The sequence below is a fragment of the Coprococcus aceti genome, assembly GCF_025567285.1.
Lineage (GTDB): Bacteria > Bacillota > Clostridia > Lachnospirales > Lachnospiraceae > Coprococcus > Coprococcus aceti.
The window spans coordinates 115344-230686 of record NZ_JAOQJT010000003.1; the positions used below are offsets into that span (position 1 = coordinate 115344).

Below are 115343 nucleotides of genomic sequence, written 5' to 3' on the forward strand. Positions count from 1 at the left end.
CTACTACACAAGGCATCCGTTTGCTCCGTTTTGCATTATTTTGCAAAAAGTGTAGTTTTAGAAAATAAAAATACGATGCCCGGAAAAGTCGATAAATCAACGCAAAACACGGCAATACAGGGCATTTCAGAACAGGAGAAATTTTATGATTAAAGTGTTATTCATCTGCCACGGCATAAAGTGAAGAAAAATGCCGCAAGGTGTTAAAGGTGGGCAGGGTACAGACACCTACCCTTGCAATGCTTGTGGAGCGTGAAAGCAAGATTATGAATTTCAAGAAAGAGCAGTATTTCATGGCTCATATCCTCTGCGGCGGCGTAGATGCAGCCACAGAGAGGATTGACAGTAAAACAGAAGCAGAAAAGATTGCAGGAGCTTGTCGGAACGGACAGGCTCTTGTTACGTCTGTGGCAAAGGAAGAAAAGACGGTGGCACCGCCGAAACTTTATGACCTTACCACGCTTCAGAGGGATGCCAACCGCCTATTCGGTTTTACAGCAAAGCAGACCTTAGAGTACACCCAGGGCCTTTATGAAAAGAAGCTGTGTACCTATCCGAAAACAGACAGTCAGTATTTGTCTGACGATATGGAGCAGACAGCCGGAAATGTGATTGAAGCAATTTTGGGTTCCATATTGTTTGAGGAAAATAGGATGTTCAATCCGGATATTAAGCGGGTGTTAAACAGCAAAAAGGTTACAGAACACCATGCGATTATTCCCACAATGGAGATTGCAAAAGCTGACCTTGCAGCCCTGCCGGAAACGGAGCGAAAGATTTTATCCCTTGTGGCCAACAGACTGCTGTGTGCTACGGGGGAGAAACATCTTTATGAAACGGTTAAGGCAGAGCTATCCTGTGGTGATTACACCTTTGCTGCTTCCGGCAAGTCGGTCTTAAAAAACAGGTGGAAAGATTTTGAGGATGCCTTTAAGCGTTCTTTTAAGACACCGGAAGAGAAAGAGCAGGAGGATAAGAAACTGCCGGAGCTTTCAAAGGGGCAGACCTTTGACGGGGGGCAGACGAAGATTAGCGAGCATTACACCACACCGCCGAAGCACTTTACGGAAGATTCCCTTCTGTCTGCAATGGAGCGAGCCGGAAAAGAGGACATGAGTGACGATGTGGAGCGCAAAGGACTCTGTACACCTGCCACCAGAGCAGACATTATAGAGAAGTTAGTCAAGGACGGTTTCGTGAAGCGTGAGAAAAAGCAGATGATCCCTACAGAGGATGGAATGAAGCTGATTACGGTGCTTCCCGATGTTGTAAAGTCCCCGAAACTTACCGCTGACTGGGGAAATGCCCTTACCCTTGTTGCAAAGGGAGAGATGGAGCGTGAGGACTTTATGACAGATATTGAAACAATGGTATCTGACTTAATCCACACCTACCGCGAAGTCAGTGACGAGCAGAAAAAGATGTTCGCACAGGAGCAGAAGGTACTTGGTAAATGTCCGAACTGCGGCGGTGAAGTAGTAAAGGGAAAATACGGAGCTTTCTGTAAGAATAAGTGCGGCATGAATGTAAGCCGGATCATGGGCGTTGCTCTGTCAGATGAACAGGTGGAAAGCGTGCTTGCCGGGAAAAAGACACTGTTAAAGGGGCTTACGAGCAAGGCGGGCAAGAAATACGATGCCTATATCATTCCGAGCGGTACGGAAGAATACCACTACACAAAGGACGGAGAAGAAAAGTCCGGAGTGCAGTTTAAGTTTGTCATGGAGTTTCCCAATAAGAAATTTACAGGAAAGAAAAAATAAAAGGAGGACGTAACAATGGGAGCAGAAGAAACAAAGAAAGTACAGGACAATGAGAGCAAGGCGGACAAGTTTGTCCGTCTTGGGGAGTATCGTGTGAACAAGGTCATTGATGCAATCGGCAGGCTTGAGAACCTTTCTAACCGCACCAATTATGAGTACACACAGGAGCAGGTGGAAGCCATGTTTTCCATTATGGGAAAAAGGCTTTTGGAAGTCAAAGGCAGATTTGCCCCGAAAAAGGAAAAAGAAGATACGTTTTCATTTGGAAGAAAAGCAGAATAGGGAGGAAAGCCAGAATGAAGCAGTTAGAAAAAGAAATCAATGTAACAAGCCAGAGAAACATGATGAAGCGGTACCAGATGTACGGTGCCACAGTATCGAAGCTGACAGAGAAATCACAGAATGACACCAAGAAGGGAGAGAAAAAGTAATGAAATATAGAGATTTTGTAGAACAGGTAAAAGAACAAATACAGGATTTCCTTCCTGAAAGGTTTGCAGATGTTGCAGTTTAGGTCAATCAGATTGTAAAGAATAATGATTGTGTTCTGGACGGTCTGATGGTAAGAACAGAAGAAAGTAATATTGCACCTACCATTTATCTGAATCCATATTTTGAGCAGATACAGGATGGAGCAGAATTGGATGATGTATTAGCTCAGATTGCAAGTGTGTATCAGTCACATTATATAGATCATGATATAGATGTATCGGCAGTTACCGATTTTGACAAGATTAAGGAAAAAATTGTATGTAAGCTGATCAACGAGGAAGCAAATCAGCAGTTCCTTCAGGATAAACCGTACTCCAAGTTGGAAGATTTAGCAGTTGTGTATCAGATTTTAATGGATAAAACAGGAGAAGGAACTGCGACCATTACAGATAATCTGATGGATGGATATGGAATCACACTTGAAGAACTGCATGACCAGGCATTGCAGAATATGGATACTTTGCAGCTACATAGTTTCAAAGGAATGAATGAGACGGTTGCGGAGATGATTGCAGTTGATATTGCAAGAGAAGAAAATGTGGGTATGGATGAAGCAAAAGAAATGGCAATGCAGATGATGCCGGATATTCCCGATACCATGTTTGTGCTGACAAATGATACAAAAGTAAATGGGGCGGCTGCAATTTTAAATGACGATATCAGACAGGAAATCGCTGAGAAGGTAGGAGATTTTTACATGCTGCCTTCTTCAATCCATGAAACGCTGATTCTACCGAAAGATGCGGGAATGGAGTTTAAAGAACTTGAGCAAATGGTACAGGAAGTAAATCAGACACAGGTGGCGCCGGGAGAACGTCTTTCGGATCATGTGTATGAGTATGATGCCAAAGAACATGAATTGTTCCACAGTGACCGGGCAGAGGAACGTGCCAAGCAGAAAGAGGAAAAAAGAGATAACCGCCATGAGCGTGTTTCGGTAAAAGAGAAACTTGCAGAGAAGAAAGATGCTGTTATTAAGATGAATGCCGGGAAAGAGCATTCTGCACCGAAAAAAAGGAAGCAGTGATATAGGGAGGAAAAGATTATGTTTACAACAGGGGACAAGTTATTAAATGTGATGAAAGAGGAAGAAATCGGGATTGCGGAGCTTGCCAGAATTTCCGGTGTGCCAGAGAGAACAATCCTTGACATTATGGCAGGAGTTAAGGAACCGGAGCTTGGCGTTATGTGCAAGATTGCAGAGGGACTTGGCATCTGTGTCCATGAGCTTCGTGCGGATGAGGAGTACTATGCGGTATCCGTTCCGAAGGATACCATTGCCAAGCTGATCGTTGTCAGCGAGATTAACAACGTGGAGCTTGAGGAACTGATCAACTGTATTCTGGAAAAAGGCATTGAGGAGCATGGTTTTTATGCCTAGCGTCAAATCGAAATATAATTATGTAACTGAAAAAGTCATATATTGAATATTATTTTGTTGCAAATTATGGTATAATATATTAGATAAAAGAGAAAGGGTGTGAATTACATACATGATGCAAAAGATACTTGCACTAGTGGCAATATTTGCGGATATTCTCACAATATTATCTGTATGGGGGATAAATGAAGAAAGCCCATTATGGCTAAAAATAGTGATAACAATAATAGCTATTGTAATAGGTATTGTTATGGTTGTTTTAACCCATGATGCATATGATATTATGGTAAAAAGATATCATTATAAGGAAAAGGAGAATGAGTTTAGAGTTTATACAAAGAAGAATAAGTATCTTGTAGATGGATCAGTTGTAAGCATTTATTATAAATATGAAGAACATGAAGAAGAACATGACGAGTTAGTGGCATTGGGCTATGTATTTATAGATGATAACGATCCAGATATACAGATTAAAATTTTTAATATGATAAATGAAAAATTAGTAAGAAACATCCTTTCAAGTAATAAGAGTTGCAAGAAATACCATATAAAACCTAATGTCGAATTTTCTCGTATTTCAGAAATTGTTATGAATGAAAGTGAGGCGAATGATAGTGTTTAAAAGCAAAAAAAGAAGTTTAAGTGCTCCTGCACGTATAGTGTCTGCTGATGGAAATAAAGTAGTAGTTGAAGTGGAAATAGATAAGGCAAAATACAGGAGGGGACAGGTGGTTGTTGCAACAGTATCAACTAAAGAAAAAACAACAGAAGGAAAACCCGTTATTGTATCAGATGTTGTTGCGCAAGGACCAATAGCAGAGGTTAGTGGAAAGCGAGTTACAATTTGTTCAAGTAGGAATAATCCTATTGTATCTAGAAGAGCTGCGACAGAAGCAAAAAAGCATGATACAAAGGTAAATGTGAGAGTAGTCCAATAAATAGTGTTATTTGGGGCATCTGAGAGAAATCTTAGGTGCCTTTTATTATTGGGAGGTACAGATAGAAAATGAATAAAGTTTACCGTCACTGGTGGCAATGGCTCATGAACGAACCATAGCCACCTTTTTTGTTGCAGAAAATCAAATAAGAATGGAGGTTTACCATGAGAAAATATAAATTGATTTCCGCACTGGCAGAGGAAACAGCAAAAGAAGTCGTGCGGAATGAAGAAAGCTGGAGGCGGTACTTAAATACTGCTTCCAGACTGTACAAATATCCGTTCAAGGAACAGCTTTTAATCTATGCCCAAAGACCGGATGCAACCGCCTGTGCTTCAATAGAGATATGGAATGAAAAGATGCACTGCTGGGTAAACAAAGGTGCAAAGGGCATTGCGTTGATTGATGAGGATAGTTTTTCAGGTTTGAAGTATGTCTTTGATATTTCAGATGTGCATAAGGCAAGAAAAATCGGACAATTCCCTAACCTTTGGGAGATGCGTGAGGAACACATGGAAGCAGTGATTTCCCGTTTGGAAAAAACTTATGGGGACACCGACAGGGAAGCCGGGTTTGTGGGACGTATCCGGGAGATTGCCGGACGGATTGCAGAGGACTGTTATAAAGAGCTTACCGTCTTGAGGACAATATCGCAAAGCATTACCCGATGCAGATTACAGCCTTAAAAGAAAGGCTTGAGGGATACCGGACGGATATTCAGACCTACGCAGCGCATAAGCCGGTGGATAAGGACGCTTTTTCCATGAAGATAGGCAACCGTACCTATACGGACAAAAAGGAAGCGGGTGCGGCTTTAATTGATATGTGCCGGAGTGCAAAACAGCCAAACATGGCGGTCACAATCGGGGAATATCAGGGCTTTAAGATGAGCGTGTCCTTTGACTCGTTCTTCTCCAAGTTTACGATCAGCTTAAAAGGAAGTCTTAGCCATGAGGTGGAAATCGGAGCCGATCCGCTTGGAAATCTGCAAAGACTTTCCAATGCTTTAGAGAGAATGACCGGGAAAATGGCAGACGTGGAGCAGAAGCTTTCCAACGTGGAACATCAGCTTGAAACCGCAAAGGTGGAAGTCACAAAACCTTTTGCACAGGAGCAAGAACTGGCGGAGAAGTTAGAGCGTCTTGCAGAGTTAAATGCACTTCTTAATATGGACGAAAAAGGCGATAATGCGCTGGATATGGGTGATGATGAGCCGGAGGAAGAAACCGGAGAGCAGAGTACACAGGCACAGGAGGGTGAGCTGGACAGGGCAGAAAGTACACAGGAAGTAGCGGATGTCCCTAGAGGACGAATATCTGTCAAGGAGAAACTTGCCCAGATGCGCGAGAAGGCATATGGGAAGAAATCACTAGAAACGCCAGATATTTCAAAAGAAAAGAGGCAAAAAGAGATTATAATGTGATAGGGAGGATCCTCCCTCCCTATCGGTAAAAAAGTAGATATTTTATTAAAATGTTGTATTGTATGTTATAATACTAGTAAATTTACTGATGTGCGATAAAGAAGTAATAGAAGTGTAAAAAATTTTGCCGTTCCTATCCGGCACTTAGCTCTTGTGTCGGATAGGTCGGGCGGTTATTCGGGCAAGTCCACCTTGCCAACAAAAGAATAATAAATCTCAATGTCCTGTCTGCGGGTCTTGTTCTCGTCATAGCTGCACTCATGTACAACGATTTTCTCTACAAACTCCCGCAGCAGAGTAGGGGTAAGTTCTTCAAAGCTGGTATGCCGCCGGACAACATTCATAAACTTTTCTGCGTTCACGGTGGCTTCCTGTGCTTTGGAAAGCTCCGCTTGGATAGCGGCGGCTTTTTCTTTCAGTTCCCGTTGCTCTGCTTCATAGTCTGCCGACAGCTCTGTGAAACGCTCGTCTGATATGCGCCCGGTCACGCTGTCCTCATACAGCCGCTTGAAGATAGCGGATAACTCGGCTATGCGTTTCTCGGCGGCTTCCAGTTCCTTTTTCTTGGCGGCGTTCCTGCGCTTGCCCCCGTCCTCGTTCTGCTCAATCAAGAGCTTTATAAACCGAGCTTCATGCTTTGCCGCATAGCTGGTCACTTTCCGCAGATTGGATAGTACACCAGCGGTCAAGAGGTCGGTGCGGATAAAGTGCGCCGTACAGTCATGGGTGCGTTTCTTGTAGTTGCCGCAGATATAACAGTCCTGCTTGCGCTTGTCCGTCTGGTATCGCTGCTGATACATCACACTGCCGCAGTCTGCACAGAACAGTATGCCGGAGAACAAGCCCACTTCATCATAGCGGTTGGGGCGTTTGCGCTGCTTGCGAAGCTCCTGCACCCGTTCCCATGTTTGGGTGTCTATGATAGGCTCGTGGTGGTTCTCGAATATCGCTTGCTTTTCCTCCGGGTTTTCTACGCTGTGCTTGACTTTATAAGAGAGTTTTTCCGTCTTGAAGTTTACCAGGCAGCCCGTGTATTCCCGGTTTTCAAGGATATGCACAACGGTATTGGTTGCCCACTTGCACTCATAGCCGGGGTGGTAGCGGCGGGTGCTGCCCGTCCTGCGGTATTCCAGCGTCCCCGGCGTGGGGATTTGCTGCTCTGTGAGCATACGGGCTATCTTGGTCGGACCGTTCCCGGCAAGGCAGAAGTTGTATATCTGCTTGACTACGGGTGCAGCTTCCTCGTCAATAATGAAATTTTCGTCCTCGTCCATGAGGTAGCCATACACAGGCTTGCTTGTGATGGGCTTGCCACTCATACCTTTTGAGCGTTTCACTGCTTTGATTTTCTTGCTCGTATCTCTCACCAGCCATTCGTTAAAGATATTCCGCAGCGGGGCAAAGTCATTGTCGCCCTGTGCGCTGTCCACTCCGTCATTGATAGCGATGAAGCGGACACCTTTCTGTGGGAAAATCATTTCTGTGTACATTCCCACTTGCAGGTAGTTTCGCCCTAATCTCGACATATCCTTTACGATAACTGTCCCGACTTTTCCGGCTTCAATGTCCGCAAGCATGGCTTGAAAACCGGGTCTTTGAAAGTTCGCACCAGAATAACCGTCGTCCGTGTACCAGCGCAGATTGGAAAAGCCGTTCTGCTTTGCATAGGTTTCAAGGATACGCTTCTGATTGGAAATGGAATTGCTCTCGCCTTGCAGCTCGTCCTCATGGGAAAGTCTTGGGTAAAGGGCGGTAATTGGTTGTTGGTTGGTCTGTCTTAACATAAAATCCTCCGTTTCCGACAGCCAGCCCCACTATTCCGTACCTTGATTGTACCACATGGGGCGGCTGTCTGTATAGCGGCAAAAGCGTCAAATCTGCTTCTTTATGGTCGGTCAAATCGCCGGTTTTTGTGTAGCAGCTTCCGCTTCCAGCACTTTCATCATCTTGTCGGCTGCGGTGTCGGTTGCACCCTGCTTGAAGAAGCCGGAAACGGTAAGGACGGAGTTGCCCATGCGGATTTCCGTCACACAGTCCGGGCGGCGGTCTGTTTTGGTGGTGCTTGTCTGTTTGGTTTCTGTCATAGGCTCTCCTTTCGCTGCTTCATCAGTTGCTTTAAGCGTTCCAGCTTTTCCTGTGCGGTTTCCTTTCGGAAGTTGCTGCCCGTGAAGCGGACGGGGGCGCACATGGAAGTCAGCCTGTCATAGATACGGGCGTGGGGCGTGTCCTGCGGGTGCTGCAATTCCTCCAGCGTGAGGTTGGTCGTGGCGATCAGCGGCTTGTCGCTTCGGTAACGGCTGTCAATCACGCTGTAAACCTGTTCCAGCCCGTATTCTGTTCCTCGCTCCATACCAAAATCATCAAGTATCAGCAGGGGGTAGCTGCAAAGGCGGGAAATATATTCGTTCCTGCCATCAAAGCTGGCAGCAAGGTCATTGAGTATGGTTGCAAAGTTTGTCATACAGACGGCAACCTCTTTCTCCATAAGGGCGTTGGCGATACAGGCGGCAAGGTAGCTTTTTCCTGTCCCCACGCCGCCCCAAAACAGGTAGCCGATGTTTTCAGCCTGCATGGTTTCCCAGCTCTCCACATAAAAGCGGGCGGTTTCGGTCTGCGGGTTTCTGCCGTTGTCATGCTCAAATGTCCAGTTCCGCATAGCAGGGTCGGTAAAGCCCCGGCGTTTCAAGTCCTCCACTTTTTCAAGGTGCTTCTGTCGGCTTTCGGCGGCTTGCTGCTTTTCACGGGCTGCTCGCTGGCAGTCGCAGTCTGTTGGGTGGCGGTCACGCCCGAAACAGGTCTTTCCCTCTGCAAAGTAGGCTTCTTTGGGCGTATGGCACTTGCCGCAGTATAAAAGCCCGTCCTCGCCTGTGTAGTCCTCCGCTTCGGCGGTAGTGGCTGTAATGTCCGTAATCATAGCTTCAATCTCGTTTTTCATAAGCTCTCGCCCTCCTTGCATGAATAATCGGGTATGCCCTGTTTCGGGGCAGCCTTGCCTTTGGCAGCGTCTTCCTGCGCCCACTTGTAAATGGTGGCTGCATGGCTGTGGTACTGCTTCCCAGTGGAAGCGATATGGCAGGAAAGCCGGTCAATATAATACTCCCACTTGTCGGGCAGCTCTGTTTTCAGCCCGGAAAGCTCTGTATCGGTCAGTATCACATTGTTGTATCTGCCATAAGCGGCGGGGGCGGGGTGTCCCGTTTCTCCCTCTCTCTCTTTTTCTATCTCTATCTCTTTCTCTAACTCTATCTCTTTCTCTGGTGGACGAATGTCGGACAAATGTCCGCCTTTTGTCCGGGGCGGTAAAAGTGCCTTGTTTTCCAGCCTTGCAGCCCGTTTTCGCTCGGCTTCGGTAGAGGACTGTCCTATCATCAACTCAATGTCGGTCATATAGAAAGCCCCGCTGTCAAGCTGCTCCACAAGCCCCAACTGCCGGAAAATCTCTAAAGCCCTCTCAACCGTCCCTATCTGGTGGCGGGTCAGTGTCGCTATCATCTGCGCTGTGTAGGGGATATGCTCGTCAAGCTGCAACTTCCCGCCGTTTTTCAGCGATTTTAAGTACAGCTTCAAGAGGATATTGGAGTATAAAATCCCGTCTTTCATATCTTCCAGCAGCACAATGGAGTCGCTGTCAAAAAAGTTCTCTTTCAGCTTGAGGTAGTAATACTTGCGGTTATCTGCCATTGTCCCTGTCCTCCTTTTTCCGGCGTTTGGAGTAGTAGTGGGGGCAGAGTATGATAACCGCCCGGAAGCTCTGCTTGCAGCTATGGGTACAGCCCCGGCAGAGGTCGTTGTATGTGATACGGTCGCAGGTGGTATTCCCGACTTTTACTTGCCGCAGGAAAAAAGACCATTCCAGCCGCCGTTTCTTGCTCATTCTTGGCATGGGTGCGCTCCTTTCTGCCGTTTCCGCTGGTGTGGCGGTATCGGCGGTAATTCTGTATCATCTCGGTATCATTTTCGGGGTTTTTCTGCCCTGTAAGCCCGTTAAAAAATCCTTTGGTATTGCGGATAGGGTGCGGGGCAGCCCCCTTGTTCTGTATGGGTTCGGGTACATTTTGGGGCGGTTTTTATCGCTCCTGTTCCTGCCTTTTCACAGGCTTGCGTTCCCGGCGTAAAATCTGGTCGATATTGCCCTTGACAGTCTGTAAGCGGCGGTATTCCTCCCGTTTTGCCCGGTAATCGTTGTAGCCGCTGTTTTTCTCTTTGATAAGGCTTTCAATCTCTGCTTGCAGGGCTTTATAGCTCGGCAGCTTGGAAATGCCGTTCTCCCTGAAATAGCGGGCGGCTGCGTCTGCTATGATAAAGTCGCTTTCATGCTTCTGTCGGTAGGCTGCTTTTGCCTTGGCGTTTTTCTGCTGTTTCAGCCCGTCCCGGACAGGGCGGGTCTTGGAATAGGCAAGCACCTGCCGTTGCAGCTCCTTTTTCCCGTTCAGTGTCTTTTCCACCTGCTTCAGCTCTGTAAGGCTTTCCTGCATGGCGGCATAGGCGGCAGAACGGGCTTCGTCCAGTTCCTCCGGGGAAGAAAAGCCGTACTGCTGGTAGGCGGTAACGGTAGCTGCCATTTGCTTTAGATTGTGCTTTGACGCCCAGCGGTCATAGCCCACGCCCTTGCCCTCGGCTCGCTTGGCTTCCCGGTCAACCATGCGCTGCAAGGTGTTGTCTGCCGGGGTGGTTTTTGTGGTTTTTTCCCCTTGTAACGGCTTTTTAACTGCGGCAGGATATTCGGGTATGGCTTTGGTCTGTTCGGCGGCTCTGTGGGCGTTCTGCGTGAGCAGGGCAAGGACAGCAGCCTTGTCAAAATCGTCCCCCAGCTTCCGGGCTGTGATAGGCTTTGTCCTGTCCGGTGTGAGGTAGGAAAGCCTCCCCCGGCTCTCCTTGACGGTCACACCCTCCCGCAGCAAAAGGGAAGAAAACTCGTCAAAGCTGGTAGCTTGGGAAAGTGCCTGCCGTATCGTCCGGCGCAGCTTCGCCTTGTCCGTTTCAAACTTGGTGGGCTTGGTCGGCTGTCCTGCGGCTTCTCTGGCGGCGTTCTCTTTATCAAGGGCAAGCTGCCCTTTCTTTGCCGCCCAGTATTCCCGTTCGGTTATCCGTTCCTTGCTGCCGTTCAAGAGGTCGATTTGGTAAAGTCCCTCCCGGTGGCACATCTCCATGACTTCACTCTTGAAATATTCCATAGCGGCGTTGGTGCAGCGGTGCTTGCAGCCCTCCCGTGTGTCGGCTGGTCTGTCCATGTAGGGCAGAAGCGGGACTTCATAAATCCGCAGGGAGTTGATGACGATATGCACATGGATATTGCCGCTGTGGTTATGCCCGTCCGGGTGGGTGCAGACTAAGGCTTGGTGTCCGGGGAAATGCTCTTTACAGAACTGCTCGCCCAGCTCCTGCGCCCGGTCTACGGTCAAGCCGTTGTCTGTCCCGTCCCGTGGGTCAAAGCTGATGATATAGTGGTGGCTTTTCACATCTTCCCGTTTTTGGTTTTTCTCATAGCGGAGATTAGCCCGCATACAGGCAACAGCGAAATCCTCGCCCCCACAGTTGAGGGAAGAAATGCGGTAATCCTCCCTCGGTATCAGCCGCCCGTTTTCATCAAGGGTGGGCTTCATGGTAAACTCGTCATGCTCAAATGTGAGATAGGCTTCCGCTGCGCCATAGTCCGCATTTTTAGAGCTGATATGTTTGAATGTTGCCAACAGCGTCACCCACTTTCTGCAAGACTTCAAACTTTAGGGCAGCAAGGTCGGAAACCGCCGCCCGTACCTCCCCGGCAAGCTGCGGGTAGGGGCTGTGCCACTCGTTCAGCGTCCGGGCTATCTGGTTTAAGTTGCCGCCGATCCTGCCGTATTCGGCGGTCAGCTTCCCGACAGCGGCAAGCAACTCGTCATTGACGGGGGAAACGGTTATGATGGGGCGTATGGCTGCCCCGGTTATGGCTTGCCGGATAAACTCGGCTTGGCTCATGTTGTAAGCAGAAAGCCGTTGGGCAAACTCGGCGTATTCTTCCTCGGTCATGCGTGTTTTGACTACCCGGCTGCGGTGCGGTGTGTTGTATCGTTTTCGCATGGTAAAACCTCCTTTCTGTGCGTGGTGTCCTCTCACTAATAGGAGAAAAACGGGGTGTGAAGCGGAACTGTTTTTGAAAAATCCGAAAAAATATTTTGAAGGATTTTTAAGCGGCGCAAGCCGCATAAGCAGGGTTTGGGGAAGGCACTCCCCAACAAGATTCCCGCAGGGGCAAAATGAGCGAAAAGCGAATTTTGGTACTGCGGTAGAATCTTGCTCTAAAAAACTACCGCTTTCCTCGGCGGCTCTGGTTTGCGGATATACTGGCTTGCTCCACCAATATAGCGATTGCGGCGGCGTGTTCTGCCCGCTGTTCACCACTACAACGGTGAAAAGGGGGCGTTTTGGCAAACGCAGCGAAAATTTTTTTATTTTCCCTGTCTGCTCCCTACAACAATCCGGCGGTGTGGTTTGCCAAAGATTTTTGAAAATGGGCGCAAAAAAAGCAGTAAACCTTTTCAAGATTTACTGCTTATCTGCCGCTGTGATGGGCGGCGGTATTAAATTGTCAGCCGTTTTTCAAATGGAATTTATCTGCAATCGCTTTCTTTCCGCTTTCCAATTCCTTTTCTGTAATCTTCCATAATCCTAACGCAATGATCTGCTATCTTTTGCATTCCGAGTTCTTCAAAAAAGGCAATTTGTATTTTCATCAGTTCTTCACAAACAGTCAACTTCTGCTCATCCATATTGCTAATAGCAAGCCATGGGAACGCTTTATATTTCTTAGTGTCCCCAATGAGAAAATTGTACCCTATCAACTCATTTTCACGGAAAACGAAATAGAATTGTGGGCCTGAACCTGGAACTGACTTTTCCATAATTTGCTGCATTGTTCTCACGCCGCCGTATGCCGGAAAAAAACCTATTCGCTCAAGAGCATTTAATATGTCAATCCTTTTATCTGTGGGTATGTCTCTATAATTGATAATCTGTTCCATTTGCTCTACCCTCATTGAAGTTTAATTTGTCAGGCTCTAATTATACAACTTTTCTGTTTAGCGGTCAAAGCGGAACTTCAACAGGCTTTCTATCAGTTGCCTGACGATATGCTCCTGCATATCCGTGTTAATCTGTCCGTCCATTTTCGCACAAGAGCGGACATATCCCGCATAATGGGATAGGACGGCGGCAACAGCTTCCGGGTCGCCCTCGCTTGCCTTAACGATTGTCTCATAGGGAAGTAGCTGGCTCATAGGACAAACCCTCCAACTCTGCCCGTAGCCGCCGTAAAATCATCTGAATACGCCGCCCGGTTGTGTTGCCAGCCCGTCCATATCTCCGTCCAATCTCCCTATGCGTCAATCGTTGGAAGTAGTACAAGAAAATGATTTCCTGTTCCATCTGTGATAGTGCGGACAGGGCTGCGGCAAGCTCTGGACTTTCCAAAAGCACCATCTGACCACAGACGAAAAGCGGATAGCTGGTCATGCCGGATTGCTCCGCAAAGTATTTATCTGTGGTACTGAATGGATAGTGTTTTTCTTCTATCAGATATTCAAGCGAGATTTCCCGCTTGCGGCGGCTCCGTATGCTCCGGGCTGCGTCTATGGCAGCGTGGCGAATAACAGTCTTGCAAAAGGCATCGTGTGTATGCCGGATATGTTCTTGATACTTTTCGTGTTCGGTCATGGAAAATCCCCCTTTCTGAATAATGGCAGAGGGCGGCAGCATCTTGTGCTGTCGCCCTCTTGATTACCGAACAGCAAAGACGGGCGGGGCTGTCAACGGCGGCGCATTTGCGCCGTTCATCTTGACCGTTGACAGGCTCGGCTGGGTTTGCTATCTGCTCACGGCAATTCACTCTCATTGATAGGAATTGCCTCAAGTTCCGTATTCAAATTGTTCCAATAAGAGCCGATATCCGCACTTGTGAAATACTTAAAACCGCCTGCTGCTGACTTCAATTCGCCGTTTTTAACCCCATAGCAGGCGTAAATCAAATCGTAGCTTGTTCCATCTGAGAGGTTAAATCTAAAGCTGGTCACATCTGCTCCGGCAGTTTCCTCAGTCGTTTTGTCTTTTAGGGATAAGCCCTTGAACTTATCATACAGGGTCTTTATATCATTTTCAGCAACAACTACTTTCTTTTCTGCTGATGCAGGCACTCCGTCATAGTGGTACATTTCAACGTTTTCGACATCTTCAACCTCAAATGGGAAGTCGATTTTGACAGGCTCATAAGCAATGTTTATAGGTAACAGAAAGAGAGCTGTAAAAATTGCAATGATACAAAGAGCGATGGAAACGAGAACAGCAATCGTTATCTTTTTTCTGCCTCTCTGCTTTTCTTTTGCCTCATGGCGCATAATAACGCTTTCGCTTTCTTCGTGAAGAACATCTTCGCTCGTGTGAGAAAGCAATTTCTGATAAATTGCGTTACAGTCAGCACAGGCGTTCAAATGCTCTTTTACCATCTCTGCGCTTGCTTCGCTGCAAGCATCGTCAACATACAGCGGAAGAATATCTCGAACAATATCGCATTGTTTACTCATGCTTTTCATCCATCCTTTCTTGAATTTTTAGCTTTGCACGATGATAAGTAACTCTCGCCCATGATTCTGTTTTTCCAAAAATTGCAGCGATTTGTGAAAAAGATAGTTCCCCGAATACGCGAAGCTGAAAGACTTCTTTGTATGGTTCTTCCAAACGGTGAAGAACGAGGTGTATGCGGAACGCCATGTCAGAATCTGCAACTGAGTTCTCAACATTTTCATTTGATGGCAAGTCATTGATTTCACTCACATCAGCTACTCGCTGACGGCTTCGCATTTCATCATGGTAAAGATTTTTTGCTATGGAGCAGAGCCATGTCAATTCATCTGACTTACCTTTGAATTGTGATGTTGTAGAAACAGCCTTATAGAATGTGTTCTGCGTGATTTCCTCTGCTATCTCACGATTTTTGGCAAGAGAAATAGTATACGAGTATACCTGTAAATAGTAGGCTTTATAGAGTTTTTCATAGTCCATACTTGTCATCACCTCCTTCAGCTTCATAGGTTAGACGGAGAAATCGGAATTTCGTTACAAAGAAGTTTGAAATTTTTATACCTTTACGCTACTCTTGCTTTGTGCGGACTATTGGTAGACGCGCATTAACGGCAAGTAAAGAGATTGCTGTGTCAGCTTGATATGTTCAAATGCTAATTAAGTATAGCATACAGCTATGAATTTTTCTATTGCGTTCCCCTGACTTCGGAATAGTGGCAGGGCTGGCTATCCTTGTTTTGCTTTGTGCTTCTCTACCGTACATGAGCATTCTATTGAAGATTATCATAGGAGGATTGAACTATGTTTTTAAAATATTTACAGATAGTTAATTATAAAAATCTTAGATCTGCACGCTTTTCTTTTGTTGAAGGTGTTAATACAGTTATTGGTGAAAATGATTCGGGAAAATCTAATGCAATGACAGCATTAAGAATTTTATTAGATGATACATATTATTATAATACTAAAAGATTAAAGGAAAATGACTTTTCGGATTCGTTGGGAAAATGGAAAGGACATTGGATTATTCTCTCAGCAGTATTTGGAAAAATTACTTCTGAAGACAAAGAAACAGAGGTTTGTGCTGGAATTGTACCAGAAAATGAGAATGAAGAGTTTTTAAAGTCTTATATAAAGAGTGGGGAAGATGATATTGGTGTTATTTCTCTTTTTATTCGTCCACAAAAGCAGGTGAGAAAGAAATTGAGTGAAATAACAGATATTGCCGAGTTTGAGGAAGAAAGAAAAAAGATAAAAATATCAGATTATGAGTTTTATTATACAAGTAGAGCACAAACTGATTTTACAGACAAAGATATTTATACAAAAATTGTTGGGGACTTAGAAAAAGGACAATGTTCAGATCCTGATGAAGATGATGACAGAATTTTAGGATGCAAATTGAACATTGCAGATGTACAAGATCACATTTCGGTTGTATTTATTGACGCATTGCGTGATGCTGCAAGCGAATTAGGTAAGCCCAAAAATCCAATTAGAAGAATTATAGAATCAGTAGAATCGTTAATAAAAGAATCCGAGCTAAATACAATTAAATCTGAAATTGTTCAGTTAAATAAGTCTATTTCAGAAGTGGAACAAGTTGAATTGGTAGGACGAAAAATCAACGAAAAGCTACTTGATATGATAGGGATGGTCTATTCGCCAGAGATAATTTTACAATCTGGATTGAAGGATGATATAAATTCTTTGTCACGATATTTATTTATGAAGCCTTCAAAACAGAATGATATCGATTCGTTGGGATTAGGGCATTTAAACATGATTTATATGGCTTTAAAAATTGTGGAATATGAGGTAAATAGAACACGAGAATTGATAAATATCATGATAATTGAAGAGCCAGAGGCTCATATACATACACATATTCAGAGAACGCTATTCGATAAATTAAAAGTAACAAAAGACTATACTCAGATTATAACAACAACACATTCTACTTATTTAGCGGAAGTATCAGAGGTGAAAAATATTAATATCCTGAAGTCAATTGGTAGCAATAGTATTTCAATGCAACCGAGTCAGGGACTTGACGAATTTGGAAAAAAGAATTTACAGTTAAAGAATTTGAAATTATCCGACTGTATTGAACGATATTTGGATTCTAAACGGTCAGTTCTACTTTTTTCAAAGGGAGTTGTTTTAGTAGAAGGTGATGGGGAAGAAATATTAATTCCAAATCTTATTAAAAATGCATTAGGAGTATCTTTGGATGAGATGGGGATTGGTTTGGTCAATGTAGGAAGTGTGTCGTTTGAATATATTGCAAGTTTGTTCAGTGAAGAAAGAATTAAGAGAACATGTGCTATTGTTACCGATGAAGATATACAAATTGTAGAAACAGACAGTAAATTATATAAAGCTGAGGCAGAGAAAAGAGGAAAAAGTAGGAAGAAAAAGTTAGCAGATTTATATGGCACGAATCCTTGGGTTGAGTCTTTTTTTGCACCACATACATTAGAAGTTGATTTTGCATTGGCTGATGCACGGGCGAACAGTGACTATATTAGTGAAGTTGTAGAATTAAATTATGTTGATACTAATACGATTAAGAGACATAAAGAAAATTTAAAACAAGGAACAGATGCGGCATGTGCTAATACAGTTTTAACATTAGCCAGAGATATGGGAAAGGGCTGGTATGCCACCACCCTTTCAAATTACATTGATATAGCAGTTACTGTTCCACAATACATTTTGGGAGCGATTGCATTTGCAAGTAAAGAAGTAATTTCGATAGATATCGTTTTTAAAATGATAGAGTATTCATTAAGTGGATATGATGAAAAAGAAGTATTAGCCTTGAAAAAAGAGAGTGAAAAAATTAAAACACAGGAGGAAAGAAAGGAGTTTATTAAAAAATTTAGAGAAAGATATAAGGATGATGTTGTTGCAAAATTCTTAGAAGAAGTTGACAAATATTGTAGGGGTTGGTGTGAATAATGGATACCATGACTTTTTTAGATAAATTAAATCCGCAGCAAAGACAAGTTTGTGTTAATGAGGGGAATATATTGCTTAAAGCATGTCCGGGAAGTGGAAAAACAAGAACATTGACTTATAAATTAGCATATTCTGTCCAAAAATATATTACTTCAAAAAAACTTAATATTGCGATAACTTATACCAATAGAGCTGCTGATGAAATTAAGGAAAGACTAGAAAAAATAGATATTCCGGAGGATAAGGTTTGGGTAGGGACTATACATCAATTTTGTCTTGAGTTTATTATCAGACCTTATACAATGTACAATGAACGTTTGCGGAAAGGGTATCATATCATAGATGATTATGTCACAAAACAATATACTGATGAAATAATAGAAGAACTGGGAATTGATATTGGATATGATAAGCCTTTTGAATATCCGGAAATATTTGAGAAATATCAAACAAAGCTATTAAATGAAAAAGAGATAGATTTTAATGATATTTTAAGCATATCTTATGATTTAGTAAATCAGAATAAATTTATTGCGGAGAATATTGCTGGAATAATGAGAACAATTCTGGTGGATGAATATCAAGATACGAATGAACTTCAGTATAAAATATTGAGCAGTATTGTAAAATGTAATAAGAATATACAAGTAACATTCGTAGGAGATACGGATCAGGCAATATATGGGGGACTTGGAGGAGTTGCAAAGACCTGTGATGAATTACAGAAAGAGTTTGGAGTAAAATTCCAAGAGAAAAGACTAGATGGTTGTTATCGTACAACGCAACGTATAGTTGATTATTACTCGAATTTTCAATTACAGAGTGCAAAAATATATGCAGTCTCGGACATAAAGGATGAAAAGGGATGTTTGGTTTATGATGATACCATAAGTAAATCTGAGTTGTTTGAGAAAATTGCTTATATTGTAAAAGAAGAACTATCTCGAGGAATTCCAGATAATGAGATATGTATAATTGCACCACAATGGTGGTTGCTTTTCCCGCTATCGAAGAAAATTAAAGAATTATTGCCAAATGTAAAATTTGATGCACCAGATATCACGCCGATAAAATATGATCCAATGAATGTCTTTTATTTGATTTCAAAATTGATATTCACAGAGTCAGGACAAAAAATTCATTTAAGAAAGAAAATTGCAAATGAAATCATTGAGATTCTAACAGAAGAATATAAGATATATTTGTCTGATGAAATAGATAATTATAAGATTTTAAAAATAATTAATTCTATATCTGAAACAGATGAAAACGGTGTGGTATATTTACAGAAAGCAATAAATAATTTTTTGATAGAAATAGGTATTGATTTAAACATAGAATCACGATTACAGAAAGCATATGAAGATTTTATTTTAAAGGTTAAGGATAGAGTAAAAAATAACCATCTATCTACAGATATTGATACATTTAAACAATGTTTCAAAGAAAAAGAGGGTGTGGTTATCAATACATTTCATGGTGTGAAAGGAGAGGAATATACTACGGTTATTGCGTTTGGGATATTAAATGGGTATATTCCGCATTGGGATACTATAATAAATAAACCACATTATCGGGAAAGTGAAACAAAAAAGTTATTATATGTTGTTTGTTCGCGAGCAAAACAAAATTTATATCTCTTTTCTGAACAAGGACGTACAACACAAAAAGGAGCTCCGCTTACATCAACGGATGAGATAGTAGCGATTGATTATAAATACGACGATTTAAAATAAGTCAGTAAATAAGCGTAATTAATATGGAGCGGAGGAAAGGGCAGTTAATAAATCTTAATTGTCTTTTTTGTTATTTACAGCGACAGGGGCAGAAAGGAGACAGGAGTACATTGCAGAAATCAAAACGAATAAGGGCAGTAATGATAAAGGTTTATAAGTGAATATCGTAATTATGCAAAGGCAGTCAATAATGGCTGCCTTTTGTCATGCAAAAAATACGCAGATGGAGGGCATACAATGGCAGACGCTAAAACAGAAAAACAGAAAGTACAGGAAATAACGGAGAAGCTGGAGCAGGGAATCAAGGAGCTTTTTGAAAGCGAGAAGTACAAGACCTATCTGAATACTATGTCAAAATTTCATAATTATCAGGATACGGTTGAGGACAGAGAAGCACAGGTTGCCAACATCACTGAGGACATCAGAAATGGAAATACCGGGTATCTGAATGACTTTCTTAATGCGGTCATTTCTGAAGGCGTCAGAGAGGGCATTACGGACATTTTTGGAGGGGGTGTGGAGATTGAGGGCAGCGAAGCGGTTCAGACTGCAAGAAGGGCAAAGGAGCTGCTTGACAAGCTGGCAGAATACAAGCCGCTTGCAAAGGTGGAGGAGCTTGAAGAACAGAATTACAACATGATTGATAATGTCCTGAATAACGGAGCGGAGAAAAAGGAACAGGAGTAGACCAAAGGCAGAATTTCCATTAAGGAGAAGCTGGCAGAGAAAAAGGCGGTCATAAAGCAGAGGGATAAGGCGGAACGTACTTCACTGGAAAAGGAAACCGACAAAAAAACACAGAGGGAGATGTAAGAAGATGAGTAAATTCACAGTAGAAGAAATCAATTTTATGTGTGTGTTTGAGACACAGGATAGGTAGTATATGATTGGGCAGATCAGACAGGTCATGCCGCACATAAAGGACAGCGATATGGAGGAGCTTGGAGAGCAGGTGTTAGGTAAGCTCCAGAGCATGACTGATGAAGAATTTGCAGAGGTAGTGTTGGAATCAGTAGAGTAAATTTGAGATGGTGGGTAGTCGGCTGTGTGCTGGCTACTTGCTTTTTATTTTTATGTATACAATCCGATTGAGAAATTGTCTTTGAAAGGGTACAATTATAATGTATGTATAGTGCAGTTGAAAATGACACACAGTGTGTTCCGGTTTGTAATAGGTGGCGTTTAAAAGCCGAATACCATGTGGAAAGGAGTGGAAATAGTATGCCTAGAGGAAGAATACTGGAGCTAAAAAATAATTATGGAATAATTGATACAGACGCATATAAAGTTGAACATGAATGGATACCGTTTAGAATAGAAAAATCTATGTTGGAAGAAAAAGAAGGAAAACAATATATTAAATACACAGATGAGGTTGAGTTTTCCTTAAGTCAAAGTCAGGGAGTAAGAGACCGAGATATTAAAGAAGCCACAGATATTAGGTTTATAGGAGATGAATGGAAATATCAAGAACGAATTATTGAGAATAATGCCATTCAAAATATTAGAAAAAGGTTAAGTGAATACAATTTCTATTATCCGATATTGGATGATAAGGAATTTGTCGATTGGCTTGAAGGTAATAACTTTCAACCAAGAATGTTGGAATACTTATCGCCGGGAATATTTACTTGCAAAGAAATCATAAAAATGCAAGCAGGAAAGCATGTTGACCTTGATTGTATTGATGCTAAGTTTAAAATAGGTTTGCTTTTTGTAATAGATAGAATAGATATTGAGTTTAGGAAAAACATTTTGTCATGGACTACTGGCATAGAAAATGCTTATAAAACATATTTCAATAGAATAAGGATTGCTGATGACGGACATGATGTTGGAGCAGAAGTAATATCAGAATGGGTAGCCAAGAAACCTAAAATTGCGAAGTTGATTAAGCGGGCAAGAGATAAAAGAAGATACAGGGGCAGCTCGGATGAGTTTGACTACTTAACGGATGAGAATGCTGTGCCATTGTTGGATTTGATGGAACAGTTAGAGTTAAACGAGTTGTCAGAACTTATAACTATTTTTTATGATGTTTATTCTAGGAAAGACAGCATTCCAGATATTTTACATAAAATGAAAGAATGTATAGGATTTATCAGTGATTTGTGCGCCATAAGGAATGCAGCAGCTCATGGACGGTCAATTCTACCTACATTTATGGATCCTGATTATAACGGAAATTGGGATTTAGAATTTGATAATGTTGAAGGAAGATGTAGTGTGGAAAAGTGGATACTGTATGATTTGCTAAAGAAGAAGTGGGAGAGAATGGAACTTGGAGATTACTCCAAGCAAATAGTAAATACTTTATATGGAAATCCGCTTCGTAGAGCGTGGATAGAGCTTAATTACATATACTTCTACATAATTCGGGAAATAGAGAAAATGAGTTTCAAATTATTTGTGACCGAGGCAGAATGGTTTCTTAGCAAGGAAGAAGATATAAGGCAACAAATGAGTGGTGTAAATTTGTGCAGTTTAAGACTTTCTGATATGGGAAATACAACTTTAGGCGTTACAGCACCGCCTTATGATGAGATAGCACAAGAGGCTTTTTCTGTATGGGAATTGTTTGAAGGTAAATATAGATAATACAAAAATCGCACCCGCTAAACTGCAGGTGCGATACTTTTGTCAATATTACGAGTCCTACGCAGCTCCAGGACGGAACAACATATGACTCTAATAATATTATACACCATATTTGTATGAAGTCAAACAAAAAATTATTCAGATAAATCATTAGAAAATTCTTCACTTAAAAGGCTTTCATCATCATTATCAGAAGTAGTAAATTTCTCGCTTACAGGATAGGAGAAGTTTTTGCCCATTTTCTGAAAGCCATATTCAAGATAATGTGATTTGGGGATGAAGTTATTTTCCGTAAGATTATGTAGTTTGGTGAAAAGCGCTACAAGCCATTCCTGAAATTCTGTTTCTGGTTCTTTTTGGTCAAGCTCATTTTCGTAATAATGCCTCACGATACCAGCAAATATATCGGCAAATTGCACTGCAGGAGTTACAGCAGAGCTGACAAATAAGGGCATTTCTAATATGTGATGGAAAGAACGCCCAAACTTCGTTTTGAACAGAAAACCTGTAATTGCCTCAGCAATTTTTCGGTCAGCATCCTCATGTACCTCATCAAATATCATCATTGCTTTGCCATAGTGATGATGATTACAGTAAAACTCAACCTTTTTTAAAAGAAGGTAATACTGCTTCGGAAGATGATGTTCCGGAACAATAATTGGTTCATCTGGCTTGTCCATAATTACGGCAAAAATAGCAGCGTCATAAGAGACAATGATGTCTACCATGCCCTCAACATATGCTTTATTATTTGTACGATTCTTGGTAATGGTCGCTTCACGAATAAGTTTTGTAGACTTTATTTCGTCCTGTTTTCCATAAATTGAATCTTTTAATTTGTATATCTGATTTGTGATTGGTTTAATATCATTCGCATGGATACAGACACCAAGCAGGATAGGATTCTTGGTTGAATCTGTAGGGCGAGGGTATCCACTTTCATCTATGAATGTAAGCATATAAATAGGTTGCTCCTTTGTTAAGTAGTGAATTGATTATACTATAAAATGGGTTAACATACTACCTAATTTATAGAGATTGTTGTCTGTTTTTTGTGTCTTGAGTAGTGGGCATATCTTTCCCAAGATACTGATTGAGATTTTCCAACTTTCGGTTCAGCTCACGCACTTCCTTTTCGCAATCCTTATAGGTGGAAGTCAGCTCGCTTTTCTGCTTCATCAGTTCCTGATACTCCGCATTTAGCTTATCGACATTCAAGCCATTTAAGTTTATGCCTGCCTGTTCAAGCATACGTCTGGCGCCGCCATAAAGAATGATCTGGCTTTCGTATCTGCGGAAATATGCGTCCGGGTTCTTGGCTTTTTTGTAGCTGATATGATAGGAGCGGTTGTCTTTGTACTGCTGTGCGTATTCGATGATTTCCGCAAGGTCTTTGATGCGATGTTCCAGTTCCACAACGCTCTGCTTTGCAGACTTTCCGGCTTCGGTTTTCACCGCAATTTTGTGTTCCAGTTCTGCAAGGGAGCCGACTTCATTATAGCTCTGTGCGGCAATCTTTAAATTCTCAATGGCAGTCCACCTTTGCAGTCCCGGGCTGTTCTGAAATTTCTCGTCTGAGGTGTCAATGAGCCTGCGGGCAGAGTAGTCCCTTTTGGGGATTACTGCCTTTCGCTCCCGTTTCCTTTCAATGCATTCCCTGATACGTTCCTTTGTGTATTCCTTACCCAAAGATTTTGTACTGCCACGCACAAAACGCTCTTTATCCAGAGGGCGGAATGAGATATATTTGGCAGCTCCTTTTTCAAAAGTTTCCCCTTTGATTTCATAACCTTTGGCTCTCATTAGAAGCAGAAATTCATCGTAAGTGGAAGCCGACTTGATACATAAATTGATGCCCTTTCTAATCTGCGTTTTCCATGCAGAACCGTTCTGGTCGGACTGCCATTCTTTGTACTTTCTGCCACGCCGAGCACCCGGAATGATGACAGAAAGATTGTGCTCCTTGCATAGTTCATTACTCGGTTTCCGGATGTGGTAATAGGACTGTTTGCAGTCGTGATATTTGTTGTGTTCGATGTTGTCAGCGGCACAAAAAATGATGTGGTCATGAACGTGCTCTTTGTCAATATGGGTGGTAACAACATACGAATATTTCCCCTCTAAAAGTTTATCTGCGAGCTCCTTTCCAATGCGGTGTGCTTCTTCAAAACCAACTTCTCCCGGAGCAAAAGCCTGTATCAGATGATAGGCTTTGTTGGGACTGTTTTCCCGGCAGTGGTCGAGGGTATATTTGAAGTCATAAGTTGCGGTTTCCGGAGAACAGGCATAAGAGGAAACGAACATTTTTTCATCTGTCTTTTCGGGGTTGCAGATGTAGTCTATCGCTTTATCAACGGTTGCTTTGATAGCATGGATTTTTGTGTACGCCATATCTCATTCATCAACTCCTTTACTTCGTCCATATCTTCCTGATAAATATTCCCGGTGCTGTTTATTCGCTTGGCAATCTGATTCAGATTTGAGCTGATACGTCCAAGCTCCGTATTATAATTTCTTAAATAACTGTAATCCACGTCATAGACATAGCCATACAAAATGAGCTTTCGTAAGAAAGCGGACTTACTTTTCATGCCTGATACTCTGAACTTCTCGTCTAGGATATACTGCTCGTCATCATCGAGATAAATTTGCACCGGATTGGTGCGTTTTCTGTTTGCCATTTCTTTAACTCCTTTTTGATTTTGGGTACAAAAAAACTGCTGTAAAATGTTTGATGTTTTACAACAGTTTGTTTCAAAGTGTATTCGATTTTGGATAAAGTTATCCGAGAAAAATTGTAGCAAAATTGCAGAAGAAGGTCAATGATTTTGCTGTGAAAAGTGACTTAAAAAATATAAGAGGGTTAGGGATACTTCCCTATGGAAATTTACGGGTTGTGCCTGTGGCATAAAAGTAAATTTCAGCCTATGTGTCATGACATGGGCAGTGCTTGCTATGAGTGTTACCGACACTCCCGGAGGGTGTGTCGATAGTTGATTACTTAGGGAAGTAGTACTCTTATGGAAAACAGGATTAGCATAAATGTGTTTCGCTCCATTCTTTCATTTGCTCTAAAATTGGAACAAAGCTTTCGGCTAATTCTGTAAGGGTGTATTCTACTCTGGGAGGTATTTCTTGATAAATCTGACGATTGATCCATCCGTCATTTTCCAATTCCCTTAACTGTTTGGTAAGAGTTGATTTTGTAATTTCATTGCCAATTCTTCTTTGTAATTCCCCCAAGCGTTGTACTTTATAAACTGAAATGTACCACATAATTAAAATTTTCCATTTCCCTCCAATAACGGACTGCAACTTGGTCATCGGAACGCAGCTTGCCATAAGACTCTGACTACGAGAAAATTTGTTATCAGCCATAATAGCCCCTCCTTTGTATACAAATTATAAAATATCATTTAATGAATATCAAGGTAGTGTCTTTTTTAATATCAGGTAACCTATACTAATGTACTTAGTAGTAAATGATGCTGTCACAAGGGAGGCAATTACAAAGGATCAGATGCGAAAATTCTTAAAGTTTGTACATGATGATGTAGTTTACTGCAAGTATTATGAAGTAATATACATTCTTTTTCATACAGGTATGAGAATTTCGGAGTTTTGTGGATTGACGATGAAAGATATTGATTTAGAGAAAAAAACCATCAATATCGACCATCAGTTGCAGAGAACTTCGAAGATGGAGTATGTGATTGAGCCGACAAAGACGAATGCCGGAACAAGGGTAATTCCAATGACAAAAGAAGTTACAGAAATGTTTCGAGCAATCATTCAAGACAGACCGGAATATAAAGTGGAGAAAGTGGTAGGTGGATATACTGGATTTCTTTTTCTGGATAAGAAAGGAATGCCGTTGGTTGCCATGCATTGGGAACACAGATTTAACAGTATGGTTGGCAGGTATAACGAGATTTATAAGGTACAGATGCCAAATATCACACCCCATGTATGCCGTCATACATATTGCTCCAACATGGCTAAATCGGGAATGAATACTAAAACACTGCAATATCTGATGGGACATTCGGATATTGCTGTGACACTTAATGTTTACACCCACGTTGGACTTGAGGATGCAGAGAAAGAACTTCAGAAAATGCAGGGATTGGAAAATGCCAGAAAAGAGATGGGGATTTCGGACAAGGACGATAAGCCTTTGAAACAGAATATGTTCAAGGTGGTTTAAAAATAGAATATTGATATAGATTGGTGGCACTCAGGCCATAGACGGTCACACGTTTTGTGTGACCGTTTTTCTATGCACCGGTACTTCCATAGTGTTTCACTCCAAAGTGCCAAAAATTATATGCAATTATTGCCATGACCAAAGCAATAATTGGTGAAATATGGGCAATCCATAGATGTGGCAAGTTTTTTCCAAGTAGATTTGCTACAGGATAATATCCGGTAAGTGCATAAGGAACAACAAAGGTAAGTAATACTTGCATCCCTTTTGAATATATTTGTATCGGATAATCACAAAAGTTTTTGAGCCCATAATTGTTATCAGTCAGTAAGGAAACAATTTCTTCACTTTTTACTGTCCAAAAGCTGATTGTTCCAGTAATGACGGTAATTGCAGAAAATATAACAAATCCAGAAAGCAGGTTTAAGCTATAATATATAACATCAGTCACAGTCCATTGGATTGAAAGTCTTTGTAAGCTATATATCCAAAAATATATAGAGAAAAATAATCGTGGTAAAAATGTATATTGGAATTGCTGCAAAACTAAATATATAAATGGATTTATGGGACGAGTCAAATATAAGTCGAATTTCCCGCTGCGAACCAGTTCGCCTATATCTCGCATAGGACTCCAAAAAAAGAAACAGCTAAAAGAATAGGACAACCAGCTTGTTGTAAACATAAAAAGGACTTCATATTTGTTCCAACCGACAATATTGTTGAAATTATAGAATATAACATTAAAACCGGCAAAATATATACCGATCAATATTGTATTAGCTATCAGTTCAAGTAAGAGTGAAAAATGATACTCTAGTTTGCCTTTCATATATATTATGACAAAGCGTAGATATATTCTAATATAATTCATCGTCTATCCTCCTTGTACTATCAGTTTCCTTTTTCCAATGATCCAGATAAAATCCGTTATAAAATATAATAAAAGAATCCATATCACTTGAGTTGTTAGTGCTGCTGTAATTGTTTGGGATTCCATCCGTTGCGTTAAGATTGTTACAGGAATGGCATAAATTGCACGGAACGGAAGAAACTGATTTATTTTGAATAATAAATCTGGAAACATTGTTACAGGAATCCATACTCCTGATAATAGCTTATATACTGCTCCCAAAAACATATTCAGAGGCCATGTTACAATGAGCCAAAATGATAATAATCCTATGATAAGAGAATACAAGAATTGAATACAATAAGCCAATATAATTGAAAGTACTCCCAAAAAAAATTGTGTGTGATACAATATATGTGTGGGCATAATAACCATTGCAATAATACTTACTGGAATACAGCAGAACGCAATTTTTACAAGGGTGTCTCCTAAATGTCGGGAGAAGACCATTTTTCTGAAATCAATCGGTCTAATCAATTCTGTGACAATATTTCCAGATTGAATCTGAGTATTTATCCATTCGGTTGTATTGCATTCCATAAAAGAAGAAACTATGGTGGCAACAACAATATATTTTAAGGTATCTTCTTGATTTAATATTAGGTTTGTTTGACTGTTTGATAGAAAAAGGGCATTCCATATGGAAAATTGCAAGTACAAATATAGTAACCTTGACAGAAATCTGGCCCATATTGCACTTGGATAAACCATATGTTCCTTAATCCCGATTAATATGTAATCAATATATATCTTCATAGGCATTCTCCTTCGTATATGTTTCTTATTATTTGTTCAAGAGAGTTGTTCATCTGATCCTTTTGAAAGAGAACCTCGTTATGAATAGAATTGTATTTACTTTTCAATTCATCTAATGTACCGTTGTATAAAAGAGTGCCTTTATCAATTATAAGCATTTTCTGGCATAGTGATTCAATGTCTGAGATATCGTGAGTTGTCAGAATAATAGTGGTTTTTTTTATGTGATTCATTTTACAAATAAAATCTCGTATTTTTGCTTTTGCCAAAACATCTATCCCTATAGTGGGTTCATCAAGAAACAGTACTTCAGGGTTATGTAATAAGGCTGCCGCTAAATCTGCTTTCATTCTTTGACCAAGACTTAGAAGCCGTGGCGGTTTGAACATGAATTCGGACAGATTTAAGATATCGGAAAATATCTCAATGTTTTCATTATAAATATTTTCAGGAATGCGATACATATCCTTAAAGAGCTTAAAAGATTCAATTACTGGAATGTCCCAGCAAAGTACACTTCTCTGTCCAAATACAACACCGATTTTTCGCATAATCTCTTTTCTGTTTTCATTAAAGTTCAACCCATTGACAGAAATTGTACCCTTGTCCGGAGTAAGGATACCAGTCAGCATTTTTATGGTTGTAGATTTCCCAGCGCCATTTGCACCTATAAATCCCACAATATCACCTGTTTGAATGGTAAAAGAAATGTCATTTACAGCAGTTGCAAAAGAATATTTTTTTGCAACAAGGTATTTGATAGAGTTGTCCCTAATGGAACGTTTTTTTATTTTATAGCTTTTTGTTAAGTGTTCAACTTCTATGCTCATATTGGTTGCATTCCTTTCTTTTTTCTTGTATGATATCATTAAATTGTGTATCGGTAAAATTGAAATAACGAATGATGAAGTTCATTTAATTTGATAAGAGGGCGATAAAATGACAATAGTACAATTAGAAACTTTTTTAAAAATAACTGAAGCAGGAAGTTTCACAGCTGCTTCAAATATGTTGGGATATGCTCAATCAACGGTTACGACACAAATTAAACAGCTGGAGGAAGAGTTGAATTGTCTTTTGTTTGAACGGTTAGGAAAAAATATTGTTCTAACATTAGAGGGTAAAAGATTATTAATATATGCACAAAAAATGCTGCAACTGGAAAGAGAAATATTACTAGAAGTACCAAAATCAGAAGATCCTACAGGAATATTAAGGTTAGGGGTTTCTGAATCTTTGTGTTATAACATATTGCCCCATATTCTGCTGGAATATAAAAAGAGATTCCCTAAAATAGTAATAGAGCTTCAATTTATTACTCATGATACATTTCCTTCGATGTTAAAACAGGGAGCTTTAGATTTGGTTTATACCTTGAATCCTTACATTGAATCACCAGAATTGGTCATGCTACATAAGAAACCTGAAACATTAGGGTTCTATGCAAGCCCCGAATATCCGCTTGCAAACAGAAATCGTATTAAGGAAACAGATTTAGAAAATATTCCATTGCTCCTTACTTCGCATAGCTGTAATTTCAGATTAATGCTTATTCAGGATTTGGCAAAGTATTCCGTTACTCCTAAAATTGGAATAGAGACAAGCAGAAAAGAAATATTAAAACAGTTTGCAATAAATCAATTAGGTGTAGCTTTCATACCAGATATGGTAGCCAAAGAAGAAATAGAAAACGGCTCTCTAAAGAGACTTGATTGGGGAGGAAATGATTTTGCTATATTTTCACAGATTTTTATTCATAAAGACAAGCATTTAAATTCAGCAATAGAAGGATTGATTGAAATAATATTGGAAAATACTAATGAAAATATTGCTTAGATCTGTGCAGCGATTAATATAAAATATTTTTATTATTGTTGCACACCCCCATCCGTAGTCTGAATCCCCTTAACTGACTACGATTTGACTACTACACAAGGCATTGATTTGCTCCGTTTTGCATTATTTCGCAAAAAGTGTAGTTTTAGAGAAGAAAAATACGATGCCCGGAAAAGTCGATAAATCCTTGCAAAATAGGGCAATATAGGGCATTTTAGAACAGGAGAAATTTATGATTAGAGTTTTATTCATCTGCCACGGCAACATCTGCCGTTCCCCCATCTCTGAGTTCGTCCTCAAGGACATGGTAGAAAAACTCAGCATAGCAGATAAATTTGATATAGCTTCTGCGGCCACCAGCACTGAGGAGATCTGGGGCGGAAAAGGCAATCCGATATACCCACCGGCGCAGGAAGTGCTGAGGGCGCATGGCATAGGTAAGACGGCTTATACAGATTTTAGTGGCAAGAGGGCCAGGCAGGTTACAAGGCGGGATTATGAATATTATGATTACCTGCTCTGCGCAGATACAGCAAATGTGAGGAACACAATGCGCATAACCGGTCCGGACTACCAGGACAAGATACATTTGCTGCTCGATTATGCGGGAAGATATGGACAATCTATAGCTGATCCGTGGTATACAGGACGATTTGATGAGACATACAGGGATGTGTGTCAGGGATGCGAGGGATTTCTTGAGTATCTCAGGCAAGGCAATAGGTTGTAGATATGTGTTTACACTCTCGAAGGCATGGTTTTATATTGATTTTATATTGCTTGTTTTATATAGCAACACCACAAGAAACGTGATATGATTTACGCGTAAATGCATGAGAGAAAATATATAAACCACCAACGGAGGGCACACAAATGGAATTATACAAAGGCAGACCGGATACAAATGAAGGACGACTTGAGAGGGAGATCAGAGTTTATGATTTCCTTGATGATCACGGCATAGAGTATTGGCGCACAGATCATGCTCCAGCAGACACAATGGAAGTTTGCAGCGAGATAGATGCGGTGCTTGGGGCAACCATTTGTAAGAATCTGTTTTTGTGCAACAGGCAGAAGACGCAGTTCTATCTGCTCATGATGCCGGGCGACAAGCCGTTCAAGACAAAGGAGATCACATCGCAGATAGGCAGCGCGAGACTTTCATTTGCATCGCCGGAGGATATGGAGAAGTATCTGGATATCAGGCCGGGGGCGGTCAGCGTCATGGGTCTCATGAATGACCATGAGAATTATGTGCAGCTGCTTGTTGACGAGGATGTTATGAAGGGCGAGTATCTTGGATGCCATCCGTGTGTGAACACATCAAGTATGAAGGTCAGGACGGAGGATATATTTGGAAAGTTTCTTGAGGCGGTTCACCACGATATGATCAAGGTGACGCTCACTGGAGAATAGGAGTGGTAAAAATGATGGCAGAGCGAAGAAACGGGGGCAAGCCTCGCAGAGAAGAAAATAATAAAACGAGTGGCAGCGTAAACAAGAGAAAAGGACAGTCACATAGCAGAAAGTACGATGTAACAGGTGGAGAGAAACAAATAAAAACAGGAAGCAAAGGTAAAGCTGTACAGGGAAAACCGCGACAGGCACACTCATCACAATATAAGCTCAACCCGAACAGCAAATGTCCTATATCCCACCTGTGCGGTGGCTGTCAGTATGTGGATATGCCATATGAGCAGCAGCTTGCTGAGAAACAGAAGTATATAGATGACCTGCTCAGCGTATTTGGTCCTGTGGACAAGATAATAGGCATGAAGAATCCGTATCACTACAGGAATAAGGTCACTGCGGCATTCAGGAGAATGAAGAGCGGAGAAATAATTTCCGGGGTGTACGAGGAGGGAACACACAATATACTTCCAGTCGAGGACTGTTATGTGGAGGATGAGAAGGCTGCGGACATCATCAGAACATTTGCCGGACTGATAAAGTCGTTCAAGCTCCAGATATACAACGAGGATACAGGAACCGGACTTATCAGGCATTTGCAGATAAGAGTTGGAAGAAAGACTGGGCAGATCATGGTGATCATAGTTACAGCGTCGCCGGTATTCCCGTCCAAGAAGAATCTCGCAAAGACACTTGTGACGGCTCATCCGGAGATCACAACGATTGTCCAGAATATCAACATGAAGGACACCAGCATGGTCATAGGCGACAGAAATCAGGTTGTTTACGGCAAAGGTTATATAGAGGATATCCTATGCGGAAAGCGTTTCCGTATATCGCCGGGCAGCTTCTATCAGGTCAATCCGGAGCAGACGGAGGTCCTCTATGGCAAAGCCATCAAGTACGCGGATCTCAAGAAGAAGGAGACTGTGATCGATGCCTACTGCGGTATAGGAACCATAGGCATAGCTGCAAGCGACCGTGCAAAGAAGGTCATAGGCGTGGAGTTGAATGAAGCCGCTGTGCACGATGCCCGGGTGAATGTGAAGATGAACAAGATACAGAATGTTGATATTTACAGCAACGACGCCGGCAGATTTATGGTCGATGTCGCTGAGGAGGGTGACAGCGTAGATGTGGTATTCATGGATCCTCCGAGATCTGGAAGTACAGAGGAGTTCATGTCATCGGTCATCACACTTGGACCTAAAAGGGTTGTGTATATATCCTGCGGACCGGAGAGTCTTGCCCGGGATCTGAAATATATGACAAAGCACGGCTATCAGGTAATCAAGATGACCCCTGTGGACATGTTCCCGCTCACTCGCGGGGTAGAGACCGTGGTGCTCCTCACAAGGGCGGGTGCGGTACATCGTGGATAAAATTAACAAAAAGCCGGTTCTCTATGAGTGAGAACCGGCTCCGTTTATAAAAATGGAAGGTTTTATCGTAAATTAAATCACGTTACATATATTTGACAAGCTCATCGATGATAGGAGCGTAGTGTTCGCCTTCAAGACCATAGTCTTTTTCTTTGTAGTTCCATGCGGCGCGGCCTATTCCGTACTTTTCAAATACAGAATGGATATCTTTGTACCAGTTCAGAGTTCCGTCAAGTGGTGCCTGATCTATAACACCATATTCGCCGCAGTACATAAATCCGTCTCTTTCTTCAACAGCCTTGATGCCGTCGAGAAACATTTTTTCGAACAAATCAGGTCCGATGGAATTAAGTCCAAGGCTACTCTCGGTGATGGCCCCATGCATACACCCTTCGATCTGGCGGGATTTCTCCATGTAGTCATTGAAATCCCCCGGATATTCGATATGAAAATCTGAAGGCATACCTGTTACCCAGTAAGCAGACTGGTGGGTAAATACCATTGGCTCGTAACAGTGGAAATTGTAAACTATGTTCTCATCGTTGTGATGAGGGAGAAGCTTTATAGATGTAACAGCATTGTAGCCAACCCCACCGAGCAGGATCTTGGCAGTAGGTGCTTTCGCACGGATGATCTCGATGCATTTGCTTGATATTTCGTTCCACTCGTTTACAACGGTCGGACTTACGACCTCGTTCAGCGGCTCGAACATCATTATGTCTGCATCCTTTGCATATCTGTCTATGAGCTTTCTCCATATTCCATAGAATCTTTCCTGAAGAGGTTTCTCATGGAAGAATTCAAGAAGATGAGCCTCGTCGTCAAATATATATCCATATGTCTTGTGCAGATCAAGGACCATGTTGAGTTTGTACTTCCGGCACCACTCAATGCATGAATCGATGTAAGCGTAGCCGCCTTCCTTGTCACTTCCGTCCTCGTTTTCAAAATTATCGTAATCGATAGGAAGACGAACATGGTCAAGTCCCCAAGATGCTATTCTTGCAATATCTTTTTCTGTGATAAATGTGTCAAGATGCTCCTTGTCAAGTGGTCCCTGTGAAAGCCATCCACCTAAGTTTACTCCTTTTTTGAATCCGTCTAAATTTCTCATAAACCATAACCTCCTGTGAAATAATAAATTATATATTGCACTCATTTGCCGTTCGGGAGTGCTTATCAGTTTCGTTTTCTGTGACTTTATAGTAGCATTTGCGTTGATAAGAGAATATAATAAATGTGTCAATTATATAACAAATGTGTGATAGAGATATATGAATATCACAGAGGAAAGGCAGAAAGACAATGAAGATATCGAATGAGATAGTAAAACAGCAGTTTGTCCAGAGGGAATATGGACTGGCACATTCCACATACGACAATGAGCTCGATTTTTATCAGCTTGTGAGCAGCGGTGATGTGAAAGCTTTGTCTGGAATGTTGCTGACAGGCGATGAGGATGAGGCTGTTCTTGCTGCAAGAGGAATATTGTCAGATGACAAGGTTCGCAATAGGAGATATCACGAGATAGTGCTAGTGGCAATGATTTCCAGATTTTGCATAGAAGAGGGGATGGAGGAGATGGAGAGTTACAATCTCAGTGACTTCTATATTAATAAGCTGGACAAGGCGCAGACAGAACGGCAGATCATAGATGTACATAACCAACTGATTATGGACTATGCCAGGCGGATGAAAAAGGTGAAAAAGAAAGCTGCTATATCACCTCATTGTGTAAGGGCGATGGACTATGTGTATGATCATCTGCATGAAAGAATAGAAATTACAGAGATCTCAGAATTTGTGGGAGTGGAACGCTCTTATCTGAGCAAACTATTTCATAAGGAGGTCGGTCAGACAATCTCAGATTACATCATGGAGAAGAAGCTTCAGACTGCCAGAAATATGCTTCTGTATTCAGATTTTTCCTGTACGGAGATATCGCAATATCTGGCATTTGCCAGCGGAAGCTATTTTGCAAAATGCTTCAAGACAAAATATGGATCGACTCCGAATTCATATCGCAGGATAAATTACAGGAAACACTGGAAAGAGGCGAAATCATAGTCTTGTTATGTGCTGGTATAATTGACAACATCTGTCAAAGGTTGTAGAATTACATGAGTTTTATTTGTATATATAAGGAGAATGAATAGCTATGTCATCTTTTAGATTTCATGTGGCTCTCGCAGCCGCCAAACTGAGCAAGGGACTCATCCAGCTCCTGGGTAGGAACGGTACGCATACACCTGGAGTTATCGCCCTGAAGATATGTCCGGATTTCCTGGCACAGGCGCCCAAGGCACCGCTTACGATATGTGTCACAGGAACAAATGGTAAGACCACCTGTAGTAACCTGATAACTGATGTTTTGGAGAAGGATGGAAGAAGAGTTGTCAGCAACAGAACAGGTTCCAATATCGTCCCTGGCTGTACGACAAATGTCATCAACAGCCTTACATTTACGGGAAAGGTCAGAGTGGATGCCACTGTATTTGAGGTGGACGAGCGTGCTTCAAGGCTGATACTTCCATATGTGAAGCCGGATTATCTTGTTGTAACAGGACTTTTCAGAGATTCACTCAAGAGAAATGCTCACCCTGACTATATTTTCAGTGTCATAGATACCTACTGCCCTGATTCTGCAAAGGTTATCCTGAATGCGGACGAGCTTTGCTCAAGCATGTTGAAGAAAGACAGCTACAGAGTGTTCTATGGAATCGGCAAGCAGCCTGATGACAAGACCGAGCCATACAACCTTATCGCGGATTACCAGATCTGCCCTAACTGCGGCGAGAAGCTGAAGTACAATTACCTCAGATATCATCACATCGGCGATGTGGTATGCCCGAAGTGTGGACTTCACTCACCAGACAAGAAGTATCTGGCAACCGACATAGACAGAGAGAAGATGACAATTACTATACAGGAGGGAGACAAGAAGACAGTTTATCCGCTGATCCATACAGCTCTCTTCAATATATATAATGAAGTTACAGTTATCTCGGCACTGCGCGAGATCGGTCTCTCGGCTGAGAGAATCAAGGAACTCATGGGTCAGATCCATATACCGGATTCCCGCCACAACGAGACTACAGTGAATGGTGTTACAGTAATCCAGGCGCTCTCAAAGGGACAGAGTGCGGTTTCTTCATCCAGAACATTTGAGTATGTGGCAAATGAGGAGGGCAAGAAGGCTATCCTCCTTGCGATGGACGATCTTGAGGACAGACAGAAGAGTATAGAGTTCTCAGGCTGGATATACGATCTGGAGTATGAGCAGTTCAACAGGGATGATGTTGTACAGGTCATCTGCACAGGACCTAGATGCTACGACCACAAGGTGAGATGCTTACTGGCTGGTATCCCTGAGGAGAAGATACTCACAAATCTCAGCGAGGTCGCTGCGGCAGACGATGTGACTATAGATGGTGTTGACAGAATATATATCCTGTACGACTGTGAGAATTACGGAATGTCATGTGAGATGAAGAAGAAGATAATCAAGAGACTGGAGGGTGACAAATAATGAAGATTGAGATTTTATATCCGGAAATATGTACACTCTACGGTGACAAAGGAAATACAATGTACCTGCAGAAATGTCTGCCGGATGCGGAATTTGTGACAACAGGACTTAATGAGAAGCCACTCTTCCTCAAAGAGAATATAGACATGGTGTATATGTGTTCCATGAGCGAGAAGAGCCAGGAGCTCGTGCTTGACAGACTGATGCAGTACAAGGACGAGATCGCAGCATGCATGAAGGATGGAAAGGCGCTTTTCCTTCTGGTTGGCAATTCCATGGAACTCCTTGGTGATTATATCAAGAGAGAGGATGGAACCAGAGTTACAGGACTTGGCGTTGTTCCGGGCATGTACTCAGTCCGCCAGACTCCGAATCGTTTCAACACGCTCATCAAGGCGAAGTTCAACGATATGACACTCATCGGATACACAAGCCGATTTGCACACACTTACGGAATACCTGATGATATGACATTCTGCAAGGTGGAGATCGGACAGGGCAGCAATCCTGATACCATGAATGAGGGAATCTGCAAGAACAGAGTAATTGCGACATACATTCATGGACCACTGCTCATTCAGAATCCTGATTTTGTACATTATCTGTTGGAAAAACTGGATGCTCCTATGAAAGAGATACCATTTGAGGCAGCTATGCGCAAGGCATATGATGTGAAACTTGCTGAGTATGGCAAACCTGATCTGGAGCTGTCATAATATAGAGAATTATAGTGATAATTAAGCCCCGGTGGCCTTTGATATGTACCTGAAATCCAGGACATATGTCAGTATGCTGCCGGGGATTTTATATGTAGTAATGTATAAAACTATACATTTTGTATAGTTATGTAAACCCATTGAAAAGAAAAAGATAATATGTCACAATACAGATGTTGCCACCCCTAGACAGGCTAGGAAAGGGAGGATCGCAGTGGCAGAACGGAGATAAGTAAGTGGTAATCAGCCCAAGGAGTACGTCGCCTTTAAAAGACGGAGAAAACCCCAGTAGCGCCAACTACTGGGGTTTTCGTTATGCTTTTGGGAAAGCATATGTCAGAATTTCTTGTTTCATTGTTGCTGACATTATATCATATGAATTTTACCTTCGCAACATTCATTTTCCTCACATATCTTAATGTTTTTTCAGATGTATCAACTCAAAAGAAAGTAGTATAATGATATCGCAAGAAGAAAAAACAAGCGACGCGAAGCGGCATTTGTTTTTTTCTTGCGATATCAACGAGAACCCGTTCGGCGGAGCCGAACATGGAGCGCGGCAGCGCGAGGGTTCGAGTCTGCCAAAAGCAAGAAGGAAAAAGCACGACGCGAAGCGGCATTTGTTTTTTTCTTGCGATATCAACGAGAACCCGTTCGGCGGAGCCGAACATGGAGCGCGGCAGCGCGAGGGTTCGAGTCTGCTAAAAGCAAGAAGAAAAATGCGCGACGCGAAGCGGCATTNAATGCCGCTTCGCGTCGCGCATTTTTCTTCTTGCTTTTAGCAGACTCGAACCCTCGCGCTGCCGCGCTCCATGTTCGGCTCCGCCGAACGGGTTCTCGTTGATATCGCAAGAAAAAAACAAATGAAGAGACAATGTGAAAGGAGCAGTGGGTTACATGTTAAAGGACTGGAACAAGCCGGAGCGTCCATCGGATGATGAGATAGACACTCGATTAAAGATCGCCAGAGAGAATCTGACACGCAATCAGATCAAGGTAAAGGAAGGCAAGATACCTGTATTTGTCATATTTGAAGGCTGGGGGGCTGCAGGTAAGGGAAGTCTTGTCGGAAGGATCATCAAGAATATGGATCCGAGATTTTTCAACGTTGAGTCAGTGAAATATTCCACAGACGAGGAAAAACGCAGACCATTCCTGTACAAGTATTTTACGAGAATACCGGAACAGGGGGAGTTTGCATTTCTGGATGGTGGCTGGATGAGGGACATAGTAGGTGGCAAGATGTCCGGGGAGCTGTCAGATAAGGAATACCGGAAGAGAGTTGACAGCACCAAGAGATTTGAGAGGACTCTGGCGGACAACGGATATCTGGTCATGAAATTTTTCTTCCAGATAGACAAGCACGAGCAGAAGAAGAGGCTTGAAACACTTCTTGAAGATGATACGACAAACTGGAGAGTGTCTAAGCATGATCTGAAGCAGAACAAAAAGTATGACGAGTATCTTGAGGCATTTGACAGCTTTATGTATGACACCAATCTGTCAAATGCACCGTGGTACATGATAGATGCAAAGGAGAGAAAATGGGCAGAACTTCAGATACTCGATATCATCAATCAGGGAATAGAGACTGCGCTGCTCAATCAGGGGCATGCTGTACCTATACTGCAGAATACATTTGCGCTCAAGAAGATCCCGAAACTTTCCGAGGTGTCTCTCGACAAGAAACTGACGGATGAGGAGTACAAGGAGGAACTTGACAAGCTGCAGAAGAAACTCGGCAGACTGCACAATGAGCTTTACCAGAAGAGGATACCTGTTATCATAGGCTACGAAGGTTGGGATGCGGCAGGCAAAGGTGGAAATATCAAAAGGATAGCGGAGGCACTTGATGCGAGAGGTTATGTGGTAAATCCTATAGCAAGTCCGGAGCCACACGAGAAGGCAAGGCATTTTCTGTGGAGATTTTGGACAAGACTTCCAAAGTCTGGGCATGTGGCTATATTTGACAGAACATGGTATGGCAGAGTCATGGTTGAGAGACTTGAGGGTTTCTGCTCGGAGAATGATTGGCAGCGGGCGTACAATGAGATAAATGAATTTGAGAAGGAACTGCACGACTGGGGAGCTGTAGTCATCAAATTTTGGGTTCAGATTGACAAAGATACACAGCTTGAGAGATTCACACTCAGACAGAACACGCCTGAGAAACGCTGGAAGATCACAGATGAGGACTGGCGCAACCGTGACAAATGGGATGACTATGAGACTGCGGTGGATGAGATGCTGGAAAAGACTAACACCAGCTTTGCGCCATGGCACATATTGGAGTCAAATGACAAGAAGTATGCCAGAATAAAAGCCCTCAAGATCGTTATCAAGGCGATAGAGGATAAGCTGGAGCAGGTTGAAAAGAACTAAAAATGCATATAGGACTGAGAGTCCATGCTGGAAATAGAACACATAAGGCGGTGATACACAACAGAAGTATCACCGCCTTTTTCAAAAAGGTTTAAGGAAGGAAAAAGTTATTATCAGATTTAATTATTTTCCTTGATGATGGATACTCCAAACGGAGCCAATTCCATTTTGCCATCAAATATATTCTTCGTCTGAATGTCGGTTCCGTGAACTTCAGATATTGTCTGAGGTTCGTTGGTGTTGTTCAGGTAAAATCCATATGCAGTTCCGTCATCTGCATATCTGCAGTGATACTGAACTCCGTCAGGGAGATCTTTTATGGCGATACCGGCGTTCACCATCATCTGCTCCATGATCTCACCGAGTTTACTGTAATCTATTCTTGCAGCCACGTAGTAGGCCTTGCCCTCGCCGTAGCTGTTCACTGTCACTGCTGCATTTCCGGCGTAGAAATCAGAATCGTAGGTTCCAAGTACATCCGCCGTTCCGACTCTCAGGATCTCAGCATAGTCACGGAGTTCGCATGAACTGCCATCTGTGAAGCTCACGCTGTTTCTGTCAGATGGATACAGGGTGTCTATCTCTTCACTGATGATTCCAAATACATCTGCAAGTCCATTTCCCGGGAATCCACCGAGTATACAGAGCTGATCCTTGTCTACATAGCCCGTAAAGTAAGTGGATAGAAGCTGTCCGCCCCTCTTTACAAATGCGGCAAGAGACTCGGCTGCGCCATCTCTCAGCATGTAGAGCATAGGTGCAACAACCACATCGTAATCGTCGAGTGGTTCATCGGATGCAATGACGTCCACGTCAACGCCGCGCTTTGTCAGCTCTTTGTATACAGACATACAGGTCTCAGGATATTTTTTTGATTCCTGCCCCAGAGCCTTGACATCATCTATGGCCCACATATTGTCCCAGTCGAACAGCAGTGCAACCTTTGATCTGATGAGTGTGCCGGTTATCTCGGAGAGCCCATCAAGCTCTGCGCCGAGGGCGGCAACCTCCTTGAATATTCTGGTGTCATTTGTTCCGAGATGGTCAACAACGGCACCGTGATACTGTTCAAATGAGCCCCTGCCCTTTCGCCACTGGAAGTACTGAACAGTGTCAGAACCGCAGGCTATAGCGTTGTATGAGAACAGCTTGTGGATGCCCGGTCTTTTGAGTTTGTTATATGGATGCCAATTTACAAGCCCCGGAGCACTCTCCATAAGCATGAAAGGCTTATCCTTCTTCATGGATCTCATGACTGCGTGGTCAAATGTGTTCTGCCCCATGACATCCGCAAGGCTTTCATAGTCGTTGTGGAATCTAGGGTATGAATCCCATGAGATCACATCAAGTTCCTTTGCCATTGGTCTGTAGTCAAGACCATCGTAGAGCTGCATAAAGTTGGTTGTTATAGGTATTTCAGGGGTGAGTTCACGGAGGAGCGTTATCTCTGATTTCATGTAATCGTTCATGTTCCATGTGGTAAATCTCTTCCATTCGAGATTCAGCCCCATGATACTGAAATCACCATTTTTGTATGGCGGCTCAATCTGTGAGAAGCTGTTGTATGAGTGACTCCAGAAGGTGGTCCACCATGCTTTGTTCAGCTTGTTTATGTCGTGGTCGAACTTCTCTGCGAGGTAATTCTGAAATCTTTTCACACAGAGACGGCAGTAGCACTCGCCACCAAGCTCATTTGACACATGCCACATGATGAGTCCCGGATGGTTTCCCACATGGGCGTGGAGCTGACGGATGATATTGGCAACTTTTTCTCTGTATACAGGTGAGCTCATGCAGTGGTTCTCACGGACGCCCTGATGTTCCCTGACGTCATATGAATCCACACGCCTGATCTCAGGATACTTCTGTGCCATCCATGCCGGTTTGCCGCCCGATGGCGTGGCAAGAATGGTGTAAATGCCTGCATTATACAGGTTGTCCATAACATCCTTCAGCCAGTCAAAATGGTATTCGCCCTCAACAGGTTCGTATGCTGACCATGAGAAAACCCCAAGAGTAGCGGAAGTCATTCCTGCCTCCTTCATCATCTCGATATCCTTTGCCAGAATATCAGGGCGGTCGAGCCACTGTTCAGCATTGTAATCACCGCCGTGTAGTATTCCGTTTATCTGTGGAAAAAGCTTGTTTTTGTTCATTTATCTGTCATCTCCTATAAATAAAGGTAATGTGCTCTATGTGATCTGTTTTAAGTGTAGAATATATGCGCAAACGGTTGCACAGCTTGCTATTTAAAGGTAGCACAAATAGACAAATAATTCAATTGTAATTTGACAATACATTTTAATTTGTGCAAAATATACAAAATATATACACTGCCATTCATCAGGACAATATTGTATATAATTAAGAAAAACGGCTTGAAATAAGAGATATAATTGCTTATGATTAAGATATCATGAATTGCTCAAAGTTGCGCAATTTGTCAATTCTTACAAGATGTACAAAAGTGAGGTAAAAAGCTATCGAACAGTGTCAAAAATCTATATAATAAAAGTATTGAGGGATGAACGGAAAATATAAGGTTGGAACGTATAGTTTAAGGAGGAGTTTTATGATAAAAAAGAGGAAATCATATAGAGTGGTGGCAGGCAGTATAAGGTCTGAGTTGTTAAGGGGGCTGAGCAGAAAAATCTGTATCGGTGCCTTGGCATTTTCAGCGGCGGTTGTGCTATTGCCAGGCGGTAAAGTGGGAGCATATGCATCTGATCAGACTCGGGTAAGTTCAGATGAGAGTCAGGTTACAGTAGGGTATGATGATCTGGACGACACTTTGCAGAAAGGCGGACTTGGCGTTGTAACTGAGCTGCAGGATGGTGTGGCTACACTGGCATCTACATATAACGCAGCAGCTCTGGAGGAGCGTATTGTTGAAGGAATCAAGGCGTGGCAGACGAATATAGATGTATCGGGACTTGGCCTTACGAGCGACGATATTGATAACGGGGCAGTAAGATCTATTATCAATTCTCATCCTGAGTTTATCAGTCTGTCGGGAGGCTATAGATATTGGACTTCTGGCTCCACGATCACCAAAATAGAATTTACATATTTGACAAATGCAAAGGAGGAGCAGCAGGAGCTTGATACTGCACTTCAGGAAGTCAAGAGCAAGATAGATACCAGTGGAATGAGCGATGAAGAGATAGTACTTGCATATCATGAGTATCTCACATCCACAGTTGCATATGCATATGAGGATTATTTCAATGGAACGATTGCTGCAAATCACGGGTACGATATGTATGGAGCTTTGATTAAACATAGTTGTGTGTGTCAGGGATATGCCGAGACTATGTTTTATCTGCTAAGAGAGGCTGGTCTTTCATGTGCAATCGCATCAAGTGAAAATATCAATCACGCGTGGAACATAGTTAAGATACATGGAAAATGGTATCACATAGATGCAACTTGGGACGATCCGGTGTGGGATATGCCTGGAAGATCATATCATGATTATTTCCTTGTCAGCTTTGATACAATGAATAAGAATACACTCATCAACCATACTAAGGACAGAACGGATATGGTTGTCAGCGCACAGTGGGGAGATAAATATACGACAGCGGTGGACGCCACTTATGAGAGTGGTAAGTTCTGGAATGGTATTGAGAAAGCTATTTTTTATAAAGACGGTTATTGGTACAGCATAGGTGAGGGCAGTTCGAAAACATCATTTAACATAAATAAGTACCAGTATTCGACTAACATAAACAAGGTTTTGTATTCGGGCACTGCAAAATGGACAACTCCGAGTGGTGGGTATTATCCTGGTGTTTATAGTTCAATATATCTCCGAGGTGATAATTTATATTTTACTACTCCGGATAGCTTGAACAAGATAGATATAACATCAACAAATGTAACTCCTACAGAGCTTATAAATATACGAACACAGTATAATAGTTCAACAGGAAATAATTTATATGCGTTTGGAGAACAGTATGGTAAGCTGGTGTATTTTATTACAGATTCTCCTAATATAAAGAAAACTAAGGATTCAAGCAATTCAAGCAAGTATAACAAGGAGTATGCCGAGTATACATTCGAGATGTGCATAAGCCACAAGTGGGATGCTGGAGTGGTGACAAAGGAGCCGACCTACACAAGTACAGGAACCAAGAAGTACACCTGTACAAACTGCGGTGAGACCAAGAGCGAAACGATAGCCAAACTTGTATGTACGAGCCACGTGTGGGATAGCGGCAAGGTTGTGACAGCGCCGACATACAAGACAGAGGGAACCAAGAAGTATACGTGTAAGAATTGCGGAACAACCAAGACCGAAACGATAGCCAAGCTGGTATGTACAAATCATGCATGGGATGCCGGAGTAGTGACAATACAACCAACATACAAGACAGAGGGAACAAGAAAGTACACCTGTACAAACTGTGGCGAGACAAAGACCGAGACTATAGCTAAGCTTGTATGTACAGATCATGCATGGGATGCCGGAGTAGTGATAAAACAGCCAACATACAAGACAGAGGGAACCAAGAAGTACACCTGTACAAACTGTGGCGAGACAAAGACCGAGACTATAGCCAAGCTGGTGTGCACCGAGCATGTATGGGATGCTGGAGTAGTAGTAACAGCACCTACGTATACAAGCACAGGTACAAAGAAATATACATGTGAGAACTGCGGTGAGACAAAGACCGAGACTATAGCTAAGCTTGTATGTACCGAGCATGCATGGGATGCCGGAGTAATTGTAACAGCACCTACGTATACAAACACAGGTACAAAGAAATATACATGTGAGAACTGTGGCGAGACAAAGACAGAGACTATAGCCAGGCTTGTATGTACAAATCATGCATGGGATGCCGGGGTAGTGACAAAACAGCCAACATACAAGACAGAGGGAACCAGGAAGTACACCTGTACAAACTGTGGCGAGACAAAGACTGAGACTATAGCCAGGCTTGTATGTACAAATCATGCATGGGATGCCGGAGTAGTGACAAAACAGCCAACATACAAGACAGAGGGAACAAGAAAGTACACCTGTACAAACTGTGGCGAGACAAAGACCAAGACTATAGCTAAGCTTGTATGTACGACCCATGCATGGGATAATGGAACGGTTACTAAGAAAGCTACATATACAGCTACAGGAGTCAGGAAATATACGTGCAAGACATGTGGCGCAGCAAAGCAGGTCACAATTGCAAGGCTGAAGCTTGCGAAGGTAACCGTAAAGTCTGCACAGCAGGCCGGCGCGATAAAGCTTACCTGGAATAAAGCGTCAGGGGCATCTGGTTACAAGATATACAGGAGAACCGCCAAGGGAAGATATGTATGCATCAAGACAGTCAAGTCGGGAACGACAAGCTATGTAGACAAGACAGTCAAGTCAGGAAACAGGTATTACTACTGTGTAAAGGCATATAATGGAAATGTACTCAGTGGATATACAGAGGCAAGTATTCTCTACATCAAGGCTCCGGTTGTCACGGTCAGGAAGTCAGCACAGGGAGTGAAACTTTCCTGGAAAAAGTCTGCCGGTGCAAAAAAATACATTGTGTATAGAAAGACACCAACAGGCAAATACAGGGCAGTCAAGACTGTAACAGCGAAAACTCTCAGTTGGACAGACAAAACGGCAAAGAAAGGTCAGACTTATTATTACATTGTGAAGGCAGTGAATAATAAGACATACAGTGTAGCGTCACCGCAGAAGAAAATAAAAAGGTAGATGCTTACTGCGTAATTATAAGGGAGAAAAAGAATGAAATATGAAAATGTAAGACTCACAGAAGCTGTGCGGCGTATCAGGATGATATTTGTGGTGGGCGTCATCGCTGCGTGTGTGCTGTACGGCGGAAAAATACCAGCATTTGCGGAAGATACTCAGGAACAGTATGACTCATCACAGAGCAGCTATGGTCAGTTGCTTGAGCAGGAGGGCGATACTTCAGGTATCCTGCAATTTGGCGGACAGATAATAGAAGATGAAGCATCGGATTCATCGGAAGCGTCACTGGCAGCGGCAAATTCAAAGAAATATGAGAGTGCCATTGTCGGCGCTGTGGAGAAATTTTCACCGAGACTCAATGTAAAGAGCTGGGGATTGACCACACGAAATGTTGCAAATGTAGTCACAACCGCAATGAATGCGCATCCCGAGGTCGTGTATGTGGCAAGATACAGTTATCTGTATGACCAGACCACAGGAAAGGTCGTGTATCTGAAGTTCTCATACAAGCCAAATGCCCGAACCGAAAAGAAGCAGTTGGATGCAGCCATAGCGGAAGTGAACAAGCAGATAAATACAAAGAACATGAAGCCGGCAGAGATCGTGCTTGCATATCATGAGTTCCTGACATCCACAGTTGCATATGACACCAGCGGGGCTAAGGAATTTGATCCAACAACCGGAAGAGACCACATGTATGATATGTATGGTGTATTGGTTAAGAGGAGCAGCGTGTGTCAGGGATATGCGGAGACCATGTGGTATTTCCTCAGGAAAGCCGGGGTTCCGTGTGGAGTTGCCACAAGCCAGTATGTAAACCATGCGTGGAATGTTGTAAATATAGGTGGAAAGTGGTATCACGTTGACGCAACCTGGGATGATCCCGCAAGTGATATACCGGGAAGGTCGATGCATGATTATTTCCTTGTAAGCTTTGACACCCTGAACAGTAAGACTAAGGCCGCCAGCAGCGATTATTATCTTGGCAGATATGACACAAAGGTGGGAAATGTATGGAAGGGAACATACAGCAATGCCACGGATAAGCGATATGAAAAAGGCCAGTTCTGGAATGGCGTTGAGAAGGTAATCTTTTATAGAAAGGGCTACTGGTACAGCATAAAGCAGGGCAGCCAGTCATCATACTATCAGATAAACAAGTACAGCTTCACCAACGGTGTAAATACAACGATATTTACCGGGCAGGATGAATGGCTGGATACAGATGGTACGGCACTTAACAAACAGTATGGAACAATGTTCCTTGCACAGGAAAAGCTCTATTTCTGCACATCGAGATATGTTGCATGGATAGATCTTGAGGTAAATGAGCGCAAGGCGTGGGCTATATATGACATAAGACAGAAGTATGTATCAGGTGTAAACATATATGGAATGGGATATTACGGAAATGATGTTGTGATCTGGGTTTCCGACACTCCATCCTGTACAAGAAAGGACGCTTATTATCTCGGAGCATGTATGAGCCACAAATGGCAGGCGGGAGAGGTTACAAAACAGCCGACATTCACATCCCAGGGATCGCAGAAGTACAAATGCAGCAACTGCGGATATACCAAGAATGTCACACTTGACAAATTGAAGCTTGCGACGGTGACGGTCAAAACGAAGAATACAGGTAAGGGAATAAGCCTCACCTGGAATACCGATTCAAGAGCCACCGGTTATAAGGTATACAGACGCACAGGCAAGGGTGCATACAGACTTATAAAGACAGTGAAGGGAAGCTCTGTGAGATCAATGGTAGACAGATCTGTTGTAGGAGGAAAGACCTACACATACAGAGTATCGGCATACAACAGCTATACAAAGGGCGGCTCCAAGGCAAAGAGCCAGTATTATATAGGTTGCACGACCGCAAGAGCAAAGAATACCTCACAGGGAGTAAGAGTCTCCTGGAAGAAGACAAAGGGAGCCGCCGGCTATAAGATATACAAAAAGACAGGCAGCGGCAGATTCAAATGTGTGAAGGTTGTGAAAGCAAAGACCAGAACATATCTTGACCGCCGTGTGAAGTCAGGAACAAAGTACACATACTTTGTAAAACCATACAAAGGAAAGACGGCAGGAACCTACAAGAAGGCTAGTGTCAAGTACAGATAAAAAGTAAATAGAGCGCGTAAAAAATACCATGTACAGCATTTCGCCTGTACATGGTATTTTTGCTTTTGTTATATGCTTAGAATGATATTATTTTTCATTCTTGTGTTCTGTTATGTCCCTGTGGGAATTGTCGAACAGATCTGTGTCGGCCACATCTGATGAATCATTTCGATTCAGCGTCTCGCCTATGCGGGCCTTTGCCTCAGTTCCGGCAGCCTTGATACCCTCGGTGATCACCTCGCTCTTTTCCTTGAGATTTTCACTTATCACAGCGCTTTTTTCCTTTACGTTCTCTGTAAGCTCCTCAGCCTTCAGTTTGATCTTCTTTGTTATGGAGAAGCTTTCAGGGTTATTCTCAAATGCTCGTTTGATCGATGCTGTATCGTGAAGAGAGAGAAGGAAGCTTGGCTTCTCCTTGAACTTCTCACGATCCAGAGCCAGTCGGGACTTGAGTTCCTCAACACGGACAATAAGATCATTCTCTTTCGCAAATTTCTTCACCTTGCTCATCAGGTTGAATGATACAACACAGTCGATCACGAATACCCCGTAGAAGAAACCGATGAAGAAGGAGAATGTCAGGTGATCCGCCAGCCAGTACACAGCGTTCAGTATGTGTGGATGGAGGAAGAAATAGTACAGTGCCGCGATCACACCCCAGAAGAATGAGAACAGCGGACATATGATGCCCTGTATATTGCCCCACTCATCTGAGTAGTCCCACAGCTTGATGTTCATTCCTATTATAAATATACGTCCGGCAATGTATTCCACAACGGTCATGGCGATGGCCATGATCAGTACCACCAGAACCTTTTGCAAAACAGGATGGGCGTCAACAGCATCTATATGGATCAGGGACAGGAGATACAGCACCACCAGGCCTGAACCGTAGAGAGGCAGGTAAGGTCCGATGAGGAATCCCGGGTTGATCCATTTGTGGCTTGGGTTGCTCTTGGAGAAGAACTTTCTGAATATGACTTCAATGCACCAGCCCATGATGCATCCTATGAAAAATAAAAATAATATTACCAGAATACTTTTGATATTGAAATTATCCATACATGGAATCTCCTTTGTATATATGACTTTGCCAATAGTAATAAGATAGTATATAGAAGGAAAAAAAGCAACCTTACAAAATGTCACAAGTGTAAGATAGCTTGTTGATACTTATTGAGAAAAAAAGTCATTTAAATTGCGAATGTTATATTGGACTAACGCTGGGGGCAGTGCTATACTTACAGCAAATAAAAAGCCACGAAACAGATGCAGACTCTTTCTACAGTACGAAGATCGAGAATGCATTTTTTACGTTAAGGAGAGTTTGATTGAACAAACCGTGATTAGAAAAATCGAATCACGGCGAAGCCTGTCATATAATCTACCATGCGTATAAGTGGTCATATCATTAATCAGAATATATAATCAAGGAGGACAAAATCATGATGAAGGCATTAAAGAAGGTAAACTGGAAGAAGCTTGGAATATTTGCAGGTGGAGTATTATTTGGAACAGCTGGTATCAAGGTTCTCTCAAGCAAGGATGCAAAGAACGTATATACACATTGTACAGCTGGTGTTCTTAGAGCAAAGGACTGTGTCATGAAGACAGCAAATACTATCCAGGAGAACTGTGGTGATATCTACGCAGGAGCAAAGGATATCAACGAGGCAAGAGCACAGAAGGCAGCAGAGGCTGACTTTGAGGATGCTGAGTGCACAGAGGCTGAGAGCGCTGACGCAGCAGAGACTGTAGAAGAGTAATCAGTATAAGACAAAACATAAGAAAGAGGCGAAGATCTTGAAGTTTTCTATTTTAAATGAAACAAAGAATCGTCTGCGTATACACATGGCACAGAGCCGCATGACCATGGCACAGGCCGACATACTTCAGTATTATCTGGAGAACTGTGAGGCAGTGGAAGAGGTCAAGGTGCACGACAGAACCTGTGACGCGATCATCATATATGATGGTGACCGTGCAGCGGTGATAGATGCGCTGAGACAGTTTGGATATGACAGGGTGGAGGTTCCGGCGGATCTCACAGAGACATCAGGCAGAGTCATGAACAGACAGTATGAGGACAAGCTGTTTTGGAAGACCGCCTGGTACATGACCAAGAAATGGATTATGCCAATGCCACTTCGGTATTGTCTGACATCCGTCAAAGCTCTCAAGTATATAGGCAAGGGGCTCAAGTGTCTTGCGAACAGGAAGCTTGAGGTGCCGGTTCTCGATGCAACAGCCATAACAGCATCCATTCTGACAAATGATTTCGCGACAGCGGGATCAGTCATGTTCCTTCTGGAGATCGGTGAGATCCTTGAGGAGTGGACACATAAGAAGTCGGTGGATGGACTGGCAAGAAGCATGTCACTCAATATCAATAAGGTATGGGTGCGTGTGGATAATTGTGATGTACTTATGGACAGTGCGAAGATCGCAAAGGATGATTTGGTAGTGGTTCATATGGGCAATGTCATTCCATTTGACGGTGTTGTGGATCAGGGCGAGGGCATGGTCAATCAGGCATCCCTCACCGGAGAGTCAGTACCGGTCCACAAGGGACACGGAGACAGTGCATATGCAGGTACAGTTGTTGAGGAAGGTGAGCTGGTAGTCAGAGTTGTAAAGACTGGTAAGACCAGCAGATATGATAAAGTTGTTGCGATGATAGAGGAGTCTGAGAAGCTTAAGTCAGGACTTGAGAGCAAGGCAGAGCATCTTGCAGATGGTCTTGTGCCATGGACTCTCGGTGGAACTATCCTCACATACCTTTTAACAAGGAATATCACCAAGACACTTGCGGTGCTCATGGTCGACTATTCATGTGCACTGAAGATGTCCATGCCTATAGCGGTATTGTCTGCTATACAGGAGGCAAACAAGCATCACCTCACAGTCAAGGGCGGCAAATTCCTGGAGGCTGTAGCTGATGCAGACACGATAGTATTTGACAAGACAGGAACACTTACAAAGGCATCACCTACGCTTGTACGCGTCGTATCATTTGACGGAAGAGATCCTGATGAACTGCTCAGGATAGCTGCATGTCTGGAGGAGCATTTCCCTCATTCCATGGCAAGAGCGGTTGTGGCAGGAGCTGCAGCCAAGGGGCTGGAGCATGAGGAGATGCACTCCAAGGTTGAGTATGTTGTGGCTCACGGTATCTCATCAAGCATAGACGGCAAGAAGGTTGTCATAGGAAGCTATCATTTCGTATTTGAGGATGAGGGCTGTGTGATACCTGAGGATAAGATAGAGCTGTACGAGTCGTTGTCCAAGACTCATTCACATCTGTTCATGGGAATCGATGGCAGGCTGGCAGCAGTCATATCCATCAAGGATCCGGTCAGACCTGAGTCGGCTGAGGTTGTTTCAAGGCTCAAGAAGCTGGGAATCAAGAAGGTTGTCATGATGACAGGAGACAGTGACAGAACGGCCAAGGCTATTGCAGAGCAGGTAGGGGTGGATGAGTATTACTCAGAGGTCCTTCCTGAGGACAAGGCAAAGTTTGTCGAGGCTGAGAAGACTGCGGGTCGAAAGGTCATCATGGTGGGAGATGGAATCAATGACTCACCTGCACTGTCGGCATCCGATGCTGGAATTGCCGTAAGTGATGGCGCGGAGATTGCCAGAGAGATCGCAGATATAACTGTCAGTGCGGACAATCTGTACGAGCTCGTAACACTTAAGGAACTCAGTAATAAGCTGATGAGCAGGATCAACAGGAACTATCGCAAGATAGTGACCATCAACACAGGACTTATCATCCTGGGCGTGATGGGAGTTATCCAGCCAACCACATCAGCACTGCTTCACAATTCATCGACGCTTCTCATAAGTCTTGACAGTATGAAGAAGCTGCTGGATTGATGATCGGAGCATAGAATTATATTGATGATCGAAGCGTAGAATTATAAAGAATATAAAATAAAGCTGCCCTCTTCACTGTGATGAGTACCCGGGATTCTGGAACATCAGTGAGGAGGGTAGTTTTGTCGTTTAATATTGTTTTTAATAATAAAAATAATCTGTAAGAATTGTTGACCGGGCCGACAGGATATGACAAAATGTACGTATAAAACATGAGTAGATAGCTGAACATAAGGGCAGAATATTAGCAGATATTATCTGGAATGTTTATGAAATGAAAATATACAGATGTGTGTGGAGCGTAGCATGATGCGTGTGTTCATCACAATAGAATGGAGGATGATCAGTATGGTAAAAACGGTAAAAGGCGATAATTTTGAAGATATAAAGGCATGCGGTGTGGCGGTTGCGGATTTCTCAGCAACATGGTGCGGACCATGCAAGATGATGGCACCGGTATTTCACACGGTTGCAGATGAACTGAATGGTGAAGTGGACTTCTTCAGTGTGGACGTGGATGAGAATCCCGGACTTGCGGCTGCCAATAAGGTGTTCAGTGTTCCGACATTGATACTGTACAAGAATGGTGTTGAGGCATCGAGGAGTGTCGGAGCTATATCCAAGTATGATCTTCTCGATTTCATTGAGAAGATCAAATAATTGTCTGTGATATGTATCCCGGATATTTTAATTGGGATCTGAATTGAAGTGGGGATACAAACTAGAAACAGGAAAAACATAAAGCCCTGTCAGACTTAACATTCATATGGATCTCATATTATGGATACATATGAATGTTAAGTCTGACAGGGCTTTAAGGTTATTGAAAACACATTGACTATCTGGCGTCTCTGTCTACATATTCTCTATACTTAACCAGACTCTTATATGCCGGTCTGATGATCTTGTCTGTAGTGACAAGCTCCTCGATTCTGTGAGCGCTCCATCCAACTATACGTGCCACTGCAAAGAGCGGTGTGTAGAGCTCCCTAGGAATTCCGAGCATCTCATACACGAATCCGCTGTAGAAGTCTACGTTAGGGCTGACACCCTTGTATATCTTGCGTTCCTTGGCGATGAGCTTTGGCGCGATCTTCTCAATGTTGTTGTACAGAGTCATATCCTCGTCCCTGCCCTTGGCAGCGGCAAGCTGTTCGACAAATGACTTGAATACTTTTTCTCTTGGGTCTGACAGTGAGTAAACGGCATGACCCATACCATAGATGAGTCCCTTGTGGTCGTAGGCTTGCTTGTTCAGCAGCTTATCCAGATATGCCTCTATGGCCTCTTCGTCATGGTAATCCTTTATGTGCTCCTTGATATCGTCCATCATGTTCATAACCTGCAGGTTGGCACCACCATGCTTCCTTCCCTTGAGGGATGAAAGGGCGGCGGCAATGGCAGAGTATGTGTCAGAGCCGGATGACGTTACAACTCTTGTGGTGAATGTGGAATTGTTACCACCGCCGTGCTCCATGTGAAGCAGAAGTGCTATGTCAAGAACTCTTGCCTCAAGCTCGGTATACTTCATGTCAGGCCTGAGCATCCTGAGGATGTTTTCAGCCACGGAAGCATCCTTGTCAGGTCTGTGAATGTACATACTTCCGTCATTCTCATAGTGGTTGTATGCGTGATAACCATACACAGCCATCATAGGAAATGTTCCGATGAGACCGATACACTGTCTGAGAACATTGTCTATATCCAGGTTGGTAGCCTGATTATCGTATGAAGCCAGAGTCAGCACACTTCTTGTCATGGAGTTCATTATATCCACACTAGGTGCCTTCATGATGACATCACGGGTAAAGTTGGTCGGCAGGTTCATGGACTCGGCGATGACACTGCTGAATTCTGAGAGCTGAGTCTCGGTAGGCAGTTCTCCGAAGAGAAGAAGATAAGCAGCTTCCTCAAATATATGGCGTTTTCCTTTGCCGCCTTTTACGAGATCCTGTACATCATAGCCTCTGTACAATAACTGTCCGTCACACGGAACCTTCTGGCCATCCACATCCTTAAATGCTATGATCTGTGATATATTGGTAAGACCGGTCAGAACTCCCTGTCCATTCTCATCACGCAGTCCTCTTTTTACTCCGTATCTGGCATAGAGCTCTTTGTCTATCACATCATGCTGCTGACAGAGAGAAGCCTGCTTCTCCACGTATTCTGTCAGATTCTCCATATACTCCATATAAGTAACTCCTTTCCGTTTGTATGATAAATCAGATGATCTTTTTGCATATGTCGCTTAGACAACATGCGTCGCAATGTGGCTTCGTTCTGGCTGTGCACACGGATCTGCCGTGATCCACCAGCCTGTGACAGAAGTCATTGCTCTCATCTGGAGGTACAAGCTTCCACAGTTCCATCTCAACCTTCTTCGGATCTTTTATCCCGTCAACCAGTCCCATTCGGTTGACAAGGCGTATACAGTGGGTATCTGTTACAATGGCAGGTTTGCCGTAGATATCACCCATGATGAGGTTTGCGCTCTTGCGGCCTACGCCGGGGAGCTTAAGCAGCTCATCAAGACTGTCAGGAACCTGGCAATCATAGGAATCAACAAGCATATTCATACATGCACTAATATCTCTGGCCTTGCTCTTCCCCAGTCCGCAAGGTCTCACAATGGCCTCGATGTCACTGACATCGGCAGCAGCCAGTTCTTTTACTCCTGGATATTTGGCAAATAAATCCTGGACTACCACATTCACCCTTGCATCAGTGCACTGCGCCGCCAGGCGGACACTGACAAGAAGCTGCCATGCGTGTGAAGTATCGAGGGTGCATACTGTGTCAGGATATTCCTTCTTCAGTCTCTCGATAATGTCCAGTGTTCTCTGTTTTTTCGTATATCTCTTCTGTGATTCCATAAAAAAGACCTCCAGTCTCTATATGATAACATGAAAGGCCTGCAAATGGATATCGAAAAAGAATTCTTAATAAAAATGTTAGAAGTGTGAAAATGTTGGGAAGAGAAGACATGCCGTAGCCCAATATATGTGCTGGGCTGCGGCATGTCTTTGCTGGTATAAATATCATGTCTGAAAGATCTTACTTTGTTCCGAAGATTCTGTCGCCGGCATCGCCAAGTCCTGGGCAGATGTAAGCGTTCTCGTTCAGCTCGCGGTCAACATGACCAACGTATAGCTGGATGTCAGGATGAGCCTTGAGAAGTCTCTCAATTCCCTGCGGTGCAGCGATGATCGACATGAACTTGATATGCTTACCGCCGTGCTGCTTGATGAAATCAACGGCAGCAACAGCTGATCCTCCGGTTGCAAGCATAGGATCCGTGACAACTATAAGTCTCTCATCGATAGGATCAGGGAGCTTGCAGTAGTACTCATGAGGTTCATGAGTCTCCTCGTCTCTGTACAGACCGATGTGTCCGATCTTGGCTGTAGGAACCAGAGCCTGAAGTCCACTGACCATTCCAAGTCCTGCACGGAGAATAGGTACGATCGCAAGATTTCTTCCTGCGATGACCGGAGTCATGCATTCCTCGATAGGAGTCTCTATACATACATCCTCGGTAGGAAGATCTTTCAGAGCCTCATATCCCATGAGCATGGCGATCTCTTCAACAAGTGCACGGAATTCGGCAGTTCCGGTGTTCTTATCTCTGAGCTTTGAAATCTTATGCTGAATAAGTGGATGTGTCATAACTGTGTAATCTGTCATATTGTGTAACCTCCTAATAAATAATATACAGATAATTATTATGCCTCAATGTCAGAGTTCTGTGGATTCATTCCAAGTCCACGGCTTACATCACCCTTGGTGTTCTCACCAAATGTATAGTCGTTACCAGGCAGTATAGCATTCAGCAGGATGCCGAATATAGCTGCGAGGGCAAGTCCTGTAAGAGTGATAGTTGTGCCTCCGATCGTGAATGTAAGGCCATTTTTGAAACCAAGTCCACATACCATGATAACGGCTGCGATGATCAGGTTTCTTGACTTCGTGAAGTCTACGTGGTTCTCAACCACATTTCTTACACCTATGGCTGAGATCATTCCGTAGAGGATGAAGCTTATGCCGCCAATGATGGCGAAAGGCATTGAGCGGATGACTTCTGCAACCTTAGGTATGAAACCGAGGATGACTGCAAAAATGGCAGCCAGTCGTATAACTCTTGGATCGTGAACGCGGCTGAGCTCGAGAACTCCTGTGTTCTCTCCGTAGGTTGTGTTGGCAGGACCGCCAAAGAGTGCGGAGAGAGATGTTGCCAGACCATCACCGATAAGTGTTCTGTGGAGACCTGGATCCTCAAGGAAATTCTGATCTACAGTTGCTGATATGGCACATATATCACCTATATGCTCCATCATGGAAGCGATGGCGATAGGAGCCATGACAAGTATGGCAGTTAAGTTAAATTTGCAGATCTGGAAAGGTGGCAGACCGAGAAAATGTGCGTCTGAAACTCCAGAAAAGCTGAGTATTGCTGAACCATCAGGGTTGGTCATACCACAGAAGTGAAGTATGAGTGCAACGCCATATGAGATAAGTACACCCATGAGGATAGGTATGATCTTGAACATGCCCTTGCCCCAGATGTTGAACACAATGACAACAGCCAGTGCGATAAATGCAAGCAGCCAGTTAGTGGATGCGTTTGATATAGCTGATGGTGCGAGGCTCAGACCGATACATATGATGATAGGTCCGGTAACCACTGGTGGAAGGAATCTCATGACACGCTTCACGCCGACAAGCTTGACGATCAGTGCAAGTATCAGATACAGAAGTCCTGCAACCACAATACCGCCACATGCATATGGAAGCTTTTCGCCCATTGGCATGTCCTTGAATATGCCTGTTTTAAGGTCTGCAACTGTGGAGAAACCTCCCAGAAATGCAAATGAAGAACCGAGGAAAGCAGGTACCTTAAGCTTAGTGCATAAGTGGAAGAACAGTGTTCCAAGACCGGCACATACAAGAGTTACCTGAATTGAGAGTCCCTGACCCTCGAAGTATCCGTTTACGAGAAGCGGAACAAGAATTGTTGCACCAAACATGGCAAACATATGCTGGAATCCAAGTAAAAGCATCTTTGGAATTCCAAGCTTACGTGCATCACGAATGGCTTCTTTTTGATTATCCATAAGTAATAATCCTCCCATATTTTTTCTTAGTTAAATATTATAAAGTTTATTTACACTAAGGTCAATTTGAATAGTGAAATTTCCAAAATAAACTTAAGATATGTAATATATGTCAGCACTTGACAAAATGTTACAGAATTGTTACAATTCTGCTTGGATTGAGTAAAGGGGAGAAAAATAAAGATACAGGTCGAAGGAGACTACAGATATTATGATTGAATTAGAGAATGTGAGTATGACATATCCTGGGGGCAATCAGGCACTCAAGAATGTCAATATTAATATAGAGAAAGGCGAGTTCGTATTTATCGTTGGAAGCAGTGGTTCGGGCAAGACCACTCTGTTCAGGCTTCTGCTCAAGGAGCTCGATCCTACGGAGGGCAATATCACTGTTGCCGGATACGACTATGGCAAGATAAAGAGAAAAGATATACCGAAGGTCAGAAGAAGGATAGGGGTTGTGTTCCAGAACTTCAGACTTCTGAAGGACAGGACTATATACGAGAATGTTGCATTTGCACAGAGAGTTATCCAGACTCCGGCGAGATACATCAGAAGACGTGTTCCGGCCATGCTGACGCTGGTTGGACTTGCAGACAAGTACAAATCATATCCAAAGGAGCTCTCAGGTGGTGAGCAGCAGAGAGTTGCCATGGCGAGAGCACTGGTCAACAATCCTGACATCATACTGGCGGATGAGCCTACAGGAAATCTTGATCCTAAGAACTCACTGGATATCATGAACCTCCTTGAGGATATTAACAAGAGAGGAACCACAGTTGTTGTGGTAACCCACAACAAGGATATCGTCAATGAGATGAAGAAGAGAGTTATCACCTTGAAGAAGGGCGTTATAATCAGTGATGAGAAGGAAGGAGGCTACATAGATGAAGATTAGTACATTTTTCTATGTCCTCAGACAGGGCTTTGCGAATATAAGAAGAAACATACTGTTCTCACTTGCATCACTGGGAACCATCATATCATGTCTGTTCCTTTTCGGAATCATATATGCGGTGGTTGTAAACTTCCAGTCAGGTATGCAGGAGCTTGAGAAGACAGTCACCATATCTGTATTCTTCGACGAGGATGCGTCAGATGAGACCATACAGCTCATAGGTGAACAGATAAGAACGGTCGATTATGTTGAGACGATGGATTTCATCTCAGCCGATGAGGCATGGGACAAGTTTGCAGATCAGAACTACGATGATCCACAGGTTGCAAAGAATGCATTTGGCGGAGATAACCCGTTAAAGAATGCTGCGTCATATGAGATCACGCTCAAGGATGTATCAAGACAGCCGGAGTTCGTGGCATTTGCCCAGGGCCTTTCAGGAGTCAGAAAGGTAAAGAGTTCTGACGTGACTGCGGACAGCATCACGACACTGTCATCCCTTGTGGGATATGCATCCATAGGAATAGTTGTGATACTGATGCTGGTATCTATATTCCTTATAAGTAACACGATCACCATAGGTATCACAGTGCGAAAGGAAGAGATAGGGATCATGAAGCTGATCGGTGCGACAAATGTATTTGTAAGAGCACCGTTCATCATAGAGGGTGTGATCATAGGCGCGGTCGGTTCGGCTATACCTCTGGTCCTTCTGTACTACATGTACGATAAGATACTGACATACGTTGCCGGAAGGTTCAAGGTTGTCACAACGCTGTTTGCATTTGTGAGCCAGCAGGATCTGTTCAGGACTATGGTACCGGTCGGACTTGTGCTCGGTATCGGTGTTGGTCTGGTAGGAAGTATTCTTACCACAAGAAAGCACCTGAGAGTGTAGTGTTAAATGCGGTCAGAGCAATGCACAAAAAATTCACAAATTGTTATTACTTTTTTAGGAACAATATGTGTTATAATGCTGATAAGTAGGGCAAAAAGATAATAACATTATGAAATGCGATTAGGAGGCATGAATGATGAGAATAGATTTATACAAGATAAAGAAGAAAGGTATGCAGGTGGCAGTGGTTACTACAGGAGCACTGCTCATGTCGTTTACATCCATATTTGCGGCTCCTGTGTTCAGCGTGCATGCTGAGGAGACCAAGGAGGATGTTGAGCAGCAGAAGGAAGAGGCTCAGCAGGCTCAGGAAGAGGCGAATGCAAACGCAGAGAAGTATCAGAAGAAGGTAGACAAGCTTACAGCGGCTGTAAATGAGCTCGATAAGCAGGCCACAGATATAAGCACACAGATCGTGGAGAAGAAACAGCAGGCTGAGGATCTTCAGAATGAGATAGATGAGACTCAGACAAAGCTTGCAGAGGCTCAGGTCAGTGAGGATAATCAGTATGAGGCGATGAAGAAGAGGATACAGTACCTCTACGAGGAGGGCGATGTTGCTTACATAGATGCACTTATGTCATCGGCTTCATTTGAGGATAGTCTTAACAAGTCTGAGTATGTTGATCAGCTCAGCACATATGACCAGAAGCAGCTCAACAAGCTGGTAAAGACTAAGAATGACATAGCAGAGTATCAGCAGACACTCAAGGATGATCTGGCGGATGTAGAGAAGGTAAAGGCAGACCTGGAGACCAAGCAGGCAGACCTCGATGATGTTATAAGCCAGAAGAATGCGGAGATCAACAAGTACAGTGATGATGTTGAGATGCAGAAAGCTCTTGCGGCTGAATACGCAAAGCAGGAGTCAGAGCTGGATGACAAGCTGGCAGAGCTTGCGCGTCAGGAACAGCAGAGACTGGAGGAGGAGCGTAAGCAGAGAGAAGCTGAACAACAGCAGCAGGATAACAACGGTGGAAGCGATAACTCAGGCAGTGACAGCGACAACAGTGGAAGTAACAATGGCGGTTCAACAACCGGTTCAGGTCAGTTCATATGGCCTGTATCAGGACCTATCACAGACTACTTCGGACCTAGAGAGTCACCGACAGCAGGAGCAAGCTCCAATCATATGGGTATAGATATAGGATGTTCATACGGAGTGCCTATCGCAGCGGCTGATGCAGGTGTTGTAACGGTAGCCGAGTGGGGCGAGAGTGGTGGTAACTACGTTATGATAGATCACGGTAATGGATTTGTGACGATGTACCTTCACAACTCATCACTTGCAGTAAGCGTTGGCGATGTGGTTTCACAGGGACAGACCATTGCGTACGCAGGTTCAACAGGATATTCAACAGGTACACATTGCCACTTCTCAGTATTCCTGAATGGCTCATATGTCAACCCACTTGATTATCTGTAAGATGAGGCTGAGACATGGCATAGGGATATGTGTCATATCATAAGATCTTAATATGATCATATATAGAATAGAGAAAAAATGCGTGATTCATGAAATATGGATCACGCATTTTTTATGTTAATAGGGGCGTGGATATGGGCGAAGTACCATATGTTGTGGTGGTGAGAAAATATGTCGAAAACAATAGTTTTTTTAAGAAAAAATAGGATTAGTGTCGGTTGACATAAGTGGTAAAAGTATTTATACTCACACTGGACTGAGTATTTATTTAAGGAGTATATTATGGTTTTTTCGAGCATGGAGTTCTTATTTAGATTCCTGCCTTTATTTTTGCTTATCTATTTTGTGACAAAGCCGAAGTACAGGAATGTTGTACTGCTTTTAGGCAGCCTTGTGTTCTACGCGTATGGCGAACCCATATACGTGTTCTTGATGATGTTTTCTATTATATTTAACTATTCGGTGGCAAGACGAATCAAGCGTTTTTATGATATAGAAGTATATTCGGAAATCGACTGTTCATTTGAGAGAAACTGCTGGCTGGCGGTGGCTATGGTGTTTGATTTTGGAATGTTGTTCATATTCAAATATATCAACTTCTTTATAGAGATAATAAACACTGCAGCGGGAACAAAGATATTTGATAGCGTGGCGATCACGCTGCCGCTTGGAATAAGCTTCTATACGTTCCAGATAACATCGTATATATTTGACGTGTACAGGCTCAAGTATCAGGCGGACAAGAGTATAATCAAGTTCGGAACATATGTGAGCATGTTCCCTCAGCTCATAGCCGGCCCTATAGTCAACTACGATGAGGTGAAGCCTGAGCTGGATCACAGAGAGGTCAAGGCGGACGATATAGAGCGCGGTGCGACACTGTTCGTATTGGGACTTGCGTACAAGGTGCTTCTGGCAAATAAGATAGCCAGTCTGTGGAACGATGTGCAGACGGTTGGCCCTTATGGAATAAACACTGTGACCGCATGGCTTGGTTCATGGGGATATTCATTCCAGCTCCTGTTTGATTTCATGGGTTATTCCGTGATGGCAATAGGAATTGGCCTTATACTTGGCTTCAGGATACCGGAGAACTTTGTCGATCCTTATATGGCACATTCCCTCACAGATTTCTGGAGACGCTGGCATGTTACACTCGGACGCTGGTTCAGAGAGTATGTGTACATACCGATGGGCGGCAACCGAAAGGGAAAGCTCAGAATGATACTTGCCATGTTCACTGTGTGGATGTTTACCGGATTGTGGCATGGTGCCGACTGGAATTTCCTGGTATGGGGCTTGTTCCTGTTCGTGTTCCTTCTCATGGAGAAGCTGTTCCTTGGCAAGGTATTTGAAAAGGTGAAGGTTCTTGGCCATGTGTACATGTTCTTCCTGATACCGATATCATGGACAATATTTAACATATCTGATCTGAAGCTTCTGGGACTGTACCTGAAGAGAATGTTTGGCATGAACATAGAGGGATCAGTCACCACACATGCCATGGACAAGCTGATCATGCTGGGACACACATACTGGTGGCTGCTGCTGATCTGCGTGATCTTCTGTACACCGTGGCCTAGAAAGCTCATAGAGAAATTCTACAAGAACTGGGTATGCAAGCTTATAATGCTCGCACTGTTCTGGTTCTGTGTATATCAGATAGCAAAGGGTGGCTCCAATCCATTCCTTTATTTTAGATTTTAGGAGGTGGGCAGATGAAGAAATTATGGCAAATGATAAAAGGCTGTCCACTGTTCTCGATACTCATAATATCCGGCGTGATAGTTACCGCAGGCGGTTATGTGGGAGCTGCGCTTGGCGTGTATAAATGGGATGTCAGCTTTCATCATCCTATGGCCCAGACTGTGCTGCTTGATGAGAGGGTGGCAACCGGAACTGATGCAACAAGCACGGATGCTCCGGGAAAGAGCGAGCTGACGTCGGAGTCCACGGGCAGTGCGGTTGCAGAGGAGCAGACAACGGAGGTGAAATCCACGGAGAAGCAGACTTCTGAGAATGCATCCACGGAGAAGACAACAGAGAAATCTACAGAGAAAGCGACCACCGAAAAGGCAACTACGGAAAAAGCAACCATAGATACAGGCGGTTCGGCTGCTCCGGTGACAAGACAGACTCAATACAAGAAGGTTAAGAAGAGAAAGGCAAGAAATAGCTGCTACAGAGATCTCACACAGATCGCTCTTGAGACCCAGTACCCATATATAAAGGTTGACAAGTCTTATTTTGACGATGCTCTGTTTATAGGTGATTCCAGAGTGGAAGGACTGGCGTTGTATTCCGGACTGGACAATGCAGAATTTGCATATATGGAGGGCCTTACTTCATTTGGACTGATGGGTGAGAAGATCGCCTCAAATGGAACAAAGACACTCACAGAGCTGCTTAAGAGCAAACAATTCAGAAAGATATACATCATGCTCGGCATAAATGAGGCGGGTTACGATACGGAGACATACGCATCCACATATATCGATGCGGTGGCCCAGATACAGGCGCTTCAGCCGGACGCAGTGATCTTTATGATGGGCTGCATGCATGTATCCAGCGACTATTCGGCAAGCCACGATATTGTGAACAATGACAATATCGATGACAAGAATGGTGCCATAGCTGCATATGCTGATGGAATAAAGCTTTTCTATCTGGATATGAATACGGTTGTGGACGATGGCAGGGGTGGTCTTGTAAAGGACTATACCTGGGATGACATACATTTGCAGGCGCAGTATTACAGTCTGTGGGAGCAGTATCTGTATGAGCATGGGCTCAAGGATGATGCTTTCAAATAGATAAAGTGCTGCGGGACCTGGCGGCATTTTATCATTATCGGGAGTTGATCAAATGGCAAAAAGACTGGTAATAAAAGATAAATATAAGGGAATCCTGTTCATAATCATGGCAGGGTTCTTTTTCTCACTGATGACCTTCTTCGTGAGACTGTCTGGAGATCTGCCAACTATGCAGAAGGCATTCTTTAGAAATGCAGTGGCCGCTGTTGTGGCCATTGCCATGCTCATGAGGACTGAGGAGAAATTCAAGATAAAGAAGAGCAGCTGGCCGGGAATCGCGGCGAGAAGCATATGTGGAACGACGGGGCTGATATGTAATTTCTATGCAATTGACAAGTTGAATATTGCGGATGCCAATATCCTTAACAAGCTTTCTCCGTTCTTTGCTATCATCGCATCATACTTTGTGTTGAAGGAACGGGCAAACCGGGTAGAGTGGGCATCTGTTGTGCTGGCTTTCGCTGGTGCATTGTTCGTTGTGAAGCCTTCGTTTCATATGGATTTTCTGTATGCCATGGTTGGTGTGGCAGGCGGCCTTGGGGCAGGAATAGCCTACACCTATGTGAGAAAGCTTGGAAAACAAGGGGAGCGCGGACCAGTCATAGTTATGTGTTTCTCAGTATTCTCATGTCTGGTGACGCTTCCATTTATCATATTGGACCACGCACCTATGACATGGCAGCAGATTGTGTGCCTGCTCTGTGCCGGACTTGCGGCGGCTGGTGGACAGTTCAGTATAACCGCAGCATACCAGAAGGCTCCAGCCAGGGAGATATCGGTATTTGACTACAGTCAGGTCATATTTGCGGCTATATTGGGATTTGTATTCCTGGATCAGATCCCTGACATGCTGAGCATTATAGGATATGTGATCATCATTGGAAGTGCAGTTTTCAAATGGTGGTACACCATGAGACAGGACCGCACTTAGCATGACCGGCAGGACTGAGAGTGGCAGTGCCTTGTACAAATACTTGTAGAATAATTGATATATACAAAAAGACGGATGTCAGAAATGGAAAATGGGTAAAAGTTTCATTGTCTGATATCCGTCTTTTTTATAAAAGTTATAAAGGAAGGTTTTAGGTGTTGTGACCGGACTTGTGAGGTATCCGGCCTCCCATCTATATAAATTGGATTGTTGTTAGTTTGAGTGACGGCAGATACGCTGGTGCTGCCTGGGCATGTCGCACATCTGCTGTCCTCATCAATCTGTATATATAATAAGATGGTACTGTGTACATTCTGTGTATCGGATGTTAAAGAAATATGTTCATAAAAGAAATAATATATAAAGCGTAAATAAATGTTCTATAAATGGTAAAGCTTCTGAATATAGTGAGTATAAGGTTGTGGGTATAGTTGCTGACATGTTAAAATGAAACACACATATGATCATAATTGGTGGATATATCAGATGACAATATTGGATAGAGCAGCTTTATTATGGAATAGTAAGGGGGATTAATATATGGATAAAGAAAAGGTTATACAGGAGCTTCAGGAGAGAACAGAGGAGATAAAGGAAAAGGCCGGGGAGCTTCATAAGGCGATAGAGGAGACTATATCGCAGAAGAAGCAGATGCATTACACGGAACTGGGCGGACAGGCCGGGCAGCCGGATGTGCCGGTTAAGGAAGGATACGGTCTGGTGCTCGGTGGCGGTGGTGGCCGTGGCTCCTATGAGATCGGAGTGTGGAAGGCTCTTGAGGAGTACAGAGATGTGATCGATATAAAGGCGGTATCAGGAAGCTCGGTAGGCGCACTGAATGCGGCATTGTACGCTTGCGGCGATCTGGATAAGGCTACACAGATGTGGTACGACATAACCAACGACAGGATACTGTCCAACAAGGATATAGACGAGGACAACAGGAACAAATGGTTTGAGTCCATCAAGGAGAAGCTTACGACCATAGACAATCCAGTCATACAGAGTGCAATAGAGTGCATAGGACTGGATGCTGTGGCAAAAGGCATGAGGATAAAGGATGGCTTCTTCTCCAGAGAAGGACTTATGGACATACTGGAGAATTCACCAGTACTTGATGGTGTGTCGAACAGTGACATGAGCTGTTATGCTACATGTCTCAATGTGGAGGGCAAGCCTACTCCTGAGAGATTCCAGCTGTCAGGCATGGAACCGGAGGAGATAGAACGTATACTTCTTGCTTCTTCAGCCATACCGGTCATATTCCCTATGGAGACGATAGACAAGACAAAGTATTATGATGGAGGCTTCTTCCTTGGGGGAGATAATGTGCCAATACAGCCTCTCTATGATGAGGGCTACAGAAAATTTGTCGTGGTGCATCTCGATGAGAGGAAGACCGATAGATACGATGATGCAGAGATGATACATATATATCCGTCTATTCCTCTTGGTGGTGCCATAGATGGCATGCTTGACTTTTCGCCTGAAGGTGTTGAGAAGAGGATAACACAGGGATATGACGATGCAAAGGCGGTGCTTGTTGAGAAGTTTGGCCCAAGACTGTTCTTCACCCGCCATGGGCAGACCGTGTGGAATGTGGAAAACAAGATATGTGGAGCCACGGATATTGAACTCACAGAGCTTGGACATCAGCAGGCGGAGCAGCTTGGTGAGATGATAAAGAATGGAGATTATCACATAGATGAGATCCTGTATTCGCCTCTGGTCAGGGCTTCGGAGACGGCAAGACATATATCCGAGATAACAGGAATTCCTATGAGAGCCGAGGAGAGACTCCGTGAGCAGTGTTTTGGCAAATACGAGGGAACAGCCAGAAACGGCGCTATATTCGCCAAGGCGAAGACGCATTTTCTGGATCACTATGAGGGCGGAGAGACCATGGTTCATCTGTGTCAGAGGGTGTACAATTTGTTAGATGAGCTTAAGGCTGAGTCGGAAGATTCCGGGAAGACATATCTTCTGGTTGCCCACAATGGAATATCAAGAATAGTACAGTCGTATTTCAATGATATGACAAATGAGGAATTCGCAGCATTTGGCATAAAGAACTGTGAGATAAGAGAATATAGATTCTGATCGCCACATGTGTGGTATCAGATGTAAAAAAGAGAAAACAGCAGGCAGATCAATATGATGTGAATGTGGTTTTCTCTTTTTTTCTGGGATATCCCCAAATGCTCCTGTAAATGTGTATAAAAGAATACTTGATATTATTTATCACTAATATAGTTGACACAGAGCCTACATATGTGCTAATAAATATATGAACATATAATCATGCGTTTAAATATCAACGTACGGCATGAGAGCTATGCGATGCGTTTATGGAGAATATAAAATGTGGAAAAGGAGAGAATCATGGGAGACAACAGTTTTTTGAAGATCAGTGGGATAAAGAAAAGCTTCGGTTCAGGGGAGAACCGAACTGAGGTACTTAGAGGAATTGATTTTGAGGTCGCAAAGGGCGAGTTCTGTGTGCTGCTTGGCCCATCGGGGTCTGGCAAGTCAACTCTGCTCAATATCATAGGTGGGATCGACAGCCCGGATTCCGGTTATATCTCCATAGATGGAGAGAAGACAGGGGATATGGATGAGAAGACACTGACCAGATATAGGAGAAAGCATCTCGGTTATGTATTCCAGATGTATAATCTCATACCTAATCTCAATGTAAAGGAGAATGTGGAGGTTGGAGCATACCTTAGTGATAATCCTTTTGATGTTGATGATCTGTTAAAGACTCTGGGGCTTTATGAGCACAGACATAAGCTCCCAAATCAGCTGTCGGGTGGACAGCAGCAGAGGACCTCGATTGGAAGGGCAATCGTGAAGAATCCTGATATACTTCTCTGTGATGAGCCGACAGGTGCCCTTGACTACAACACTTCCAAGGAGATACTTAAGCTCATAGAGGATGTGAACCAGAAGTATGGCAACACAATAATCATGGTCACCCACAATGATGCCATCAAGAATATGGCGGACCGGACTGTGAAGCTCAGGGACGGCATGATAAGACGCAACATTGTAAATGAGAACAAGATATCCGCTGTAGAGCTTGACTGGTAATTGGGCAGACAGGGTAGATGTTCAATAGGAAAGGGGATCTGTTATGAGAAATCCATTGTGGAGAAGAATTCCAAAGGAACTGAAGGAAGAGCTTGGAAAATATATAGTCATATTCCTGTTCATGGTCATCACGACGGGAATGGTGTCGGGCTTCATGGTTGCAGGTGAGAGCATGAAGAAAACCTACGACAATACATTTGACAAATACAACGTGGAGGATGGACATTTTGATCTGTCGGATGAGGCGTCTGACAATATGAAGGACAATATAGAGGATGAGGGCGTGAAGCTCTATGATATGTCGTATTATGAACTGCCTATGAGTAAGATCGGATCAGACTCTGATGGCAATAGTGGTAATGTGGAAGGCAATGCAGAGACAAAAGATGATACGGTGAATTCTGTAAATGATGCTGCAGATGATGGGGGAAGGACACTGAGGATATTCGCACCAAGACACGATGTAAATAAAATGTGCCTGATGGATGGTGAATTTCCTGTAGGAACTGATGAGATCGCCATTGACAGAATGTATGCGGTCAACAACGATATAGAGATCGGTGATGATATAAAAGCGGGTGACAAGGTATACAGCGTGTGCGGATTTGTGGCACTCTCCGACTACAGTACCATGTTCCAGAACAACAATGATACCATGTTTGATGCCACGATATTCGGAATTGCGGTTGTGTCAAATGAGGAATTTGATGATCTCCCGGAGAAAAATAAGACCTGGTCGTATTCATGGATGTACGATGATGGAATGCCGGATGAGGAGAACGATGAGAAAAAGCTGGCGGATGACCTTCTTGAGACTGTGTATACACAGGCGGTCATGAACGGCATTACGGTGGAGAGCTACATTCCAAGGTATCAGAACCAGGCGATCAACTTTGCAGGGGATGATATTGGCAGTGATACAAATATGATGAAATGGTTTGAATACATCGTCATAGTTATACTTGCATTTATATTTGCGGTAACCATCAGCAACACTCTGACAAAGGAAGCGTCGGTTATTGGAACATTGAGGGCTTCAGGATATACGAAGGGCGAGCTGCTTATTCACTACATATCACTTCCTGTCATAGTTACATTTGTGGCATCAGTGGTGGGAAACGTGCTGGGCTATTCGGTGTTTAAGGATATGGGTGCGCAGCTTTACTATGGAAGCTATTCCCTCACTAAGTATGTGACGTATTGGAATGCCGATGCATTTGTGCTTACCACAGTCATACCTCTTATAATCATGATCGTTGTGAACCTGTTAGTGGTAAACAGCAAACTGAAGCTCTCACCACTGAGGTTCCTGAGGCATGATCTCAGCAGATCAAAGAGAAAGAAGGCGGTGAAGCTGCCTCACTGGAAGTTCATGACAAGGTTCAAGACCCGTGTCATACTTCAGAACATTCCAGGATATGTGGTCATGCTTCTTGGAATTTACTTCGCACAGGTTCTTCTGATGTTCGGACTTATGTTGAATCCTATGCTGAAGCACTATCAGAATGACATATTGGATAATATGGTAGCTGACCACCAGTATGTTCTGGATTCACAGGTGGAGACGGCAAATAATAATGCGGAAACCTACTGTATGAAGACGCTAAGGACGACCGGAGATATAGATGATGAGATCATGGTGTATGGAATACACTCGGACAGTAAATATTTCCCGGTTAAGCTGGACGACGGAGATGTGCTGGTATCTGACAGCTACGCAGACAAATATGAGATAGTTGATGGCGACAAACTTGAGCTCAAGGAGAGCTATACTGATGACACATATGAGCTCAAGGTGACGGGTTCTGTGGTGTATCCGGCAGCCCTTGCGGTGTTCGTGACAGAGGGTGATTTCAGAGAAATATTTGACAAGGACGAGGATTACTTCACCGGCTATTTCTCGAATGACAAGCTGACCGATATAGAGGATCATGTAGTGTCAGAGATCACAAAGGATGATATGATAAAGGTGTCCAGACAGCTCACCAAGTCCATGGGAGGTATGTTCTACATAGTGGTTGTATTTTCACTTGTTATGTTCATGCTTCTCGTATATCTGCTCACAAAACTAATAGTGGAGAAGAACACGGTGTCCATATCCATGGTTAAGATACTGGGATATGACACAAAGGAGATCAGTAAGCTGTATCTGTCATCCACAACTGTCATGGTTGCGGTGGTGACACTGCTCGATATACTGCTCAGTTACCTGTCGATCAAGGTGATATACAGGGCAATGCTGATAGATATGCTAAGCGGATGGATGCCGATATACATGGCACCATGGATATTCCCACTCATGTTCGTGCTCAGCTTTACCTGCTATCTGGTGATCTCACTGTTGCAGATGAAGAGGATAAAGAAGATTCCTATGGACGAGGCGCTCAAGAATGTGGAGTGATGTGTCAAGCTGTGTTCAGGTATTATGAAAAAAAGAGAAAATTTTGTGCTGTAAATCCTCCGAATCCCTGGAAAGGATACATGGATTAGAAGTCGTGTATCTTTTCAGTGGGAATCCGGGAGTTTGAGCACAAAATTTTCTTTTTTTTGCTATTTTGTGGGAAATGTTCCCAAAGCTGTCAGGTTGCCGACCCGGACAGGCTCATGCCAGCTAGATGGTTCCTGTGACGGTCACGGTTGCCGTTCCCGGTGTTGTGGTGATGACTCCCGTGGCTGTATTCTGTGTGAATGTTGCTGCTGGAACAGTGATCTGTCCGGCAACTGTTGCGAACTCGCCTGTTGCTTCATTGTAGGTGTAGCTGGCTGGCGCTGTCCATGCATTTCCATTGTATGTCACAGTGATTCCGGTGAGGATCGGATTGAAGGTATCTGTGATGATGACGTTGTCACTTGCGGATGCCTCGGTGTTGCCGTAGTTCTCTATAAGGAAGGTGTAAGTGATCTGACCATTCTCTGCAACTATGCTAGGACTCACAGACTTTGTGATGGCGAGATCGGGAGCTGCAACAGGGGAAACCGACTCAGTTGCAGTGACTGCGTTGGTAAGTCCTGCGCCGGTTACTGTAACAGTGTTGGTCACGGAATCCTCATTGCCTCTAGGTGTAAATTCATTTGTTGTTGTCTCATATATAATAGTAGCATTTCCACCCGCTGGAACGGAGATTCCAGTGAGTGTCAGCGGAGCTGCAGCACCGACAGCCGGAGGGGCTACCAGAGTTCCATTGGTGTAGTATCTGATGGAATCCGGAATATATGTGAGAGGATATACTGTTGTATTTCCCACTGCATATGCTCCCAGATTATCTGTGAGAGACAGACCTGTGAGTGTGGTAGTTCCGGAATTGATGAGACTTATCACATACGTGATCTTATCCGGTGTTCGGTAGGTGTCCACCACAGCCGTCTTGGAGACTGTGAGGACTTCAATGATTTCTCCAGTTATGATATTGGAATTGGTGGATCCTCCGTTGTAGGACAGAGTTGCCTGATTAGTGAATGTTGCCATTACTTTACCTCCGTATTGTGTTGTCAGAGGTTTATATACCTCTGATATAAAATATGTGCTGTGGAGGCTTTGGGTTACAGATATTACTCACCATCTGCGGCACATTTATGTTATACTAAAAGATAACTATGTGGTTTAAAGAGCTGTTTTTATATACAGGAGGAATATAGGTGAGAAGGAAAAGGTGGTCGTACCTGATTGCCTGTGTGGTGCTGGCAGGTGGGCTGGCAGCGCCTGGCACATATACCAAGGTGTACGCGCAGGATTATGAAAATGTAGAATACGTAACCAGTGTGTCAGAGCTTAGAGATTCCATGGACGAAGCTGATGTGGTAAACTCGGCCGATGTGATGGATAGAGGAGCGGATGTCGACGCAGCGGCAATGTACAGCAGTGAGTCAGCCGACATATACAGTCTTCGCAGGATCATATTGTATACAGATGAAGTGCCGGAGACCTATGGCGCGACAACAGTCATCTGTTATGACAAATACGATTACTATGTGCTTGGCTACGATACCGAGGTAGCGACGAGACAGGCATACGAAAAGCTTCAGGAAGAGTACGAGCCTGACAAATGTATGCTTGATCAGGTCATATATTCAGAAGATGTGTTGGCGGATTCAGATTTGGATTCAAATTCGTATGCTGCACAGCGGAACGTTGATGCCATGCTTGCCGCATCGGAGACATATAAGGCTGTAAGCTGGGGCACAAGGTACATGGGAATGGACAGGCTCAAGGCGGAGGTGTCAGAGTACAAGCTGGATGCTAAGGTAAATGTGGCGGTCATAGATACCGGAGTTAATTCCTCGGATACTCTGTTTGAAGGCAGGATAAATGAGGAAGGAAGTATGAACTGCTGCGAGGGCGAAGACCGGAGCGACTACGGAGACAACATGGGACATGGAAGTCATGTGGCGGGTATAATAGCGGATGCGACACCGGACAATGTCCGGCTCACGATCATCAAATGTTTCACAAGCCGGGGAGCAACCACAGTGTCAACGGTACAGCAGGGAATCATGGCTGCGCTTGACAGCGGTGCGGACGTGATCAATATGAGCTTCTGCTTCTATGGTAAAAATGCAAGTGACAACACCAGGTCGAAGCTTGACGAATTGTTAAAAAGTGCAAAAGAAGATGGCGTCATCATGTGTGTGGCAGCAGGCAATACGAACAGCACTGTGAACAACTGGGAGATCAGCGACGTGGAAGGTGTGTCATATCCTGCGGACAGCAGTGATGTGATAACAGTGTCGGGGCTTATGCAGAAGGCTGGAACGGAGGTGACAGCAGACAGGATATCGACGGATGCGGTGAAATTTGACGATAGCTATTCTTACTATGGAAATGCTGTAGATTTTTCCGCTCCCGGAACGAAAATAACATCGGCGTGGAAGACCGGAACAAATCATGGGTTTTCCACTTCAGGAACATCCATGGCGGCTCCGCATATATCAGCGGCGGCGGCCTACGTGAAGCTGGCGGAGCCGGAGCTTGACAGTAGTCAGTTGAAGAGCAGACTGATATCATATTCCGTGGATCTGGGAACAGCGGGAAAGGATAAATACTACGGTTACGGTTGTCCATACATGGCGGATTATTTTGCTAATACATTTGGCGGAAAACATCTGGAGACAAAGGTTGGAACCTGTGCGGTGGAAAGTCTTGGAAATTCGAAGGATGGACTGAGACTGTCGTGGACTTCGGCGGATAATGCAAGTGGGTATAAGATATACAGGAAAACTGCGACAAGCGCATACAAATGTATAGCTGAGATAAAAGGTTCAGGAGTCAGAACATACACTGACAAGACTGCGGCGGCTGGAATCAGATACAGATATGCGGTGAGGGGCGTGAACGGCACGGCCGAGGGACAGCCGGCGGCTACAAAGGCACTGGTCAGACTTACCCAGCCGAAGTACAACGTGAAGAATGCATATTCCGGCGTGAAGGTATCCTGGAACAAAGTAAAGGGCGCAAGTGGATACAAAATATACCGCAAGGCACCGGGGCAGAACGGATGGAAGCAGTACAAGGTGCTGTCAGCGGGAACGCTCACATTTGTCGATAAGAATGTGACTAATTACAGAAACTATACATACACGGTCAAGGCGTTCAAGGGTACTTCTGCAAGCTCGTATGATACTGCGGGGGTCAGGTTGTACAGGATGCCGGGATGCAAGGCGAAAACGGTCAGATCAAATTCCAGAAAGACGATGGATGTAACATGGAACAAGGTCAGGTATGTCAGCGGGTATCAGATCCAGTACAGTACATCGTCGAAATTTGACAGATATAAGGTGGCAACGATAAATAAGTCCACAAAACTCAGACGCAGGATAAGCTCTCTGTTCTCAGGAAAATATTATTATGTGAGGATGAGAACCTACAGAAGAGTTGGCGGCAAGACCATTTATGGCGGCTGGAGCAGTGTACAGCGCGTAAAGGTAAAATAGTGAAAGGCAGATAAGATGGCAGAAAATAAGAATTTGGAAAAATACAAGATCTCCACGATGGAGGATGAAGAGGATTATTTTGACAATGTGGAGATGGAGCTCGACTACAGCATCAGTATAACTGAGGGCTCCATGGAGCTTGGAAAGGACAATATAAAGGAACAGAAGAAGTACATGCGTGACAGCCATGGAGACATGGACGACGAGGAGTTCCTGCAGAACATGCAGTCGGTGAACAATGATGAGGCATTCCTCAGAAGAGCTGCGAAGCGCCTGGAGGTGTATGAGCACCAGAAGAAGGTGCCGTACTTTGGCAAATTTGTATTCAAATATAAAGATGACGAAGAGTATCTCCCGGTATATGTGGGTATGAGCGGTTATCAGTCAGATATGAATGGGCAGCAGCTTGTGTACGACTGGAGAGCGCCTGTATCCTCTATGTATTATGCTTATGAAAAGGGACCGGCATCCTACAATGTCCATGTGGATGACATGGAAGATGACGAGTTTTCTGGAGACATAGTGGAGAAGAAACAGTTTCTGGTGTCAAATGGCAGACTTAAAGACGCGGTGGATACTGACTCCAACATCAACGACGCCATATTGCTGGAGGCCCTTGGCGGCAACAGTGGTGTTAAGATGAAAAATGTGGTGGCTACCATACAGAAGGAGCAGGATGCGATCATAAGAAACCGCACGGCGTATAACCTTATAGTGGACGGCCGCGCCGGAAGCGGTAAGACGGTCATAGCCATGCACAGACTGGCGTGGCTGTTGTACAACTACAAGACACTTGAGAGTGACAATGTCATGATACTGTCTCCAAACAGTATATTTGGCGATTATATATCAGAGGTTCTCCCGGAGCTCGAGGAGAACAGTGTGCCTGAGAAGGAATTTGACAGTCTGCTTGAGGAGCTTCTTTTCATAGAGGAGGAATATGAGAGCAAGCTGGATCAGTCGGAGTTCATTATAGACAGCGGCGATCAGGACAACCAGAGGATGAGAAATATCAAGGTCAAGTCGTCCATCTCTTTCTACGACAGTTTCAATGAGTATCTGGACAGGTATGTGTCAGGTATAAAGTTCAGAAATTTCCACTATCAGAAGGTGGAGTATACAGGCGAGGATATAGCTGCCATGTTCAATGGAAGATTTGCAAGAAAACCTGTGTATGAGAGATTCGAGAACATAGCATACTTCATAGTAGACAGGGTGGAGGATAATTCACCAAAGGAGTTCCCGGACGAGAAGAAGCGTAATCTGGCAAGGCAGATACAGAAGCAGATGGTAAATTTATTTGCAGAGAGGAATCTGGTTGAGCTGTATGTTGGATTCCTGGCGGAGATGGAGAAGAAATATCCGGGTATATCGGAGTACAGAAATGAATATGGAAAGATATGCTATGAGGATATCCTTCCTATACTTTACCTGCAGGTGTATTTCTACGGATGTCATTCCTACAACAATATCAAGCACCTCGTCATAGATGAGATGCAGGATTACAATATATTCCAGTATGCGGTGATAGACAGGGTGTTTGGCTGCAGGAAGACTATCCTCGGCGACAGGTATCAGGTGCTCTTCTATGATCCTGAGGAGACTGTTGTGGATGTTCTGACGAAGATATTTGCAAAGAGGAACGGACAGGGCGGCTATGAGCTCAAGGAGCTGTTCGCGTCGTACAGATCCACGGCGGAGATCACCGAGTTCTGCAACGGTATACTTGGCGGAGAGGGCGTAGGCGGCAACACTGTGGAGAGACACGGCAGGGTGCCTGAGGAGATACAGTGTGAGTCACTGGATGAAGCTGTGGAGTTCATAAATGACAAGCTGAGCTACGGAGACATGGACGCCTACGACAACATAGCTATCCTGACAAATGACGAGGCAGACGCCTACGAAGTGTACAAGCAGCTTTCGGAGTACACCGAGGTGACGCTCATCACCAATCAGTCGGTTGTCTATGCGGGCGGTGTGGTCGTACTTCCAAAGTTCCTTGCAAAGGGAATGGAGTTCGATGCGGTGTATGTCATGACGGATGGTGCCTACGACGGCAGCATGGTCACAAGACATGCGCATTATATCGCCTGTACAAGGGCGCTCCATGAGCTGTATGTGCTTGATGTGGTTCAGCCACAGTAGTTACACAGAGAAAGAAATATTATAACAGCTATATTATACGGAAAAACAGCGATTATAACAGAACAATATATGATGTGCTATACGGCATTTCCGCCTGAGTGGAGATGCCGTTTTTTTAGTGCTGCTATATGGTGGATGCGCACCTGGGCAGAATTGCGACTGTGAGTGTCAGAACTCTGTAAATTATTCGCCAGCTAATAATTGAGATTTGTGTTGATTGTGCAAAAATTATACATAAATAGAGATAACGCATTTTTATTGTTGCAATATCTACAAAGAAATGTTATTATTAAGGAAACGGGGAAACTAAAAATAGTTTCTGAGTTTCCTGAGCGGGAAGTATGTACAGGAAGCTGACAGACACGGATGAACAGGAGGGAGTTATGGACGGAGAAGCACAGCAGCAGCTTAAATTGAGGATATATGAGGCGACCATAGAGGAGTTCCGGGAGAAAGGATTCAAATTCACCATGGACGATATGGCAAGACGACTTGGAGTGAGCAAGAAAACCATATATCAGGTCGTCAGGGACAAGGAATCATTGTTCTTTGACACGGCGACATATATATACGAGCAGATCAAGAGAAGTGAGCAGGCGGTCATGGATGACGACCACCTGACCACTGTGGAGAAGATAAAGGCGATACTCATAGCCATGCCGGACAGCTACAGCGAGCTGGACTGGAGGCAGATATACCAACTGGAGAATTCATATCCACGGATATTTGCCAGGGTGAGAGTAATGATGGAGCAGCAGTGGGATAATACCATAGAACTCCTGAAGCGCGGAATTGACGAGGGTGTTATAAGGAACATTCCGATTCCAGTCATCAAGACCATGTTCGAGGCCACACTTGAGAAATACATGGAGACTACAGTCCTGATAGACGCGGGACTTACATTTGACGAGGCGGTGCAGTATACACTTGATGTACTTATGGATGGCATATCCTGTAAGGAGTAGGAACCGCTATGAATGAAGTGATTATATGGAATTGATGCCCGCGGCCGGTTTCATTCACTGGGGCGAGATGGGCGGTATATATAAAAGACAGGAGGTTGTGTTATGGGTAAGAGATCTGAGGTTGTATTTGGCAACAGGATGAGCAGTCAGGTCGTCAAAAAGGCGGAGAACTCCAAAGAGAGATTTGTAAAAAGATTCGGTGATGACAGTGACGTGGATTATCCTCTTGCAGTTGTGAAGAATCCGTATATTGGAGATACTCTCGGTGTCTCCAATATTGTGATCGACGGCGGAGTCTGTGATGATATACCGGATGGCGGCCGGGAGGAATTTGACAGGGACAAAGGAATCATAGTTGGCAATATCAGGATGGGGTTCGGACATTACAGAATATCCATGGCGATAGCGTCTGCAGCGAATCATCTGGGATACAAGCCGTACTGGATGGATCTCAATTCCTACAGTGAGACCACGGGAGGAAAGGTTATTGAGGCGCAGAACAAGCTCTATTCCATGGGATCCAGGATATCGGGAAAGAGCAAGGTTTTCAACAAAGCAGTGTGGGAGCCGATGAACTATGAGGGTTTCAGGAAGCTGTCATACAATGCCTCGGATCAGATGAATGCGGAGCTTATGACACCGGTGTTTAGGAATGTTCCAAAGGATATCCCGCTTGTGGCTACACATGTGTGGCCTGCCCAGGCGGCGGTTCATGCAGGGATGAAACATGTGGTGAATGCAATCCCTGACAACTGGCCTATGGCGCTCCACCTTGCGGAGGGAAGCCTTCACACGGTTCAGACCAGATCGGCATACCTCGGATACAGAACCCTGAACGGAATGCAGGGCGACGAGGTGCTTAAGCCTATGCCCGGTGATTCAATCAGATACGTTGGACACTATATAGACCATGAGCTGGTGGCAGCCATAGAGGAGGACTGCGACAGGAGAATAGAGAGAAGAAAGAAAAAGGCACCGATGCGTTTCCTTCTCACCATAGGAGGTGCCGGAGCACAGAAGGATATATTTGCAGCTATCATCAGGACGGCGCTTGCCAGCGTGAAGAAGGGCAACATGGTCCTGTATGTAAATGTGGGCGACTACATGAACGTGTGGGAAGAGCTGGTGAGAGAGATACCCGCCATGGAGAGCCTTGTCACTACACATTTCGATGACTGGAGCGACACCACAGCATTTGCGGATAAGGCTCTTAAGGAAGAGGTGTACGGAATACACGCATTTTGCCATGAGAATATATATGAGGCTGTGTACTGCACCAACCTTCTCATGAGAAGCTGTGATGTACTCATAACGAAGCCGTCTGAGCTGGCCTTTTATCCAGTTCCAAAGCTGTTCATCAAGAGAGTTGGCGGGCATGAGCAGTGGGGGGCGATACACTCGGCGGAGATCGGAGATGGAACACTGGAGTGCCGTGATATACCGCACACTCTACAGATGATGAAGCTGTTCATGCAGGATGACAGCATACTCACAGATATGTGTGAGAACATAAAGCGGAACAAACTGGATGGAATATACGACGGAGCGTATGAGGTCGTAAAACTGACGATGGATATGAAGAACTGAGAATGGAGGGTTACATTATGTATAAGGTAAAGAAGAAAGAGACATTTATACCATCATCAAATGGCAAGGACAAGCTGCACGTTATCGTGTGGGAGCCACAGGGGGAGATAAGAGCGATACTTCAGATATCCCATGGAATGATAGAGCTGATAGACAGATATGATGAATTTGCGAGATATCTTGCTGCGAAAGGCTTCGTAGTTGCAGGAAATGATCATCTGGGACACGGACTCACGGCGGCAAATATGGATGAGCTTGGATATATGAATGCCTATGATGCGAGCAAGGCAATAGTCGCGGATCTCCACAGGGTTACGAGAAGTCTGAAAAAGGCGTACAAGGGAGTTCCGTTTTTCCTGATGGGACACTCCATGGGTTCATTTATGGCGAGACGATACATGAGTGACTACGGCTGGGATCCAAAATATCCGTCACCTTACACGGAGGGCTCAAGTGTGGACGGTTTTATCTGCATGGGAACTGGAAGCATGCCTGAGTATATGCTGCAGATCGGAAGACTTGTGTTGGAGCTTGAGAAGAGTCAGCACGGCGAGAGATACAGAAGTACCCTCATGGAAGTGTTGGCATTTGGAACATACAACAGGGGTATCCCGAAGACCACTATCGTGGACGGTGAGGTGAGAAAGAGGACGAATAAAGACTGGGTGAGTCGTGACCCGAAGCGCGTGGATGCATATGTGGATGATCCGCTGTGCCAGTTCTCATTTACCCTGAAGGGCTACGAGACGCTGTTCAATACACTCCACTATATACAGGAGGACAGGAACATAGCGAAAATACCGAAGAATGTGCCGGTTCTGTTTGTGTCCGGTGACAGGGATCCTGTTGGACATTACGGCAGGGATGTTCTGAAGCTCTACGAGTTATACCACAAGAGAGTTTCGCACAATGTGGCATGCTATCTGTATGAGGACTGCAGACACGAGATACTGAATGAGCTGTGCAGGGATAAGGTATTTGACGATATTGACAAGTGGCTTGAGACAAGGCTTGCAGATATAAAAGGTTAGGCCTTTAAGGAGGTTATATATGGGAGAAAATTCACAGGATAATACACAGAATGGCGCACCTACGGGCGGCCTTCAGAAAAAGACAAAGATAGCCTACGGAGTAGGGGCCGTGGGAAAAGACATGGTGTATATGCTGGTAGCCAGCTATATACTGTACTACTACAATTCTGTGCTTGGTGTCAGCTCAGTGTTCATAGGAACAGTGCTGATGGTGGCGAGAGTGTTTGATGCATTTAACGATCCTATCATGGGTATCGTGGTGGCAAAGACCAGAAGCAGATGGGGAAGGTTCAGACCGTGGATATTCTCGGGAACCGTGCTGAACGCGGTTGTCCTCTATGCGATGTTCGCCGTGCCGGAAAGCATGGGAGCTGGTGGGATGAAGGTGTTTCTGACAGTGACATATTTCCTGTGGGGAATCACATACACGTTGATGGATATTCCGTACTGGTCCATGATCCCGGCCATCACTGAGCCGGGCAAGGAGAGGGAGAATCTGTCTGCACTTGCAAGATCCTGCGCGGCGTGGGTTCTGCCATCCCTACTGTACTTACTATGATAGTAGTTCCAGCCATCAGCGGCGCGGCCCTGGCGGCGGACAAGCTGAAGATCACGGATTACCGCATCGGCTTCAAGTGGTGGGCTCTTCTGGTTGCAGTGGTGTTCGTCATCTCGGAGGCCATTTGCGTGGCAAATGTAAAGGAGAGGGGTGACACAGTAGTGGAGTCCCATGGCATAGGTGAGATGTTCCATTCGCTGGTGACAAATGACCAGGCTCTGGCGGTGGTCATCACCATCGTGCTCGTAAACTCTGCACTCTATATAACAAGCAACCTGCTCATATATTTCTTCACATATGACATAGGAAGTGAGAGCGGATATGCGCTGTTCTCCGCATTTGGCGGCGGTGCGCAGATACTTGCTATGATGCTGTTCCCGCTCTTTAGAAAGAAAATGTCCAAGAGAAAGCTGTTTGTACATTCGGTAGTATATGAGATCGTCGGATATGTGATGCTGCTTGCCTGCAGCCTTGCCGGTGTTACCCGCATGACGGTGGGCGGAGTGCCTTGTTGGTACGTTCTGTTCATCCCGGGACTTCTGGTATTTGCGGGAAGCGGACTTCTAAATGTGCTGATAACTGTGTGTCTTGCCGACAGCATAGACTACGGAGAGTACAAGAATGGGCAGAGAGATGAGAGCGTCATATGCTCCATGCAGACATTTGTAGTAAAGCTTGCATCGGGAGTTGCAGTGTTCTTTGCCGGACTTGCGATCAAATGGGTCGGACTTATCCAGCCGGCAGATGGAACATCGGAAATCATAGAGCAGAGCACAGGAACTCTCATGGGACTTTCCATGATGATGACGGTCGTTCCGATAGTCCTTCTAATCATAGGACTTGTATTCTTCATCAGGAAATACAAGCTGACCGAGGAGAGGATGCAGGAGATCATGACGAAACTTAGATAGGAGGAACCGCTATGAACGAAGTTCATACTTGGAATCGGTTCCGACGACCTGCCCCGCTCGCTTATGCGAGAGGGGCGATACATATTAGATAGGAGGAACCGCTATGAATGAAGTTCATACATGGAATCGGTTCCGACGACCTGCCCCGCTCGCATGTGCAAGAGGGGCAATACATATTATTAGGAGGAATCGCTATGATCAGATATATAGAAGAACATCAGGTATTCATACTGGAGACAAAGTCGACGCAGTATGCCATGTGCGTGCGCCCGGATGGACACCTTGAGCACCTGTACTACGGTGGCAGGAGTCTGGACTGCGGAGATCAGAATATTGTGGGACTTTGGGATGTGGCACATGACCGCAGCCTGTTCGAGACCGGCAATGCCATAGCGCTGGATGGTGGACTTACCTTAGAAAGTCTGCTGCAGGAACTGTCGTCAACCGGCAAGGGGGATGTCAGCGAACCATTTGTCTGTATGACCCATGCAAATGGCAGTACGACCTGCGACTTTGTGTACGAATCATACGAGATAAAAAACGGCAGGGATGAGCTTGAAGGACTTCCGTGTGCGGTGGAATATCATAGGGGGACATATGGCAGATTCAACACAGTAAATGAGCAGCAAGGCACAGAAGTGGGAAGCGGTGTGGCTGGTGGATTGCAGAGCATACAAGCATATGAGCGACAGAATACAGCGGGCGAGGTAACACAGCTCACAATAACCCTCCGGGACAAATTCTACAGACAAAGGCTTGAGCTAATATATGTCACATGGGATGACTGCGACGTGATAACCAGAAGTGCCCGCCTGACAAATGAAAGTGATGACGTGGAGCGGGTGGACAGACTTATGTCCATGCAGTTTGATATGAGAATGTATCAGGAATATGACATGATACATTTCGGAGGAGCCTGGGCAAGGGAAATGCATAGATCGGTGCATCCTGTAAGGCAGGGAAGAGTGTCTGTCTCATCGTCGACCGGAACCTCGGGCAGCAGGGCCAATCCGTTCTTCATGGTGGTTGAGCACGGCAGTTCAGAGGAACACGGTGAGTGTTACGGCTTCAATCTCATATATTCAGGAGACCATATGGAGAGCTGTGAACAGAATTCATATGGACGTATGCGTATACTCAGCGGCATCAATCCGGAAGGATTTTTATTTGCGCTTGAGCCGGGACAGTCATTCCAGTCGCCGGAGGCGGTCATGACATATTCAGATTCAGGATTTGGCGGTGTCAGCAGTCATATGCATGCATTTGTCAGAAGACATGTAGTCAGAGGCCGCTGGGCGGATCGGGAGAGGCCTGTTCTGCTGAATAGCTGGGAGGCCGCATACTTTGATATAAATGAGAAGAAGCTGCTGAAGCTTGCAAAAGAGGCAAAGAAGTGCGGCATAGAGCTGTTCGTCATGGATGGCGGCTGGTTCGGACACAGGGACAATGACACATCCTCACTTGGAGACTGGCAGGAGAACCGCAGCAAGCTTCCGGGCGGAGTGAAGCAGCTTGCGGACAAGATAAATGCACTTGGACTTGACTTTGGCATATGGGTAGAGCCGGAGATGGTGAACGAGGACAGTGATCTCTACAGGGCACACCCAGAGTGGGCGGTCAGAGTGCCGGGACAGAGCCATGCCGAGGGGCGTCATCAGATGATTCTGGATCTCACCAATAAGGATGTGAGAGACCATATAGTGGAAGCCATGACAAATGTGTTCTCATCTGCCAATATATCGTATGTTAAGTGGGATATGAACAGGATTATGTCTGACCGCTACAGTCAGACGCTGCCGCCTGACAGGCAGAGTGAATTTGGACACAGATATGTGCTTGGACTCTACGACATCATGGGAAGACTCACGGAGCGTTTCCCTGAGATATTGTTTGAGGGATGTGCCGCCGGGGGAAACAGATTCGATCTCGGTATACTGTGTTACATGCCGCAGATATGGGCGAGTGATGACACGGATGCCAGGGAGAGGCTTGAGATACAGACGGGTTACAGCTATGGCTACCCTATGTCGGTAGTCAGCAGTCACGTGTCCGGATGCCCGAATCACCAGACACTCAGAGTCACCCCGCTTGAGACGAGATTCGGAGTGGCGGCATTTGGCGTGCTGGGCTATGAGTGCAATCTGTGCGATATGAAGAAGAAAGATCTGGAGGCAATAGAAGAGCAGGTGGAGTTCTACAAGAGACACAGGCGCACACTTCAGTTCGGCGAATATCACAGGATCGAGAATGGCACAGTGTCAGATCTCCGGAGAAATGTGTACCAGTTCATGACGGTTTCCCCGGATGGCTCCGAGGCGGTGTCCTGCTATTATGAGGGACAGGTGATACCGAATTACACTTACAAGCATATGCGGACTAAGGGACTTGACGAGAATGCAGTTTATGTCATGGAGGGCAGAAGCCTGCAGTACAGCGTAAAGCTCATGGGAGATCTCATCAACACTGTTACGCCGGTGCATGTGAAACCTGATTCCCTGACCCAGAGTGCGATAGACAAGGTGGTAAAGCTTCAGGGCGAGAAGGAATATGTAAAGGCGTCCGGTGCAGTGTTTAACCGCGTTGGAGTGAACCTTGCTCCGAACTTTGCGGGAACTGGCTACAACGACCAGACCGCTCTCTGGACAGAGCATGGACTGAGGTTATATACCTTCACCAGACAGTGATATATATGATCACATGCAAATGCTCATATATGGAATTGAATCACAGGAAAACTTACATTATAAAAATAGTGGAAATAATATATGGAATGTGTTATCTTACTCTTATAGAGAACTGTTCCTAATAGAAAATTATAAATACCAGAAGGAGGACTATACAATGAGTGAGAAGCGTAACACATGGCAGAAACAGGTCATATACTCTGTTATAAAGGAGCTCAAGACTCATCCTACAGTCCAGAGTCTGATAGATGAACTGGAAAAGAGAGGATATAAGATAGGCAAATCAACTGTGTACAGGGTGCTCTCTGATGCGGTTGATGAGGGAATTGTCATGAATGTGTATTCAGGGGACAAGATGGAGCATTTTGATGGCAATACCGAGAATCACTATCACATACGCTGCAAGGTATGTGACAGGATATTTGACAGTGAGCTTCCATATCAGGATTCCATCACACAGATGGGCGTGGAGGCGGACAGCGATTTCGTCATACTGTCACACAACCTGGAATTCATCGGGATATGTCCATCCTGTAAGGAGAGTCTGAAAAGTCTGTGATGGGGAAATGCAAAAGACCGGTACACATAAACGCATATTGTATGCGGTGTATGTGTACCGGCCTTTTTGTATGTGCAGGCAATGCCAAGAGCCTGTATCTTATCTGCTCTGTCAGTCTCTCTTTTTCTGTGAAATGATATTTGCAGATTTTATTTCCTTCTTTATAAATTCAGGAATCGCGGAATTGTCTTTCTGGTCAGATTCAGGTGTGTCCGGCTGCGCCTCAACTGTATGTGAGTTTACACTTATAGGATCCACGCGTGGATTGCTGATAAATGTCTTGTTGGCCGAAGGCTTTACAACTGTCATTCCGAGGATGGACTTCTTGTTGCGAAACTCTCTTTCCTCCTCTGGTGTGCGCTCAGGGGCGGCATCCACCAGATTGCCGTCTCCGAAAAGGTCTATCTCAAAGCTGCTGTCATTTTCCGCCTGCTCATCATCCGTATCGTCATCCAGCGCATCTGTAATTATCGGTTCTGCGTGGATGGAAGTATCCGTATCGTCGTCTGCAAATGCACTGTCGAGATCAGGATCGTATTCATCAGCAAATGCGCTGTCAAGATCAGGGTCATATTTTTCATCTGATTCAGTGTCGCCAAATTCAGAATCGGAGTCGACATACTCCTCAGGCTTTTCAAAAAATGTAGGATCTATATCGAGCTTGAAGTCGACCTCTGAGTGACCCACTTCAATGCCGCAGTCGTTGAACAGCTTGGTCGTGTAGCAGTTTTTCAGCTTCTCGATGAGTTCAGTGTTTTCGTACTTGAGCTGTTCGAGTATGTTTGCGATTATCATTCCCTGATATTCATCCGTCCATCCGTCCTCAAGCTTTACTGCGATACCGAGCTTCATGCTCTTTATCGCCATACATATAACACCCCTGGAGCCGTCCTTCATTATGAGGTCAGGATTCTGGTTGATATAATATGAAGGTGTTCCGTAATCGTTGATCTTCTCAGGATATTTGTGGATGCATGAGAAGTTGTAGTCTATAGTCTCCCGGAGTTCGTTTGACAGGCTGAATGGATCCATGAGCTTTGCGTAGGACATGGCGATGCTTCTAAGTGGCAGTGCAAATACCGGAACTCCACAGCCGTCTATGCCGAGCCCGATCTTGAATGTAGGGGTCTGGCTGAGCATGGATATGAAATTGATTATCTGCTGCTGTACAGGGGAATCCTTGAGCTGATAGCCGTCCGGCTTACCGGTGAGCTCTCTCTGGAGCAACATAAGGCTGAAATGTTTTCCCGAGCAGCAGTGCTGAAGTTTGCTCTGTCCCTGCCTTGGGTGGAGCTTTGACCTGTCGGTGAGCTTTGCCGCCAGCGCTGAAGCTGATGTGGAAGCGCATGGCTTCATGATCATGTCATCGGGATTCAATCCTGTCTTGCGCGAGATCTCCTCCAGCACAAATATATGATGGTTGCTTCCCCAGTGGGAAGAGTTGAACATGGCAACATCCTCGTCGGTGAGGTTGAACCTTCTGTGAAGTCCTGCCAGCAGTGTAGGCAGCACCTGTATAGGCTTGCTTGCGGAACGCATGAAAGTCTGTTTCTCTATGTCGCCAAGGTAGGCGATTGTATCTCCTGTGGATGACACAACTGCGATGGAGCCGCGGTGTGCATTCTCAACAATATTACCACGGTATTCTTTTACTAATATCTCTGACATATATTCAACACCTCATTTGTATTTTGTATGATTTTCTTCCGATATAGTCATTATATGAAAAAGATATCCGTTTGCAAAATGAAAATTACATAATATATAAGAAAAATATGAGAAATGTAATTGAGTGTAAGTAAGTAATAACTAAAAAATATCGCCTGATACTGACAAAATACATCATTTGTCATATATACCCTGAGTAAAAAATGTTTAAAAAAATCGAAAAATGCGTATTTTTTTTGTGAAAATGCATAAAAAACTTTGATTATTATAAAAAGGATGGTATAATGTCTTTATAATTTTGCATGGAGAGGTGACTTACATGATTAAAAAAGAAATGATCGCCATGCTCCTTGCTGGTGGACAGGGCAGCCGTCTTGGGGTTCTTACATCCAAGCTTGCCAAGCCAGCGGTAGCATTTGGCGGCAAATACAAGATAATCGATTTCCCACTGAGCAACTGTATCAACTCGGGGATTGACACAGTAGGTGTACTTACACAGTACAGACCACTCAGACTTAACCAGCATATCGGAATCGGCATTCCTTGGGATCTCGATAGAAACATTGGTGGTGTCACAGTGCTTCCACCATACGAGAAGAGCAACAACAGCGAGTGGTACACAGGTACTGCCAACGCTATCTACCAGAACATAGAGTTCATAGATTATTACAATCCAGACTATGTTCTCATACTTTCCGGTGATCATATCTACAAGATGGATTATGAACACATGCTTGACTATCACAAGTCCATGAATGCGGATGTGACACTTGCCACATACCAGGTTCCATGGGAGGAGGCAAGCAGATTCGGAGTAGTTATAACGAATGATGACGGCATTATCTCAGAGTTTGAGGAGAAGCCGGAGAACCCAAGAAGCAACAAGGCTTCCATGGGTATATACATATTCAACTGGAAGATCCTCCGCGAGGCACTTGTTACCATGAAGGATCAGCCGGGATGCGATTTCGGTAAGCATATTATTCCATACTGCCATGAGAACGGCAACAAGATATGTGCATACGATTTCAAGGGATACTGGAAGGATGTAGGAACTCTCGGTTCATACTGGGAGGCCAACATGGAGCTTGTCGACATAGTTCCTGAGTTCAATCTGTATGAGGAATTCTGGAAGATATATACGAAGACAGACGCCATACCACCTCAGTACATAGATGAAGCGGCAAAGGTATCCAAGTGTATCATCGGAGAGGGAACCGAGATATACGGAACCGTTGAGAATTCAGTTATAGGCTCTTGTGTAACCATAGGAGAGGGTGCGGTCGTTAAGGATTCGATTATAATGAATGGGGTTACGATCGAAGCTGGTGCCTATGTTGAAAAGGGAATCATTGCCGAGAATGTCAAGGTTGGTGCAAATGCCAAGCTTGGAGTTGGTGAGGAAGCTGTCAATGAGATGAAGCCTAATATCTACGCATTTGGCCTTGTTACTATAGGTGAGAACTCAGTTATACCTGAGGGCGTAACAATAGGTAAGAACACTGCAATATTCGGTGACACAGATCCTTCGGATTATCCGGACGGAACACTTCCGAGTGGCGGTAGTATTATAAAGGCAGGTGAGTAGACATGAGAGCATTAGGAATTATTCTGGCAGGTGGTAACAGCAATAAGCTGGGAGATCTTTCAGCAAAGAGAGCCGTTGCAGCCATGCCTATCACAGGAAGCTACAGAGCAATTGATTTCGCACTTTCCAATATGACCAATTCTCATATTCAGAAGGTAGCGGTATTCACACAGTACAACACAAGATCACTGAATGAGCATCTGAACTCAAGCAAGTGGTGGGATTTCGGAAGAAAGCAGGGAGGTCTGTTCATCTTCACACCTACCATCACAGCAGCTAACAGCTACTGGTACAAGGGAACAGCAGATGCACTTTATCAGAATATCAAGTTCCTCAAGGAGAGCCATGAGCCATATGTAGTTATCGCTTCAGGAGACGGTATCTACAAGCTCGACTACAACAAGGTTCTTGAGGAGCATATAAGCAATGGTGCAGATATCACGGTTGTATGCAAGGATATGGCACCGGGCGAGGATGACATCAACAGATTTGGTGTTATCAAGATGAACGAGGATGGCAGGATCATAGACTTCGAGGAGAAGCCTCTTGTGGCAGGAACCAACACGGTTTCCATAGGTGTATATGTCATAAGAAGAAGACAGCTCATCGAACTCCTTGAGACATGTGCCAACGAGGGAAGAAATGATTTCGTAAGAGATATTCTCGTGAGATATAAGGGTGTCAAGAGAATTTACGGATACAAGATGGACAGCTACTGGAGAAACATAGGAACAAAGGAGTCATATTACAGAGCTAATATGGATTTCCTCAAGAAGGACGTAAGAGACTTCTTCTTCAAACAGCATCCGGATATCTACTCAAGAGTGGATGATCTCCCACCAGCAAAGTACAATGCAGATGCGGTGGTAAATAACAGCTTGATAGCAAGCGGTTGTATCATCAACGGAACCGTTGAGAACTCAGTTATATTCAAGAAGGTATACATTGGAAATAACTGTGTGATCAGGAACTCGATCATACTTAACGATGTCAACATCGGTGATAATTCCATCATCGAGAATTGTATCGTGGAGAGCAGGGATACACTCCGCGCGAACACAGTACATCAGGGAACACCTGAGGACATCAAGGTAATAGTGGAGAAGGATTTCAGATATGCGTTGTAGGATGCATACGGTATAAGTAGTACAAATGACAGTTGCGTGTGGGATCGCAATGTGTGTCAGGGTTAAGGGGGTAATTCAGATGCAGATAACTGATATCAGGATCAGAAGTGTTGAGAAGGAAGGCAAGATGAAGGCGGTTGTTTCTATTACGATCGATGACGAGTTTGTTGTGCATGACATCAAGATCATCGAGGGTGAGAAGGGCATGTTCATCGCGATGCCGAGTAGAAAGGCAGCGGATGGAGAATATAGAGATATCGCTCATCCGATCAATACAGCTACAAGAGAGCGTCTGCAGAGTATGATTCTTTCAAAGTATCAGGAATCTTTGGAAGAGTAATACCAGTCTCAAATAGACATTCAGAGCCAGTGCTAGAGGCGTAAGTCACCAAGCTGATAGCATTGGCTCTTTTTATATGGTCTTGTAAAAAAATATAGTATAAAGTAGAATGTATCTGTTTAGATCCAGATAGAATATGGAGGATATAATAATGGTAAAATCAGTTATACTTGCGGCAGGCAAGGGAACAAGAATGAAGTCAGATAAGCCAAAGGTAGTTCATCAGGTGATGGGAAAACCGATGGTATATTATTCTATAGAAGCGGCGCACCAGGCGGGTGCAGACGAGGTGTGTGTGATCGTTGGATACAAGGCAGACGAGGTGAAGTCAGCCATAGCTGTCAGTGTCAACGATGTGAAGGTTGACTATGCGCTTCAGGAGGAGCAGCTCGGAACAGGCCATGCGGTAAAGTGTGCTGCAGATTTTATTGGACGTGATGGGGATGTGATCATACTCTGTGGAGATACACCGCTTGTGACAGGGGATACACTCAGAAAAGCACTTGATTTCCACAAGGATAGCGGGAATGGTGTAACCGTAATATCGGCGATGCTTGATGATCCATTTGGATATGGAAGGATCATAAGGGACGGTGACAGCCTGGCAAAGATCGTGGAGCAGAAGGATGCTGACGAAGCGGAGCAGGCTGTGAAGGAAGTTAACTCGGGCATGTATATATTTGACTGCGCAGCACTTCAGGACGCACTGTCACAGATATCAAATGACAACGCCCAGGGAGAGTATTATCTTCCGGATGCGATAGAGATAATAAAGAAAATGGGGCTTCCGGCTTCCGCTGTTCCGATGGACGATGCTGACCAGATAAGAGGAGTCAACACCCTGGAGCAGCTTGCAGATGCTGAGAAGATCATGGAGAACAGATAACAATAGAACGATCCACCTGGGTGGAGGAAAATGGAGAGACCAAATGAAGATCATAGTTGGACTTGGCAATCCCGGTGCGAAATATGCCGGAACAAGACACAATGTAGGATTTGCGGTTCTGGATGAGCTGGCAGAGAGACATAATATAAGGATAGACACTGCAAAGCATAAGGCACTTATAGGAAAGGGTATAATAGACGGAGAGAAGGTCATACTCGCCATGCCTCAGACATTTATGAATCTCAGCGGAGAGAGCGTAAGGGCGATAATGGACTTCTACAAATGCACGGTTGAAGATCTGATAGTCGTGTACGATGACATAGATCTTGACGTCGGTAAGCTCAGGATCAGACAGAAGGGAAGCGCCGGCGGTCATAACGGTATGAAGAATATCATACAGCACGTTGGCAGCCAGGAATTTGTCAGGATCAGAGTGGGTGTTGGCAAAAAGCCGGATCACATGGATCTGGCTGATTATGTGTTGTCGAGATTTGGAAAGGAAGATCTGGCGAATATAAGAGAGAGCTGTGGTAATGCCTGCGATGCGGTGGAGACCATACTGGCGGATGGCACAGTTGCAGCTATGAATAAGTTTAATTGAGAGTGATGGAGAATGATACGTGTACTTGGTGAGCCATTTGAAAAACTGAATATATATACAGAGTTGAAGGAGTGGCTTGCATCCGGAGATGGATTTGTCAATGTGACAGGTACGACGGGCGAGGGCACGGACAGAGTATTCATGATGCAGGGCTTCGGTGATGACGCATCGGTGCGCCTGATACTGACATATAACGACAGGCGTGCGGAGGAGCTGTACAGCGATATGAAGTTCTACGGAAGGGATGTATATATGTATCCTGCAAAGGATATTCTGTTCTTCAGTGCAGATGTCCACGGCAATGCCATAACCAGACGGCGCATGGAGGTCCTTCGGCGTCTGGCAACGGGAGAACCATGTACGATCATAGCCACGGTAGATGCAATGTATGACAAGATACCTGCACTGTCCTATATGAAAAAATACGTGATAAATATCCATGCGGCACAGTCTCTTGATCTGGATGAGCTTAAGGGCAAGCTGGTGGACCTTGGTTATGAAAAAACTGACAGTGTGGAGGAGCCGGGACAATTTGCCATACGAGGCGGTATCGTGGACATATTTCCGCTGACTGAGGAATGTCCATACAGAATAGACATGTGGGACGATGAAGTCGATACCATCAAGACATTTGATGCGGAGAGTCAGAGATCCATAGAGAATGTGGATGAACTTGTAATTTATCCCGCGGGAGAGATGGTGCTTTCAAAGGAGAGGATCGACAGAGGTATACACAGGCTGGAGGCAGAGCTGAAGCCGTATGCGAAGAAGCTTAAGGATTCATTTCAGACGGAGGCGTATGCCAGGATAAAGGGCGAGATAGCCACGCTGAAGGAACAGCTCACGGAGTTCAGTGCGATATACGGAGTGGACAGCTATGTTGATTATTTCTACAGTGACACGGTGTCTCTGGTGGACTGCCTGCCGGAGGATGCGTACATTTTCATAGATGAGACGAAGAAGGTCACGGAGAAGGCGGATGGCAGTGAGAAGAGTTTTCTTAGCAGCCTGACGCACAGGCTGGAGGGGGGATATATCCTCCCGGGGCAGATGAAGGTTCTGTTCACTTATGATGATGTCCTGGAAAAATGCAGACGCTACAAGGTTGTGGGCTTTGACTCATTTGTGGGTGAGGATGACCGTGTAAAGTATGCTCACCGCGTGGAGATCGAGAGCAGGGAGGTTCACAGCTACAGGAACAATTTTGATGCGCTGGTTACTGATATCAAGAAATGGAAGAAGGACAAATACAGCGTCCTGTTCGTATCGCCATCATCGGTCGGTGCGAAGAGAATGGTCGATAACCTCATGGACAATGACGTCATATGTCATTACCTGAACGACCCGGACAAAGCTCTGGCTGCCAGAGAGATGGCGGTCATGCCGGGAAGGCTCAGAGCCGGTTTTATGATCCCGGAGATGAAGCTCATCGTGGTCAGTGAGGGAGATGTGTTCTCCAGCAAGACATCACATTCGCAGGCTTCGAGGAAGAAGCTGCCGCGTGCCGGGGAGATAGTAAAGTCATTCTCGGATGTGAGCGTGGGCGATTATGTGGTCCATGAGAAGTACGGAATAGGTATCTATCGTGGGCTTGAGAAGATAGAGGTCGACGGCGCCTTGAAGGACTATCTGGTTATCGAGTATGCTGAGGGCGGCAAATTATATGTCCTGGCTTCCGAGACGGACAGGATCCAGAAGTACAGGAGCAAGGAGAGCCGAGCCCCGAAGATCAACAGACTCGGTGGCAGTGAGTGGCAGAAGGTAAGAAACAAGGTTAAGGGCCATGTCAGCGAGGTGGCTCAGCATCTTGTAAAGCTGTACTCAGAGAGACAGGCGAGGGAAGGCTTTGCCTATTCTCCTGATTCCGAGTGGCAGAAGGAGTTCGAGGAGACATTTCCTTATACTGAGACTGACGATCAGTTAAAGGCCATAGAGGATGTCAAGGCGGACATGGAGAGCCATAAGATCATGGACAGACTGGTGTGCGGAGACGTTGGATTTGGCAAGACTGAGGTGGCGATTCGTGCTGCGTTCAAGGCTGTCGGTGACAGCAAACAGGTTGCGTATCTTGTGCCGACCACGATCCTTGCCGAGCAGCATTATGAGACGTTCACAGAGCGAATGAAGGATTATCCAGTGACGGTGAGACTGTTGTGCAGATTCTGTACCCAGAAGGAGATAAAATCTACACTCAGAGAGCTGAAAGAGGGCAAGGTGGACATAGTCATAGGAACCCACAGGCTGCTCTCAAAGGATGTGGAGTTCAAGAATCTGGGACTTCTCATAATAGATGAGGAACAGAGATTCGGTGTAAATCACAAAGAGAAGATAAAAGAGATGAAGACCAATGTGGATGTTCTGACACTGACGGCGACGCCTATCCCGAGAACACTCCATATGAGTCTTGTTGGAATCAGAGACATGAGCCTGCTTGAGGAGCCTCCGGTGGACAGGAGGCCGATACAGACCTATGTCATGGAATATGACAGGGAGCTTGCCAGGGAGGCGATTGCCAGAGAGCTTGCAAGGCATGGTCAGGTATACTATGTGTACAACAGGGTCGAAGGCATAGAGAGATTTGCGGATGATGTGAGAAGCCTCGTGCCATATGCAAATGTAGAGTTTGCCCATGGACAGATGGATGGCCGCACGCTGGAGGACATCATGTACCGGTTCAACAAAAAGGAGATAGACGTGCTTGTGTGCACGACCATCATAGAGACCGGACTTGATATACCGAATGCAAATACCATAATCATACACGACGCTAACCTGTTTGGTCTGGCACAGCTCTACCAGTTACGCGGAAGAGTTGGTCGCTCGGACAGAAGTGCATTTGCATTTATGTTCTACAGGCGCAACAAGATGATATCTGAGGTCGCTGAGAAGAGACTTAGAGCGATAAAAGAATATACGGATCTCGGCTCGGGAGTCAAGGTGTCCAAGGCGGATCTCAACATCAGAGGTGCGGGAAGCGTCCTGGGCGAGAGTCAGTCGGGCAACTATGAGGTCGTGGGCTATGACCTTTACTGCAAGATGCTTAATGATGCGGTCAGGGAGCTCCGCGGCGAGAAGGTTTTCCATGAATACGAGACGGAGATAGACCTTCCGGTGGATTCGTTCATCCCTGAGACGTACGTCAAAAACGACTTTGTCAAGCTGGAGCTTTGTAAGAGAATATCCCTCATCAAGAATGAGGATGAGTACAATGACATAGTGGATGAGCTCATTGACAGATTTGGCGACATCCCTGACGAGACAATGAATCTTCTTGATGTGGCACTGTTAAGGGCAAATGCAAATATCTGCTTCATAACCCGTATATGGTACAAGGACGGAGACCTGAGATTTGTCATGTACAACAGGGCTGACATAAATGTAGATGGGATAGATGAGCTCGTTAAGAGTTATTCAGGCAGGATGAAATTTGTCATGGGGGCAAAGCCTGAGTTTATATTGAAGCTTGGACGGGAGGAGAAAAATGATCTTCTCAGAAAGGCGGAATTTGTCGTGGCGGATATGTCCCAGATGTTGATAATGACCCACAGTGAAGAAGACAGTGTGGATAACAAAGCATAGATAATGAGTTAGAAATATACAGACAGGAGAATACAAAGATAAGGAGGTGCGGTTCAATTGAAGAGATGGTTGTGTGTGCTGCTGGCGCTCATATGTGCATTTGCCGTGACTGGATGTGGCAGTGATGCCACTGAGGAGACTGGCAAGGAGGTAGTTCTCAGATACAACGGGCAGAACATAGAGATAGACGAGGTGTATATTTATGCCCAGACTGTGAAGGAGGAGTACGAATCAAAGTATGGCAGTGACGTGTGGAAACAGAGCATAGTGACTGATGATGGTCTGGAGATGGATGCCGTGGATGCAGCAAGGCGTCAGGCGATATCAAAGCTCATAAAGACCAAGACACTTATAACCAAATCCGGGGAGTACGGCATAAGCCTGACTGCAAGCGAGCAGAAGGATCAGGATACGGCGGCGCAAGAGTTCTATGACAAATTGACTGATGCCCAGATCGCAGAGATTGGACTTGAACTCGATACGGTGAAGAGAGTTTTGCGTGAGAGCGCACTGGCAGACAAGATATATGATTATGTGATGAAGCAGAGCTCCACGGAGATATCCGATGAGCAGGCCAGGATGAGTACATTTTATGACATGTTCTTTGAGTGCTACTCGGAGGACGATTATGGAAATATCACCCTGTACTCACAGGACAAGATAGATGAGCAGAAGAAAAAGGCGGATGCGGCATATGAATCCATAGTGGAAGCCTCGGATGGCACAGATATGGATATATCATTCCTTGGAAGCGCAAAGGAGCTTAAGTATGCGGGAACACATACGATGAGCAGGGATGATATATTGAGCACCTATGGCCAGGATACGCTGGACATACTGTACAGCATGTCGGATGGCGAGGTATCCACGGTGGTGGAGACTGAGTATGGTTATCATATATTCCAGATGATAAGCATTACGGATGAGAAGGCCACGGCCGAGAACAAGAAGAAGCTCACGGATGCCGCTGATGCGGAATACTATGACAACCTTATGAAGGACTGGATAGATGAGCTGGACAGCGGATATTCATACAGTAAGAGTGTGGATATGGATGTGTACAACAAGATAAAATTTGACGAATAAGAGGAGAAGAAAGATGGCAACAGTATACGATATCAATATTAAGAAGCTGGATGAAAAGGCAGTCATACCGACATACGGTTCAGAGTACGCAGCGGGGGCGGATCTGTATGCGTGTCTTGATGAGGCGATTACTATAGAGCCGGGACAGACGGTGATGGTTCACACGGGTATAGCCATGGAGATACCTGAGGGATTTGCAGGACTTGTGTATGCGAGAAGCGGTCTGGCATCCAAGAAGGGGCTTGCACCGGCCAATAAGGTTGGAGTTGTGGATGCGGATTACAGAGGGGAAATCATGGTTGCACTCCACAATCACGGAACCCAGGCACAGACGGTTGAGCCTGAGGAGAGAATAGCACAGCTTGTGATCGCTCCTTATATCGTTGGAGAATTCCATCAGGTGGATGAGCTCAGCGATACAGTAAGAGGAGCCGGCGGATTCGGTTCAACAGGAAAGTAACAAAAAAGCGGCCGGGCATCATCATTTTAATGGTGTGCCAGACCGCTTTTCTTTTATTTAAAATACTTTCCGCTTTCATCCCACAGGACTGTGGTGCCTGTCTTCAAGGACTTTGGTACATCTATGATACGCTGGTTCCTTGAGCCCTTGAATCTCAGTGACAGATCCTTCTGTTCGTCTATGAATTCTCCGTCCACAAGGACGTCAATGTAGGAGAGAAGTTCTTTTGTATACTCCCATTCATTACACATGCGGTCTAAGAGATCGGTTTCAAATGTATAACCGGTGTAGCACCAGATGGTCTTGTCAGGGTAGGTCTCCTTGAACTTTCTTGCCAGAGGAAGAAGCCCCTGCTGGTTCACATATTCCATAGGTTCTCCGCCGAGCAGGGAGAGACCTGCTATATAGTCCTCCTTGCAACTATCTATTATGTGGTTGATCTCCACATCCGTGAACGGCTTGCCGTAGCCGAAATCCCATGTGTCAGCGTTGAAACAGTTCTTGCAGTGGTGTGTGCAGCCGGATACAAATACAGACACTCTGACGCCGGTTCCGTTTGCAACATCAAATAGTTTGATATCTGCGTAATTCATAATGTGATCCCTTCTAAATTTATCTTAAAACAAAAGTATGGCCTGCGTTGCCCTCTACGACATGCAGACCATACAATTGAAATTATTAATGCATACTGTTATTTTATATCAGTTGCCTGAATATATCAAGTGTTTTTCTATAAAAGACTATAGATGAAGCACTCTTGCCTTTATCTCTTTGGTCTTGCCCACGTTCCAGAAGTTCTCGCCCAGATAACCGCAGGTTCTTCTGGTAACATTCATCTTGTTGTGATCCTTGTTGCCACACTGCGGACATTCCCATTCGCCGTCATCGTTGATGAGGATCTCACCATCGTATCCACATACATGACAGTAGTCAGACTTGGTGTTGAACTCAGCATACTGTATGTTGTCGTATATATATCTTACGACCTCTGCCAGAGCATCCAGGTTGTTGCGCATGTTTGGTATCTCAACATATGAGATGGCACCACCTGATGATATGGTCTGGAACTGGCTCTCAAATCTGAACTTGCTGAATGCATCGATCTTCTCGCGGACATCAACGTGGTAAGAGTTGGTGTAGTAGCCCTTGTCTGTGACATCCTTTATGGTTCCGAAACGCTCTTTGTCGATACGTGCAAATCTGTAGCAAAGGCTCTCGGCCGGAGTTCCGTAGAGTCCGAAGCCAAGTCCCGTATCTGCCTTCCATTTGTCGCAGGCTGCGCGGAGCTTGTGCATAAGCTTCAGTGCAAATTCCTCGCCCACAGGATCTGTGTGGCTCACACCACGCATGAGCTTGGTGGTCTCATATACACCGATGTATCCCAGTGATATGGTTGAGTAACCGTTGTGGAGCAGTGGATCGATGACCTCGCCCTTCTTAAGTCTGGCGATGGCACCGTACTGCCAGTGGACTGGGCTGACGTCAGAGGTTACACCCTCGAGGGCTCTGTGGCGGCACATGAGTGCGTCGTAGCAGAGCTGCAGTCTTTCATCCAGAAGACTCCAGAACTTGTCATCGTCTCCCTTTGCAAGTATAGCTATCTGTGGAAGATTAAGACTGACAACTCCCTGGTTGAAACGGCCTTCCCATTTATATTCTCCGTTCTCATCCTTCCATGGGGAGAGGAATGAACGGCATCCCATGCATGAGAATACATTTCCCTCGTAGTTCTCACGCATCTTCTTGGCTGATATGTAATCAGGGTACATTCTCTTGGCAGAACACTTGATGGCGAGCTCTGTGATATAGTCGTACTCACCGCCCTTGAGGCAGTTGTGCTCGTCAAGGACATATATGAGCTTAGGGAATGCAGGTGTAACATACACGCCTGCCTCGTTCTTGATTCCCTCAAGTCTCTGTCTGAGGATCTCCTCGATGATCATGGCGTTCTCCTTGATGTACTCGTCGTCCTCTCTGAGGTTGAGGAAGAGAGTGACAAATGGAGACTGGCCGTTGGTGGTCATCAGAGTATTTATCTGATACTGGATAGTCTGGACTCCTGACTTCAGCTCGTCCTTGAGTCTCTCTGTGATGAGCTTCTCAAGTGTGTCAGGGTCTATCTTGTCGCCGAACTCTTCGGTGTATCTCTTTTTATATTTGTTGTAGCTCTTTCTGAGGTACTTTCCAAGGTGACGGACATCGACTGACTGGCCGCCGTACTGGCTGGATGCGACAGATGCGATGATCTGAGTCACGATGGTACATGCCACCTGGAAGCTCTTAGGGCTCTCTATGAGCTTGCCGTTCATGACTGTGCCGTTGTCAAGCATATCCCCAATGTTGATAAGGCAGCAGTTGAATATAGGCTGGAGGAAATAATCTGCGTCGTGGAAGTGGATGGCGCCCTCCTCATGAGCCTTGGAGATCTTCTCAGGGAGGAGCATTCTCTTGGTAAGATCCTTTGATACCTCTCCTGCGATAAGATCACGTTGTGTGGATGCGACGGTGGCATTCTTGTTGGAATTCTCCTCCATGACATCCTTATTCCTGTTCTGGATAAGACTGAGGATAGAATCATCAGTCGTATTTGCCTTTCTGATGAGCTCGCGGCTGTATCTGTATATAATGTAGGTCTTGGCAAGGACAAACTTGCCGTCGGCCATAAGCCCCTGCTCGATGATATCCTGGATATCTTCAACGAGCATTCTCTTTCGGTTCTTGGCTTCGATGCTTCCGACGATCTCCTCGATCTTCTCGTCAGAGATCTTCTCACAAGGCTCAACCTCCGAGTTAGCCTTCTGGATAGCCAATATGATCTTGCTTCGGTCGTAAGAAACAGCACGACCGTCTCTCTTGATAACTTGCATTTCCCATTCTCCCTGTGTGTGATGTGAATGGGCGTTAAAAAAAGTACGCCCCCTAAATATTGTATACTACCATACAGGAGACATCAATATATGGTATGCCGACTGAAAAAGCCGCAAAAAAATTAGCGACAAATAAGGTGCCTCGTCGCAAATCTCACACTGATGTCTCAACATGGTCGATTATATCATTCCCAATTTTGTTTGTCTACAGGTTATTTGCAAAAAGTACAAAATATAGAAAAATAAAAAATATGTAGACACAACATATTGTGGATTTGCCTTTGAATAATGTGGGACAGACAAAATACATCACAAAAACAGATGTAAAACTGCCTGTTATAGGAATGTGAAATCATTTGTGAGAATTCTATGAATTATTTCAAATTGCTTTATTTTTACAGGAAAATATGGTATAAGTTTACTCGTTGAAGTTTATCATGAAGATGGTTACACTTCTAATAAAAAGTAAAAGAGGTATGATTATGCGAAAATTTAATAAGGGATGTGCAGTTGTTCTTGCACTCGCTCTGTCCATGTCATTTATGACAGGCTGTGGCGACAGTAATGGTACGAGTGGAAAGCTGGATAATACAGCGAGTAAGGCAACATCTTCTGATGCTACAGAGAGTGCTGACAATTCATCAGAAGAATTTGCTTCTATAGAGGATATGGTGGATCAGTATGCGGCAGATGTCACACTCGGTGAATACAAGGGCATGGAGTATGAGGAGAAGGGCACTGATGTCACGGATGATGAGGTTCAGGCCAAGGTTGATTCATTTGTGAACGGACTTGCTACATTTGATAAGGACACAACCAGCGAGGCGAAGAACGGAGATACAGTAAATATTGACTTTGTCGGAACTGTAGATGGTGAGGAGTTCGATGGAGGCAATACCAATGGCAGCGGATATGATCTCGTCCTTGGTTCTGGTTCATTCATAGATAACTTTGAGGATCAGATAGTTGGACATAAGCCGGGAGAGACATTTACCGTGAATGTAACCTTTCCTGAGAATTATGGCAAGGATGAGTTAAATGGCAAGGCGGCCAAGTTCGAGACGACACTTAACTATATAAAGATAGATAAACCGGCTACATACAATGATGAGCTGGTTGCAAACAATACTTCATATAAGACAACTGCTGAGTATGAGGCATCTGTACGTGAGCAGCTCAAGCAGGACAAGGAGGATTCAGCTCTTGCAAGTGCTCAGAATGAGGTCATGGTTGCCGTTATAAACAACAGTACAATAGAGAACATATCAGCAGATGATGTTCAGGCGAATGCTGACAAGATCATAACATCCATAAAGACTCAGGCAGAGACAAACGGAATAGAGTATGACACATATATCTACTATTACTATGGATATGATGACAGCGCTGCATTTGAACAGTATGTACAGCAGGTTTGTGAGGAATCACAGAAGGAGAGAATGGTCGTATGTGCCATTGCCAAGAAGGAGAATATCAGTGTCACAGATGACGAGGCTGATAAGTATATAGCTGATTATGCAACGAAGAACAGTGTTGATGAGTCTACGCTCAGACAGAATCTTACAGACGTTGAGATAAAGTATAACGCTCTGGCAGAGAAGGTCATGAACTTCCTTATGGACAATGCAAAGGCGACAACTGGAGCAACAACTGAGGCTGCAGAGACCACAGAGTCAACAGAGGCGGCTGACGCAGAGCAGGCTGAAGAGTAAGTAAAGGGGTACGGAGAAAGATATGAGAGCAAAGAAGATATTTGCAGCAGGAATGGTGGCAGTCATGTGCGCAGGCCTGATGACAGGCTGTGGCAGCAATGACACAAAGAGCCAGTTTAAGAAGTTTTCAAAGTGTGCGACCATAGACAAGGCGGCATACACTGATATCGAATATGTTCCGGCATCGAGAGAGGTGTCCGAGGACGATGTAAACAGTGCGATAAGCAGTTTTTGCAGTGACAATTCTGAGACTACAGAGGATAAGACCAGCACAGTGGCAGATGGCGACAAGATCAATGTGGACTATGTTGAGACTGTCTCAGGAACAGAGAAGGACAGCAAGACAGATTACACACTGACCATGGGAAATAACACTCTTGGTGATGGCAGTGACGATCAGCTCATAGGAAGTAAGCCGGGTGATGTCAAGACGATCACAGTGACATATCCTGATGATTACAGCGACACAACAGTTGCCGGACTTACAGCAGAGTACAAGGTTACGATCAATTATATATCAGTTACCACGGTGCCTGAGTACACAGACGCACTGGTCAAGAAGGCTACTGATGGTGAGTACACAACAACCGATGACTACACAGCACATCTGAAGGAAGATGTTCAGAAGGACAAGGACGATTCCGCGGACGAGACAGACAGAACTTCTGTTCTCAAGGCTGTTGAGGAGAAGGTTACATTTGACAAGTATCCTGAGGATGAGGTAGCTTCCTACGTTCAGTCCATGGTGTCAAATGTGAGAAGTGCCGCAGACAACTACGGAATCGACTTCGAGGCATATATGAAGTATTTCTATGGATATGAGGACGAGGCATCATTCCTTGAGTACCTTCACACCACAGTTGAGAACGTCATGAAGGAGAAGATCGTTGTGTCATGCATAGCAATGGACAATGACCTCATCGCCGATAACGCAGACATAAAGGCGTACAGACAGAAGGTTATGGACAAGAACAATCTGGAGAATGACTCAGACGTGGACAAGTATTACTCAGAGTCAGACCTGATGTTCTATGCCACAGAGGAGAACGTGCTTGACTATCTCATGAACAGATCAGTTCAGGTGGAGGCAACTGCAACAGATGCATCTGAGGCAGCCACAGAGGAGTAAGCTGCACGCGATATATTTGAATATGGATAAGCTGATAGAGACCGAGGTTTTATGCCCGGTCTCTATTGTCGTCTATAGACAAATGAATCTGTGGTTTATCCACATTGACTAAGGGGCTCCGGGAATTTAAAATAAAAGAGAACATGTCTTTATTTTAAAGATAGAAAAGGAAAGGGGATATTATGAGAAAGAACATTGCGAGAAAATGTCTGTGCATTGCTCTGGCTTCAGCCATGATGCTCGGTGAGGCGGGCACGGCTATGGCAGCCAGTGTGGAAAATGCGGCAGACGGAAGAACTGCTGCCACAGTGGCGGCGGAGGAACAGGCTGATGTGGCGGCAGCCAATGTCAGCATATGGTATGCGGGAGCTTATAAGAACTCAAGGACCATAACGATCAATGCAAGCGGCCGGGCTTACAGAGTTGAGGTCTGGGTCAATGGAGTAAAGTGCGGGGAACAGTACAACGGAGAGGACCAGCAGTCCTTTAGTATTAACTGTGAGATCCCGGCGTTGCTTGATTCCACCTACAACGCAGAGGTTAGAGCCTACGATTCAAATGGAGAGGTGACTGTACAGAAGGTTTCACCGGTCAAAACTGACAAGGTGAGCTTTGATGGTGATCCTAGTGTTAGTGTAGGATATACAGTCGGAAGCACTGGCTATGCAAAACCAGGCTATGTGTCTGTCAGCGTATATCTTGATAGCAGGCATTCAGATGAGGTCAAGTATGAGGTTCAGAGAGCGACCAAGTCAGGTGGGCCATTTACCACGATTGCAACGGGAAGTGAATCTTACACGTCAAGACTTGCATATCTTGACAGCACTGCGAAGACCGGAACTACATATTATTACAGATTCAGGATCGTGAGCGGTTCAGATCAGTATGTGAAGACGAGCAAGGTCATAGCTACAAGTAAGACAGCTTCAGTAAAGGTGGGCATTCCAGAGGTGGATCAGCTCTATGCTTCAAGCATGAATGTATCAGAAAAGATAAGTAAGCCGGGAGTATTCCTGTGGATGACCAGCAATTTTGCAAATCAGTACGATGTGTACCGCTCAACAAACAAGAGCAAGGGCTACAGAAAGATAAAGACTATATATTCTGCTGATTTCACGGACACAGCGGTCAAGAGTGGAACGGTATACTACTACAAGGTAGTGCCAAAGTATTACGACTCACAGACACGAAAGATAACAACAGGAAAGACATCTGGTGTTGTCGGCGTAAAGTTTATCATGAATGCAGCAGGTGCACCTAGCCTTATACAGACAGGCAACAGATCACTGAAGTGTACATGGGCTGCGGACAATACCGCAGACGTATCATACGAGGTATGGGCAAAGAGAACCGATATAACCGGTGATGCATACAAGCGTATGGTGGTCACCAAGAAAAACTCATGCACCCTTACAAAGCTTGATCCGAACGGAACATACAAGGTGATGATAAGGACAGTCAAGAAATCAGGAGCTGCCGTGAGATATGAGACGACAGATACATCTGAGAGGACCATGGGTTACACCAAGAGAGTCCAGGATCTGACTGCGGGAGCTGTATCTTCATCACTGAACGGCAGGAAGGATGTCCTGTCTGTAAGATATTCTCTCACATGGTACAGAGACTGGGGCGCATCAGGATATGTTATATCAGGCCTCAACAGCAGTACAGGCAAGATAGAGACCATCAAGAAGATAAAATCGGGAAAAAAGACATCATATACATTTACAAACACAAGTGCCAAGGGCAAGGAGCGCAAATACTCTCAGATATATGTGAGACCATATAAGGGAAAGGCAAGAGGCGAGGATAACACTCTGTGGAATTCAGAGATGCCAAGTGCAAAGCGTGTTAAGGCTGTAAAGAAGAGCACAACATCGACCAAGATAACATGGTCTGCTGTAAGCGGGGCAAAGGAATACTATGTATACAGAACTACAGAGCTCGGTGTACGCCAGTACATAGGATCGACAAAGGCAACTAACTTCACGGATGTGAACGTGACAGACGGAATGAAGTATACATACTCTGTTGTTGTAGGCACAGACTTTGGATTCAGCAGCGGATATGATTTGTATAGCAGTGACTATACACATAAGCTTACATCACCGGCCATAACAAAGGTTGTAAACGGTTCCAAGGGTACAGCGACTGTAACATGGAAGAAGGTTACAAATGCAACCAGATACTATGTATATCGTTCAACCCGCAAGAATGGAACATACAAGCTGGTCGGCAAGACTGGAGCTACAAAGCTTTCATACATGAACAAGAAGCTCAAGAAGGGAACGACCTATTACTACAAGGTTGTGGCTTCAACAGTTAATGATGGAGGAAAGACAGTCAAGTCAGTTGCATCACATGCAAAGGGAATAAGGATCCGCAAATAGATGAAAAGGGGTAAACTATGAAGAATAGATTGATAAAGAAAGCTTTATGCGTGGCGCTTGCTTCAACCATGGTGTTTGGTGAGGCATTGCCAGCAATGGCAGCAGACGGCAGTGCAGATGTACAGTCCGCTCAGGCTGAGGTGGCGTTTGCTGAAGAAGCATCCATAACATATTTTAGTGTAGGAGGTCAGGATACCGTAAGCAGCGGTTCTGTACATATAAGCGCTTTGGGATATGGAACAGAGGCTGTTCTCTATGTAAATGGAGCATGGTATGACTCGTGGACAGGCAGTGACTATGACGGAAGCTGGCATGTGGATACGGAATTCAGAGGAGTTGCCGGTGCGACATATCAGTTTAAGCTGGTAGTCAGTGATGACAATGGACAGACGGTGTCGCAGGAGTCGGGAAAGATATATTTTGAAGCACCTAAGTTCAGCCGCAGCAGGAAGCCTTCAGAATACGTATCATATTCTACGGGAGATACCGGATATAGAGAATTAGGTGGAGTATCTGTGTCGTTCCCATTTGACAGCTACGTACAGAATGATATCTGGTATGAGGTGTACAGATCCACAAAGCCATCAGGAGGCTTTACGAAGATTTTGTCAGGCGTCGGTTACATGTATGGAGCTTCTGAAGTGAGGTATTATGATGATAATGTAAAAGTAGGTAATACCTATTACTATATGGCGAAGATAGTAACCGGAACTGACTCATACAATAAGACATCCAGGGTTGTAGAGACATCAGCCGTTGCAAAGGTGGACTGCAGGCTTGGAACAGCGGAGCTTTCAGTCGATAGAGGCGCAAAGGGTGCTGATATAACGGTATGCGATTACGGCGCTGCTAACCAGTTCGATCTGTACCGTTCAACTTCAAAGACAAAGGGCTTTAAGAAGATAAAGACGATATACACACCGGAGTATACAGATACAACAGTTAAGGCTGGAAAGACATACTACTACAAGGTAGTTCCAAAGTATTATGATGCCTCTACCAGAGCGGTTTCAAAGGGAACTGCAAGTGAGGTCCGCGGCGTAAAGATACTCATGGGTACCACAGAGCTCACAGCGGTTCAGAACACAAAGAGCTCAGTAAAGCTCACATGGGATAAGGCAGCCGGAGCAAATATGTATGAAGTCTGGTATATGAGATCCGATATATCGGGAGACAGATATAAGAGAGCTGTTGCGACAAAGGGAACATCATGCACCATCAAGGGACTTGCATCTGGCGCTGAGTATTCATTCAAGCTTAAGAGCCAGAGTGTTTCAGGCGGAAAGGTCATTTGTGAGAACGTGACATACAAATGGCTCCAGACCGGATACACAGAGAGCGTGAGAGAGCTTGGGGCTGTCTCATCCACGGTATCTGCAAGCAAAGACAAGAAAAACCTGACGATATACACCAATCTCAAGTGGAACAGAGTCTGGGGAGCTTCAGGCTACAAGATATTTGCGAGAAATAACTACACAAATAAGCTTGAGCAGGTTGCAGTGATCAAATCTGCAGCCAGAAATACATACAAGTTCAAGAATACAGGAAGCAGCAGTAAGGGTATTAAGTATTACTCTGCATACGTAGTGCCATACAAGGGTAAGAAGCAGGGCGAGATGACATCCGTCAGCGTCAACTATATCCCTCTTGCTAAGAATGTAAAGGCTGTGAGAAAGTCCACATCCGAGGTCAGAGTTACATGGTCAGCGGTGCCTGGTGCAGATTCTTACACAGTATACAGAATGAACCCTGTTCTCGGCACAACCCAGTGGCTGGGACAGACAAAGTCAACAAACTTCAGTGACCGCAAGCTCACGACCAAGCTTGAGTATACATATTTTATACAGCCATCGACAAATGTCAGCGGGGTTAACTGCAGCATTGACTATGAAGCTGCAAAGCAGTATAAGGCAGTGTATACACATGCTGTAGGTACACCAAAGATGTCAGGTGCATCTAACACCGGAGCCAAGAAGATCACAGTAAAGTGGAGTAGCGTTACAGGAGCGAAGAACTACGTAGTATATCGCGCAACCAAGAAGAATGGTAAGTACACTAAGATCGGTACAACATCATCATGCAGCTTTACAGACAAGAAGGCTGCAAAGGGCAAGACATACTATTACAAGGTCGCTGCAGTGGCAGTTAACGACGGTGGATGTGCTGCTCAGTCAGCATACTCCAAGACCGCCAGTGCCAAGAGCAAAAAGTAATGGCATATGTTAGGTAATAACAAGCAGTAGATATATTTGCGGGAAAACATATATACATGCATGGAAATGTGGTATATATGGTTTCCCTTTTTTATGGGAAAATGCTTGCGGAAATGCAAAAAAAGTGGTTGACATACCAATGCAAACAGTATATTATATTAACGTTCGTTGTGAACATGCGGAAGTGGCGGAATTGGCAGACGCGCAGGCTTCAGGTGCCTGTGGTAGCAATACCGTGTGGGTTCAAGTCCCATCTTCCGCATTTTTTTATACCATAGTATGCGGAAATGCTGAGCTGTGGAGTCAATAATTTATGATATTTAGGAGGTATGTGCGGCAATGGCAGAGAAGAAGAATGTGGTTACTTATTCAGGTCTCAAGAAGATAGAGGAAGAGCTTCAGAATCTGAAGGTTAATAAACGTAGAGAGATCGCAGCTAAGATCAAAGAGGCCAGAGAACAGGGAGATCTGTCAGAGAATGCAGAGTACGATGCAGCCAAGGACGAGCAGAGAGACATCGAGGCAAGAATCGAGCAGCTCGAGGCCATGCTCAAGAATATAGAAGTAGTCGACGAAGATGAGGTCGATACAGGAGTTGTAGGTATCGGATGTAAGGTAGTTGTATATGACTACGAGTTCGATGAGAAGATCGAGTACGATATCGTTGGTTCATCACAGGCGGATATCATGAACAACAAGATCTCAGATGAGTCACCTGTTGGAATGGCACTCAAGGGTGCAAAGGTTGGCGAAGAGGTTCTGGTGGAGGCACCGGACGGAGAGTTTAAGTACAGGGTACTTGATATTAAGAGACAGGAGCTGTAAGAGAAGATGGCAGAGCAGAATAACAAGGGAAAAGATCAGGATCTTAATAAGCTGCAGATGGTGCGCCGCGAGAAGCTGGCAGACCTTCAGGCGGCAGGCAAGGATCCATTTGTCATAACAAAGTATGATGTGCAGCAGCACAGTGCAGATGTGAAGGAGATGTACACAGCACATGAGGCAGAGCTTCTGGCTGGTAGACAGACACCTTCAGTTGAGGACCTTGAAGAGGCAGAGAAGAGAGAAGTTTTAAACAACGATTACAATGAGAGAAGAGCCATCATGGATGCTTCACCTATCAATGTGAGCATCGCAGGACGTATGATGTTCAAGCGTGTCATGGGTAAGGCTTCTTTCTGTAACATTCAGGATCTTAAGGGCAACATTCAGGTGTATGTTGCAAGAGATCAGATCGGTGAGGAGTCATACGCTGACTTCAAGAAGTCAGATATCGGTGATATATATGGAGTTAAGGGATATGCATTCAGAACAAAGACTGGTGAGATATCCATACATGCAGAGGAGATCACACTTCTCTCTAAGTCACTCCAGATCCTTCCTGAGAAGTTCCACGGACTGACAGATACAGATATGAGATATCGTCAGAGATATGTGGATCTCATCATGAACCAGGACAGCAAGGAAGTATTTATCAAGAGATCACAGATATTAAAGGAGATCCGTAACTTCCTGGCAGGACGTGACTTCATGGAGGTTGAGACACCTATGCTGGTCAGCAATGCCGGTGGTGCCGCAGCCAGACCATTTGAGACACATTACAATGCACTCAATGAGGATGTAAAGCTCCGTATATCACTTGAGCTCTACCTGAAGAGACTTATCGTCGGCGGTCTTGAGAGAGTATACGAGATCGGACGAGTATTCCGTAACGAGGGTGTTGACACACGTCACAACCCTGAGTTCACTCTGATGGAGCTGTACCAGGCATACACAGATTACTATGGTATGATGGAGCTCACAGAGTCCATGTTCCGTTACCTCGCAGAGAAGGTATGTGGAAGCACCAAGATCTCATACAACGGAATCGAGATCGACTTTGGCAAGCCATTTGAGCGTCTGACTATGGTTGACGCTATCAAGAAATATACAGGTGTTGATTTTGACCAGGTTGCTGATGACGCTGAGGCGAAGAAGATCGCTGACGAGCATCACGTAGAGTACGAGGAGCGCCACAAGAAGGGCGACATCGTGAACCTGTTCTTCGAGGAGTTCTGTGAGGAGAAGCTGATCCAGCCTACATTCATCATGGATCATCCGATCGAGATCTCACCACTTACGAAGAAGAAGCCTTCAGACCCTACAAAGGTTGAGCGTTTCGAGCTCTTCATCAACACATGGGAGATGTGTAACGCTTACTCAGAGCTGAACGATCCTATCGATCAGCGTGAGAGATTTGCCGCTCAGGATGCGAATGCCGCAGCCGGAGATGACGAGGCTGAGCACACAGATGAGGATTTCCTCAATGCGCTTGAGATCGGTATGCCTCCAACAGGCGGTATCGGTTATGGTATAGACAGACTGGTTATGCTCCTTACAGATTCACAGGCGATCAGAGATGTTCTTCTGTTCCCGACTATGAAGAGTGAGGGTGGTTCAGATTCTGATTCAGTATCTGAGACAGCCGGTGACAACAACGGATTCTTCACACCAAACGAGAAGATCGATTTTTCCAAGGTAGATATAGAGCCACTTTTTGCTGATGAGGTTGATTTCGAGACATTTTCAAGATCAGACTTCAGAGCGGTAAAGGTTAAGGAATGTTCAGCAGTGCCAAAGAGCAAGAAGCTCCTTCAGTTCACACTGGATGACGGCACAGGCACAGACAGAACCATCCTCTCAGGAATCCATGCATTCTATGAGCCAGAGGAGTTAGTCGGCAAGACACTTATTGCAATAACAAACCTTCCACCTAGAAAGATGATGGGAATCGATTCATGCGGTATGCTTCTTTCAGCTATCCATGAGGAAGAGGGCGAGGAGAAGCTTCACCTTCTGATGGTTGACAACCATATTCCTGCAGGTGCGAAGCTCTATTAAGATGAGAAAACTGAGCCTTGCGGCGGTGTGCGCTTGCGAACACCGACATAAGGCGAAAAACACACGGAGACGTCAGTCGACGTGATGTAAAGATGTACCGTTTTACCAAATAGACGGGACATACTTCATTTGATAAAAATGAAAAACAGCGATTTACATCAAAATTACATCATTTGATGCAGAAATCGGTGTAAGTAAGAAAAAATTGCATGATTAGTACGATGAATGGGCAATTCCAATTGGAATTGCCCATTTTTGAAAAGAGGAAAAATATGAATATTAAGGTATATCTTGGTGCAAACGAAGGTAATAATCCCTCTGCAATTTCTTTACTTCCGTGATACAAAATCAAAACTTTTCTCCTTCATCCTATACTTCCTCGGTGTCACTCCATACTTCTGTTTAAACGCCTTGATAAAATGGCTGCAGTCACAAAATCCTGTCTCCTGGCTGATATAAGTTAGGTCAAAATCTGTGAATTGCAATAAGTCCTCCGCTTTTTGCAGTCTTACCGTGAGAATCATCTCCTTGCAGGTCTGTCCATAGTACTCCTTGAATATTGCGGCAAAATACGAATAACTCATATGAAATTTTTCTGCCAGCTCCGCCACCGAGAGATCTTCCTGGTAGTGCTGTGAAATGTACTCAGATACCTCTGTAAATTTTTCGCTTAATACAGTTTCCTTTTTCCTTTTTTTTATCTGAAAGCCTTCCTGCTTCCAGACACGAAGAATTTCTGCCATAAGAAGACAATAATTCGAATGCATAATAATGTCATAACCAAATTGCTTTTCTTCTAACGTCTTCACTGATCCCTGAATCAGCTGCTTCATTTTTTCCTGATTAAATTTCTCTTTCGAAAAATAAACCGATAGCTTCTGCTCCACTGCGGCCATGGCGATCAGACTCGAAATCGATGGAAGTGCCGAACCGGATATATTCAGATGTGCAGGATCGAATTTCAGGACATAGTAACGGATTGGAAGCTGTCCTGTTGAATAAATTGCATGAGCCATCTGTGGATAAAATACGATCAGATCTCCCGGTTCCAATACATAATTCTCTTCTCCTGCCTCTACATACGCCTTTCCCTCCACCATGTAAAGAATCTCCACAAAATAATGCCAATGTGGAAGAATTGGGAACATCTCAGATGTCTGTGCATCAAATAAAAAGGCTTCATATGGTTTGTTTAATTTGTCTAAACATTCAAAATAAGGTTTCACAGATTATCTCCATCATAGATTTTTACAATTTTATAATAGATTCATTATATCATGTCTTTTTTCTACATGATATACTTCCAGCAGAAAATATTCAGAAACTATATAATTCGAAAGACAGGAGGTTTTTACCAAAATGAAAATTCAAAATCAATTTGGATATATTAAAGGAATTACATTTGCCCCATTTCACAAACGTGGTTCTCTTTCTACACAGACTGCCCGTGACAGTTTTGATTATATGATAGAACACACTGCTGCTGATTTCGTAATCCTTGCTCCTGTAGGGCTACAGGACCACGCACACTCAGAAGAGATCTGTTACACTTCCAGTGCCACATTCTCAGATGAAGAATTAATCAATATGATCCGCTATGCAAAAAGCAAGCGCATCCGTGTTGCCTTGAAACCTACCGTTAATTGTAAAAATGGTGTCTGGCGTGCTTACATCAGTTTCTTTGAAAAAGATGTTCCATGTGAACCGAAATGGGAAAACTGGTTTGCCTCTTACACAGAATTCCAGACACACTATGCCAAAATTGCAGAAGCCGAACAATGTGATCTTTTTATTGCAGGATGTGAGATGGTAATGACGGAACACCGCAGTGAAGAATGGAGAAACGTAATCGCTGCGATCCGAAACTATTACCACGGACCTGTTTCCTATAATACCGATAAATATCAGGAAGAAAATGTAACCTGGTGGGACTGTGTCGACATGATTTCTTCCAGCGGATATTATCCGATTGATCAGTGGGAACAGGAACTTGACCGTATTGAAAAAGTCGTTCAGAAATTCAAGAAACCATTCTTCTTCGCCGAAGCAGGATGCATGTCCAGAAAAGGATCCTCACTGGTGCCTAACAACTGGGCAATTCAGGGAGATTTACGTCTGGAGGAACAGCCAGACTGGTATCGTGCTATGTTTGAGGCCTGTGCAAAGCGCTCATGGGTCAATGGTTTTGCCATGTGGGAATGGGCCCCGGTTCTTCCGTCCAGAAGTATTGCATCAAGAGATAACAGCTACGAAATCTGCAACAAACCGATACAGGAGGTTATTAAAGACTACTATGGGAGAGACACAAGAAAATAGCATACAACAAACTTCAGAACAGGATCTCTGGCAGGAAGAAGCTGCCATGATGCACATCTTCAGCCGGAACAGAAAAAATAACCTGCGCACGCTTCTTTCTCTTTTCAAGGGACACTATGGCGCGCTGGTTGGTTCCATTTCCTTTTTCATTATCAAGCATTCCCCAACCTGGGTTCTTCCAATCGTCACAGCTAATATTATCAATGCAGTGACAGACCACAACGGGAATATTACCAAAATTCTGATTCTGAATACCGTCCTTATGATTGCATTTCTGGTACAGAACATACCAACCAACTACATCCATACCTGGCTCTATGCTAAAACGGTACGAACAGTAGAGAAAGAACTGCGCGAAGCCCTAGTCTGCAAGCTTCAGCAATTGTCGATTACCTATCACAAGGAAATGCAGTCCGGAAGGCTTCAGTCGAAGATCATGCGAGATGTAGAACAGATACAAAATCTTGCATCTCAGATTTTTATCTCTCTTTTGACTATCATTCTGAACATTGGTGTATCCTTCGGAGTGGTCATCTTCAAAAGTCGGATCGTATTTCTTTTCTTCCTCTGCACGATACCGGTTTCTGTTTTGATCATTGTTGGTTTTAAAGGAAAAATCAAAAACCATAACCGTGCTTTCCGTAAAGAAATGGAAGAAACTTCTGCAAAAGTAATGGAAATGGTTGAAATGATTCCTGTAACTAAAGCTCACGCTCTGGAAGATCAGGAAGCCCGTAAAATGAGTGAACAGCTTCGTAAAGTTGCTGAAAAAGGGCTTCAGCTTGATATGATTCAGACATACTTTTCTTCAATCAGCTGGGTTGCATTTCAGATCTTTCAGGTATTCTGTCTTGCATTTACAGCCTACATTGCATGGAAAGGAATCATCGGTGTCGGAGATATCACCTTATACCAGACTTATTTTTCCAGCATCGTCGCTCAGATTGCAAGTATTGTGACTTTGCTGCCAATCATTGCGAAAGGCCTGGAATCCGTTGAATCGATTGGTGATGTGCTTTGTGCAAATGATATTGAGGACAACTGTAGGAAGAAAAAAGTAGTTGATCTGAAAGGTGAGATTACATTTCAGGATGTATCTTTTACTTATAAAGGCAATGAAAAACCGGTATTAAGTCATCTGAACTTCAAGATTCAGCCGGGGGAAACAGTTGCCTTTGCCGGTGGTTCCGGCTCTGGAAAAACAACAATCCTCAATCTTGCCATCGGTTTCCTGAAAGCTGACAGCGGACAGGTATTGGTTGATGGAAATGACCTGATGGAACTGGATCTGCACAGCTACCGAAAGCAGATTGCCGTCGTTCCACAACAGTCCATTCTCTTCACCGGAACTCTCCGCGAGAATATCACCTATGGATCTGAATCTATCTCCGAGGAACAGTTATGGAATGTCATACGTGCAGCCAACCTGGAAGAAGTTGTCCAGAAACTGCCTGATGGTCTGGACACGATGATCACAGAACATGGGGAAAATCTTTCCGGCGGACAACGGCAGCGCATCTCCATTGCCCGTGCATTTTTACGGAATCCGAAGATCCTGATTCTGGATGAGGCAACTTCTGCGCTTGACAGCATCTCTGAAAAGAAGATTCAGGATTCAATCCAGAAACTTGTGAAAGGACGTACCACACTGATCGTAGCCCACCGTCTGTCTACCATTCGCAATGCTGACCGGATTGCTGTGATTGAAAAAGGAAATGTTCTGGAATGTGGCTCTTACGAAGAATTGCTAGAGAAAAAAGGCGCATTTTATCGGATGGAGAAAATGTAAAAAATCATTAGGATATTTGAGTCCTATAGAGTACAGACATAGACTTGGATTGGTCACTTATATAGTCCAAGAAAATGTCTGCACCCTCCACTCATCACATATATGGAGTTAGCAATCGCAGTTTTCACTTCTTCTTCTTTTTTGCACCAAAACAGTTAGAAACGATTACGCCTATGCCGGAGGAAAGTCCCATACATAATGAGAAAAATAAGAAACTTATCATGCCTACAGAACCAACAGCTCCATAATAGTAGTTATTCCTATTATAGATGGGCTTTAGTTTTATATTTCCGACTTTCTGGTTTTCCGATATTCCCTCGGAGAAAATCCCTTCAGCTTATGAAATAATCGGCTGAAATAGAGCTGGTTATCGTAGCCTACAATCTTAGATATTTCATTGATGGAATAGTTGGTTGTCTCAAGCAAGACCTGTGCGTTGTTGACACGGAGCGCAACAATAAACTGCATAGGAGTAGAACCCGTGAACTTCTTGAAGCTTCGTATGAACCAACTGACGCTCATCCCCTTGGATGTCGCATACTCTTCTATATTGATATCACGGTTATAATTTTCGTTAAAATATGTCATGGCGGTATCCATCTCGTGGTCGAGATATTCATTTTTTAAAACTTGCTCTCTGGTAAGCTCACGTTGGAATATGATCAGAAGATGACGGAGCAATAATGTGAGCATTTCTTCGTAGTTATCCTGACAACGTTGTAATTCTATAATAATTCTCTTAAATATACGCTCATATTCCATGGATGTACCAACCGGGAATATTCTCTCGTTATCTGGGAAACCATATTTTCTTAGGATATTTTTTACATCACTTCCAGTAAAATGAATCCAGTAGACTTCTGTCTTATCTTCCCCATAGTATTCATATTTCTGAAGCTCTTTTGGACGGAATATGACAATGTTACCAGCGGGAACAATTGTTTCGTTATCAACAGTATCAAAATGAAAATGTCCGCATCCGGCTGCAATATATATAATCTGAAAATCAACACGTCCTCTTGGGCGATAGGTTGGCATCTTTGGGTGCTCAGACAAACGATAGATTCCGCAGCTACCGACAATCAGTGGTCGGCTTTTATCCTTAAAATCCATATGTGAATGTTTCAAATAACCGGTGTTCATGTACATAGGGCAGCACTCCTTTCACTCGATACAATAATCACGATTTCTTCGTTCTTCGAACTCTCGAAATCGTGCCAGCCATGCGCACTCCGGACTATCGTCCTGCGTGCTTATGACTGTTTACCTATCAAATAGAAAAGTGTCCGATGTTGCAAGCAGTTCGTCCACTTTTCTGCTTGATGGGATTATTGTATCATTTTGTGCATATTTTGTCCATTCTAGTTTATAGACATAAGAAATGGATTAAGGTAATATAAATCTAACAAAAGCGAGAAGGAAAAAAAGCAGACAGTAAGAAGAAAACTGTTTGCAGGGTTACAAGCAACAAAAAAGTGTATAAACTGTATGAATGAAGGAGGATTATTTATGATCGTGCCACGTTACTATGAGGACTTAAGTGTATTACATGACAATACGATGCCGGCGAGAGCTTATTACATGCCGGCTTCCAAGCGGATGGATGACCTGGTAGAGCACAGAGAGCTGTCAGACAGAATGCAGCTATTGAATGGTACATGGAAGTTTCAGTATTTTGACAGCATCTATGATATGAAGGATGCCTTTTATGAGGATGGTTATTCGGTTGAGGGCTTTGATGAGATCAAAGTTCCGAGTGTATGGCAGATGGCAGGTTATGATACACACCAATACACAAATATCCGTTACCCATTTCCGTTTGATCCGCCATATGTGCCACAGGATATTCCATGTGGAGCTTATGTGCATACCTTTGACTATGCAAAGGATGCTGCAGCACCAAAGGCATATCTTAACTTTGAAGGTGTGGATAGCTGCTTTTATGTATGGTTAAACGGCACCTATGTAGGCTACAGTCAAGTGAGCCACATGACCAGTGAGTTTGATGTGACAGACGTATTGCGGGAAGGAGAGAACCGGATTTCCGTGCTTGTGATGAAGTGGTGCGACGGTTCGTACCTTGAAGATCAGGACAAGTTCCGTATGAGCGGAATCTTCCGTGATGTGTATCTCTTAAAACGTCCGGAAAAGGGAATCCGTGATTATCGCATTACAACACAATTAGATTCAGACATTGCAAGGATAAATCTTACAGCAGCATTTTACGAGCCGACAGAGGTTCGGGTAAAGCTCGAGGATAAGAATGGAGCAGTTGTTTCCGAGGGTGTTATTTCCGAGAGTGGAGAAGCGACTTTTGAGATTGTAGATTATACACTCTGGAATACAGAGAATCCGTATCTGTATACGATTATTCTGGAGACGGAGCAGGAGGTAATCGTAGACCATATAGCACTCCGCAAGATCGAGATCAAGAATCAGGTAATCTACTTAAATGGACAGAAGATTAAATTCCGTGGTGTGAACCGCCATGACTCCGATCCGGTCACCGGATTTACAATTAGCATGGAGCAGATCAAGACAGACCTTACCCTGATGAAGCAGCACAACTTCAATGCCATTCGTTCCAGCCATTATCCAAATGCACCATTTTTCTATGAAATGTGCGACCGCTATGGATTTATGGTGATTGACGAGGCAGATATCGAAGCACACGGACCATTTATGCTGTATCGAAAAGAGGATACGGATTACAACCGCTTTAAGCGTTGGAATGAGAAGATAGCAGATGATCCGGTATGGGAAGCTGCGATTGTTGACCGTGTGAAGCTGATGGTGGAGCGTGACAAGAACCGGTTTTGTATCGTGATGTGGTCTATGGGAAATGAAAGCGCTTATGGCTGCAACTTTGAGAAGGCACTGGCATGGACAAAGGGATTTGACCCGGAACGTATCACGCAGTATGAGAGTGCCAGATACCGCAATTACGATGTAACCTATGATTACGGGAATCTTGACTTATACAGCCGTATGTATCCGGCACTTACTGAGATAGAGGAATATTTGGAAAAGGATGGCAGCAAACCATTTCTTCTGGTGGAATACTGCCACAGTATGGGAAATGGTCCCGGAGATTTTGAAGATTATTTCCAGATGATACAGGCAGAGGATAAGATGTGCGGTGGTTTCGTATGGGAGTGGTGCGATCATGCAATCGCCCATGGTGTAGCCGAAAATGGCAAGACGATCTATGCCTATGGCGGCGATCATGGAGAAGTAATCCATGACAGCAACTTCTGTATGGATGGTCTGGTATATCCGGACAGAAGGATACACACCGGACTTTTGGAGTACAAGAATGTATATCGCCCGGCAAGAGTAGTATCGTATGATGCAGCAAGTGGAGAATTAGTGCTTCACAACTATATGGATTTTGATGATCTGAAGGATTATGCAGAGATTACCTATGAGCTGTCACAGGATGGGCTTGTAATCGGGAAGGGGAAGCTTTCCGAAGTATCCATTTTACCGCATTGTGATGGAAGCACAACTTTAAAGCTTTCAATTCCGGAGAATGGAAAGGTATATCTGAAGCTGTTCTATAAGCTGAAGAAGGATATCCCGCTTCTTTCCAAGGCGTATGTCTTAGGCTTTGATGAGATAGATGTAAGCAGTAAGGGTGCAAAGAATCAGCAGGCAGTAGGCTGGCTTACAAAGGAAGTGCCTGATACGGGTATTCAGGTACAGGAAAATGATACAGAGATCATCATAAAGGGACGGGATTTCTCCTATACGGTCAACAAGCGGACAGCACTTTTTGACAGCCTGACATTTGCAGGCAGAGAATATATGAATCATCCGATGGAACTGAACATCTGGAGAGCACCGACGGATAACGATATGTATATCAAGGCAGAGTGGAAGAAAGCCCACTACAACGAAGCCTATACAAGAGCATACAAGTCAGAGGTGATTCAGGGAAAGCACGGAGTAACTGTGACAAGTCAGGCTTCGGTCGTGGCAGCAACCGTGCAGAAAATTATGGATGTGACAATCACTTGGACGATTGACGCAGCCGGAAGAATTGGAGCGGATATCGCAGTGAAAAAGGATGAGGAGTTCCCGGATCTACCAAGATTTGGTGTGCGAATGTTCTTAGATAAGAAGCTTACAGATGCAGGGTTCTTCGGTATGGGACCGCAGGAAAGCTACCGGGACAAGCATAGAGCAGCAAGCCACGGATTGTATCGTCTGAAGGTTTCCGATATGCATGAGGACTATATCCGCCCACAGGAAAACGGAAGTCACTACGACTGCGATTATGTGGAGCTTGGCAACAGCCAGTACGGTATCACTGCCGTTGCAGAGGAAGATACATTTTCATTCAATGCGTCCTTCTATACACAGGAGGAGCTGGAAGAAAAGGCACATAACTATGAATTGATAGAATCGGACAGTACGGTATTCTGTCTTGATTATGCACAGAATGGAATAGGCTCTAACAGCTG

Annotated in this window: 93 protein-coding genes, 1 tRNA gene and 4 pseudogenes (1 of these 98 only partly in view); 65 read left to right on the top strand and 33 right to left on the bottom strand. The window is 44.3% G+C overall.

The genetic code is table 11. The features are described 5' to 3' along the window. The first annotated feature begins 200 nt into the window (after nt 1–200). The 9 genes from OCV54_RS05395 (at nt 201) to OCV54_RS05435 (ending at nt 5997) form a co-directional block, all read left to right on the top strand. The gene (locus tag OCV54_RS05395) at nt 201–1763 is read left to right on the top strand and encodes a type IA DNA topoisomerase (protein ID WP_330377947.1); all 1563 of its coding nucleotides are present in this window, start codon (nt 201–203) and stop codon (nt 1761–1763) included. 15 nt (nt 1764–1778) lie between these two features. Next, nucleotides 1779–2045 (top strand): hypothetical protein, encoded by a 267-nt coding sequence (locus OCV54_RS05400; RefSeq protein WP_055222975.1) that lies wholly within the window; start codon nt 1779–1781, stop codon nt 2043–2045. Between the two features lie 14 nt (nt 2046–2059). Then, the gene (locus OCV54_RS05405) at nt 2060–2194 is read left to right on the top strand and encodes a hypothetical protein (RefSeq protein WP_262563265.1); all 135 of its coding nucleotides are present in this window, start codon (nt 2060–2062) and stop codon (nt 2192–2194) included. Nucleotides 2195–2286: 92 nt separating this feature from the next. Then, nucleotides 2287–3282 carry a DUF5688 family protein gene (locus tag OCV54_RS05410; RefSeq protein WP_262563269.1) on the top strand — a complete coding sequence of 332 codons (996 nt, stop codon included), beginning with the start codon at nt 2287–2289 and terminating at the stop codon, nt 3280–3282. An 18-nt stretch (nt 3283–3300) separates the two neighbouring features. Next, on the top strand, nt 3301–3636 hold the full coding sequence (locus OCV54_RS05415) for a helix-turn-helix domain-containing protein (protein WP_055222977.1): 336 nt from the start codon (nt 3301–3303) through the stop codon (nt 3634–3636). Nucleotides 3637–3748: 112 nt separating this feature from the next. After that, the gene (locus tag OCV54_RS05420; protein ID WP_055222979.1) at nt 3749–4258 is read left to right on the top strand and encodes a hypothetical protein; all 510 of its coding nucleotides are present in this window, start codon (nt 3749–3751) and stop codon (nt 4256–4258) included. After that, nucleotides 4245–4574, top strand: a complete 330-nt coding sequence (locus OCV54_RS05425) for a hypothetical protein (RefSeq protein ID WP_055222981.1) — start codon at nt 4245–4247, stop codon at nt 4572–4574. Before OCV54_RS05420 ends, OCV54_RS05425 begins: the two co-directional genes overlap by 14 nt. A gap of 164 nt (nt 4575–4738) precedes the next feature. After that, nucleotides 4739–5260 carry a hypothetical protein gene (locus tag OCV54_RS05430; RefSeq protein ID WP_055222983.1) on the top strand — a complete coding sequence of 174 codons (522 nt, stop codon included), beginning with the start codon at nt 4739–4741 and terminating at the stop codon, nt 5258–5260. Beyond that, nucleotides 5242–5997 carry a helicase gene (locus OCV54_RS05435; protein WP_242859633.1) on the top strand — a complete coding sequence of 252 codons (756 nt, stop codon included), beginning with the start codon at nt 5242–5244 and terminating at the stop codon, nt 5995–5997. Before OCV54_RS05430 ends, OCV54_RS05435 begins: the two co-directional genes overlap by 19 nt. 173 nt (nt 5998–6170) lie before the next feature. Here the strand turns inward: OCV54_RS05435 and OCV54_RS05440 are convergent, their stop codons facing one another. From OCV54_RS05440 to OCV54_RS05470, 7 genes are all read right to left on the bottom strand, one after another. Beyond that, on the bottom strand, nt 6171–7781 hold the full coding sequence (locus OCV54_RS05440) for a recombinase family protein (RefSeq protein WP_055222985.1): 1611 nt from the start codon (nt 7779–7781) through the stop codon (nt 6171–6173). A gap of 111 nt (nt 7782–7892) precedes the next feature. After that, on the bottom strand, nt 7893–8081 hold the full coding sequence (locus tag OCV54_RS05445; protein ID WP_055222987.1) for a transposon-encoded TnpW family protein: 189 nt from the start codon (nt 8079–8081) through the stop codon (nt 7893–7895). After that, complete coding sequence (locus OCV54_RS05450; RefSeq protein WP_055222989.1) at nt 8078–8932, bottom strand: ATP-binding protein; 855 nt, start codon at nt 8930–8932, stop codon at nt 8078–8080. Before OCV54_RS05450 ends, OCV54_RS05445 begins: the two co-directional genes overlap by 4 nt. After that, on the bottom strand, nt 8929–9678 hold the full coding sequence (locus OCV54_RS05455) for a phage replisome organizer N-terminal domain-containing protein (RefSeq protein WP_008394427.1): 750 nt from the start codon (nt 9676–9678) through the stop codon (nt 8929–8931). The genes OCV54_RS05450 and OCV54_RS05455 overlap by 4 nt, the downstream gene beginning before the upstream one ends. After that, the gene (locus tag OCV54_RS05460; RefSeq protein WP_058966390.1) at nt 9668–9880 is read right to left on the bottom strand and encodes a hypothetical protein; all 213 of its coding nucleotides are present in this window, start codon (nt 9878–9880) and stop codon (nt 9668–9670) included. Before OCV54_RS05460 ends, OCV54_RS05455 begins: the two co-directional genes overlap by 11 nt. A 184-nt stretch (nt 9881–10064) precedes the next feature. Continuing rightward, on the bottom strand, nt 10065–11687 hold the full coding sequence (locus tag OCV54_RS05465) for a relaxase/mobilization nuclease domain-containing protein (RefSeq protein WP_055222991.1): 1623 nt from the start codon (nt 11685–11687) through the stop codon (nt 10065–10067). Next, nucleotides 11659–12057: a plasmid mobilization protein gene (locus OCV54_RS05470; RefSeq protein ID WP_025486349.1), complete on the bottom strand. Its 399-nt coding sequence runs from the start codon at nt 12055–12057 to the stop codon at nt 11659–11661. The genes OCV54_RS05465 and OCV54_RS05470 overlap by 29 nt, the downstream gene beginning before the upstream one ends. A 73-nt stretch (nt 12058–12130) precedes the next feature. On the opposite strand from OCV54_RS05470, the gene OCV54_RS05475 reads away from it, so the two are divergent. After that, nucleotides 12131–12643, top strand: a complete 513-nt coding sequence (locus OCV54_RS05475) for a hypothetical protein (RefSeq protein WP_172678732.1) — start codon at nt 12131–12133, stop codon at nt 12641–12643. On the opposite strand, the gene OCV54_RS05480 is transcribed toward OCV54_RS05475, so the two are convergent. From OCV54_RS05480 to OCV54_RS05500, 5 genes are all read right to left on the bottom strand, one after another. After that, nucleotides 12588–12998: a hypothetical protein gene (locus OCV54_RS05480; protein ID WP_015527903.1), complete on the bottom strand. Its 411-nt coding sequence runs from the start codon at nt 12996–12998 to the stop codon at nt 12588–12590. The genes OCV54_RS05475 and OCV54_RS05480 overlap by 56 nt on opposite strands. Nucleotides 12999–13055: 57 nt before the next feature. Continuing rightward, nucleotides 13056–13253: a helix-turn-helix domain-containing protein gene (locus OCV54_RS05485; RefSeq protein WP_005921293.1), complete on the bottom strand. Its 198-nt coding sequence runs from the start codon at nt 13251–13253 to the stop codon at nt 13056–13058. After that, nucleotides 13231–13689, bottom strand: a complete 459-nt coding sequence (locus OCV54_RS05490) for an RNA polymerase sigma factor (protein ID WP_023921375.1) — start codon at nt 13687–13689, stop codon at nt 13231–13233. The genes OCV54_RS05485 and OCV54_RS05490 overlap by 23 nt, the downstream gene beginning before the upstream one ends. A gap of 158 nt (nt 13690–13847) precedes the next feature. Then, on the bottom strand, nt 13848–14552 hold the full coding sequence (locus OCV54_RS05495) for a zf-HC2 domain-containing protein (protein WP_015527904.1): 705 nt from the start codon (nt 14550–14552) through the stop codon (nt 13848–13850). Then, a complete protein-coding gene (locus tag OCV54_RS05500) occupies nt 14545–15030 on the bottom strand; it encodes an RNA polymerase sigma factor (protein WP_008818014.1) in 486 nt (161 codons plus the stop codon). Before OCV54_RS05500 ends, OCV54_RS05495 begins: the two co-directional genes overlap by 8 nt. A 321-nt stretch (nt 15031–15351) precedes the next feature. Here OCV54_RS05500 and OCV54_RS05505 point away from each other — a divergent pair, with 321 nt between their 5' ends. From OCV54_RS05505 to OCV54_RS05525, 5 genes and pseudogenes are all read left to right on the top strand, one after another. Continuing rightward, a complete protein-coding gene (locus OCV54_RS05505) occupies nt 15352–17514 on the top strand; it encodes an ATP-dependent nuclease (protein WP_055222992.1) in 2163 nt (720 codons plus the stop codon). Continuing rightward, nucleotides 17514–19250: a UvrD-helicase domain-containing protein gene (locus tag OCV54_RS05510; RefSeq protein ID WP_055222994.1), complete on the top strand. Its 1737-nt coding sequence runs from the start codon at nt 17514–17516 to the stop codon at nt 19248–19250. The genes OCV54_RS05505 and OCV54_RS05510 overlap by 1 nt, the downstream gene beginning before the upstream one ends. A 237-nt stretch (nt 19251–19487) precedes the next feature. Then, nucleotides 19488–20063, top strand: a pseudogene (locus tag OCV54_RS05515) (DUF4316 domain-containing protein). Between the two features lie 70 nt (nt 20064–20133). Beyond that, a complete protein-coding gene (locus OCV54_RS05520) occupies nt 20134–20271 on the top strand; it encodes a transposon-transfer assisting family protein (RefSeq protein ID WP_330377948.1) in 138 nt (45 codons plus the stop codon). 104 nt (nt 20272–20375) lie between these two features. Next, nucleotides 20376–21848, top strand: a complete 1473-nt coding sequence (locus OCV54_RS05525; protein ID WP_082431272.1) for an Abi family protein — start codon at nt 20376–20378, stop codon at nt 21846–21848. Between the two features lie 134 nt (nt 21849–21982). Here OCV54_RS05525 and OCV54_RS05530 read toward each other — a convergent pair whose 3' ends face one another. From OCV54_RS05530 to OCV54_RS05545, 4 genes are all read right to left on the bottom strand, one after another. Next, the gene (locus OCV54_RS05530) at nt 21983–22807 is read right to left on the bottom strand and encodes a DUF3800 domain-containing protein (protein WP_055222998.1); all 825 of its coding nucleotides are present in this window, start codon (nt 22805–22807) and stop codon (nt 21983–21985) included. A gap of 70 nt (nt 22808–22877) precedes the next feature. Further along, entirely contained in the window at nt 22878–24239 is a 1362-nt protein-coding gene (locus tag OCV54_RS05535) for a relaxase/mobilization nuclease domain-containing protein (RefSeq protein WP_055223000.1), read from the bottom strand. Beyond that, nucleotides 24188–24529 carry a MobC family plasmid mobilization relaxosome protein gene (locus OCV54_RS05540; protein ID WP_055223001.1) on the bottom strand — a complete coding sequence of 114 codons (342 nt, stop codon included), beginning with the start codon at nt 24527–24529 and terminating at the stop codon, nt 24188–24190. Before OCV54_RS05540 ends, OCV54_RS05535 begins: the two co-directional genes overlap by 52 nt. 352 nt (nt 24530–24881) lie before the next feature. After that, nucleotides 24882–25226, bottom strand: coding sequence for a winged helix-turn-helix transcriptional regulator (locus OCV54_RS05545; RefSeq protein WP_015533659.1), 345 nt, complete (start codon nt 25224–25226; stop codon nt 24882–24884). Nucleotides 25227–25320: 94 nt separating this feature from the next. Here OCV54_RS05545 and OCV54_RS05550 point away from each other — a divergent pair. Then, nucleotides 25321–26055: pseudogene (locus OCV54_RS05550) on the top strand (site-specific integrase); the annotation flags it as partial. A gap of 70 nt (nt 26056–26125) precedes the next feature. On the opposite strand, the gene OCV54_RS05555 reads toward OCV54_RS05550, so the two are convergent. The 3 genes from OCV54_RS05555 to OCV54_RS05565 are packed head-to-tail and all read right to left on the bottom strand — an operon-like array spanning nt 26126 to nt 28554. After that, nucleotides 26126–26929 (bottom strand): ABC transporter permease, encoded by an 804-nt coding sequence (locus tag OCV54_RS05555; protein ID WP_055223003.1) that lies wholly within the window; start codon nt 26927–26929, stop codon nt 26126–26128. A gap of 3 nt (nt 26930–26932) precedes the next feature. Further along, nucleotides 26933–27724, bottom strand: a complete 792-nt coding sequence (locus OCV54_RS05560) for an ABC transporter permease (protein WP_055223005.1) — start codon at nt 27722–27724, stop codon at nt 26933–26935. Next, on the bottom strand, nt 27721–28554 hold the full coding sequence (locus OCV54_RS05565; protein WP_055223007.1) for an ABC transporter ATP-binding protein: 834 nt from the start codon (nt 28552–28554) through the stop codon (nt 27721–27723). Before OCV54_RS05565 ends, OCV54_RS05560 begins: the two co-directional genes overlap by 4 nt. Before the next feature lie 109 nt (nt 28555–28663). On the opposite strand from OCV54_RS05565, the gene OCV54_RS05570 reads away from it, so the two are divergent. The 4 genes from OCV54_RS05570 (at nt 28664) to rlmD (ending at nt 32352) form a co-directional block, all read left to right on the top strand. Further along, a complete protein-coding gene (locus OCV54_RS05570; RefSeq protein WP_015533660.1) occupies nt 28664–29560 on the top strand; it encodes a LysR family transcriptional regulator in 897 nt (298 codons plus the stop codon). Between the two features lie 232 nt (nt 29561–29792). Then, on the top strand, nt 29793–30290 hold the full coding sequence (locus OCV54_RS05575) for a low molecular weight protein-tyrosine-phosphatase (protein WP_015533661.1): 498 nt from the start codon (nt 29793–29795) through the stop codon (nt 30288–30290). Nucleotides 30291–30433: 143 nt separating this feature from the next. Next, the gene (locus tag OCV54_RS05580; RefSeq protein ID WP_015533662.1) at nt 30434–30976 is read left to right on the top strand and encodes a prolyl-tRNA synthetase associated domain-containing protein; all 543 of its coding nucleotides are present in this window, start codon (nt 30434–30436) and stop codon (nt 30974–30976) included. A gap of 11 nt (nt 30977–30987) precedes the next feature. Beyond that, the gene (gene rlmD, locus OCV54_RS05585; protein ID WP_055223009.1) at nt 30988–32352 is read left to right on the top strand and encodes a 23S rRNA (uracil(1939)-C(5))-methyltransferase RlmD; all 1365 of its coding nucleotides are present in this window, start codon (nt 30988–30990) and stop codon (nt 32350–32352) included. Nucleotides 32353–32434: 82 nt separating this feature from the next. On the opposite strand, the gene OCV54_RS05590 is transcribed toward rlmD, so the two are convergent. Then, entirely contained in the window at nt 32435–33466 is a 1032-nt protein-coding gene (locus OCV54_RS05590; RefSeq protein ID WP_055223012.1) for a glycoside hydrolase family 5 protein, read from the bottom strand. Between the two features lie 191 nt (nt 33467–33657). On the opposite strand from OCV54_RS05590, the gene OCV54_RS05595 reads away from it, so the two are divergent. The 4 genes from OCV54_RS05595 (at nt 33658) to pap (ending at nt 38979) form a co-directional block, all read left to right on the top strand. After that, entirely contained in the window at nt 33658–34419 is a 762-nt protein-coding gene (locus tag OCV54_RS05595) for a helix-turn-helix transcriptional regulator (protein WP_015533664.1), read from the top strand. 91 nt (nt 34420–34510) lie between these two features. Next, nucleotides 34511–35881: a Mur ligase family protein gene (locus OCV54_RS05600; protein ID WP_022215873.1), complete on the top strand. Its 1371-nt coding sequence runs from the start codon at nt 34511–34513 to the stop codon at nt 35879–35881. After that, nucleotides 35881–36597 carry a glutamine amidotransferase gene (locus tag OCV54_RS05605; RefSeq protein WP_022215872.1) on the top strand — a complete coding sequence of 239 codons (717 nt, stop codon included), beginning with the start codon at nt 35881–35883 and terminating at the stop codon, nt 36595–36597. The genes OCV54_RS05600 and OCV54_RS05605 overlap by 1 nt, the downstream gene beginning before the upstream one ends. Nucleotides 36598–37494: 897 nt before the next feature. Further along, nucleotides 37495–38979, top strand: coding sequence for a polyphosphate:AMP phosphotransferase (gene pap, locus OCV54_RS05610; RefSeq protein ID WP_055223016.1), 1485 nt, complete (start codon nt 37495–37497; stop codon nt 38977–38979). Between the two features lie 119 nt (nt 38980–39098). Here pap and OCV54_RS05615 read toward each other — a convergent pair whose 3' ends face one another. Further along, complete coding sequence (locus tag OCV54_RS05615) at nt 39099–41135, bottom strand: beta-galactosidase (protein WP_055223018.1); 2037 nt, start codon at nt 41133–41135, stop codon at nt 39099–39101. A gap of 416 nt (nt 41136–41551) precedes the next feature. On the opposite strand from OCV54_RS05615, the gene OCV54_RS05620 reads away from it, so the two are divergent. Both OCV54_RS05620 and OCV54_RS05625 read left to right on the top strand, forming a co-directional pair. After that, on the top strand, nt 41552–44701 hold the full coding sequence (locus OCV54_RS05620) for a transglutaminase domain-containing protein (protein ID WP_055223020.1): 3150 nt from the start codon (nt 41552–41554) through the stop codon (nt 44699–44701). Between the two features lie 33 nt (nt 44702–44734). After that, nucleotides 44735–46825, top strand: a complete 2091-nt coding sequence (locus OCV54_RS05625) for a fibronectin type III domain-containing protein (RefSeq protein WP_055223022.1) — start codon at nt 44735–44737, stop codon at nt 46823–46825. Nucleotides 46826–46912: 87 nt separating this feature from the next. Here the strand turns inward: OCV54_RS05625 and OCV54_RS05630 are convergent, their stop codons facing one another. Continuing rightward, nucleotides 46913–47887, bottom strand: a complete 975-nt coding sequence (locus OCV54_RS05630; protein WP_055223024.1) for a putative ABC transporter permease — start codon at nt 47885–47887, stop codon at nt 46913–46915. A gap of 383 nt (nt 47888–48270) precedes the next feature. Between OCV54_RS05630 and OCV54_RS05635 the strand changes: the two genes are divergently transcribed. From OCV54_RS05635 to trxA, 3 genes are all read left to right on the top strand, one after another. Then, nucleotides 48271–48591, top strand: coding sequence for a DUF6110 family protein (locus OCV54_RS05635; protein WP_055223026.1), 321 nt, complete (start codon nt 48271–48273; stop codon nt 48589–48591). A gap of 37 nt (nt 48592–48628) precedes the next feature. Further along, nucleotides 48629–50704 carry a heavy metal translocating P-type ATPase gene (locus tag OCV54_RS05640; protein WP_022217251.1) on the top strand — a complete coding sequence of 692 codons (2076 nt, stop codon included), beginning with the start codon at nt 48629–48631 and terminating at the stop codon, nt 50702–50704. A gap of 348 nt (nt 50705–51052) precedes the next feature. Then, nucleotides 51053–51364 carry a thioredoxin gene (gene trxA / locus OCV54_RS05645; RefSeq protein ID WP_022217252.1) on the top strand — a complete coding sequence of 104 codons (312 nt, stop codon included), beginning with the start codon at nt 51053–51055 and terminating at the stop codon, nt 51362–51364. 178 nt (nt 51365–51542) lie between these two features. On the opposite strand, the gene OCV54_RS05650 is transcribed toward trxA, so the two are convergent. The 4 genes from OCV54_RS05650 to OCV54_RS05665 all read right to left on the bottom strand — a co-directional run bounded on the left by OCV54_RS05650 (nt 51543) and on the right by OCV54_RS05665 (nt 55818). Continuing rightward, nucleotides 51543–52889, bottom strand: a complete 1347-nt coding sequence (locus OCV54_RS05650; RefSeq protein ID WP_055223228.1) for a citrate/2-methylcitrate synthase — start codon at nt 52887–52889, stop codon at nt 51543–51545. Nucleotides 52890–52929: 40 nt separating this feature from the next. Further along, the gene (locus OCV54_RS05655) at nt 52930–53580 is read right to left on the bottom strand and encodes an endonuclease III domain-containing protein (protein ID WP_015533674.1); all 651 of its coding nucleotides are present in this window, start codon (nt 53578–53580) and stop codon (nt 52930–52932) included. 181 nt (nt 53581–53761) lie between these two features. Continuing rightward, the gene (upp, locus tag OCV54_RS05660; RefSeq protein ID WP_015533675.1) at nt 53762–54391 is read right to left on the bottom strand and encodes a uracil phosphoribosyltransferase; all 630 of its coding nucleotides are present in this window, start codon (nt 54389–54391) and stop codon (nt 53762–53764) included. Nucleotides 54392–54429: 38 nt separating this feature from the next. After that, the gene (locus OCV54_RS05665; protein WP_015533676.1) at nt 54430–55818 is read right to left on the bottom strand and encodes a uracil-xanthine permease family protein; all 1389 of its coding nucleotides are present in this window, start codon (nt 55816–55818) and stop codon (nt 54430–54432) included. 211 nt (nt 55819–56029) lie between these two features. Here OCV54_RS05665 and ftsE point away from each other — a divergent pair, with 211 nt between their 5' ends. The 10 genes and pseudogenes from ftsE to OCV54_RS05715 all read left to right on the top strand — a co-directional run bounded on the left by ftsE (nt 56030) and on the right by OCV54_RS05715 (nt 68278). Beyond that, the gene (ftsE, locus tag OCV54_RS05670; RefSeq protein WP_022216898.1) at nt 56030–56716 is read left to right on the top strand and encodes a cell division ATP-binding protein FtsE; all 687 of its coding nucleotides are present in this window, start codon (nt 56030–56032) and stop codon (nt 56714–56716) included. Next, a complete protein-coding gene (gene ftsX / locus OCV54_RS05675; protein ID WP_015533677.1) occupies nt 56706–57614 on the top strand; it encodes a permease-like cell division protein FtsX in 909 nt (302 codons plus the stop codon). Before ftsE ends, ftsX begins: the two co-directional genes overlap by 11 nt. 136 nt (nt 57615–57750) lie before the next feature. Further along, complete coding sequence (locus OCV54_RS05680; RefSeq protein WP_015533678.1) at nt 57751–59040, top strand: murein hydrolase activator EnvC family protein; 1290 nt, start codon at nt 57751–57753, stop codon at nt 59038–59040. 345 nt (nt 59041–59385) lie between these two features. Next, complete coding sequence (locus OCV54_RS05685; protein WP_262563266.1) at nt 59386–60747, top strand: MBOAT family O-acyltransferase; 1362 nt, start codon at nt 59386–59388, stop codon at nt 60745–60747. Nucleotides 60748–60758: 11 nt separating this feature from the next. Beyond that, complete coding sequence (locus tag OCV54_RS05690; protein ID WP_055223033.1) at nt 60759–61853, top strand: GDSL-type esterase/lipase family protein; 1095 nt, start codon at nt 60759–60761, stop codon at nt 61851–61853. A 52-nt stretch (nt 61854–61905) separates the two neighbouring features. Beyond that, entirely contained in the window at nt 61906–62784 is an 879-nt protein-coding gene (locus OCV54_RS05695) for a DMT family transporter (protein WP_015533681.1), read from the top strand. 651 nt (nt 62785–63435) lie between these two features. Then, nucleotides 63436–64119, top strand: a pseudogene (locus tag OCV54_RS14810) (patatin-like phospholipase family protein); the annotation flags it as partial. Between the two features lie 201 nt (nt 64120–64320). Beyond that, the gene (locus tag OCV54_RS14815; RefSeq protein ID WP_334290611.1) at nt 64321–64884 is read left to right on the top strand and encodes a histidine phosphatase family protein; all 564 of its coding nucleotides are present in this window, start codon (nt 64321–64323) and stop codon (nt 64882–64884) included. A 282-nt stretch (nt 64885–65166) separates the two neighbouring features. Further along, the gene (locus OCV54_RS05710) at nt 65167–65877 is read left to right on the top strand and encodes an ABC transporter ATP-binding protein (RefSeq protein ID WP_022217259.1); all 711 of its coding nucleotides are present in this window, start codon (nt 65167–65169) and stop codon (nt 65875–65877) included. A gap of 43 nt (nt 65878–65920) precedes the next feature. Continuing rightward, on the top strand, nt 65921–68278 hold the full coding sequence (locus OCV54_RS05715) for an ABC transporter permease (RefSeq protein ID WP_055223035.1): 2358 nt from the start codon (nt 65921–65923) through the stop codon (nt 68276–68278). Between the two features lie 210 nt (nt 68279–68488). Here the strand turns inward: OCV54_RS05715 and OCV54_RS05720 are convergent, their stop codons facing one another. Next, nucleotides 68489–69343, bottom strand: coding sequence for a hypothetical protein (locus OCV54_RS05720; RefSeq protein ID WP_055223037.1), 855 nt, complete (start codon nt 69341–69343; stop codon nt 68489–68491). A 170-nt stretch (nt 69344–69513) separates the two neighbouring features. Here OCV54_RS05720 and OCV54_RS05725 point away from each other — a divergent pair, with 170 nt between their 5' ends. The 8 genes and pseudogenes from OCV54_RS05725 (at nt 69514) to OCV54_RS05760 (ending at nt 82246) form a co-directional block, all read left to right on the top strand. Then, a complete protein-coding gene (locus OCV54_RS05725; RefSeq protein WP_055223040.1) occupies nt 69514–71805 on the top strand; it encodes a S8 family serine peptidase in 2292 nt (763 codons plus the stop codon). A gap of 15 nt (nt 71806–71820) precedes the next feature. Further along, nucleotides 71821–73950, top strand: a complete 2130-nt coding sequence (locus tag OCV54_RS05730; protein WP_055223042.1) for a HelD family protein — start codon at nt 71821–71823, stop codon at nt 73948–73950. Between the two features lie 383 nt (nt 73951–74333). Then, nucleotides 74334–74915, top strand: a complete 582-nt coding sequence (locus OCV54_RS05735; RefSeq protein ID WP_070099096.1) for a TetR/AcrR family transcriptional regulator — start codon at nt 74334–74336, stop codon at nt 74913–74915. Between the two features lie 102 nt (nt 74916–75017). After that, nucleotides 75018–76502: a DUF6937 domain-containing protein gene (locus OCV54_RS05740; RefSeq protein WP_055223045.1), complete on the top strand. Its 1485-nt coding sequence runs from the start codon at nt 75018–75020 to the stop codon at nt 76500–76502. A 17-nt stretch (nt 76503–76519) separates the two neighbouring features. Then, nucleotides 76520–77533 (top strand): alpha/beta fold hydrolase, encoded by a 1014-nt coding sequence (locus OCV54_RS05745; RefSeq protein WP_055223047.1) that lies wholly within the window; start codon nt 76520–76522, stop codon nt 77531–77533. A 19-nt stretch (nt 77534–77552) separates the two neighbouring features. Beyond that, nucleotides 77553–79003: pseudogene (locus tag OCV54_RS05750) on the top strand (glycoside-pentoside-hexuronide (GPH):cation symporter). Nucleotides 79004–79197: 194 nt separating this feature from the next. Beyond that, nucleotides 79198–81687, top strand: coding sequence for an alpha-galactosidase (locus OCV54_RS05755; protein WP_055223050.1), 2490 nt, complete (start codon nt 79198–79200; stop codon nt 81685–81687). Between the two features lie 157 nt (nt 81688–81844). Next, nucleotides 81845–82246: a Fur family transcriptional regulator gene (locus tag OCV54_RS05760; RefSeq protein WP_055223052.1), complete on the top strand. Its 402-nt coding sequence runs from the start codon at nt 81845–81847 to the stop codon at nt 82244–82246. Nucleotides 82247–82357: 111 nt separating this feature from the next. Here OCV54_RS05760 and OCV54_RS05765 read toward each other — a convergent pair whose 3' ends face one another. After that, nucleotides 82358–83914, bottom strand: a complete 1557-nt coding sequence (locus OCV54_RS05765; RefSeq protein WP_055223054.1) for an asparaginase — start codon at nt 83912–83914, stop codon at nt 82358–82360. Nucleotides 83915–84233: 319 nt separating this feature from the next. Between OCV54_RS05765 and OCV54_RS05770 the strand changes: the two genes are divergently transcribed. The 8 genes from OCV54_RS05770 (at nt 84234) to dut (ending at nt 93581) form a co-directional block, all read left to right on the top strand. Beyond that, complete coding sequence (locus OCV54_RS05770; protein ID WP_022217270.1) at nt 84234–85502, top strand: glucose-1-phosphate adenylyltransferase; 1269 nt, start codon at nt 84234–84236, stop codon at nt 85500–85502. Nucleotides 85503–85504: 2 nt separating this feature from the next. Next, nucleotides 85505–86629, top strand: a complete 1125-nt coding sequence (gene glgD / locus OCV54_RS05775; RefSeq protein WP_022217271.1) for a glucose-1-phosphate adenylyltransferase subunit GlgD — start codon at nt 85505–85507, stop codon at nt 86627–86629. A gap of 79 nt (nt 86630–86708) precedes the next feature. Then, nucleotides 86709–86969 (top strand): septation regulator SpoVG, encoded by a 261-nt coding sequence (spoVG, locus tag OCV54_RS05780; RefSeq protein WP_015533695.1) that lies wholly within the window; start codon nt 86709–86711, stop codon nt 86967–86969. A 151-nt stretch (nt 86970–87120) separates the two neighbouring features. Then, nucleotides 87121–87855, top strand: coding sequence for a sugar phosphate nucleotidyltransferase (locus OCV54_RS05785; RefSeq protein WP_055223057.1), 735 nt, complete (start codon nt 87121–87123; stop codon nt 87853–87855). Between the two features lie 43 nt (nt 87856–87898). After that, complete coding sequence (pth, locus tag OCV54_RS05790) at nt 87899–88456, top strand: aminoacyl-tRNA hydrolase (RefSeq protein ID WP_015533697.1); 558 nt, start codon at nt 87899–87901, stop codon at nt 88454–88456. Between the two features lie 12 nt (nt 88457–88468). Next, nucleotides 88469–92035, top strand: coding sequence for a transcription-repair coupling factor (gene mfd / locus OCV54_RS05795; protein WP_055223059.1), 3567 nt, complete (start codon nt 88469–88471; stop codon nt 92033–92035). Between the two features lie 57 nt (nt 92036–92092). Next, nucleotides 92093–93121 (top strand): SurA N-terminal domain-containing protein, encoded by a 1029-nt coding sequence (locus OCV54_RS05800; RefSeq protein WP_242859635.1) that lies wholly within the window; start codon nt 92093–92095, stop codon nt 93119–93121. Between the two features lie 13 nt (nt 93122–93134). Beyond that, the gene (dut, locus tag OCV54_RS05805) at nt 93135–93581 is read left to right on the top strand and encodes a dUTP diphosphatase (protein ID WP_055223061.1); all 447 of its coding nucleotides are present in this window, start codon (nt 93135–93137) and stop codon (nt 93579–93581) included. 53 nt (nt 93582–93634) lie between these two features. Here dut and nrdG read toward each other — a convergent pair whose 3' ends face one another. Together nrdG and nrdD are read right to left on the bottom strand one after the other, a co-directional pair. Next, nucleotides 93635–94174 (bottom strand): anaerobic ribonucleoside-triphosphate reductase activating protein, encoded by a 540-nt coding sequence (nrdG, locus tag OCV54_RS05810; RefSeq protein WP_022217277.1) that lies wholly within the window; start codon nt 94172–94174, stop codon nt 93635–93637. Between the two features lie 147 nt (nt 94175–94321). Then, the gene (gene nrdD, locus OCV54_RS05815) at nt 94322–96448 is read right to left on the bottom strand and encodes an anaerobic ribonucleoside-triphosphate reductase (protein WP_055146687.1); all 2127 of its coding nucleotides are present in this window, start codon (nt 96446–96448) and stop codon (nt 94322–94324) included. Between the two features lie 482 nt (nt 96449–96930). Here nrdD and tig point away from each other — a divergent pair, with 482 nt between their 5' ends. From tig to lysS, 7 genes are all read left to right on the top strand, one after another. Continuing rightward, on the top strand, nt 96931–98160 hold the full coding sequence (gene tig / locus OCV54_RS05820; protein ID WP_015533703.1) for a trigger factor: 1230 nt from the start codon (nt 96931–96933) through the stop codon (nt 98158–98160). Nucleotides 98161–98182: 22 nt separating this feature from the next. Beyond that, entirely contained in the window at nt 98183–99289 is a 1107-nt protein-coding gene (locus OCV54_RS05825; RefSeq protein ID WP_055223063.1) for an FKBP-type peptidyl-prolyl cis-trans isomerase, read from the top strand. 182 nt (nt 99290–99471) lie between these two features. Further along, the gene (locus OCV54_RS05830; RefSeq protein ID WP_055223065.1) at nt 99472–101679 is read left to right on the top strand and encodes a fibronectin type III domain-containing protein; all 2208 of its coding nucleotides are present in this window, start codon (nt 99472–99474) and stop codon (nt 101677–101679) included. Between the two features lie 17 nt (nt 101680–101696). After that, nucleotides 101697–103892, top strand: coding sequence for a fibronectin type III domain-containing protein (locus tag OCV54_RS05835; RefSeq protein ID WP_022217281.1), 2196 nt, complete (start codon nt 101697–101699; stop codon nt 103890–103892). 178 nt (nt 103893–104070) lie between these two features. After that, a tRNA-Leu gene (locus tag OCV54_RS05840) sits at nt 104071–104154 on the top strand. Between the two features lie 77 nt (nt 104155–104231). Next, on the top strand, nt 104232–104717 hold the full coding sequence (gene greA / locus OCV54_RS05845; RefSeq protein WP_015533707.1) for a transcription elongation factor GreA: 486 nt from the start codon (nt 104232–104234) through the stop codon (nt 104715–104717). Between the two features lie 6 nt (nt 104718–104723). Beyond that, complete coding sequence (gene lysS / locus OCV54_RS05850) at nt 104724–106772, top strand: lysine--tRNA ligase (RefSeq protein ID WP_055146672.1); 2049 nt, start codon at nt 104724–104726, stop codon at nt 106770–106772. Between the two features lie 329 nt (nt 106773–107101). Here the strand turns inward: lysS and OCV54_RS05855 are convergent, their stop codons facing one another. Further along, the gene (locus OCV54_RS05855) at nt 107102–107998 is read right to left on the bottom strand and encodes an AraC family transcriptional regulator (protein ID WP_055223067.1); all 897 of its coding nucleotides are present in this window, start codon (nt 107996–107998) and stop codon (nt 107102–107104) included. A 133-nt stretch (nt 107999–108131) separates the two neighbouring features. On the opposite strand from OCV54_RS05855, the gene OCV54_RS05860 reads away from it, so the two are divergent. Together OCV54_RS05860 and OCV54_RS05865 are read left to right on the top strand one after the other, a co-directional pair. After that, nucleotides 108132–109088, top strand: coding sequence for a glycoside hydrolase family 113 (locus OCV54_RS05860; protein ID WP_055223069.1), 957 nt, complete (start codon nt 108132–108134; stop codon nt 109086–109088). Then, entirely contained in the window at nt 109066–110877 is a 1812-nt protein-coding gene (locus tag OCV54_RS05865) for an ABC transporter ATP-binding protein (RefSeq protein ID WP_055223071.1), read from the top strand. The genes OCV54_RS05860 and OCV54_RS05865 overlap by 23 nt, the downstream gene beginning before the upstream one ends. Nucleotides 110878–111001: 124 nt before the next feature. Here OCV54_RS05865 and OCV54_RS14890 read toward each other — a convergent pair whose 3' ends face one another. Both OCV54_RS14890 and OCV54_RS05870 read right to left on the bottom strand, forming a co-directional pair. Next, a complete protein-coding gene (locus OCV54_RS14890; protein ID WP_208895981.1) occupies nt 111002–111100 on the bottom strand; it encodes a hypothetical protein in 99 nt (32 codons plus the stop codon). A 59-nt stretch (nt 111101–111159) separates the two neighbouring features. Continuing rightward, nucleotides 111160–112026, bottom strand: coding sequence for a helix-turn-helix domain-containing protein (locus OCV54_RS05870; RefSeq protein WP_055223073.1), 867 nt, complete (start codon nt 112024–112026; stop codon nt 111160–111162). A gap of 360 nt (nt 112027–112386) precedes the next feature. On the opposite strand from OCV54_RS05870, the gene OCV54_RS05875 reads away from it, so the two are divergent. Next, nucleotides 112387–115343, top strand: partial view of a glycoside hydrolase family 2 TIM barrel-domain containing protein gene (locus tag OCV54_RS05875; protein WP_055223075.1) — the 5' portion only. The gene runs 85 nt beyond the window's last position; the window shows 2957 of its 3042 coding nt (coding positions 1–2957); the start codon lies at nt 112387–112389; the stop codon falls past the right edge of the window.

What these genes read in the sequence shown, in the direction of transcription:
- OCV54_RS05400 (WP_055222975.1), top strand. Translation starts at nt 1,779, where the DNA reads ATGGGAGCAGAAGAAACAAAGAAAGTACAGGACAATGAGAGCAAGGCG.
- OCV54_RS05405 (WP_262563265.1), top strand. Translation starts at nt 2,060, where the DNA reads ATGAAGCAGTTAGAAAAAGAAATCAATGTAACAAGCCAGAGAAACATG.
- OCV54_RS05415 (WP_055222977.1), top strand. Translation starts at nt 3,301, where the DNA reads ATGTTTACAACAGGGGACAAGTTATTAAATGTGATGAAAGAGGAAGAA.
- OCV54_RS05420 (WP_055222979.1), top strand. Translation starts at nt 3,749, where the DNA reads ATGATGCAAAAGATACTTGCACTAGTGGCAATATTTGCGGATATTCTC.
- OCV54_RS05425 (WP_055222981.1), top strand. Translation starts at nt 4,245, where the DNA reads ATGATAGTGTTTAAAAGCAAAAAAAGAAGTTTAAGTGCTCCTGCACGT.
- OCV54_RS05430 (WP_055222983.1), top strand. Translation starts at nt 4,739, where the DNA reads ATGAGAAAATATAAATTGATTTCCGCACTGGCAGAGGAAACAGCAAAA.
- OCV54_RS05435 (WP_242859633.1), top strand. Translation starts at nt 5,242, where the DNA reads ATGCAGATTACAGCCTTAAAAGAAAGGCTTGAGGGATACCGGACGGAT.
- OCV54_RS05440 (WP_055222985.1), bottom strand. Translation starts at nt 7,781, where the DNA reads ATGTTAAGACAGACCAACCAACAACCAATTACCGCCCTTTACCCAAGA.
- OCV54_RS05445 (WP_055222987.1), bottom strand. Translation starts at nt 8,081, where the DNA reads ATGACAGAAACCAAACAGACAAGCACCACCAAAACAGACCGCCGCCCG.
- OCV54_RS05450 (WP_055222989.1), bottom strand. Translation starts at nt 8,932, where the DNA reads ATGAAAAACGAGATTGAAGCTATGATTACGGACATTACAGCCACTACC.
- OCV54_RS05455 (WP_008394427.1), bottom strand. Translation starts at nt 9,678, where the DNA reads ATGGCAGATAACCGCAAGTATTACTACCTCAAGCTGAAAGAGAACTTT.
- OCV54_RS05460 (WP_058966390.1), bottom strand. Translation starts at nt 9,880, where the DNA reads ATGCCAAGAATGAGCAAGAAACGGCGGCTGGAATGGTCTTTTTTCCTG.
- OCV54_RS05470 (WP_025486349.1), bottom strand. Translation starts at nt 12,057, where the DNA reads ATGCGAAAACGATACAACACACCGCACCGCAGCCGGGTAGTCAAAACA.
- OCV54_RS05480 (WP_015527903.1), bottom strand. Translation starts at nt 12,998, where the DNA reads ATGGAACAGATTATCAATTATAGAGACATACCCACAGATAAAAGGATT.
- OCV54_RS05485 (WP_005921293.1), bottom strand. Translation starts at nt 13,253, where the DNA reads ATGAGCCAGCTACTTCCCTATGAGACAATCGTTAAGGCAAGCGAGGGC.
- OCV54_RS05490 (WP_023921375.1), bottom strand. Translation starts at nt 13,689, where the DNA reads ATGACCGAACACGAAAAGTATCAAGAACATATCCGGCATACACACGAT.
- OCV54_RS05495 (WP_015527904.1), bottom strand. Translation starts at nt 14,552, where the DNA reads ATGAGTAAACAATGCGATATTGTTCGAGATATTCTTCCGCTGTATGTT.
- OCV54_RS05500 (WP_008818014.1), bottom strand. Translation starts at nt 15,030, where the DNA reads ATGGACTATGAAAAACTCTATAAAGCCTACTATTTACAGGTATACTCG.
- OCV54_RS05505 (WP_055222992.1), top strand. Translation starts at nt 15,352, where the DNA reads ATGTTTTTAAAATATTTACAGATAGTTAATTATAAAAATCTTAGATCT.
- OCV54_RS05510 (WP_055222994.1), top strand. Translation starts at nt 17,514, where the DNA reads ATGGATACCATGACTTTTTTAGATAAATTAAATCCGCAGCAAAGACAA.
- OCV54_RS05520 (WP_330377948.1), top strand. Translation starts at nt 20,134, where the DNA reads ATGATTGGGCAGATCAGACAGGTCATGCCGCACATAAAGGACAGCGAT.
- OCV54_RS05525 (WP_082431272.1), top strand. Translation starts at nt 20,376, where the DNA reads ATGTATAGTGCAGTTGAAAATGACACACAGTGTGTTCCGGTTTGTAAT.
- OCV54_RS05530 (WP_055222998.1), bottom strand. Translation starts at nt 22,807, where the DNA reads ATGCTTACATTCATAGATGAAAGTGGATACCCTCGCCCTACAGATTCA.
- OCV54_RS05535 (WP_055223000.1), bottom strand. Translation starts at nt 24,239, where the DNA reads ATGGCGTACACAAAAATCCATGCTATCAAAGCAACCGTTGATAAAGCG.
- OCV54_RS05540 (WP_055223001.1), bottom strand. Translation starts at nt 24,529, where the DNA reads ATGGCAAACAGAAAACGCACCAATCCGGTGCAAATTTATCTCGATGAT.
- OCV54_RS05545 (WP_015533659.1), bottom strand. Translation starts at nt 25,226, where the DNA reads ATGGCTGATAACAAATTTTCTCGTAGTCAGAGTCTTATGGCAAGCTGC.
- OCV54_RS05555 (WP_055223003.1), bottom strand. Translation starts at nt 26,929, where the DNA reads ATGAATTATATTAGAATATATCTACGCTTTGTCATAATATATATGAAA.
- OCV54_RS05560 (WP_055223005.1), bottom strand. Translation starts at nt 27,724, where the DNA reads ATGAAGATATATATTGATTACATATTAATCGGGATTAAGGAACATATG.
- OCV54_RS05565 (WP_055223007.1), bottom strand. Translation starts at nt 28,554, where the DNA reads ATGAGCATAGAAGTTGAACACTTAACAAAAAGCTATAAAATAAAAAAA.
- OCV54_RS05570 (WP_015533660.1), top strand. Translation starts at nt 28,664, where the DNA reads ATGACAATAGTACAATTAGAAACTTTTTTAAAAATAACTGAAGCAGGA.
- OCV54_RS05575 (WP_015533661.1), top strand. Translation starts at nt 29,793, where the DNA reads ATGATTAGAGTTTTATTCATCTGCCACGGCAACATCTGCCGTTCCCCC.
- OCV54_RS05580 (WP_015533662.1), top strand. Translation starts at nt 30,434, where the DNA reads ATGGAATTATACAAAGGCAGACCGGATACAAATGAAGGACGACTTGAG.
- rlmD (WP_055223009.1), top strand. Translation starts at nt 30,988, where the DNA reads ATGATGGCAGAGCGAAGAAACGGGGGCAAGCCTCGCAGAGAAGAAAAT.
- OCV54_RS05590 (WP_055223012.1), bottom strand. Translation starts at nt 33,466, where the DNA reads ATGAGAAATTTAGACGGATTCAAAAAAGGAGTAAACTTAGGTGGATGG.
- OCV54_RS05595 (WP_015533664.1), top strand. Translation starts at nt 33,658, where the DNA reads ATGAAGATATCGAATGAGATAGTAAAACAGCAGTTTGTCCAGAGGGAA.
- OCV54_RS05600 (WP_022215873.1), top strand. Translation starts at nt 34,511, where the DNA reads ATGTCATCTTTTAGATTTCATGTGGCTCTCGCAGCCGCCAAACTGAGC.
- OCV54_RS05605 (WP_022215872.1), top strand. Translation starts at nt 35,881, where the DNA reads ATGAAGATTGAGATTTTATATCCGGAAATATGTACACTCTACGGTGAC.
- pap (WP_055223016.1), top strand. Translation starts at nt 37,495, where the DNA reads ATGTTAAAGGACTGGAACAAGCCGGAGCGTCCATCGGATGATGAGATA.
- OCV54_RS05615 (WP_055223018.1), bottom strand. Translation starts at nt 41,135, where the DNA reads ATGAACAAAAACAAGCTTTTTCCACAGATAAACGGAATACTACACGGC.
- OCV54_RS05620 (WP_055223020.1), top strand. Translation starts at nt 41,552, where the DNA reads ATGATAAAAAAGAGGAAATCATATAGAGTGGTGGCAGGCAGTATAAGG.
- OCV54_RS05625 (WP_055223022.1), top strand. Translation starts at nt 44,735, where the DNA reads ATGAAATATGAAAATGTAAGACTCACAGAAGCTGTGCGGCGTATCAGG.
- OCV54_RS05630 (WP_055223024.1), bottom strand. Translation starts at nt 47,887, where the DNA reads ATGGATAATTTCAATATCAAAAGTATTCTGGTAATATTATTTTTATTT.
- OCV54_RS05635 (WP_055223026.1), top strand. Translation starts at nt 48,271, where the DNA reads ATGATGAAGGCATTAAAGAAGGTAAACTGGAAGAAGCTTGGAATATTT.
- trxA (WP_022217252.1), top strand. Translation starts at nt 51,053, where the DNA reads ATGGTAAAAACGGTAAAAGGCGATAATTTTGAAGATATAAAGGCATGC.
- OCV54_RS05650 (WP_055223228.1), bottom strand. Translation starts at nt 52,889, where the DNA reads ATGGAGAATCTGACAGAATACGTGGAGAAGCAGGCTTCTCTCTGTCAG.
- OCV54_RS05655 (WP_015533674.1), bottom strand. Translation starts at nt 53,580, where the DNA reads ATGGAATCACAGAAGAGATATACGAAAAAACAGAGAACACTGGACATT.
- upp (WP_015533675.1), bottom strand. Translation starts at nt 54,391, where the DNA reads ATGACAGATTACACAGTTATGACACATCCACTTATTCAGCATAAGATT.
- OCV54_RS05665 (WP_015533676.1), bottom strand. Translation starts at nt 55,818, where the DNA reads ATGGATAATCAAAAAGAAGCCATTCGTGATGCACGTAAGCTTGGAATT.
- ftsE (WP_022216898.1), top strand. Translation starts at nt 56,030, where the DNA reads ATGATTGAATTAGAGAATGTGAGTATGACATATCCTGGGGGCAATCAG.
- ftsX (WP_015533677.1), top strand. Translation starts at nt 56,706, where the DNA reads ATGAAGATTAGTACATTTTTCTATGTCCTCAGACAGGGCTTTGCGAAT.
- OCV54_RS05680 (WP_015533678.1), top strand. Translation starts at nt 57,751, where the DNA reads ATGAGAATAGATTTATACAAGATAAAGAAGAAAGGTATGCAGGTGGCA.
- OCV54_RS05690 (WP_055223033.1), top strand. Translation starts at nt 60,759, where the DNA reads ATGAAGAAATTATGGCAAATGATAAAAGGCTGTCCACTGTTCTCGATA.
- OCV54_RS05695 (WP_015533681.1), top strand. Translation starts at nt 61,906, where the DNA reads ATGGCAAAAAGACTGGTAATAAAAGATAAATATAAGGGAATCCTGTTC.
- OCV54_RS05710 (WP_022217259.1), top strand. Translation starts at nt 65,167, where the DNA reads ATGGGAGACAACAGTTTTTTGAAGATCAGTGGGATAAAGAAAAGCTTC.
- OCV54_RS05715 (WP_055223035.1), top strand. Translation starts at nt 65,921, where the DNA reads ATGAGAAATCCATTGTGGAGAAGAATTCCAAAGGAACTGAAGGAAGAG.
- OCV54_RS05720 (WP_055223037.1), bottom strand. Translation starts at nt 69,343, where the DNA reads ATGGCAACATTCACTAATCAGGCAACTCTGTCCTACAACGGAGGATCC.
- OCV54_RS05730 (WP_055223042.1), top strand. Translation starts at nt 71,821, where the DNA reads ATGGCAGAAAATAAGAATTTGGAAAAATACAAGATCTCCACGATGGAG.
- OCV54_RS05735 (WP_070099096.1), top strand. Translation starts at nt 74,334, where the DNA reads ATGGACGGAGAAGCACAGCAGCAGCTTAAATTGAGGATATATGAGGCG.
- OCV54_RS05740 (WP_055223045.1), top strand. Translation starts at nt 75,018, where the DNA reads ATGGGTAAGAGATCTGAGGTTGTATTTGGCAACAGGATGAGCAGTCAG.
- OCV54_RS05745 (WP_055223047.1), top strand. Translation starts at nt 76,520, where the DNA reads ATGTATAAGGTAAAGAAGAAAGAGACATTTATACCATCATCAAATGGC.
- OCV54_RS05755 (WP_055223050.1), top strand. Translation starts at nt 79,198, where the DNA reads ATGATCAGATATATAGAAGAACATCAGGTATTCATACTGGAGACAAAG.
- OCV54_RS05760 (WP_055223052.1), top strand. Translation starts at nt 81,845, where the DNA reads ATGAGTGAGAAGCGTAACACATGGCAGAAACAGGTCATATACTCTGTT.
- OCV54_RS05765 (WP_055223054.1), bottom strand. Translation starts at nt 83,914, where the DNA reads ATGTCAGAGATATTAGTAAAAGAATACCGTGGTAATATTGTTGAGAAT.
- OCV54_RS05770 (WP_022217270.1), top strand. Translation starts at nt 84,234, where the DNA reads ATGATTAAAAAAGAAATGATCGCCATGCTCCTTGCTGGTGGACAGGGC.
- glgD (WP_022217271.1), top strand. Translation starts at nt 85,505, where the DNA reads ATGAGAGCATTAGGAATTATTCTGGCAGGTGGTAACAGCAATAAGCTG.
- spoVG (WP_015533695.1), top strand. Translation starts at nt 86,709, where the DNA reads ATGCAGATAACTGATATCAGGATCAGAAGTGTTGAGAAGGAAGGCAAG.
- OCV54_RS05785 (WP_055223057.1), top strand. Translation starts at nt 87,121, where the DNA reads ATGGTAAAATCAGTTATACTTGCGGCAGGCAAGGGAACAAGAATGAAG.
- pth (WP_015533697.1), top strand. Translation starts at nt 87,899, where the DNA reads ATGAAGATCATAGTTGGACTTGGCAATCCCGGTGCGAAATATGCCGGA.
- mfd (WP_055223059.1), top strand. Translation starts at nt 88,469, where the DNA reads ATGATACGTGTACTTGGTGAGCCATTTGAAAAACTGAATATATATACA.
- dut (WP_055223061.1), top strand. Translation starts at nt 93,135, where the DNA reads ATGGCAACAGTATACGATATCAATATTAAGAAGCTGGATGAAAAGGCA.
- nrdG (WP_022217277.1), bottom strand. Translation starts at nt 94,174, where the DNA reads ATGAATTACGCAGATATCAAACTATTTGATGTTGCAAACGGAACCGGC.
- nrdD (WP_055146687.1), bottom strand. Translation starts at nt 96,448, where the DNA reads ATGCAAGTTATCAAGAGAGACGGTCGTGCTGTTTCTTACGACCGAAGC.
- tig (WP_015533703.1), top strand. Translation starts at nt 96,931, where the DNA reads ATGCGAAAATTTAATAAGGGATGTGCAGTTGTTCTTGCACTCGCTCTG.
- OCV54_RS05825 (WP_055223063.1), top strand. Translation starts at nt 98,183, where the DNA reads ATGAGAGCAAAGAAGATATTTGCAGCAGGAATGGTGGCAGTCATGTGC.
- OCV54_RS05830 (WP_055223065.1), top strand. Translation starts at nt 99,472, where the DNA reads ATGAGAAAGAACATTGCGAGAAAATGTCTGTGCATTGCTCTGGCTTCA.
- OCV54_RS05835 (WP_022217281.1), top strand. Translation starts at nt 101,697, where the DNA reads ATGAAGAATAGATTGATAAAGAAAGCTTTATGCGTGGCGCTTGCTTCA.
- greA (WP_015533707.1), top strand. Translation starts at nt 104,232, where the DNA reads ATGGCAGAGAAGAAGAATGTGGTTACTTATTCAGGTCTCAAGAAGATA.
- lysS (WP_055146672.1), top strand. Translation starts at nt 104,724, where the DNA reads ATGGCAGAGCAGAATAACAAGGGAAAAGATCAGGATCTTAATAAGCTG.
- OCV54_RS05860 (WP_055223069.1), top strand. Translation starts at nt 108,132, where the DNA reads ATGAAAATTCAAAATCAATTTGGATATATTAAAGGAATTACATTTGCC.
- OCV54_RS05865 (WP_055223071.1), top strand. Translation starts at nt 109,066, where the DNA reads ATGGGAGAGACACAAGAAAATAGCATACAACAAACTTCAGAACAGGAT.
- OCV54_RS14890 (WP_208895981.1), bottom strand. Translation starts at nt 111,100, where the DNA reads ATGATAAGTTTCTTATTTTTCTCATTATGTATGGGACTTTCCTCCGGC.
- OCV54_RS05870 (WP_055223073.1), bottom strand. Translation starts at nt 112,026, where the DNA reads ATGTACATGAACACCGGTTATTTGAAACATTCACATATGGATTTTAAG.